We start from the raw sequence: 115,343 nt of genomic DNA on the forward strand, positions 1-115,343 counted from the left end.
TCAGATCTTCCTGCGTGATCGCATAGCTCGCTTCTACTGTCTCACTCGCTCCTGGAGCAAGGTCCCCAATATTTACATCCGTTCCAGTCAATGGATCCACAACCATTACATTGGTCAAGGTCACGTTGCCTGTGTTGGTCACTACGATCTCGTAGTCTATAATCTCTTCTGCTGCGTTCAGCACTCCGTCACCTGCTTCGTCTACCATTACAGCAGTCTTGGTGATGGTCATCGTCGCACGCTGAGTCAACATAACTTCTTCACTTGCCTCAATCAGATCTGTCTGATCCGATTCTGCAGTCGCCGTGTTGTCGATGTCGCCATCTCCACCACCGTTCGTGTTCAGATCTTCCTGCGTGATCGCATAGCTCGCTTCTACTGTCTCACTCGCTCCTGGAGCAAGGTCCCCAATATTTACATCCGTTCCAGTCAATGGATCCACAACCATTACATTGGTCAAGGTCACGTTGCCTGTGTTGGTCACTACGATCTCGTAGTCTATAATCTCTTCTGCTGCGTTCAGCACTCCGTCACCTGCTTCGTCTACCATTACAGCAGTCTTGGTGATGGTCATCGTCGCACGCTGAGTCAACATAACTTCTTCACTTGCCTCAATCAGATCTGTCTGATCCGATTCTGCAGTCGCCGTGTTGTCGATGTCGCCATCTCCACCACCGTTCGTGTTCAGATCTTCCTGCGTGATCGCATAGCTCGCTTCTACTGTCTCACTCGCTCCTGGAGCAAGGTCCCCAATATTTACATCCGTTCCAGTCAATGGATCCACAACCATTACATTGGTCAAGGTCACGTTGCCTGTGTTGGTCACTACGATCTCGTAGTCTATAATCTCTTCTGCTGCGTTCAGCACTCCGTCACCTGCTTCGTCTACCATTACAGCAGTCTTGGTGATGGTCATCGTCGCACGCTGAGTCAACATAACTTCTTCACTTGCCTCAATCAGATCTGTCTGATCCGATTCTGCAGTCGCCGTGTTGTCGATGTCGCCATCTCCACCACCGTTCGTGTTCAGATCTTCCTGCGTGATCGCATAGCTCGCTTCTACTGTCTCACTCGCTCCTGGAGCAAGGTCCCCAATATTTACATCCGTTCCAGTCAATGGATCCACAACCATTACATTGGTCAAGGTCACGTTGCCTGTGTTGGTCACTACGATCTCGTAGTCTATAATCTCTTCTGCTGCGTTCAGCACTCCGTCACCTGCTTCGTCTACCATTACAGCAGTCTTGGTGATGGTCATCGTCGCACGCTGAGTCAACATAACTTCTTCACTTGCCTCAATCAGATCTGTCTGATCCGATTCTGCAGTCGCCGTGTTGTCGATGTCGCCATCTCCACCACCGTTCGTGTTCAGATCTTCCTGCGTGATCGCATAGCTCGCTTCTACTGTCTCACTCGCTCCTGGAGCAAGGTCCCCAATATTTACATCCGTTCCAGTCAATGGATCCACAACCATTACATTGGTCAAGGTCACGTTGCCTGTGTTGGTCACTACGATCTCGTAGTCTATAATCTCTTCTGCTGCGTTCAGCACTCCGTCACCTGCTTCGTCTACCATTACAGCAGTCTTGGTGATGGTCATCGAACAAACTTCCTTAGCAATTGTAAACTCTTTAGTAACCGTACAACCTCTATCGTCAGTTACAATTACGGAATAAGTTCCAGCGGATAATCCAGATTGATCTTCAGCATTAGCCACTAAACCAGAGCCATTATTAGTTGACCAAGCATAGGTAAAAGGCGCTAACCCACCAGTTGGTGTTAAATCTATAGAACCAGTATTAGTGACAGTACAATCATCATCTACTTTGATACCACTCGCACCTAAAAATTCATATAGTGAAACAGTCTTTTGAAGGGTTTTAGTAATTCCTTCACTAGTCACTTGAAGTGTAACACCATATTCACCAGCTGATCCAAAATTAACATTTTGAGGATCAGAAGCTCCTGAGGAAGCTGGATTACCACCAGTAAAGGACCATGCATAAGTATATGCTGCAGGATTACCGCCAGTGGATAAATCTTCAAAATCAACTGTAAAATCATCACAATTAGCAGTGAAATCAAAATTGGCAACCAATGGCGTTCTTACTAAAAATGTCGCGGAGGGACGAGAACACTGAGAGTTTCCAGCGGATGTTTGACAAGCATCTGTATCACTATTTATATTTCCTGTTAACCAGTGAATATAAAGATTATCTATAGATAATTCAGATCCGTATGGCCATGAAAAATTTGCTATTTTAAAGGTTTCTCCATCAATAATATTTCGAGCAACACCGTTATTCTTCACTGAAACACAGTTAGCAATTGCTGTCGGAGCATTCCCATCAATTGAAATATTAAATTGAATATGAGGATTATATCCATTACCGCTAACTGCCCAAGTAGCCCAAATCTCACCTACAACTAATTGTCCTATAGGGGTTCCTTCAAGGTCTGCTGGATCAGCAGCCCTGAATTCAATAGCTGTGACTCTCAGATTTTGCTGATTACAACCCTGGTTAGTTAATACAAATGGGGTTGTCGGGGTAATTACTTGAGCGAAAGATGTCATGTTTGGCAAAACTGATCCCACCGCTAAAAAGAAGAAGAAGGTTAAAAACCAAAGACTCCTTTTTTGAAATATGCCCCTTTCGAAAAATCCACTTTTCTGTGGTCGGGAGCTGAATTGACAATTGGATGTACTGTCCATATCGGTATTAGTTAAAATTTTTCTAGTTCGTAATTGTCTATCTATAATCTTCTGTTTTTCAGATACTTCGTAAAGAAAAAACATTCTTTCCTAACTACTTTTTTCCTTATTCTTTGGAGCCCACATCATTCAAAAATGGACGAATGAGATGCCTTCCCCCCCAAACAACACTAATTATTTGTCGTAAAAATACACTTTAATGTTTTTCATATCCAAATTTTTCTGCAAAAAATATTGCATGTAATACAATTTTATAGATATGAAATTATTGTTATTGTGTTTAAAAGTATATTTAATTAAATAGTTATGGTTATTTCTCCCAGAATTTCTCTCCAAACCAAATGCGATTAAAATCCTATTTTTAGCGAGAAATTAAATTCCTTGTTGATAAAAAAATGATTAATACAGACTCATCTTTAAAAAACCCAAATCCAGAAATTATTTTTCAGTCTCAGCGTGAGACTTCCTTCAAATGGAGAAATTCTTCTTATGAAGACAGGGTAAATCGATTAAAAAAAATAAGAAACTGGATAAAAGATAATCAGCAAGCGATCCGTGAAGCGCTAAAGAACGATTTTGGGAAGCCTGAAGCAGAAACAGATCTCAGCGAAATATTCCCAGTAACTGCTGAAATCAATCATAGTATTAAAAACCTGAAAAAGTGGATGAAACCTAAATCGGTCTCAACCCCACTTCCCATGCTAGGAACAACCAGCAAAACATATGTAGAGCCTAAAGGCACTTCACTGATTATATCTCCATGGAATTATCCCTTTAACCTAACTATTGGCCCACTGATTTCAGCCCTATCCGCCGGCTGTACCGCCGTTATAAAGCCCTCAGAGATGACTCCTCATACTTCTGAACTGGTCTCCAAAATGATTTCTGAGCTTTTTGAACCAAGTGAAGTCGCAGTAGTTTTAGGTGAAGTTAAAGTTTCAACCGAACTACTTAAACTACCTTTTGATCATATATTTTTCACTGGAAGCCCGGCAGTTGGGAAAATTGTCATGAAAGCTGCAGCTGAGAATCTAAGTTCTGTCACGTTGGAGTTGGGTGGGAAATCTCCTGTTATTCTAGCGCAGGATGCTGATTGTAAAGATGCTGCTGAAAAGATTATCTGGGGAAAGTATGTCAATTGTGGACAAACCTGCATTGCTCCAGACTATATATTAGTACATGATTCTCTTCAAGAGACTCTTATCATGGAATTGAAGGTAGCTTTACAAAAAATGTACGATCCTGATTACACTGGAATAGAAAAATCACCTGATTTGGCTAGGATGATAAATGATAAGCACTTTGAAAGACTGACTGGAATTATGGAAGATGCTTTATTGAAGGGTACTGAGATAGCATTCGGAGGAAATTATAACCCACAAACCCGCTACATAGACCCAACTATTTTAACCAAAGTAGATGATGAAATGCAGGTAATGCAGGAGGAAATCTTCGGCCCCATCTTACCTATTTTAAGCTACAGCACTTTAGAAGAAGCTATAGAATATGTCAATTCCAAACCAAAGCCATTAGCACTTTACTATTTTGGTAAGAATCAGGAAAATACTTCAAAAGTTTTAAAGGAAACAAGCTCAGGGAATACTGTAATCAATGACTGCGTTTTACATTTCCTCCATTTAGAACTACCATTTGGTGGGGTAAATAATAGTGGAATAGGAAAAGCACATGGTTATCATGGGTTTTTAGCTTTCAGCAATGAAAAAGGAGTACTCAGGCAACGGGTAGGGTTCAATAATGTTACGCTACTCAGGCCACCTTATGGGGTAAGGGCAAAACAAATAATCGCTTCATTAATAAAATGGTTTTGAAAATGAGGAATAGGTTTTATTGCATCTCCAAAAAAATCACATTTGGAATATTTATTCTTGCTGCTTTTTGGAGCTGCACTTCCAATGGAGATGAAAACCCATCAAAGGGACTCGAATCATTAGACTTATCCGATCAATCGTATGGATCAGAGCCCAATCAAATGATGGATGTGTACCTACCTGCCGGTAGATCAACAAAAGATACCCCCCTACTAATCTATATTCACGGAGGAGCTTGGGTAGAAGGTAGCAAAGAAGAATTTAAACAATTTAGATCATCCCTTTCGTCTGCTTTGCCAGGTTATGCTTTTGTATCTATCAACTACAGCTTATATAACTTTACAACTGGAACAAATAAATTTCCAACCCAAGAAAATCAAGTAATTGAGGCAATAAACTATATTCTAAGCAAATCGCTTGAATGGAATATTTCTGACACTATCATTCTCGCAGGAGCAAGTGCAGGAGGGCATTTAGCATTATTACATGCCTACAAGCATGAATCAGTTGGCAATCTAAAAGCTGTAGTAGCTTTCTTTCCTCCAACTGATCTAGCTGAATTATATGACTATAGCTTCCTTACAATTACTGGTCTCGGAGGACTTTTAGGAGGCAGTCCAATGGAAAATCCTACAGCCTATGCCGATTCCAGCCCGATTACATTTATTGATAGTCAATCAGTTCCAACTATTTTTTTCCATGGCACAGCAGATAACGTAGTACCTATTTCCCAAAGTGAAATTTTAGAAGAAAAATTATCTGAGGCTGGTGTAAAGCATGAATTTACCAAAGTCCTGAATCAGGGACATGGATTTAGCTTAGAAACTTATCCTGTATTGTTTCAGCAAGCAGCAGCCTTTATCAAGGAACTGCAATAAAAAAATCCCGCCAAAAGAGCGGGATTACCATATTTTCAGACTCGCTCGAGTCCCGTAGATTGGGCTCTCGATTTGATCGCCTGTACTACTTTTTCCGAAGGTTGAAGCTGGATTTGATCCATCTGCTCTATTGTGCTCAGCATTTCTACGTATTCTTGCATCAGTGATTCATCACTGTGTAAGGCTTGCACTAAGAGTTCTTGTTCTACCTCCGACATTTCCTGATAAATATATCTTACCAGATCATTTGGGGTAAATGGTTTTATCATATGCAAAATTTAGTTGTTTCATCTTCTTCCGCAGATGGATTAGCGCGTATCGCATCCTTCCAAGAGCAGTATTAATACTCACACCTGTCTGATCAGCAATTTCCTGAAAACTCATATCCAGATAATGACGCATAATCAGGACCTGCTTTTGAGTTTCGGGAAGCTCTTCGATCAGGCGCTTCACTAGCTCAATATTCTCATCCCTTACCTGTCGATCTTCCACATTTTCCTCTGCAAATCTCAGCGAGTTAAATATATTAGAACCATCCTCCATCAGTATGGTTGGATATCGCTTGGCTTTTCTAAAATAATCAATAGCCAGATTGTGAGATATCCGCATCACCCAAGGCTGAAACTTCCCCTCTTCGTTGTATTTATCTGAATTGAGTGTTTTGACCACTTTCACAAACACATCTTGAAGTAAATCTTCAGCTACCTTCTGATCCTTAACGATCAAAAATATTGTGGTGTACATTTTACCTTTATAGCGATCTACTAATAGATCAAAGGCAGCATCACTACCATTTCGATACTGTGCAATCAATTCGCTGTCCTTAGGACCAATTCGTTTACTCATTTTAAGTTGGTTTATTATAAACGTAAAGGTCTAGGCCATAGTATCCAGTAAGGGTGAAAGAAAAAGAAATGTTTTTAAAAGTAGGATTTCGAAAACAACTCTGCAAAGAAAATTCAAGGATTTTATTTCACAAAGCATAAGAAGAACACAATCCAAATTTTATTTTTCAAATAAAGCCGAAAACGATATTTTCTTTGAAACATACAAAATCCAGACTACTCATTAACCAATGTTTATGCCAAAAAATGTTAAAATTCACATTAAGAACGAAGTAAATTGAACCCGTCCAACCAGAACATTTCAAGTGCTTTGTGTAACTTCGCGTAGATAGAAATTTAAAATAAATACAATGGAATTGAGCGGAAAAATTATCCAAAAACTACCCGAAGTAGGTGGAACATCAAAAAGCGGTAACTCTTGGAAAAAGCAAGAATATATACTGGAAACCTCAGGGCAATACGCCAAAAAGGTTTGTGTGTCAGTTTGGGGAGATAAAATCGATCAATTTGCTATTTCCGAAGGTGAAAATGTAACCATGAGCATAGACGTAGAAAGTAGAGAATACAATGGCCGATGGTACACTGAAGTGAAGGCTTTCAAAGTAGATAAAAATGGCGGTGGATCGGCCCCTTCAAATCTGCCTGAAATGGATACTTTCCATTCGGAGGGAGAAGAAGATAAATTACCTTTCTAAAAACTTCGGTCCTATGTGGGATGATGACGATGATGATGAGTCAGGATGGGACGAAGACGATGAATTCGATGCGCGCAAGGAACACGGAAACATCTATAAGCACCCATTAATGAAAAAGGCAAAGGATATCTTTGCCTTAACCCGAGCGTTGGTAGGAAGTCTAGATGAGGCTCGAAAGGAGCTTTATGGTAATATCATGATGGAAGATGCGATGGTTTTGAGTGCCAAATTTGCTGCTGCTGAAGCTACCTCTGACTACGTCCTCAAAATGGAAAAGGCAGTAATCATGAAAGTACATGCTAAAAGCCTAAACACCATGACTTATCAATTGGGAATGGAAGAAACCCACGCAGAGGAGCATTTGGAATTGCTAAGAGAAGCTATAGAAGAATATCGTATGCTCTTTATTGAGTGGCAAAAGGGATTTGACTCTACTGAGAAAAATGATGACGGATGGGGAATCTTTACGGATTAACCACTTCCAAATTGGAATCCGAAATAAGCCCCAACACCCATCAAGACCAACGTGATCACTCCCAATAGGACTAACACGTCTAAGGGAACTTCCCAAGGCACATCTCCGATTTTAAATCGAATTATCTTTTTCCAATTCATAGTAACAAGTAAAAATGCGGCTCAAGAGCCGCATTTTTTTATTTCTTTAAAATCTCTCTCCAGCCTTTAGCTTCTATCTGAGCGGCAGATTCCTCTACTTTTTCCTTCAGTGTCTTTTTATACGCATCCAAGCTTTCTCCAACTTTAGAATCGAATGATCCCACAATTGAAGCAGCAAGAATACCGGCATTTTTCCCGCCATTCAATGCAACTGTTGCTACAGGAATACCTCCTGGCATTTGCAAAATTGACAAAATGCTATCCCAGCCATCGATGGAATTTGAGCTTTTGATAGGAACTCCGATTACGGGAAGGCTAGTCATCGAAGCTACCATTCCCGGCAAATGCGCCGCACCACCCGCTCCTGCCACAATAACCTTAATCCCACGCTCCCTAGCTGAATGTGCATAATCAATCATGCGCTGTGGGGTTCTGTGTGCAGAAACTACTGTTAGCTCATAGGGTACTCCTAATTCCTCTAGCATTTGCGCAGCTTCTGCCATAATCGGAAGATCCGATTGGCTGCCCATGATAATTCCTACCTGTGGATTCATGATATAGATTTGATTTTGATTAACTCTTTTATTCGCTGCGCTTTTTCTTTCAAGCCTGCAACGGTATCCGATACTATGGTCACATGTCCCATTTTTCTAAAAGGCTTAGTGACTTTCTTGCCATACAGATGAATGTAAACTCCCTGTTCTGCAAGCGCTTCCTCCTGCCCTTCTACCAAAACTGGCCCTGTAAAGCCATCTTCTCCGAGCAAATTAATCATTGCAGCTGGGCATCTCAGGTCAGGATTACCTAACGGCCAATTCAACACGGAGCGTAAATGCTGCTCAAATTGCGAGGTAAAATTAGCTTCTATGGTATGATGCCCACTATTATGAGGACGAGGCGCTACTTCATTGACCAGTACTTCCCCATCTTTGGTGACAAACATCTCTACAGCCAAAATCCCTACCATTCCAAGTTTGAGAATCACATCCTTAGCGATCTCTTCAGCTTTTTCTGCTACTTCTTTACTGATCTCTGCTGGCGCAAAAAGAAACTCCACCAAATTAGCCGTTGGGTGAAAAGCACATTCTACAGCAGGATAAGCTATTAAATCCCCGGCCTCATTTCTTGCTACAGTGACTGCAATTTCCTTATCAAAGTCGATTAGTTTTTCCAGCAAACCAGGTGCATCAAAGGCCTTGTCCAAGTCAGCTTCAGATCTCAATACCTGAACACCGCGTCCATCATAGCCTTCTTTCCCCAGTTTATTTACTGCGGGAAGAAAATCCGCATTGTGGATAACTTCAGCTTTATCAGAAGTCAGAATAAAGTCCGCAGTAGGGATCCCGTTCAGCTGATAAAACTGCTTTTGCTTACGCTTATCCTTTATCAAGCTCAGAATATCAGGCTGTGGATAAACCTTCTTTCCTTCACGCTGCAATTTTTCAAGCGCCTCGGTATTAACACTTTCAATCTCCACCGTGATTACATCACAGCCGTGACCAAATGCATAAACAGTATCAAAGTCTTTGAGGGAGCCTACAGTAAATCGCTGTGATAGATCCTTGCATGGCGCGTTCGGATCTGGATCCAAAATGTGGATATCCTGATTATAGTTGATTGCCGACTGAATAAGCATTCGGCCCAATTGACCTCCTCCGAGGACTCCCAAAATGGGTGATTGCGATGGTATTGCCATAGTTTATTTGTAATCAAAAATAAGATAATCTCAAGAAACAGAACTCACATTTCTTACTGAAAACGAATTCCCATCAACTCCATGAGTTTATGTGCATTGAAACTCGGGCATGCCCCCCGTTTAATTTTGTAATCAAAATCAATATTCTGATCGTGAATCTCAGAATGAAAACTGTAATTCCACACAGTACTCATTCTTTCTTCCAATTCTGCTAACTCAATATCGTGCGTACTGATGATTCCAAACGCATTGGTATCATTCACTTGCCTGATCAATGCTTCTGAGCCAGCGATACGATCTTCGGTGTTTGTTCCCTTCAAGATTTCATCCAGCAGGAAGAAAATTTGCTCTCCTTTCTCGATTCTATCGATCAGTTTCTTAATCCTGCTGAGCTCCGCGTAAAACGAACTTACACTTTCTCCCAAGTTATCCGCATTACGCATACTGGTGTAAAGTTGAAAGTCACTAAACCCAAATTCCTCAGCGAAAGGTCTTAAACCTAGATTGACCAACACACAATTAATCCCGAGCGTTCGCATAAAGGTGGTCTTTCCACTCATATTTGCCCCTGTGAGCAAAATGACTCGCTGATTCCCATCAATCTCGAAGTCATTAGGAACCGCAATTCCAGGTGAAAGCAATGGGTGAGAGACTGACTTTGCTTTGATTCCCTTTTCTATAGAAACAATCTTTCCAGACCCACCAACTTCATTTTCAAATGCCCCTAAGGAAATCAACACTTCCCATTCTACTAGCTGAGCTGGAAAGTGAGCAACTAGGTGACCATATTTTTTCTTCCAAGAAACAAGTCTGACGAATAAAAACAAGTCTGTCCAAAAAATGAAGTTGATCGGGATATACAGAATATTTATCCGGTTTTGCATCCAAAGTCCTAAGCTATCCAACTGATTAAAAAGTGTTGACGCTTTAATCCCTTTGGTCAGAAACGGTGCTTGCATTTCGCTTAAAAGAGTTGATTGCATGGGTTCCATTTCTAACACAGCCAGCCAATAACGATAGGTTTTCAATTGGTGGCGACTTGGAATTGAGTCAGCAGCTTTTTTTAATGGCTTAAATACCATTCCCAAAAAAGCCATCCCAATCAAAATCCAAACACCGAAAAGTGCTCCAGGGACTATTCCTATATATATTAAAACGGAAAGCGTCAGACCTCCGATTGGACCAAGTAAAGCGCCAACGGTAATTAACAGGTTACTTTTATCACTTTCTTCCAGCCACTTGATCCAGCTTGAGGTTGATTTTTCTTCATTATAAAAAGCAATTCCTATGCTTTCCATCGCTTGAAGAAACTCAGATTTTAAGGATAACTCATTAGAGGCTTCTCGAAATGCCCCAGCTTTGTCCAAGTCAAACTCAGATTTCATTTTGGCAGCAAGGATTTCCTTGCCTTTCTTAGACACCGTGTGATTCAGGAGTTGGAATAAGGAGTGGTCTCCAAATAGATCCAGGTCATTGGAGAAAGGATGAGTTTTTTCTTGAAATTCACCACCAGCATCAAGATCTTTTAGGTTTCTGCCAACTCGCTTTTCTCTAGCCAGATTCATGGTCCGAAGCGCTAAATAAATAGCCTCCTGATCTTTCTGATAATTATACTTTCTAATCAAAGAAATGAAAATGGCTACCGAGACTGCAAAAAACAATAACCAAACTGGACTCTCCGCTACCGCCAAAACAAACAATCCTCCCATGCCAAAAAAGACCACCAAACGCAATAAAGAGTAGGTTCCGACCTTACTTTTAACAGCTTTCAGTTTTTCCGACAGATTAGAATTTTCAAAATCAAATCCTTTCATGCCCAAAGATAGGAATTGAATTAAGCTAACTAATCAAATTGGCGCAATCCTTGTCACCTATTCAAATTTTTAGCAAGTCCTAGACGTTTATCATTAACTACATTGGAATTATGAAAAATGCCAAACCTAAAAAAACGACTGAAAAGGAAATAGAAGCTGAGGACTGGGACCTTTCGGAGGGAATGGGAATTCTACCTGACGATATCTCATTTACTCAAAACATAGGATGTGTAGGCGGAAAGTCCAAAAAGCCAAACAGTTCAATAAAAAAACCAACTAAATAATTACCAAAATCTATCGTAAAAGACCATGAAAAAGACACTTAACCCCGCAATTTTATTTCTGATGATCTTCGGCATCATGCTCGTATCCAGCTGTGATATGAATGAAGAACCGCCAGTACCAAATCTTGCAGTTGTCACTGAAGACCTGGAAGTCAATATGGCATTTGAGGATTTGGATAACCTTACACTCTCAGTTCTGAGCACTAGCGGACTCAGCGCAAGAACTTCTGTAAATATCCCAGCTTCTAATATTTGTGAAGGAGCAATAATCACCTTAGATGAAAGCACAAAGACAATTAAAGTTGATTTTGGTGATGGCTGCACCAGCGAGAATGGCGTCATTAGAAAAGGAATCGTGAATTTGGCCTACACTGGCAACCTATTAATTACTGGTGCAAAAATCACCACTACATTTGAAGGCTATGAAGTCAATGGTCATAAAATCGAAGGCACAAGAACACTTACTAATAAAGGTGTGAGCCTCGAGAATGGCACGATCACTTTGGAAGTAAAAATCCAAAATGGAAAAGTCACTTGGCTTGATAATACGTTTGTCTCGTTGACAAGTGACCAAGTCCGTGTCATCAAACTTGGTACACAGGGAGAATATGAAGCTTCCATTACAGGTACAGCTTCCGGCACAAGTCGTGAAGGACTTAACTATACAACTTCAGTTACTGAGGCATTGGTTTACACAAAAAGCTGTATTGATTCAGGAGTGAGAATCCCAAGTTCTGGAATATTGGCATTTCAGTACAATGGTATTGACATCACGGTGGATTACGGAGATGGAGCCTGTGATAAAATGGCTACAATCTTCTATCCAAACGGATCGTTACCAGTTACACTGGATTAATTCAACTCCAATTATAAAATCAAAACGGCTATCTTTCGATTTAGCCGTTTTTTTATGGACAAGAAAATAATTGAGGGTTTTGAGCATGTCAGATATGAGCGTCCGCAGCTCAGTCTGGAGGAAATGACCTTGCGATCGGAGCAATTTTACCAGGAAATGGATCAACGTCGGACAGTTAGAGAATTCGATTCACGTCCAATTCCAATCGGGATTCTGGAAAACATAATCCTCACAGCAAGTACAGCTCCCTCAGGCGCGCACAAGCAGCCATGGACTTTTTGCTTAATCTCAGATCCTGCTATCAAAAAGAAAATCAGAGATGCTGCCGAAGAGGAGGAAAAAATCAGCTATTCGAGCCGGATGCCGGATCAATGGAAAGCTGATTTAAAACCATTGGGAACAAACTGGGAAAAGCCTTTTTTGGAAGAAGCTCCCTATTTGATTGTGGTGTTTAAGCAATCCTATGGAATGGAAAACGGTAAAAAGGTTCAGCACTATTATGTGAACGAATCCGTGGGACTTGCCTGTGGATTTCTAATAGCTGCAATTCATCAAGCAGGACTCACCGCAGTGACCCATACGCCAAGCCCGATGAATTTCCTGAGTGAGATTCTTGCAAGACCATTTAATGAAAAACCCTATTTGCTCATTCCAGTGGGTTATCCAAAGGCAGAAACCTATGTGCCAGATATAAAAAGAAAGTCACTTGATGAAATCATAAAAAGGTTTTAAAAACAGAAAGGCGATCGTTTGATCGCCTTTCTGTTTATTGAGCTTCACTTTAAGAATTTGCCTTTTCTTCCGCTGCTTTTTCTTTGATCTGATGAACCACACGCTGAGGAAAAGGGATTTCAATTCCCGCCTTTTCAAATTCCGTGTTGATCGCTTCCATTCCGTCAAAGTGCATCGGCCACAATTCACTTGATTTGGCCCAAACACGAACCACCAAGTCCAAAGAGCTATCTCCAAAATTGGTTAGCGCTACGAAAGGTGCAGGGTCTTTTAGGGCGCGAGGATCATTTTCGAAGATATTCAGAATGATTTCCTTAGCCTGTTTAATATTAGTACCATAAGCCACCCCAACATTCAGTTCTGTTCTTCGAGTTGCCTGGGTACTCATATTTACGATATCTGAATTTGCAAGACTACCGTTTGGAAGAACGACTTCTTTATTGTCGAAAGTCATCAAGTGAGTGTACAAAATCTGAATTTTGTCTACGGTCCCTGTATGCCCTTGAGCCACTATTACATCTCCGACTTCAAAAGGTTTAAATCCTAAAATCAGAATACCCCCTGCAAAATTTGAAAGAGAACCTTGCAAGGCCAAACCTATAGCCAAGCCTGCGGCACCAAATATAGCCACTGTAGATCCTAGTGGTGCTCCCAAAATACTGGCCACACCCATGAATAAAGTGATGTATAATACGATTTTAACAAACCCAAAAAGAAATTCATTTAGAGAAGGATTAGTCTCCCTCTTTTCCATGAAATTTCTCAATCCCTTTAAAAGGGCATTTACAATAAGTTTACCTACAAAGTAAAAAATTATGGCAAATATGATTCTTGGTACAATTAAGTACGCCATGTCTATCGCACGTTCATAAAATGCATTTACCGTTTCCTGAGAAAATTCCATGTTAATTAATTTTGGTTGATGATTCTTTAAAATAAATAGTCACTTGCCAACGAAAAGCCCAATGCCAGCTAATTTTAAAATTTTCTATAAATGCAGATTGCAAAACCCTTTCCCAATCTGATCTCGAAAAGCTACGCAAAACCGATAAACATGCATCGTTCCGAACCATTTTTGACTTGCTAAATACCCGAGTCAACCACTTAATGCTATAATAAGCAAGTGGATGTCTGTGCAAATCGTTAATGATTATTCCTAAGCGGGATTTTGCTCGAAGAGAGTCCAGCAATTCTACTAACTCGCTGTCTGTAAAATGATGTGTAAAGAGCGTACACGTAGAGATATCAACTTTTTCTATAGAAAATTCAGCTTCAAAGACATTTTGAGTTTCCCAAGTGACTTCTGTTAAGTCAAATAATCTAACCCGCGCAAGGTCAATAATGTTCCTGTTTGCGTCGATTCCAATAAAATTAACCGCTTTTCCACGACTTTTGGCCCAGTTATTCATCACTCTGATCATATCACCTCCACCGCAGCCAATGTCTGCTACAGTATAGGAATCTTGTGGATAACTCTTAAAAATCTTTGCCAAGCCAACAGTAGTCACATAATTTCCCCCCAGCCAGCGGTTAATGGTTTTTAGCTCTCGCAAAGTCTGGTTAAGTTCCTCTCCAGAGCAATTGAGGTCGTCCATCAATTCTTTCTCTTCACTTCGCTGCGCAAATTTGCCCATCACTTTTCCAGAAGTAAAGTTTCTAACGTAAGCCCAGGACCAAATCCCATAGAAAGTATATTTCCCTGAATTTGCTCGTCACGCATCATTCTCTCTAATACAAATAGTATGGTGACAGATGACATATTTCCAAACTGCTTAAGTATTTCCATTGCATGAGCATTGACCGATTCTTTGAGACCAAATGCCTCTTGAACTTTCTGCAGTATCTGCTTTCCACCAGGATGAATTGCAAAGTTATCCACAGTGGATAACTTGAATTTCTGCTCAAATTTCTCTTTCAATTGGCCAATGCCTTGATCAAGAAGCGTTGGAATATACTTACTTAGACGCATCTCAAAACCAAAATCTCCGATCCCCCAAGCCATATCTTCCTCGCCTTCACGAAGTACCTGACTGAGGTACGATTTGATTTTCAATCCCTTTTCGGACCGCATCACCAAAGCCGCAGCCGCCCCGTCGCCAAAAAGTGAATTTGCAAGAATATTATCCTCCACATATTCCTTCTGAAAATGCAAGGTGCACAACTCCACGCAAACCAACATTACTTTAGCATCTGGCTCTGCCTTAACAATTTTATCTGCCAATTTCAACCCTGTAAACGCCGCATAGCATCCCATGAAGTGTACGCAGTACCGTTCTACGGCATCATCTAGCTTAAGACTTTTCATCAAGGCCAACTCTACTCCCGGAGCCATCATTCCGGTGCAGGACACCAAAATTAAATGCGTAATCTCCTGAGCTTTTACATCAGATTTTGAAAGGCAATTTATCACAGCCTCTTCACAGAGATTCGGTGCAGTCTGACGAAAAACTTCCATCCTTGCTTTAGTACCGGGAAAAGGTTCAAAGTCTTTAGAATTCGGAAAAAAGGAGAAGTCTTTAGGATCCGACTTCTCAAAATCACTTAACACACTATAACGGCTAGAAATCCCGGACTTCCTATACAAAAAGCCCAATTTACGAGACTCCACCTCATCCAGCTGATGTGCTTTCTGCATAAAGCTAGCTATGGCTGATTGATCTATTGGGTTGCCTGGATTAGCTACGCCTATGCTTACGATACCACTAATCATAAACAGCAGATTGAACCTGAGGAAATACCCATCGTGCCTAAACTATTTGTTGATTCTATTTCTGTCATTAAATAAATCCTTAAAGATTTGATTCCCCTAATTTGAAGTTCATAATATCAAGTTAATTGAATATATCTAAATTGGCTGAATGTATGGTAACTATGTCCAGCTGGAATAGTTATCAGCTCAACCTCAAGGACGATATGATCTCTAGTTCTAGCCTTAAGCATCTTCGAATTCCCTTTTCGCTCTTTTTGATGCCTATCTTTTTCTTTGCTTTGGCACTCACGCCCAATCATAATGAGTCCAGAATCCTCTGGGTTTTCATTGCTCTTCATCTTTTTCTCTACCCATCGAGTAACGGCTACAACAGTTATTTTGATAAGGACGAAGAAAGTATCGGAGGACTGAAGCATCCACCAAAAGTCACCAAAGACCTCTTTTGGCTTTCACAGGTATTATTCCTACTTGCGATAGGGATCGGTGCAAGTATCAATTTCAGTGTTGCGCTTATGATTTTGATTTATGGGCTGGTGAGTATGGCCTATTCTCATCCCGCCATCAGGATCAAAAAGTACCCCTGGCTGAGTTGGTTTATTGCTGGGTTTTTCCAAGGATATTTCACCTTCGCCATCGCTTATGCCGGCCTGAGCAATTTAAGTTGGGAAGTCCTTTACAAGCCTCACGTATTTATCCCAGGGCTATTAACAAGCTTGATGCTTTGGGGGAATTATCCTCTGACACAGGTTTATCAACATGGAGAAGATGCAAGGAGAGGCGACCGGACCTTAAGTTTGGTATTGGGAATCAAAGGCACTTTCCTTTTTTCAGCCTTGACATTTATGGTGACCGGTGCAGGATTCGCCTGGTTTTTCTTGGATCGAAATCAACTCGATATTCTTTGGATTTATCTAGCTGCGATGACTCCGATTATGCTTTACTTTTTGACATGGTTTAGCTTTATCCGACTAAACCCAACGAAATATGCAAATTATAATTGGGCGATGGGAATGAACTACTTCTCTGCACTTGCACTCAACGCATTTTTCATTTATTACTTTCTGGAAAACACACAGATAGTGCAAGCTTTGGGTTATTAAAAAGGTTTTCCGTGGGTGTTTTTTATGATTTGGTCTGAAATAAAAGGCACATGCTGAATTAACATTCTTGTCAAAACTGACGCTTGATTAGATCCGAAAAGGCGTTGAACCTTCCTTCCTAGCCAAAGTCTCCGCTCAAAAAGTGATTTCCAGGAATGCACATATCGCGCCTCAATTTCTTCTCTGGATTTTCCTTCCAAAATTGCGTCCGCTGCCAATTTCCCAGCATGAATAGCCATAGCCATTCCGTTGCCGCAGAGTGGAGTGATTAATCCAGCTGAATCGCCTGCCATGAGTATATGATTATCCACAGGCTCCTTTCGCTCAAAATTGATCTCATTGATCACCTCCGGCTTGTCAAAGAGAATTTCACTTTCTGTGAAAAATGGTTTCAGGCTGGGATTTTTCCACAATACTTCTCGTTCCATTGCCTCAATTGAGCCGTATTCCCGCAATTGCCCCCTATCTCCCAGATAGCACAAGTTAACTTTGCCATCTTCTATGGTATTCAGTCCACAATACCCGCCTTTGAAATTATAAAGCGCAACTGTGCTTCTATCGAAATCAGTCTTTATGTGATATTTAACTCCTATATACGGACTTCTCTTTTCGATGAAAGCTCGCTTAAGTCTTTTGTCCAATTTAGATCTCTTACCAAAAGCTCCGATTACATTTTCAGCCCTCAACTGTGATCCATCTGCCAATTCAATCTTGAAAAAACTCTCATTCTCATCAAAGACCACAGACTCTACTTGCACTCCCGTTTGCACGGCACCTCCTTTTTCCAAAACTTTATGATAGATGTGATCATCTAGCACGTACCGGCTAATCCCAAAACCTCCTAAATCTAAAGGTGTGGAAACGCTTTCCCCTCCAGTATCGGAAAACAAGAACCTGTTGATTTGAGGCAATTCAAATTGACTGGGCAGCAGGTCTTCCCTTTGTAAAAAATCAAGTACTTCATTGGATAAGTATTCCCCGCAAACCCTGTGAAAAGGATAGTTTTTCTTTTCGACCAAAAGTACTTCTCGTCCGGCTTTGGCCAATAAATAACTTGAAATCAAACCTGCCAGTCCACCTCCAATTACAACTGTATTTTGTCTATCGTTCACAGTTCTGCCTTTAAATTTACATATACACCGTTCATCAAAAATGGATGCTCTTTACAGATCCTTTCTAGAAATTCACGGTTTAGAAAATACCTAACCAAATAATAACTATGAGAAATACGCTACCCACATTACTCAGGAGATTAACATTAGTCCTTGGTGTAATAGGTGTGATGTTTTATTCTACGGATACTTTTGCTCAGAAAAAGAAGAAAAAGGATGCCAAGAAAGAAGCGGCTACACCAGCAACCCCAGCCAAACCAAAAGGTAATGATTCAGATCCAAAACCTTACAAAGAGGTAATCACTGCCAAGGCAAAATCAAAAGATGGACTTTTCAAAGTTCATCAAATTGAAGACAAATACTATTACGAAATTCCAGATTCCCTTCTAGGAAGAGACATGCTGATGGTCACTACCATTGCCAAAACTGCCGATGGAATTGGCTATGGTGGAGAGCGCACCAATACGCTAATGCTTCGTTGGGAAAAGTACAACAACGATATTCACCTTAAAGTTATCTCTGTAAATAATTTTGCAGCAGATTCCCTTCCTATCGCGTTAGCTGTTAAAAATTCCAACCTGGAGCCAATCCTACAGAAGTTTGCTATCAAATCTCTCGCTACAGATTCTACTGGAATCGTAATAGAGGCGACGGATCTATGGGCAAAAGATGTACAGGCAGTTGGACTTCCGAAAAATGAGCGTACGCAATATAAAGTCACTCGACTAGATACAGACAGATCGTACATAAGTCACATCAATACGTATCCAATCAATATCGAAGCGCGATACGTGATGACTTATCTTGCAAATGACCCTCCATCAAATAGTTCTACTGGTTCAATTACATTGGAGATGAATTCTTCCATGTTACTTCTTCCAAAAGAGCCAATGAAGCAGCGATTAGGTGATCAGCGTGTAGGTTGGTTTAGCCGTTCGATTGTAGATTATGGAGCTGATGCTCAAAAAGCGCAGAGCCGTACCTTCCTTGACAGATGGAGACTGGAAGTGAAGGATGAGGACATGGCGAAATTCAAGGCTGGAGAATTAGTAGAGCCTAAGAAGCAAATTGTTTATTACATCGACCCTGCTACTCCTAAGCAGTGGATTCCATACTTGATCGCTGGTGTAAATGACTGGCAGGTTGCTTTTGAGGCAGCAGGTTTCAAAAATGCTATCGTTGCTAAATTAGCTCCTACTAAAGAAGAAGATCCTGATTGGAGCCCTGAAGATGCGAGATATTCTGTGATCAGATATTTCGCTTCCGATATCCAGAATGCTTATGGACCTCACGTGTCTGATCCAAGATCAGGTGAAATATTAGAATCTGATATCGGATGGTATCACAACGTAATGAACCTATTGAGAAACTGGTTCTTCATCCAGACAGCAGCGATCAATCCTGAGGCACAAAGTGTTCAGTTCAAAGACGAAGTGATGGGCCGCTTGGTACAGTTTGTCTCTTCTCACGAAGTAGGTCATACACTTGGACTTCCTCACAACTTTGCATCTTCTCATGCTTATCCAGTGGAAAAACTAAGAGATGCGGCATTTACCAAAGAAATGGGAACAGCTCCTTCAATCATGGATTACGCGAGATTTAACTACATCGCTCAGCCAGGTGACGAAGGTGTTAGCTTAATGCCAAACGTAGGCCCTTATGATAAATATGCAGTTGCTTGGGGTTATAGACCAATTCCTGATGCTGCTACTCCAGAAGATGAGTTGGCAACTTTGGATAAGTGGATTTTAGAAAAACAAGGTGACCCTATCTACCGATATGGACGTCAGGGCAATAGCTATGATCCTACTGCGCAGAGTGAAGATTTAGGAGACAATTCTATGAAGGCTTCTGAGTACGGTATCGCTAATTTAAAGCGTATCATGCCTAACCTGATGGAATGGACTGCTGAAACAGACAAACCTTACAAAGATTTCGACGATCTGGAAGAAATGTATGGACAGGTGCTTACGCAATTCAATAGATACATGGGTCATGTAAGAACCAATATCGGTGGTGTAGCTGAAGTTTACAGAGCTGTTGGACAGGATCTACCAGTGTATACACATACTTCAAAAGAAATTCAGAAGTCAGCTGTTGATTTCTTGAACAAAGAGCTTTTCACTACGCCAGAATGGATGATGCAAGATGACATCTTTGCAAGAACAGAAGATTTTGGAGCTTTAGAAAGAATCCGTGGAGTACAGGCAGGCACGTTGAATTCAGTACTTGACTTAGGAAGACTAGGCCGAGTAATCGAAAACGAAGCCTTGAATGGCAATGAAGCATATAAGATGACAGAGCTATTCGATGACCTGAGAAAAGGCATCTGGACTGAGCTATCGTCCGGTAAGACAATCGATGTTCACAGAAGAGCATTACAAAGAGCTTATATCGAGCGTATGGAATATTTGATGACCAGCGATGGACCAACTATCCCTGCCTCTTTCAGAAGATATGTAGGCCCGCAGATCAATGCTTCTCAGTCTGACATCAGACCGATGGCTAGAGGCGAATTGAAAATCTTACAGAGAGACATCAGAGCAGCAATTGTTAGAACTTCAGACAGAATGTCTAAGCTTCACCTTGAGGATGCATTAGAAAGAGTAAACACTATTCTAGATCCAAAGTAAGAGTTTGAAAATACAAAGTATAAATGGGCGTCAGTTTTGGCGCCCATTTTTTTTGTAAAATTTCTCGCGGCGACGCAACGACCCAGCGATTTCCTTTTTATCTTTTTTATTCAGGGTCTGCTTTTTTATAATTAACTCACCTTTGAAAAAAATTGGGCACAACTAATCCATGATTTTAATAGTAAAAAAACGTTTCGTCGCCGCGCTGCTGCGAGAAACGAATGTCTTGAAATCAATTTTTGATTAGTTTTGTTTCAAACACATGAACATGTCCTCACCACTTTCCATACTTCAAAGTCATAAACTACGCATCACAGATTGTCGTCAGGAGATTATCCGAGAGTTTCTGGACAAGCAAGTGGCTTTGGCTCACTCGGATTTAGAGGAATCACTGGATAGCCAGTTTGATCGGGTGACGATTTATCGCACGCTAAAAACTTTTGTAGATAAAGACGTAGTGCATAAAGTACTTGATGATAGTGGAGCCACTAAATATGCGCTATGCTCACATGAAGAGGCAGATCATAACCACGAACATGTCCATTTTAAATGTGAAATCTGTGGAGAAACCACCTGTCTAGAATCTATTACCCTTCCGAGCATCAAACTTCCTTCAGGGTTTAGAAAGAAGGAAATGAATTTATTAGTACAAGGAGTTTGCAACAAGTGTCATTAAAATTCGACGGGCTCAGGAATTCTCGATTTTGGTGAATCACTTGGCCATTGCACCCCTGGAGGTAAATCTATCTTTGGTGGTGTAAAATCCTCTACTCCGCCATCTCCATCATCTTCACTCCTACCACCCTTTCTTAAAGAGTTTTTAGTCATAGTCGCCATGACATATATCAAGATGACGTATGCCAAACCACAAAGGATCAAATCGATTACAAGACTGCTCATCGCTAAAAGTTTGAGATAATATAATTGAATACAAGATTTAAATCAATGGTAGCGCCGATTTGTTTTCGAATAAAGATGTTTTTTATGATTTAAGCGGGCTTGCTAATTCCCTTGGATAGGTGGATATTTGCGCTCTGAAAAAGAAAAGTGATGATAGTAAAAACAAAAAAATATCAACTCCCTACTGGCACCTATATTAAAATGGCTTTGGTCAATGTTTTGAAGGAACAATGGTGGGTTATCCCAATAGCATTAGTAATTATGTGCGGTTATTTTTGGATTCCCTCGATATGGTGGATCATCGGCGCATTGATAGCATACGGACTTTATGTGCTGTTTTGGGCGATCCAGTTTACAGGAGTGACTCAGATGGAGCAAAACAAGGTGATTTTCGATAAAATGGCTTATGAAATCGACAGCCGTCAGATCCTGATGAAAATTAATACCAAACAAGGCATGCCCGTGCAATGGAACATGATCAAAAATGCTGAAGTAAGAAAAGACGCTTTCGTTCTTTATATGTCCAAAGCTCAATTTATACATCTTCCTTTCCGGATTTTCAACTCAGATAATGAGCGAAAATTTATGGAAACAATCCTGAAGCGTAAAGAACTGATCAAATAAGCACATATCAATACATCGCAAAATGCCTCCTTAAATTGGAGGCTTTTTGCATTTTACAGGTTTAGATATCCAATTTAAAAATCGAGAAATTACTGAAAATTTTATCTCTGATTTTAAAAGCTAGACAACATTTCAGGCTTTCACAAAAAAAAGCCCATCCAAAAGGATAGGCTTCAAAGGGTTGAAAACAACTATTCAATTACATTGGAGGCATGATCACTGTATCGATCACGTGAACTACTCCATTATCTGCTTCAATATCTGCAGCTGTTACTGTTGCATTGTTGATCATTGCTTTTCCATTCATCAAAGTCACTTTGATTGAGCTTCCTTCTACAGTTTTTGCCATTTGACCGTTTTTCAAGTCAGAAGACATCACTTTACCTGGTACTACATGGTAAGTAAGAATTTTTACCAATTGAGCCTTGTTTTCTGGCTTTAGTAAATTCTCTACTGTTCCAGCAGGTAGCTTCGCAAAAGCATCATTGGTAGGAGCAAATACTGTAAACGGTCCGTCTCCTTTTAAAGTACCCACCAAATCTCCTGCTTTCACAGCTGCTACCAAAGTAGTTAAGAAATCTTGGGAAATTGCCAAATCAACGATATCAGCTTCAATTTTTGTCTCATGGACTGCATTCATTTTTGGTGCAAAAGAAGATGCAACTATTAGCATAGTGAGCATCATTACTATTCCTAATTTTTTCATTGTTGTTAAGTGTTAATTTTAATATTGGTTGAATACCCCTATAACACTACTTATAATCAATTGTTTTTCAGTTTTTTAAGAATTGTCTTTCATTCGGTGATTAAAAACCATGTACATATCAGACACCCCAATTTTAGACCTTTCAGATACATTTATAGACCATAAATAGAAATTCTAGATATTTGGGAATGCAAATAAAACTTATCGCAATAGGTAAAACTGACAACAAAGCAATCCTTTCTCTGATCGAGGAGTACAGCAAGCGCCTGAACTTTTATATCAAGTTTGATTTTGAAGTGATCCCAGATTTGAAAAACACTAAATCTCTTTCTGAAGTCCTCCAAAAGGAAAAAGAAGGTGAACTGATTCTGAAAAATATCATTCCCTCAGACGAGGTACTTCTATTGGACGAGCGAGGCAAAAGCTATAGTTCTATGGATTTTTCTGAGTTTCTACAAAAGAAAATGAATAGCGGACTGAAGCAATTGATTTTTATAATCGGTGGGCCTTATGGCTTTTCTGAAGCAGTTTATGCTCGTGCAAACGGTAAACTTTCCATTTCAAAGATGACTTTTTCGCATCAAATGATTCGCCCATTTTTTATAGAGCAGCTTTATAGGGGGTTTACTATTCTAAGAAATGAACCTTACCACCACGAGTAAGAAATATTCAGTCTCTATATTTTCTATTGGCAATTTCAATTTAGCATCTGTGTAATTCTTTACCAAACAGAATTTCAAACGAACTTGCTCAACATTTTTTAAAAACTTGAAGCTATTCCTGTTGTCCAAATAATACAACTGAGCCTAAAAATTGAGCTCTTTCATTACTCCAATGTTAAGTTTTGGATCATCATATGGTTTAATGTTACCAAATTGTTAACTTTACGTAACATTGGTCGTATGTTTAATAACATTAGCTTCACTCAGTTTGAAAAAAGTAGTACTCACATATCTTTTATTATTCACCATCGGCATTTTTGCCATGGCTCAGGATGGTATTGGAATTTCTGAGGATTTACGTTTTGACAATAATTTAGAGAAGGAACTTTGGGAGGCTGGTCGACAAAGTCCATTCTTACTTTTTAGAGCAGTGCAGGCTGAAAAATCTCTTTCGGATGTCAAATGGGATAATTTACTAGCTGATCTGGACAAGAAATACAATAAAAAAGGGACACACTTAAATGTGCTCCGCAATATTTTCGAAAAATCTCATCAGCAGCTATTCAAAACCTACGAGCAACATTCCACATTCAATGATATGCTTGAAGAAGGCAAATATGATTGTGTTAGTGCTTCCGCTGCATTGGCCCTTCTTTTAGATAGATATGGGTTTGAATACAAAGTTGTAGAAACTGATTACCATGTTTTTATAGTAGTGAATCACGAGGAGAAAGACATTATTTTGGAAAGTACGTTACCAATTGGCGGAATGATTACAGCCCCAGCAGAAGTAGCTTCCTATTTAGAAGGTTATAAAGCCAATGACTCAGTAGAGCTTAAGTCATTAAATCAGCGACTAGGGGCACCAAAAGTAGATCTTTCAGACAATGCAATTTTTAGAAAAGTCAATTTGACTCAATTAGCAGGACTACAATATTACAATGATGCAATCTCCCACTTTAATGATCAAAGCTTTGAAAAGGCTTCTGTACAATTAAATAAAGCATTGAAGCTTTATGACTCTGAGAGAATTGAAGGCCTTAAAGCATTGGCTGAAGAGCAGGCTAATCTACTAGCTTCTAACTAAAAATGGCCTCCCAAAGGAGGCCAAAACCTGATGGATCAATCACCCCTGTTGTCCAAACAGTCTATCGAAAAAACCTTACTCCAATTTCTGTGATTAGTTAGGCCATAAATGCCACGAAGAAACCAATCAGCAAAGCCTTTTTTATCACACCGATAATAACCTCCTCAGTCATAAAAGTTAGGATCATTTGTTTCTTCAAAAATATTAGGATTTGTAAACTCACCCAATACGACAAATGCCCTATTCTAAGAACAGGGCATTTGAAGGGGTTAATTTAGTGATGATGATGTCCATCTGGCCCATGAGCATGTCCATGTTCCAGTTCTTCAGGTAAGGCGTCTCGGACAGAGATGATTTTACCTTCAAAAGATAGATCATATCCCGCTAGCGGTGGATTGAAGTCCATATGGACACCTTTATAATCAATCTTGGTAATCTCTCCTCTGATCTGTCCACCCTTATTATCCTGCATAGGAATTACATTTCCTATTCGAAGAAGATTCTTATTAGTCTTTCCATTTTCCTTGAAATTAGCTTTTGGAATTATGGTTTTTTTCTCTTCCATATAATCCCCATAGGCATCATCAAACCCAAGATCTGCAGTGAATTTGTCTCCAGCAGACTTGCCGAGCAATGCATCTTCAAACTTAGGAAACACCTCTCCGGCGTTAAACAAAAAATAAAAGGGCTTATCTTCTGGAACAGTTTCATAAGAAACCATTCCTGTCTCTCCATCATCTACTTTCAGGTCATAGCATACTGCTACCACTTTATTCTTTTCTATTTTCATAATTCTATTGAATCAAACTTTACTAGTTGAAAATATACGCCACACCTACCTGACCTACGAAGTTTTTCCTGTCGTAACCCGGCACAAAATACTGATCTGGACTATTTTCCAGATACCATTTGTAATTCAATGTATTGACATATTGTAGTCTGGCATTTACCAAAATACTTCCAAACTTCCAGTCTCCGATTAAAGAAGGAACTAGATCCACGTATTTGTTTCTCCAGTCTTTGGAAGCTTCATATCGGAAATAATAAAAGTCATTATTGTAGACAATTCGCTCCATTTGGAAACCAATTCTATTCATCTTGTTCACCCATGCAAACTCTACAAAAATGACATTACTTCCCGGACCATTCCCTACTCCTAACACCTGACCGTTTTGGGTATAGCCCTCTACTACATGGTCATGGATGTACCAAGTTTTAAGATCTCGTATGTTTTCTCTTATGGATTGACCTGTTTGGGTCATCTCGGAACTGATCTGAAAATAATGACCCGGTTTTTTCAAAGTCATCAAGTGTGAAAAGCCAAAAGTAAAGGCTCGACCAGACTCAGGTGTAATAATGAAATCACTCATTGTACGATCATTGTCTCGAGTTCCATATTCTCCATAGAACTCAAAGTGCCCTTCTGGACTTAACCATCTGAAAAAGCCAGAACTAAATTGCTGTCTTCTTTCCTGAATAGGATCTACTATATTTTGAGCTTTTTTCCTGCCGTTGAAAATAGGAACAATATCTCCAAGAGTTGAAATATCACTACGGTATATGTGATTTGTCGAGCCGTAACCCAAAAATAATCCCGGCACCCATTTAGGCTGATAAGTCAACACTATGCCCGATAAGAAGCGTTTGTTATCTTCTGACTTTGGCATAAGCACTGGATTCTCCTGAATCCTATAATCGGACAAAGGAGGCAGATATCCAGAGGATCTCAAGAATCCCCCAATCATTTGACCTTCAAATGATCCAATCTTTGTCTTTACTGGTCTGCGGGTATTTGCGGTAATATGGATAAATCCGGGGGCATTATTACCCAGCAATAGAGAGCTACGTCTTCCTGGTCCCCACCAAAGATTCTCTGTAGAAATACCTATTGAATATTCACTGAAATTAAAGCGAAGGCTAGACTGTCCAAAATATGCTCTATTATATGAATCCTCACCAAATCGCTCTGGCATGTCTATCCTGTTCATATACTCATAGTAGAACAAAACAGTAGCTTGATGATCTATTGGAAATCCTTTGTAATCTTTATTTTGAGCAAGTAACAATTCCGGTTGAAATTGTAGGCTTACAGGTCCATATTCTAAATATGCCCCAGCGCTATACAAACTTTGCATTCCTCTATTTGGAATAAAAGCACCATCATTCACTCCAAAAGCATAAGTAGAGTTATATTGAAATTTGGCATTCGCTGGCAGAAGTAGAAACTTACCTTGCTTATTCTTTCCAAAAACCTTGTTGACTTTGGAGGCGTCCAAATCAACCACAGAGCTATCGAGGTCAAAGCCATATTTTATCCCGAAGGCATCGACGGGATATAGGGGTCTGATCATAAAAGAAGATGCAGAGTCTACATGTCCCAATAGCTGAGCTCTTCTTAAATAATCATCCAATACCGGAGTGCCAACTGGGACAGTCTGAGCGAAAGAAGAATTATTGAGCAAAAGAAATAGCAATAATGTCCCAAAAAAACTATTCAAAATTTTCCCTGTCTTCATCATTATTTCAAGGTAAGGGCTTCAATAGTAATTTTAGCTAGAGACCAAGATTCATCACATAAAGGATCCGGTGAATTATCAGCCACTAATTCTGAATTCATATAAACTCTTGTATTGGGATTACTATGGTCTATAATTTTTGATATACTATATCTGGTGGTATAATTTGGAAAGGCGCCAAAAAGACAAATTCCTGGCATATTCGTCTGAATCGCTCCTGTTTTAGGTCTATTTTGTTTGAAGAAATTATCCGGGTAAGATTGGTAAAGACAATAGGTGGATTCACAAGGGGTATTGGAAAATGAAGTTCTAAAAACCTCTTCACCATCGACACCAAAAAACCATTGATCTGGCCCATTTCCATTATCTGAGGCATTTCCATCCCATGAATCATGGGCTAAGACCTCAAGAGTGATTTTTAATAGATTGTGGGAAGGAAGGCCAGTCAAATTAACTGCAATTTCCTCATTATGATAATACCCAACTACAGTATCATTTTCAAAAATAATAAGTCTGCCGTTTTCAAATCCTGCCAAATCTAGATTTGAAAAATCATTGAAATAGACCACTTGTTCTGACTCCAATGTTTCAGTACATGAGAAAAATAACCCTAAAGTCAAAAGAAGTAAAAGCTTCTTCACGGCTTTTGACCATTTATAATAATCCATCAAATTCAAATAGTTAAGAAAATATCACCCTGCAAAGAAACAAAAAAGGAGCCAAATGAGACTTACTAAAAGAAGGGTAATTTTAGCCCAGGTCTCCAAAAGGTTTTACTATTTTTGGATAGAATATAAAACTATGAGATGGCAACTTTTACGATAGTCGCAGGTGCGCGACCCAATTTTATGAAAATAGCACCTATCATTCATCAATTTATCAAAAAGCAACAGGAAGGCGCTCAGGTCAAGTTTCGGTTAGTTCACACCGGACAGCATTATGACAAAAAAATGTCCGGTGATTTTTTTGAGCAACTCAATATTCCTGAACCTGATGCAAATCTAGGTGGTGGCGGTGGAACACAAGCAGAACAAACCGCGGCGATTATGATCGCATTTGAAAAAGAACTCCTGGAAAATCGTCCAGACCTTGTACTAGTTGTAGGAGATGTCACCAGTACACTTGCCTGCTCTATTACTGCCAAAAAACTTCAAGTCGATGTTGCTCATGTAGAAGGAGGAATTCGATCAGGTGACTTGACTATGCCTGAAGAAATAAACAGGATGGTAACCGACAGTATCACTGATCATTTTTTTACAACTTCTGAAATTGCCAATACTAACCTGAGAAAAAGTGGTTTTGCCGAGGAAAAAATCCACTACGTAGGCAATACCATGATTGATACATTAATGGCTCAGATGCCAAGATTCCAAAAACCGGAAGGTGAAATCTTTGAAAACCTAGAGACTGGACAATACTTCGTGATGACCCTGCATCGCCCTGCAAATGTGGATCAGGAGCACAAGCTGAAAGCTATGATCGATGCTATTTTGGAAGGAACAAAAGGTTTACCTATCATATTTCCGGTACACCCTAGAACTGCCAAAAACTTGCAGTCTCTTGGGATATCTGCTGCAAACCTTCACATGTGCGAACCTTTGGGATATTTGGAATTCAACTTTTTGGTAAAAAATGCCAAAGGCGTGATCACAGATTCTGGTGGAATTACAGAAGAAGCATCGGTCATGAACGTCCCTTGTATTACGCTGCGAGATAACACCGAGCGACCAGAAACCATAAAACTCGGTACAAACGAGCTAGTTGGCACCGATCCGGCTAAGCTAAAACCTTACTTGGAAAAAATCATGAAAGGGAAATGGAAGCAATACCAAGGAATTCCACTTTGGGATGGCAAAACAGCCGAGCGTATTGTAGCTATATTATTAAAATCTTACCCAGCAGGCTAAAATGAATGTTGTAGAACGAGTTGCCTTTTTAGTTGACAAGTTAAATCTCTCCCCACATCCTGAGGGAGGTTTCTATTCGGAGACTTATCGATCTGATGTGAACATTGGAACAAATTCTGGCAAAAGAAATCTAACAACAGCGATCTACTTCCTGCTTACTTCTGAAAACGTATCAAAATTCCATCGTATCAAAAGTGATGAGCTTTGGTTTTTCCACGAAGGGAGTACGTTGACTGTGCATAAGTTGACAGAAAAAGGCCATAAGCAACTTTCACTGGGAATCCCAGCAAGTGCGAATAACACTGCTCCGCAACATTTGGTCGAGGCAAATACAATTTTCGGAAGCTCTGTGGACGAGCCAAACAGCTATGCGTTAGTTTCATGTGTGGTATCTCCCGGTTTTGATTTTGCTGATTTTGAACTGTTCGAAGCAAAGGACCTACTCGAAAAATACCCTGAAGCATCAAGTATCATCAAAAAATTGACATAAAAAAAGGCTCCATTGGGAGCCTTTTTCAGTTGTGATAGTTGGTTTATTAGAATGAGAAAGCTACTCTGAAGGTCATTTTGGTACCTGGTGAAAGGCTGCTGAAAATTTGGTCATCAGCTTCATATGACTTGTAAACAAACTCTCTTCTAGAATTTAGGATATTTTGGACACCAAAACCTGCTTGTAAACGCTCATCAGCACCGAACGTTTTGTTGATGTTCAAGTTTAAGCTATTGAATGGTACAGAATACGTATCAGTTCTGTTACCAAAGCCAACATACTGAAGAGACGAACCTTGAACGTTATAGAACACACCAGCTTCCCAACCAGTTGTAAATGAGTTGTAGCTCAAACCAGTGTTGATCAAATAAGGTGCCTGTCCCGCCATGTCACGTGTATCTTCAATTACCTGACCTTCTCTAGCTGTCAATGATCTTGATCTGAATTCAGATTCAGACATTTTGATCTGAGACTTAGTGATCGTTACGTTTGTGTTCCAAGAGAAATTCTCGAAGCTAGGAGCAATGAATTTCAGCGATTTTCTGAATTCAAACTCCAAACCAGCAACCGTACCATTTCCTACGTTTCTAGGCTGGAAAGTTCCTGGATCAGCCAAGAACTGAACCATTTCGATAGGCTTTTCGAAAGTCTTGTAGAAAGCACTTACTGAAAGCATTTGACCTCTATCCTGGAAAGCTTCCCATCTCAGATCAAAGTTATTGACGTGAGTAGAAACCAAATTACCATCCCAAAGAACTTCAGTTCCACCATTGGTAGTTTCAGGATATAGACCTCCAATAAATGTTCTACCTGTTATTGGATCAAGGATTTCCGCGTAAGAAAGTTCTTTGAAAGAAGGTCTTGCGATCGTTCTAGAAGCTGAAGCTCTTAGATTCTGATTTTCTTTCAAATTGAAAATCAAATTAACAGTTGGGAAGAAATCCATGTCATCCAATACCTCAACTAGATCATAATTGATCGTACCAGTCTGGTTAGTACCTGTATAATATTGATTGTATTTCTCAACTCTCAAACCAACGATAGCTTTTAATTTATCTGCAGGATTTGCCTCCACAGATACATACCCACCCATATTTGTAGCGATGGAATTGTAAGCATTCGCATTAATCGGAATAAAATCCGCATTATATCTCACACCGTTTCTATTATCAGCTGAGAAAAGGTTTTCATCAACCAATATCTCGTTAGGGTCACCAGTGAACTCTGAGTTTCCTGTCGCAAACTGGAAACTTTGGATATTGAAATCACGCTGTTTGAAGACATAATTTCCTCCAAATTTAACTTTACCTTCTCTAGCGAAAAGCGTTAGGTTTTTAGCAATATCACCTTTGGCTACAATACTATATTCTTCCAAATCTCTCCAGATTCTAGCAGGAAGTCCTACTTCAGTTGACACTGTGTTGGTAGGCTCTCTAAATCTTGTAAATCTAATGTCTGGATCAGAAATAGTAGATCTGGTTGGTGCTAGTTTCCAATTAAGCTCCCAATCATTTCCATTGATGTAATGAGTTCCTGCAAGCAAAATATTTGTCAGACTTCTTTGGCTATATTCCAAGTTGTACTGCTTGGCCTCGAAGTTTGCTCCTAAGTTTGTGTTGACAAAGTCGAATTGACCCGCTTTTGATTCACCGTTTTGAAGGTGCATCAGGTTCAATTTGAATTTTGAATTATCTGTCTTCAAAGCGATTCCAGCAAGTCCGCCTAGCAATACGTTATTCACTCCGAAATCACCACGCTGTCTTTCCAAAGGCTCAAGTTCTGTTTGATTTGCCTCTCTTGGCTTAGCATACAGGTTATATTCTGCATCCTGATAGAACTCCGTCTCATTCTTATAGGTCAAAGCAAAATTGTAACCCCAAGTAGCTTTTGATCTCGTAAATTGATTTCCAAGGGAAAAGCTAACGCCAACATCCATCAAGCTATTTGCTCTGTAGCCACCCAATGTTTTATTGAAGTTTCCAAGAATCTCTTGATACTCCATTCCTTTTGGACCAGTTGGATTACCAACTGCATCGCCGTACTGAGGGATATCGGTTCTTCCGTCAGTAGGAATAGCTCTGGTTCCGTCATCAAATCCTAAAAAGTCAGTGTTGCCACCATCATACTTCAAGTAATTTGAATTGAAGTGCATGGATGGGTTGATACCACCACTCAGACTCAATCGCATTGTTTTTTCTTCAGGAAAATCCTTTGTTTCAATATCTACAACTCCACCTGTGAAATCAGCAGGAAGGTCAGCAGTGAATGATTTAGAAACGATAATGTTGTCGATCACATTCGTAGGAAATATATCCATCTGGATCGTATTTCTATCTGGATCAAGGCCTGGAATATCCACACCATTCAAAACAGTTTTGGTATACCTGTCGCCAAGTCCTCTTACATAGATGTATTTACCACCTTCAATGGATACACCTGTAACACGCTTCACAGCAGAAGCTGCATCTCCATCACCAATCTGACGGAACGTGCTTGCAGAAATACCGTCAAGAAGGTTTGCTGCATTTCGTTTTACAGAAAGCAAAGCTGATTCAGTAGTTCTGATCGCAGATGCGGAGACAGTCACTGTCTCTAGATCTGAAGCTACCTCAGCCATCATTAGATCACTGATTACGTTTACTTCTCCAGCTTTTACTAACACCTCTGTAAGATTGATAGTAGAGTAAGAAATGTAAGAAACCTGAAGTGTGTAGGTTCCTGGAGCAACTTTAATCTCGAATTTACCATCGAAATCTGTTACGGCTCCAGTAGACGTTTCTTTCACTAATACAGAAACACCAAATAGTGGTTCGCCTGTGCCTTCTTCATAGATTGTACCTCTTATAGTACCGTTTTGGGCAAAAACAAATCCTGCAAATACTTGAGAAAGCACTAGCAGAACTAAAATCAGAAATCCCTTCATGAGTGGATTAGTAGATTGATTTTTCATACAGCAATTAGAATAAATTTTGAAAGAAGGAAGAAAGTGACCTTGCAAGTTCTTTCTCCCTTCTTTCAAAAGTGTGTTTGTTTATTTTAGATCAGAAATAGAGCCTGAGGCTGCGGTCCAAGACCAAGTGTTAGCAAAAGCAGCTTTATTTGCACCTACAGTATTTGCACCAGCAGCTACCAAAGTTGCAGAAGCAGCAGTGCCATTTTTGAAGACGGTAGCCAACGTCACGCCATCAGCTAGAGTAGCTTCAAGATTCATGAACTTCAAAGTTCCTTCAGCGAATGTCGCTAGTGTTTTGTCTCCGCTTAGTGATAAATCGCCACGTCCTTCAGTTGTTGCTGGGTCAGCAAAACCTGTAAAGTAAAGGTTTTCGAAAGTACCTCTTGCTCCATCTCTAAAGTCAGCCATTTCTGCTACCGCATTACCTATTATAGTTCCGTTTTTTAAGGTGTGACCTGCATTGTAAGATCCTTCTGGACCATCGATTTCTAGGCAGTGATCAGTTTCTCCACCAGCAACTACTATGAAGTTATCCAAGGTACCAGACCAAGCTTGATCTGTATCCAGTGCATCATCTCCTGCATTCCAAACAATTGCATTTTTCACGCTCACAGAACCACCGAACCATTCGATTCCATCATCCTGATTTGCGATCACTTCCACGTTTTCGATTACTGTACCAGATCCTACACCACCTAGTGTAAGTCCATTAATTTCATTTCCTTCACCGATGTTTGCACCACCATGACGGATAGAAATGTATTTGATAGTTCCTGAGTTGTCCTCATCATTTGATCCACCGTAAAGTCCGTTTGTATCGGATGGCGGGATGCCTTCAATTTGCACTTCGGTAACATCACCAGCAAGGGAAGCCTTAGCATTTCCCAAGACGATCAAACCTCCCCAAAGACCAGAAAGATCTGGATCAAGATTAGGAGAGGCAATCTGACCTGGCAAAATTTCATCAGCGACTGTAGTGAAGATGATTGGAGAAGTTGCAGTTCCTTGTGCGTCAATTTTACCACCTCTAGCGATGATCAAAGCAGTAGCGTTAGATCCAGATCCAACTTCACCTTTTACGATTACACCTGGCTGAATTGTAAGTGTGTTACCGGAAGTAACAGTAATTCTACCTCCTAGAACATAAGTTTTACCTGTCTCCCAAGTTGTATTGGAAGTGATGTTAGTATTTACCAGCAATACATTATCTGCTCCTGGATCTACAGGATCTACTGGTTTGTCATTTCCGTCTATACAGCTTGTGAATCCAATCACGATTGCTGCAAACATGAATAATAGGGAATTGAACTTTTTCATTGGTATAGTATAATTGAAATGGTTTGCCTTTTTTGACACTGCAAATCTGCTTCAATTATTCCCCTCAAGAGAATTTTCCGAATTATGCTTTTTTTAATATTGTTTACAGAATTTAATATTGGAATAACAAAAAGTGCATAAAAAAAGGCTTCTCTCTCGAAAAGCCTTTTTTTGCAGAAATAGCAGTTATTTCAATGTTACCGATTTGTTAATGGGAACTTTCTCCATCAAAATTTTGACTAGATCCCTTGTATTAATCCCATCAGCTTCTGCCTCATAATTCAAAATAATTCTATGATTTAGCACATCTTCTGCTATCTCTTTGATATCCTCTGGTAACACATAATCTCTACCATCCATGAAAGCAACTGCCTTAGATGCCAGGTTCAAATTGATACTGGCACGAGGTGAAACACCAAACTGAATGTATTTAGCTTCCTCTTTAAGTCCGTACTGCTCCGGGAATCTGGTCGCGAAAACCAACTCTATTATATAGTGTTCCAATGGCTCAGCCATTTTCACCGCATTGATCTGATTGCGTATATCAAAAATCTCATCTTTGGAAAGAATTGCATTCACCTCAGAGCTAAAGGACATGTTAGCCATTCTACGCATAACTTCCATCTCATCAGCCTTGCTAGGATAATCGATATGCACTTTCATCATAAATCTATCCACCTGTGCTTCTGGAAGAGGGTATGTTCCTTCCTGATCAACTGGGTTTTGCGTAGCAAGTACCAAAAATGGTCTATCCAACAAATAAGTAGTATCACCAATAGTCACCTGCTTTTCCTGCATGGCTTCCAAAAGTGCAGATTGCACTTTAGCTGGAGATCGGTTAACCTCATCCGCTAAAATCACATTGGAGAAGATCGGACCTTTCTTCACTTCGAAGCTTGCCGCCTGAGGATTGTAGATCATTGTACCGATCAAATCCGCTGGAAGTAGATCTGGAGTAAACTGAATTCTATTGAAATCAAGATGAAGCACTTTGGCCAGTGTATTTACCGTCAAGGTCTTCGCCAAGCCCGGCACACCTTCCAAAAGAATGTGACCATTTGTAAAAAGACCAATCAAAAGTCTGTTGACCATTCTGTCCTGGCCCACAACTACTTTCTTTACTTCTTGTATTACGTCTGCTATTTTTTCCTGATGCATGGAATCTAAATCTTTGAGTGCTTTTAACCGGAGACTAAAATAGAGGTTTTTGTCCCAAAGGACAATCTTAAATCTTAGAAGCGGTAATGCCTCACGATTAAAGGGATTTTATGATTTTTTAAGAAGGTATTTCTCGCGACGGCCAATTGTCTCTCGTGACGGCGCGGCGACGCAGCGTTTAATCTCCCGCAAAGTCGCCAACGGGCAGTAAGCTTATGCCAAAATCTTAGAGGTCAGAGAAAAACTGCAAATACTTGTTTTTCTCCGCGCCGCTGCGTCGCCGCGAGAACTTTGAAATTCAACGTCTAGGTTTCTTTCCTTCTGCCTTCTTAAAACCTGTCAATCCCAACTTATGATAAATCGTTTTTTCATCGAGCTCCTGCACTTCACCAACTTTAAATCCTTGAATGGTTAATTTCTCCATGGACCAGCGAACCAACCTCAGCGTAGGATGTCCGATCGCAGCAGTCATCTTACGAACCTGACGGTTTTTGCCTTCTATTAAAGTCAGAGAAATCCAAGTATCCGGAATGGAAGCTCGGTAGCGAATCGGAGGATCGCGGTCTGGAAGGGATGGAAGAGGATCCAAAATCTTAGCGATCGCAGGTTTGGTTTTGTAATCTCTCCCCTCCACATTTATCATCACTCCTTGCATCAATCCTTTTAGAGTTTCTGGTTCAGGCGCTCCCTCCACTTGTGCATAGTATGTCCGCTGGTGTCCAAATCGAGGATTGAGCAGATGATGATTTAGGGATTTGTCATCCGTAATAATTAGAAGACCCTCAGAGTCTTTGTCGAGCCTACCTACCGGGTACACCTCCTTTGGAAAATTAAAAAGAGAGGCAAGCGTCTGCCCCTCTCCAGAAAATTGACATAAAACCCCAAAGGGCTTATATATAACAAAGTATCTAGCCAAAGTCAGTTAATTAACTGCCGCAGCCTACACAATCAATGCTGGAATCAGTCGGCTTCACACCGTCACGTTCCATCTTCAGGTTGTGGATCTTGTCACGAATCTCCATGTCTGCAAACATGTCACCGGTGATTTGTGATTCCAAAGCTTGGATTTGCTCGTTGTAGTTTTGAATTTGTGCTTCGCTCATAAAAGTTAGATTAAGGGTTGAAATGATATCCTAAAATAGCCAGCGATCTTGAATAGTTCCTGATCAAAGCTTCATTTTTTTCGTCAAAAATGATTCCAACTGAGCAGTAGAAACTTACCTTTCGAAAATTTATTAGAATAATGCCTCTTTCAGAACTTATAAATCTTCGCCAACTCTTACATCAAACCCCAGAGATTGCCGGTGAAGAATCTGCCACAGCGGAGAAGATATTATCCTTTTTCACAAACCTCAAACCAGATCAATCCATCCAAAATCTAGGTGGAAATGGGCTTGCTTTCGTTTTTAAAGGGGAAAATCCAGGTAAGCGAATTTTGTTCAGAGCTGAACTGGATGCCTTGCCTATTCAGGAAACAGGTGAGCCAAGCTATAAAAGCATGACTGAAGGGAAAGCCCATCTTTGTGGTCATGACGGCCACATGACGATCATTTGCGGGCTGGGAGAAAAGCTAGCTTCCCAAAGGCCTCAGCATGGTGAAGTCGTTCTTCTTTTTCAGCCTGCAGAAGAAACCGGAGAGGGTGCAAGAAGGATCTTGGATGATCCGAAATTCGAGCAAATCAAACCTGATTTTGCTTTTGCTCTGCATAATCTCCCGGGATTCCCGCTCCATCAAGCAGTGATCAGAAAAGGAACATTTGCCGCAGGAAGCACTGGTTTGACTATTGCCCTCACAGGAAAAACAGCACATGCCGCTCATCCGGATGCAGGGGTCAATCCTGCTCAAGCCACCGCACGATTGATCCAAATCCTGCCCAAGCTTCCAGAAAAGCTAAAAAACTTTGCGTTGGTCACCGTAATCCATGCTGAGCTAGGAAGCTTGGCTTTCGGGACTAGTGCGGGTAGGGGAAGTTTGAGCTTAACTATTCGGGCTTTTGACCAAAAAGATCTAGATGGCTTGATCGAAATGATAAAGACTGAAGCTAGCAGAATCGCTTCAGCTGAGAAGCTTGGAATAGAATTCAGTTTAGTAGAATCATTTGCTGTTTCGAAAAACGATCCAAATGCGGCAGAAATTGCAGAAAAGTGCATTGAGGAATTAGGCTTGGAGATAGTAGAAAAAACAGAACCATTTCGTTGGTCTGAGGATTTTGGCCTTTTTAGTCAAAGTTGTCCTGCCTATTTATTTGGATTAGGCTCAGGAGAGAATTGCCCACAATTACATGAACCTACCTATGATTTTCCAGATGAACTTATTGAAACAGGAATCAGAATTTTTGAGGGAATTGCAAGGGAAGTGAATGGATAAGAAAAGACCTTCCAGGCTTTGAAAACCTGGAAGGTCTGGTTAAAGTCCAGCTTATAGAGAAGCAGGACAACAGGCAGAAGCAGGACAACAGTAGTTTACAGTCACAGTGATCAGTTTCAGGCTCATGTTCTCATACCACTTAACTAGCTTGGTACAAGGCTCCTTTAAAACTAGCGCTAAATCAGCCATTTTCAGATAATGAAAATCCTGCGCGCTCTGTGAAAAACCCTGTGCCCACTGCGGTTAAAAACCCGACTTGCGCCAGCTTTTTACTTTCAATTACAGATCTGAATACTCTGCCGGGTATAGCAGTCTCGTGTCGTTACGTGATACCGTATTGGCATATTCTGGTAAGTCTTTCATCCCTGCCCAATCTGGATCAGCACCGAATTGCTTCCAGTGTTCATTTCTGATGTCCATATTTTCATGGGTAGTCATATAGACTAAGTTTGGCATATTCGCCCCAGCTATCGTTTCAGCATAGAAAATCGGACTGCAGTTTAGCTTCTCGAAGATGTCCATTTCACCGGAATTAAACATCTTCACTTTCGCTTTGTACAAACGCTCAGTAGCAGCCTCATAGCTTCTCAATTCGTAAATTCTATCTTTTTTGTCATTGGTCAATTTAGACTCCGCAAATTTCGGCTGTCCAGTCATCGCTTGAAGAATTGAGGTCTCTATTCTCTTGTAAGGTGGGTTGTCATATACTGCATTGATATATGCACTGCCGGCAGTTTGGTAAGCCGCATCTTTTGCTAATTTGCCTTCCAACCCCATAAATTCATCCATTGATTTGAATGGAATGAATACATAAACTTTTTTTCCAGCATCAGCTTGAGTGGAAATAGGTTTGAATACTCCGACTTTAGCAATGCCATTCCTATGGGCTGCAGGTATAAAAGCATTTTCCAAATAATTATCCAACATCGCCTCTTGAGCTGGCGAATCGATATGATAAGTTTTCAATTCATAGATATCTCTTTTTTGGGCAAAAGCAGTTGAGCTGAGCAGCAGGAAAAAAGCAAAAAAACCGAGTGATAGTGTTTTTAATTGTTTCATTTTTTAGGTTTTAGGTTAAGAATGGGTAATTGATTTGTAATCTAAAGCAAACATTGAATTAAGCTGTCCTGTTCTAACAATCCTAAGTGAACTTTAAGAAAGTTGAAATATTGCTTCAAATGGAAAAAGCCGACTCTCGCCGGCTTTTTTCTTATTTATTGTTTTGTGCTTCCTTCATCGGGTTGCTACCAGTAGATGTTCCTCTAGCAGCTCCTGAACCTTTAAACAACTCAAATCTGCTTGGCTGAAGCTGAGATGGCCAGTAATTGTTCGACTCATCGATATCGGCAGTTTCTCTTTTTGGATCGAGAATGATTTGAGTGACTTCTTTTTCTTTCACAAATACTTTTGTGACCTGAGTTTCATTTTTTCTCCAGATTTCCACAGGAATACGATCAATCTCAGAAGTGCCATCAGCATATTGGAATTCAAGGATGATCGGCATTACCAATCCCCCCACGTTTTTGAAGGTGATTTCATAGAAATTCAAATCACTTTCCATCAGCTCTTTTTCCTCTGGAGAAAGGCTAGCCATAAATTTCTGATAGCTTTCCTCGTCTGCTGGAGTTACTGTGAAAGGATTATAAGAAGTATAGAAATCACGCGTAGCTGGATTTGCCTCAATTACGGTCTCTTGGATATCTGTCCTATTAAACTCTTTGGAAACGTAATCTTCTTCTCTGTCTGCTTCTGCCTTCATCGCTGCCATTCTCTCAGCTGGAGTACGGTTTTCCATTTTGTACAAGGCCACATTCTCTATAGCGATATCCACAGGGTCCGTGCCATAGAACCATCCTCTCCAGAACCAATCCAGGTCAACTGCAGAAGCATCTTCCATTGTACGGAATAAATCATCAGGCGTAGGATGCTTAAACATCCATCTTCTTGCGTACTCTTTGAATGCATAATCAAACAACTCTCTACCCATCACCGTCTCACGAAGGATGTTAAGGGCAGTAGCTGGTTTCGCGTATGCATTTGGGCCAAACTGAATGATGTTTTCAGAATTTGTCATGATTGGCTCAAGCGTATTCACGCTGCTTTTCATATAAGGTACAATCTTGTGCGCAGGACCACGACGAGAAGGGAAATTGCGATCCCACTCCTGCTCAGCCATGAATTGCATGAAGGTGTTCAATCCCTCGTCCATCCAAGTCCACTGACGCTCGTCAGAATTGACAATCATAGGAAAGAAGTTGTGACCTACTTCGTGGATAATCACACCGATCATTCCGTTTTTCACGGCTTCAGAATAGGTACCATCTGTATCCGGACGACCATAATTGAAGCAAATCATAGGATATTCCATTCCATTTGCAGCCTCTACAGAAATCGCAGTTGGGTACGGATAATTGAATGTGTGAGCAGAGTAAGATTTAATCGTATGTGCAACTACTCGGGTAGAATACTGACCCCAAAGTGGATTCGCCTCTTTTGCGTAATAAGACATAGCCATCACTTCTTTTCCACCTTGTTTCACTGCCATTGCATCCCAGATGAACTTACGGGAGGATGTCCAGGCAAAGTCACGAACGTTTTCAGCCTTGAATTTCCAAGTTTTCTTAGCAGTAGATTTGCCCTTTTCCAATTCAGTTGCTTCATCCTGCGTACGGATGACCACTGGATTATCGTATGTTTTCTTAGCAGTATTCCATCTATTCAGCTCAGTTGCAGAAAGCACCTGGCTTGCATTTTGAAGTTCGCCAGTCGCTCCGACCATGTGGTCAGCAGGCACAGTGATGTTCACTTCATAATTTCCAAAAACCAAAGCAAACTCGCCTGAGCCTAGGAACTGCTTGTTTTGCCATCCTTCAAAGTCAGAATAAACAGCCATTCTGGGGAACCATTCAGCCATGGTGTATAAGTAATTGCCGTCTTCTTCGAAGTACTCGTAGCCTGGGCGACCGGAGATATAGCCAACTCTATTTGTAATGTTGAACGTCCAATCTACCCCAAAAGTGAAGCTATCTCCAGCTTTCAAAGGTGTAGGAAGATCGATACGCATCATAGTTTTATTCACAGTCACAGGAAGTGGGTTGCCTTTGGCATCTTTTACTTCCAATACCTTGTATCCAAAATCATCATTTGCCCAAATGATTCCTTCGAGTGTTCGAAGAGTCATGCGAGAGTTGATAGAGCTTTCAGCAGCTTTGGGAGAATCAGAATCCGGTCCACGCTGGTTTTCCTCCAGTTGAACCCAGAGGTACGTCAGTTGATCAGGAGAATTATTGATGTAAGTGACTTTCTCAGATCCTTTTATGGATTGATTTGCATCATCAAGCTCCACGTTGATCACGTAGTTTGCCTGCTGCTGCCAGTACATGTGACCTGGAGCTCCAGATGCAGTTCGGTAAACATTTGGAGTTCGCAGCATCGGGCCGAGCTGCTCAAATCGCTCAGCATGATTCTGCTCTGATTGCTGCGCAAAAGCAGGAAAAATCCCTGTAATTGCTAGTGCTGTAAGTGCAAGTAGTTTTTTCATTATGTAATTATTTAGGCTCAATTCTATTATTTATCTCAATTCATCAGCTACCGATCAATCAGCAGCTAAGGTATTTCTTACCAATATTTTGCTTCTAACATCAGCATTAGCGCCACTCCAAACACCATGGAAGCCACGACTAAAGTCCATTCTTTGCGGCTCACTCCCGCTAATCCTACCAAGATAGATGTGGCTAGAAGAAAAATCCCCACGATCACCAACTGACCCAATTCCAATCCGAGATTGAATGCTAGCAATGGCTGCCAAATACTTGCCTCTTTGCCTAAAAGACTTCTTAGGTAAATAGAAAATCCAAGTCCATGAATAAGTCCGAAGAACAGAGCGAAAACATAATTAATCGAAAGCCCTTTGCCAGACGCGGGTTTTGGTCGGAGAATTGTAATGAAGGCAGTGATTGCTATAGTCACCGGTATCAAAAACTCTATTAGATCAGAGTTTACGCTAATCAATCGGAATGTAGCCAGTGCCAAAGTTAAAGAATGACCAATAGTGAAAGCAGTGACTAATATCACGACTTTGCGCCAGTCTCTAGGAATAAAGACTGCACAAAGAGCCAAAACAAAAAGGATATGGTCATAGCCATGGATATCAAGAATATGCTCAAGGCCTAGACGAAAATATAACTCAAATGAATTCATAAGATGGGTGAAATACCTCTAAAGAAGTAAATTGCGCAATTATACGTCATAATTGGCAGAAAAGACAGGCAACAGAACACCAAATGCAACAGTTTTACTTATACATGATCAGCTTGGGATGGCTGGTATTTGCACATCCTTTTCATATCAGCTTGACAGAGATTAAATGGAATGCTGAGACTGAGCATCTAGAGATTTCGCAGAAGATTTTCTGGGATGATTTAGAGATTGGGCTGGGAGATTTTCATGATGAATCCATTGATTTTCTAAATCCTTCCAACAAAGACAAGCTCAATAAGCAAATTGAATCCTATTTGAAAGAAAAAAATATGATTTGGATTGCCGACAAAACAGTCCCCTTGAATTTCATTGGATATGAGGTGGAGGAAGATGCGGCTTGGTTCTACCTTGAATCCGAAAAGGTAAATGAGCCAACAGCTGTTAAAATCAAGAATAGTTTATTGCTCGACGATTTTCCTGATCAAAAGAATGTAGTCCAAGTTTACTTCGAATCTAAGAGCCCAAAAAGTATAATACTCGGTAAAGGAAAGGAAATAGGCATATTGAAAAAGAATTGATCTTAGGCGCTAAAGTATAATTCGCCATGACAATTAACTGTATTTGCTTTCGCTACTATTACAGATTCCTCGCTCACTAACTAATTATTCTGAGGTTTTGAGTCATTACTCTTTTCAGTTCCGGGATTGACTTATATTTTTCTTTTCTTATGGAATAGATTTTTCATGAAAAAAAAGTCCGACCTAAGGCCGGACTTTTGATTTATGATCATTCCCAATTAGTAACCAGGATTTTGCTCTATCGGTGCAGAGATATTGGTTTGTATTTCTGTCAGTGGTATAGGCCATACAAATAAGTGGCTGCTATATTCTAGCGAGTGATCCATTGGAATAACTCCTCCCTGATAGAAGCTGATATTTGTAATAGACCTTGTAGTTGCTTTCATCGGAATACCAGACATTAAGCCTTCTCCAGACAATCTGTGAATATCTGGCCATCTTCTACCTTCAGCAAGTAATTCAATTCTTCGTTCATTCAAGATCGCTTGTAGTGCACCGTCACCTAATCCTTCTACAGTGTACATTGGCACTGAAGCAGGCAATGCACGGCTTCTTACTGAATTCAATAAATCTACCGCTTCCATCATTTTACCAGTTCTTGCATTTGCTTCGGCGGCATTAAGAACTACCTCTGCAAATCTCAAGATAACATTAGGGTCAGTGTAAGTCACAGCATCCTGATATTTACTAGTGAAGATACCTGTTGTACTCTGAGATGTCAAAAGACTTCTTCGAGTATCAGCAGGATCCCAGAAGTCTGCTCTCCAGATGATTGGGCTTATTTTCACCAATCCTCTAGCACCATTATTCGGGTTGCCATACATAGCCGGAAGTGCACCGTTCACCCCTGGATTTGCCTCAGCAGAGTTTACAAAGGAGAAAATATTATCAGTACTTGTACCACCTCTAAAAGGAGTAGCTGGGTTTGCAGTGATCGCATATTTGGAAGCCAGCTTTGTATATTCTGCCAATACACCTGGCCAATCTTCCATGTGCAATTTCACTCGAGACTTAAGTGCAATTGCAGCACCTTTATTTGCTCTAAATGCACCACCTTCTGGCAAAAATCCTTCAGCTGCATCTAGATCTTGTAGCAACTGTGCATAATCTTCGCTTACAGTTCCTCTTTGTACAGCCTCCCCATCAGGAACTTTGGTCACGTCATCGATACCAAATGTTCTGTAAGGAATACCTAAAGAGGAAGGATTATCAGAATAAGGTCTTGCAAAATGGATTAACAATTCGTGGTGAGCCAAAGCTCTCAAGAAAAGCATCTCGCCTTTGTATGCATTGCCCTCGTCAGTTGTCAATACACCATTAGTAACAGCTACATCCAGATTTTCCAAAATAATGTTTAGCCTGTTGATCATTCTGTAAAGAGAGATCCACATACCTACGTTGTTGGCAGAAACTGGGCTATAGGAATTGTTGTAGGTGATTTCGTAGAAGGCCTGATCGTTATACATATCTTCACCTCTCATGTCACCTTGTTCCACGTTTGCTGCTCCGAACGGATAACCACGTTGAACCGCATTTGCATAGAAACCTCTCTGTGCTGACTCATACACGCCTAATACTGCAGACTCGATACGAGCACCTGTAGAAAATGCTTCTGAATCAGGGATAAGGTTTGCAGGTACCAACTCAGTTACCTCACATGCACTGGTAAAGCCCAATAAGGCTACACCTACTAGTGCCAATTTGATATTTTTTATCGCGAATTTTTTCATAATAAATATTCTTTTCGGTTTGAGTGATTAGAAACCTACGCTAATACCAAGCGTGTATGTACGGATGACTGGAGCTACGTTCGAATCAACACCAAAGCTAAGTTGACCTGAGAAAGAGTTTGCTTCTGGGTCAAGTCCTGAATAACCCGTGAATGTGAAAGGGTTTTGAACTTGGGCAAATACACGTGCATTAGAAATTGCTCCACTAAAAGCCGACTGTAAGGCAGTAACTGGGACAGTGTATCCAAGGACAATGTTTTGGATTCTTACGTAATCACCTTTCTCCACAAATCTTGAATTGGAGACTGAGTTTTGCCACATATTTTGATCCTGACCTGAGTAAAGCTTAGGAATATCAGTCACCTGACCACTTTCAGTCCATCTTGTTAGGATACTTGCTTGGTTATTTGAAAAGCCTTGGCCTAGAAGTCCTCTAAGAGATTCATTCATGATGTAGTTTCCACCTGAGAATCTTGTGAAGATTTCAGCATCAAAATTTCCGAATCTGAAATTGTTTGACCAGCCACCTTGCCACTTAGGCAATGTGTTTCCAAGGTATTCCTGAGTAGGACCAGAAGCAGCCACAGATACATCAGATGGATTAGCTGAGTCATATTGTCTGAATCCTAAGGCACCACGTACTAAATTATACTGCACAATGTTGTCTCCAGACCTGTATAGAGGGTTACCATTTGCAGGGTTTACGCCTTCCCATACTACGCCATAAAGCTGAGCGATTGGGTTTCCAACCTCAGTTCTATTGTATGTTCCTGTTAATGGGCTGATCAAATTAGTAACCTCGTTTTTGATGTAGGAAATGTTGAAATCTGTATCCCATGAGAATTTACCTCTACTAATCACATTGGAAGCTACTCTAAGTTCAAAACCAGTGTTCTCCATCTGACCCACGTTCTGGTTGATGCTGTTACCTGGTACGCCTAATGAAGGTGCAGTAGGAGCAGCTAAGATTATTCCGTCGATGTTATTTTTGAAATAATCTGCAGAAACAGTAATTCTTCCAATAGTCATATCAAGACCAAAGTTCAACTTCTTGGAAGTTTCCCACTGTAAGTCAGCATTGGCAATTCTATTGTAACCAATACCTGCACCAGCACCACCCAATACTGGGCTATATCCACCGTAAGCTGCAAAAGAATCAATACCAGTATTTCCTACTTCAGCATAAGAAGCTCTCACTTTGAAATCCGAAATCAATTCAGAATTGAAGAATGCTTCATCAGAAATTCTCCATCCCACAGATCCACCAAAGAAAGTTCCTCTTTGGTTTTCTACTGCCAAATCAGAAATTCCGTCATTTCTTACTGTGAAAGAAGCCAAGTATTTTCCTTTGTAGGAATAATTGAATCTACCGAAATAAGAATCATACCCTCTTTCGGTGTAGCCACCACCAGAGAATTGATTATTGTAAGAACCAGTGATTAGGTTATTTCTTCTGAAATAATCATCAGAGATGTCAGTACCCGAAGCACTGAATCCATAGAACTTAGCGAATTGGTATTCCAAACCTGCAGTAAAGTTCAAATTGTGGTCTTCAGCGATAATTGTCTGATAATTCAAGGTATTCTGCCAGTTCCACTGGAAAGCAGGATTAGCAGCCATGAACACACTACCATTTGAACTTCTACCGTCACCATGTCTTGCATCAAGTGACTGGAAATCGTCCGCCATAGTTAAGTCAACACCGATTTGAGTTCTAGCAGTAAGACCATCCAAAATATCTACTTCACCATAAGCGTTGCCTATTATTCTGTGCGTACGGCTTCTATAAATATTGTTTTTCAATACAAAACCAATGTTAGGTATGTTGTTGTCTGGACCAGCTAGGTTGTTTCCAAAACCAGTTGTAGCACCATTTGCTGTTACATTGAATCCATCAAAAGCAGTATTAGCTTCATCATAGATTGGAACGTTTGGCAAAGAACGTGTAGAGTTGTAAATCGCTCCCGAAAGAGAGTTGGAACCGTTATTTAGACCAAATATCTCAGTATATGAATAAGACATAGAAGTACCTACTCTTACCGCTTTCGAGATATTATGATCCACATTTCCTCTAAATGAATACCTGCTTAATTCATTTGGTCTTACAGGAGATTCCTGATCAGTGAAACCTAAAGAGAAAAAGTATTTCGTAGCTTCAGAACCTCCAGCAATAGAAAGATTGTGCTGCTGAGTAAATCCTTGTCTGAATACTAGATCTTGCCAATCGGTATTTACACCTGGAGCAGCTAGTTCTGATTGGCCCGCATTTGTTCTCTTTTCATTAGCTATAGTTACCCATTGGTCACCAGTAAGTAGGTCAAAAGTATCTACAGCTTCATTGATACCCATTGAAGTGCTGTAACTCACTTTAGCTTTGCCTGTAGCTCCTCTTTTGGTAGTAATTAGAATCACACCATTTGCTGCTCTAGAACCATAAATAGCAGAAGCAGAACCATCTTTCAATACCTCGAAAGAGGCAATATCAGCTGGATTAATGTTAGCTAATGGGTTTGCATCGTTGACAGATGATCTGTCGGAATTGACTAATGGAACTCCGTCAATTACGAAAAGTGGGCTTGCGCTAGATGTCAAGGAGTTCACGCCACGAATACGGATGATAGGAGCTGAGCCTAAAATACCGCTTGGGGTGGTTACCGACACACCTGGAGCTCTACCAGCAAGTTGAGATTCAAAGGAAGGAGCTACTAGATTCTCAATCGCTGATGCATCTATAGATGCTACAGAACCAGTGATTTCTCTTCTTTCCTGGGTACCGTAGCCTACCACTACTACCTCATTGAGGGTTTTTACATCCACATCCAATACCACATTGATAACGGAATTGGAACCAATTGGCATTTCCTTAGATAAGTAGCCAACAAAACTGAATACAAGGGTAGTCGCATCAGCTGGAGCTTGGATCGAATAACTTCCGTCCAAATCAGTGATAACGCCTATTGTAGTACCTTTAACTACTACACTAGCACCTGGAACACCATCTGGCTCTTCAGCCGAAGTAACCCTACCGGTTATTGGCTTGCTCTGCGCCAAGACTGACACCAAAGTCAGAATCGCGAAAGCAAAGGTTAATAAAACTTTCTTCATAGATTAATCATTTACGTGGAGTGAAATTTGACGCGAATATTAAACCGAAAGTTGGTATTTCAATAGCCCACAACTTGCACTTAATCAACCTGATAAAATACTTTATTTCGAAAATTTGTTAAAAATTGAAAAACAGAATTTCAAAGCTCCCCATCTTTATATTTCTCAGATTTTTATTTCTCATTTTTCACTTTTTACTCTTAAAAAATCTGGATTTCTCTTAAAAAATTCTGGATTTGATTCTTTTATACCTAAATGATTAATACAGGCCTTATGCACTAAAATTCTTTTTGGACTAATTATCCAAACAAAATTCTTTTAATCAATTAGTTTACTGAGAAAACCTCCAATTTAATCTGAGAAGATAATTTTTAAAAAAAATTCAAAAAGAATAATATTTTGACCTATATCCATTTCACAAAATATATTTTGTTTTAAAGAGAATTAAAAAAAATTCAGTTTTTATCTGTATTTCGCTAAAATGAGTAACAACAAATAAAAATGAGCCTCTTTTTATAGTTTTCTATACAACTTCCACACCCTATCTACTCTTTTTAAAAGTATAATATTAGAAATTTCTATTTTCTGAACCAGTCTTCTTTTAGCCACAAAGTGAAGAATATTCTGAAACTGAGCTTTCTTAATATCCTTAAAAGCTACGGTCATATGCGGGTGATAATTTCGATCACTCAACTCATCCACTAGATTTAATTCCCTTTTACAAAAGTTTTTTAAGTCATTTTGAAAATCATATAGATCTTGGTCGGCATGGACATCTAGGTAGATGACCCGCTCTCCAAATGTTTTCACTCCTTTTATAGTTAGGGTCATTGGCTTATAATCGCCTAAAAAGCCTTTTAGTCTCTCTATTAACTTCTCTTCCTTTGCCTCATTGTAGGTAAAGGGCATTTTAACTGTAATATGAGGCGGAGATTTCAAAGCGTATTTTGCTTGGAAGCGATGCTTGATCTCCAACTTTAGATTTGTTACCCGTTCTTCAAACTCACCTTCAGGCACGATAGCCAAAAAATATTTTTGCAATAGTTTCATCCCGCTAAATTACCTTGAAAAGGATTTCATCAAGTAAAAACAGAAAAACTATTCGATTAACTGGATCAAAGTTTTAAATTAAGGGGAATAAACACCAAACAACTATGAAGTATTTTTATAAGGCTATGATTGGCCTTGATCTAACCGAGATGGATGACATCCTGATCAAAAAAACGATAGTTTTCCTAAAATTCTTAGGAATAGATAAATGCTATTTTGTGCATGTCTCCAAAAACCTAGCAGTTCCTGATGAAATCCTTAAAGACCATCCAGAATTATTAGCTCCAGGCGATGAGTCTATCGAGGCTTTGATCAAGACGAAGTTAGAGGAGTTTGATTTTCCTGAATCGATGGATATCGAAGTTTTTGCAGAAGAAGGCACAAACCAACTAGAAACTCTGCTAAGATGGGCCAAGATCAAGGATGTAGACTTGATTATTATGGGTAGAAAAGAAGAACTGCAAGGAACAGGCTCTCTTGCCAAAGGGATTGCCAAAAAAGCTCCTTGTTCAGTCTTACTCTTACAGGAAGGTAGAAATCCTGGACTGCCAAAGAAAATAATGATTCCGTCGGACTTCTCTGATCACACCGATTTGATCTATGATTTTGGTGAAAGAATCTCTGAAGAATTAGGTGCAGAATTAATTCCTGTCCATCTCTATGAAGTCCCTCATGGATATTCAAAAACAGGAAAATCCTTTGAAGAATTTGCGGACATTATGAAAGAAAATGCCCGACGGGACTTTAGACGATTTATCCAAAAGTTCAACCACAAAGAACTAGAGTGTAAATTCATTTTGAACAACGGAGAAGGTCAAGGTAAGGCCTTATTAGAGGAGGCAGAGAAAATTGATGCCGATATGATACTGCTAGGATCAAGAGGAAAAACTAAGTCAGCCGCAATCCTGCTTGGTAGTGTAGCCGAGAAACTAGTTTTGGTTAATAACCGCTTGCCCATGTTGATCTTCAAGAAAAAAGGTGAAACAATGGGCTTCTTTGAAGCTCTGTTTAAAATCTAATGAGGTTTACTGAGAAAATACATACCTGATCACCTTTGCCCTCCATATTATATTGGAGGGCTTTTTTTTGAAGCTCTAGTTTAGGATAGAAAAACTTCTTTATAGCCCTTAAAATGGAGTTTATTAGCTTTTTAGATCCGAATAAATAAACCAAAATTTTACTCAAAATTCATTTCAATCTTAAAATTGAGCGAAGAATCCCGCAGGCTGATTACTTTTGTGATTATTTGTTAGCTGAATCGCCTAAGGGCAACGCATGAGTTTTATTTCGAATTTCTTTTCACCTTCAGACAATCCCAATTCTTTGGGAGCCAAATTTAGAAACCAAAGACAAAAAGATTTTGAAGATTTATTCTTTCGGAATTTTTCCAAAAACGATCCAATTCGAGTTCTTGATGTAGGTGGAGCTTCGTATTTCTGGGATACCAGCAGCCTTCCTTCTTTGCCAAATATTGAAATCACACTTCTCAACCTAGGCAAAGAAGACACCACTCATCCTAAAATAAAATCCGTCGTTGGTGACGCTACAAGTATGCCTGAGTTTGCCGAAAACAGCTTTGACCTAGTCTTTTCCAACTCTGTAATTGAGCACTTGTATACTTGGGAGAATCAGCAGAAAATGGCGAATGAAATCATGCGCGTGGGTAAAAAGTATTTTATCCAAACACCAAATAGGAAATTCCCAATAGAAGCTCATTACGCAATCCCTTTTGCCCAATATTTACCGCATAAGTTGCTTTATTTTTTACTTACAAAAACAAAAGTGAGTAGGCTTCAGAAATGGGACCCAACGCACGCAAAGCAATACTTGGAGGAAATTCGCTTACTCGATCAAAAAGAAATGCAGCAACTTTTCCCAGAGTCTAAAATCTATCAGGAAAAATTCGTGGGCATGATCAAATCAATCTGCGCCCACAATTTAGGTTAATCAGCGAATTGTAAGCGAACCAAGTTGGCATAAAACCCATCTTCTCTAGTGAGCAGATCGACGTGATTGCCTTGCTCCACTATCTCTCCATCGCTAAGTACATATATCCTATCCACCTTGCGGATAGTGGCTAGTCTATGAGCAATGATAATGGTAGTTCTTCCTTTCATCAACTCATCTAATGCTTCCTGCACCAAGTGCTCTGATTCCGCATCCAAAGATGACGTAGCTTCGTCCAAAATCAGAATGGATGGATTTTTCAATATAGCCCGAGCAATTGCAACACGCTGTCTTTGGCCACCAGAAAGCTTGATCCCTCGCTCTCCTACCAAGGTATCTAGCCCTTCAGGGAATTGAGAAATAAACTGCCAGGCATTAGCTTTCTTAGAAGCCATTATAATTTCCTCTTCAGTCGCTCCAGGCTTGGCATACTCGATGTTCTCACGAATTGACCCACCAAATAGCAGAACTTCTTGAGGCACCATTCCCACATGGGATCTAAGGTTTTGCAAATCCCATTCACTCAATTGACGATCATCTACTTTAATTGAACCTTTCTGCACATCATAGAAGCGCATGAGCAATTGAATAATCGTAGATTTGCCTGCACCTGAGTGACCTGCCAATGCAACTTTTTCACCTGGGTTGACATAGAAAGTCAGATCTTTCAGCACTTCCATTTCTGGTCGGGTAGGGTAATGAAATCCAACCTGATCAAAGGAAATTTTACCTTGGAAATTATCCGCTTTTTGCCCTGCAATTGATTCCGGCTCTTCGTCTAATATTTCCAAAACCCGCTCTGAGGAACCTATGGCTTTCTGTACCTGCCCATAAATATCTCCCAATCCAGCTATAGATCCTCCGATAAACGTGGTGTACAATACAAAAGAAACTAGCTCCCCTACACTCATTTCACCGGAACTGACCAAGCTTGCGCCGTACCACATCACCGCTACTATACCTCCAAACAAAGCGAAAATGATAAAGGAAATAAATGCTCCACGGTATTTGGCAGCACGCAAGGCAACACCGACTACTCTGTTCAATCCAGCACCATATCGAGCTGATTCGAACGCTTCACCTACAAATGATTTGACAGTACTGATAGACTGTAGCGTTTCCTCCACTATCACATTAGCAGCAGCTAATTCATCTTGGGTACTTTTGGAAAGCCTTCGGATAAATTTTCCAAAAACCATAGCTATCACCACCAAAACGGGGAAAGTAGCTAGCATGAATAAGGTTAATTTTGGCGTATTCACCATAAGGAAAATCACTCCAGCAATAAGCGTCACAACCTGTCTAAAAAGCTCCGCTAGCGTAACAGAGAAAGTGTCCTGAAGCATACTGACATCAGAAGTAATTCGGCTGATCAATTCTCCAGTCCTGCGCTTATCAAAAAATGTCATCGGAAGGCGTACCATTCTAGAGTATAGTGCAAGCCGGATATCCCGCATAGACTTCTCAGAGACTAAGGCAAAAAGCCAAACTCTAAAAAAAGAAAAGATACTTTGCACAGCAAGAATCCCAACTAAAATTAAAGCGATCGAATTGATGTCGCTTACAATCCAGTCAGTGCCTTGCGCGGTGTCGATAAGCTTGCCAGCTACAAAAGGAAAGGTGAGCAGCGTAAGTGAGGAAAATACAAGGAAAATCAATCCTAGAAAGAAGGTTCCTTTATACGGCATCAAAAACTGAAAAATGCCTCCCAGTTTACTTAAATTCTGCTTATTCAACTTCCTCTTTTCACTCTCTTCCAAAGCAGTTCCTCTTTTCTTAGCCATCCGTTAATTTTGGTATTGAGGGGACAAACTTAAGGCTTTTTTGTAAGGATTTCCTCAGTAAAAGTGAAAGCTTTGGCAATCAACTCAGACTATCAAATCAATTTAATAATCGGGTTTCACTTTCACCTTAGATATCATAAATACCAGAACGGCAAAAACTGACCAAAATCAGCCTAGGCTACAGAATAAGTTTCTTATTACTTTTGAAATGACACGAGAATAAATAGCCGCTGCTGTGGAATAAGACAACTATCTGCCCAATTGCGCATCAACCAATTCCCGCTTTAGTTTACGCTCACGTTCAAGCATATTCTTTCGGTGGTTTTCAAATTCCTCCTGCACTTCTGCCAAATCCTTCTGTGCCTTTTTGATTTTTTTGAAGCTGGTGAAGTATTGAAAAGAAAAAATAGCAAGTGCTCCTGCCAATACTGCCACCAGAATCCACATCAAAGAAGAATAAACCCCTTTGTGGATTCCCATTCCCAGAAATGAAAAATTATCTTTTTCAGCAATCGCAGCTAACTTCTCAGTTTCAGCTGTCGCCAAAATTGTTTTCAGATTATTGATCGAGTCTTTCTCCTTGACAATCAATAGCTTTAGATCGCCCACCTCGGTTCTCATGGTACTCATAGAATCAAGGATATTAGCTTTTAGCTGATCCAAATTTGACCGCTTTACAACCTTATATTCTTGGAAATTATTTGACACATTGTAGATATATTCAAATTGACTATCAATCGTGCCGGATTCAAGAGATCCTACATCTTCGGAAGCTTCTTGAGCAAATGTGAATGAAGGGAGAGAAATAAAGAAAATTATGATAAGGAATAGGGAGAGTATTCTTTTCATTTGGGAAGTAATTTACAAACTAGGGTGAATTGCGTGTTTTTTCAATAAACATGCCTAGCTCACAATTTAAGGCCATTTTTTAGAAGTATACCAAAGGCCTCAGAACAAATTTGCTGCTAAACATTGATTTACAGCATATTATAAAAAATATTGATTTTGATTTTTTAAAATAATTTTTGAAATGGTTGTACCCAGAAAAAATTGGCTGGTTCTTTTGCCTGAGATTGTGGTTGTCAGAGCGGTGCTATTTATTCATAATCTAAAAAAGGGTTTGACTCTACAAAATTCCAACTTTTATACAGAATTCAAATTTGGGGGAAATGATCCATTTGCTTAACCAAATAATTTAAATTTCCTTGACGGTATCTACTTGAGAAGCAATCCAGGCTGGTCTGGAGGAAGCCAAAAAAGTGATTCCTATCATCGCAATACTAATCCAGAAAAAGTCACTCCAGATCATTTTGACAGGATATGCATCTACTACTGCTGATGAAATACCAAGAGATACCAACCCAAATGTCTCTTGAAGAAAGCAAACCAAATATCCAAGCACAAGCCCAATCACAGCACCACTAAAAGCAATCATAGCGCCCTGCTTCAAGAAAATTCTTCTGATTAATTTCTCTGGTGCTCCCATAGCTTTCATCACAGCGATGTCTTTCTTTTTTTCTATTGCCAACATACTAAGGGAGAAGAAAATATTGAAGGAAGCTATCGCCAGAATAAATGTAAGTGTGAGAAACACGAATAGCTTTTCCATCTGAACGGTCCGAATCAGGCCGGCATGTTGTTCATCGGCATTTTTCACAAGAAAGTCTTCTCCTAAATGTGCTTTTAGTGTTTTGTGAACTTCAGCAATAGAGTATCCTTCAGCAACTTTCACTTCAAGTGAAGTTCTTTTATCACCGTATTTTAACAGTTTCCTTACAAAAGAAAGCGGTGCTATCACATATTCATCGTCAAACTGTCGATCAATGCTAAAATAGGCGACCGGGTCCAAGATGGCAGTTTCATAAAACTGAGAGGGATCGATGGTTGCTGCGCTTCTAGGTGCTTTAGGATAATAGATTTTCAAAGGTACATTGACATTTTCCAGATTGACCGACAGAAAAAATCCTACACCTCTCCCAAGAATTGCTGCAGGATTAAGTTCAGTGCCTAGCGTTGTGTCGCCCCAGAAATAGCCATTAGCGAATCGTTCTTGATCCAGGAAATTATCCGACACACCCTTTATTCTGCCTATCATTTGGTTGCCGTTGTAATCAAGCAGGACATTGTCCTCAATGACCTCCGTTAGAATTGCTACGCCTTCCAGGGTTTTAATACTATCCAACCATTCTTCGTTGGTCATAAAACTTTTACCAACGGCCGCCTCAATTTTCAACTCCGCATCGAAGCTGGCAAAAATACCCCGAATCAAATCTTCCAAGCCATTGAATACAGACATCACAATCACCAAGGCCATGGTGCCCACTGCGACTCCTATCATAGAAATCCTGGACAAAATGGTGATGAAGTTTCGCTTCTTTTTACTGCGAAAATACCTGGAGGCTATGAAAAAACTGAGATTCAACGGTAGCTTGATTAATCCTCTTCTTCTTGACCCTCTTCCTCGTCCTCAGGCGGTGCTGGCGGAATGGCAAGATTAGAAATCACCTTGTCCATGTGTTGAGCATAGGCAGCCGAATCATCCGGGAAAAATGCGATTTCAGGAATTACCCGAACTGATTTTCCAATTCTCTTGGCTAATTGGTGCCTGATTTCCTTTTTGTGCTCATTGATCAGATTAAATGTTGCTTCTGGATCAGCTAATAAAAAGCTCAGGTAAACTTTTGCCAAACCCAAATCAGGGCTCATCATTACACGAGTAATCGTCACCATAGCACGTCCGACTAGGTGTTTTGATTCTTTTTGAAATATATCTCCAAGCTCTTTTTGTATCAGCTTGGCGTATTTTTGTTGTCTTTTACTTTCCATATGAAGTATTTGTGGTACAAATTTAGCGAAATAGTTGGGCAAGCTTTAATTTCGGGCAAAACCAACCAAACACTCTTCTCAAATTCACCTTGTTCAGCTTTTTCAAATTAAATGATCCCTTCAGGCTAATTGGCATAGGAATATACGTTCTACTGCTGACATTCGTCTATTTGATGCTAAATCCTTTCCCTATTACCAATCCACAATTAATGTGGATGCTACTCGGAGAGCGCTTGGGGCAAGGTTATTATTTATATCAAGACATCATAGATGACAACGGTCCTCTTTCGGCGGGGTTTTTCACCATTATGGATTTACTGTTTGGCCGTAGCCTTTTCGCTTATGAAGTGGTAGGAAGACTTTTAATTTCCTTCCAGATCCTTTATTGGAATTCTATTTTGATCAAGTTTAGGGCATTTGACGTCAATACCTATCTGCCAGCTATCATCATGGCTGCTCTTTTCCATTTTTCTTTTGACCTATTGAGTCTTAGCCCGGCATTATTGGGTAGCACATTTTTAATACTCGCCCTTGGACAGCTTTTTTCGCAAACCGTATTGCAAAAAGACACAAGTGAATCTACCCTTTTAATTGGAATTTATGCTGGATTGGCCACAGGCTTCCAGCCAAATTATATCCTATTTTTGCCCTACATGATATTCACTGGAATTGCCATCAGTAGCTTTTCCTTCAGGCAATTGATGCTCTCCTTAGTTGGGTATTTTCTGCCAATTTTGTTGATTACAGTATTTTATTTTTGGAACGATGGATTGGAAGAAGCTATCCAAATCTGGCCTCTTACATTTCTATCGGAAAAGTATGAATATCAATCCCTCATAGATTGGCTGATTCTTGGGATATTTCCACTTTCCTTAGCTGTGGTTGGGTATTTTATAGCCACAGTATTACGTGGGTCTACTATCAATCAGCAAAAGCAAAGGCAGCTTATCCTAATTTGGTTGCTGTTTTCAGCAGCAGAATTCTTCATCATCAAAAAGCAGGCGGCATATCAATTAGTGATTTTGATTCCCGGGCTGACTTACCTGATTACTCAGTTCTTCCTAACTATCAAAAAGGAAATCGTTGTCAAGATTACATTTTATCTTTTGGTTATAGGCCTCCCTGCTGCTGGAATATGGTATTGGCAACAAAAAATCGCAGATTCGGAATATTTTGTAGGGCAAAATGAAGCCAATTATTCTGATGCTATCCTAGTAATGGGAGACGATCTCGCTCCTTACCTTGAAGCCAGAATCGGTGGTCCATTTCTTAATTATCGCTTGAGTAAGCTGTATCTTGATCAAGATCGGGATTTAAGAGAAAAGGCAAGGCTTTTTCAAATGCTTCAAAAGCAGCTGCCATCCACAGTCATAGATCCTAATGGCGATTTCGAAACACTACTCAAGCAATTTCCGGCTTTGGAAAGTCAGTACAAAAAAACCTCTGCGGGTGTTTTCACTTTAATAAAGTAAGATTCCCCTTGTTTTAGGTACTACACCTTAAGGGCAACTTATGTTTTAATCGTTTGATTATCAGGTAAATAAATCGTATTTTAGACCTAATCAACCCTTTTTTACGCCTTTAATACTTTTTTATGGAATCTATCAACCAATTGTTGGAAGCATGTTCATTGCCAGAAAAAACGCAGTTGCTAGAATTTGCTAAAATCAAAAACCCTCCTGGTTCAAAGAAACTGATGCTCATGAAACTCTTTGTGAACCAACCTGGACTTAGCGATACAGAGTATTCTCAAAAAATCTACAAAAAGCCAGAAGGTCCAGCCTATTTTCAACTCAAGAAACGAGTGAAAGATGAGTTTGAAGAACTTTTTCTACTCCTCAAACCAACTTGTATAAAAAAGGAAAATCAGCTTCATATCGAATGCTCAGAATTACTTTTGAAAAGCGAGCTTATTCTGGCTAGGGGCATACGGAGTGAAGGTTCTAAATTATTAGAACGAGGGCTAAAAATGGCTATAAAGAACGGCTTTCACGACTTGGTTTTGACTATTTACAGTATAGCCGCCCGATTTGGGATTTGCGAGGTATTGAATAATAATGACCTTCCTGAACTTGAAATTGCGATCAAAAGCCATTTGCAATTATTAATCAAGGAAAATTATAAAAATCCAGAAGATCAAAAGGAGTCAAAAAATGAGCACTTAAAGACGATGATCCGTCAACTTAATTATAACCGAAAATCCTGGTTAATATTAGATGATATTAACCGATCTATACAACACAAGGATTATGAAAACGCCCTGTCTCAGGTAAATGAAGCAGAATTGGATTTGAATCAAAATAACCAATCCCGCACAAAAGATGAATTGCTATTAACGAAGACTTCTATACTTCTTGCTAAGCGGGAGTATACCGAAGTATTGGAGGAGTGTATATACTCAGTAAACCCAAGTAAATTTTCAATTGAAAATAAACTTAGATACTCCCTAAACCATTGGTATGCCTTATTTCATTTAAATAAGATTGACGAAGCACAGCAAATCCTCCATAATAATTTAATGAAATTGGATTCCGATCAAGATAAAAAATGGAGATATCTAGAAGCCTATATTCAATTCAAACAAGGCAATTTTAAAACTGCATTGAAAGAAATTCATTCTTGCCAGAAATACCTGAAGAATAATTCTGACTATTATTTGGGTTCAAAAATGCTGGAAATAATGATCCTTTTTGATCAAAATGATCAAGACTGGTTAGAATATAAAATTGAAAACTTTAGGAAATTAATTTCAAGATATAAATGCAAGACACTTACACGAATTCAATTGGCATTTCAAGTATTTTCAAAATTACAAAAATCACTTTTTAAAGCTTGTTTAATAGACTTGGTCAATGATCCGATTCTTAGTGATCTTCGAAATGAAATTGAAGGCTTGGAGTGGAGACCTGCCTCCTCTGAATTAATTCGATATGATAGCTGGATCAGCGCAAAAGTGAATAGCCATTTTTCTTAATCTCAAAAGCTGCCAAACAAATGAATCTTTTGAAACGATCAAAACTTTCTTGATTATTAAGAAAGATTAATGTCATTAATTAACGATAATTTTTAACTACTCAAATGATTTTCAGCTAATTGTAATTTTTTAATTCTTAATTATTGCATAATTCAGCTATATAATTTCCTGTCAATTTCGAGCTAGGTTCAATACCTTGACAAAGGTTTTTAACCATCTTTTTCACATTATTTTTTCTAGCGATATGATTCATTCTACACTGGAATTTTTGACTGCAGAATTGAACGCCTTTATCAAGCTGAAGGTAGGCGATACGATGGGGAATAGAATTTATCTCTCCAGTGTCACTAATGAATCTGGGCTCGCTATTCCTGATCAAAGTCTTGGCCTTTCACTAATAAATATAGAAGAAGAGCGCACGATTAAAGAGCAGCGAAGTACTTATATAAATGCTGTAGGAAAGACTGAAAAGCGAAACCCAGAGATTCAACTGAATCTGTATGTGTTGATCACCGCGAATTTCCAGAACAAAAAATTAAACGATTCCTCGGATGATTATGTGGAAGGGCTAAAGCAATTGGGATACGCCATCGCTTTCTTCCAATCCAAGAATGTATTTACCAAAGAAAACAGTCCTGGCTTGGCAAACTTCGATCCTGAGCTTTCAAAAATTGTAGTAGAGCTATACAGTTATTCTTTTGAGCAGCTCTATAACTTCTGGACTGTAGTAGGGGCAAAATATCTGCCCTCCGTCTTATATAAAGTTAAAACCTTGAAAATTCAGGAAAACGCAATTCAGGAAAGCGGCGATCCAATTGAAAAAATTCATCTCGATACACTTCATAAATCATGAGCATCATCTACACACGCCTCGGCGAAGTAGCGCTTCGCCATGACTTTTACCGCGATGGCTTGGCCAAAGACATGATTCTCATGCCTTCACCTGAAACGGCGCAATTGATGAAAAATGGCAAAATTCTGTTCAGAAAAACGCCTGGCGGAATAGTCTTACTATACAGGGCTGAAGAGGATGAAGTTACACCACTTATTCCTGTAACATTACCGCAATCATTTTTCTTCTTTTTCAAACCTGAAAATGCAGCCGCCTTTCTTCAGGTAACTGATTTGGATAACGGTTCAGAAGAATTTCAAGCTGGTAAGCTTCCCTTTTTTCGAAATACTCCGGCAAATGCCTCCACGGCAAGCGAAAATCCAGAAGAACTGTCCTATCAATTATTAGATGGGTTTCGCCCAAAAGCATTTTCTCTGCAGCTCACACTAGACCCAACCCCAGCTTCAGTTCGGATCAAGGTCAGAAATGCAGCAGGAGAAATAGTGTCTGCTGGAAAAGATTCTTCGGGCCACCCATTGCCTGACGGATATGAAATTATGCCAGATGAAAATGGTCTTTTTAGAATTCTTTTTGATCTCAAAGGAAGAAAAGAAGGTGTTTACACATTCACACTGCGAAATTCCGGAGACACCGATGACTTGTGGTCCAAGAAGTATTGGCTTGGTGGATCTTTATCTTTGCAGCCATTTGGCCTGATTGAACTGCGTTTCCAAGCAACACCGAATCATCTCTATGGGGCTACCGAATTTTATCAAGTTTCCTTTTCAAGAAAAGAAAGTCGCTGGACCTATTACGTCGTCAATTGCAATAAAAAGGTAGATCTAGTGACCACCCAGCTGAGAATCCAAGACTTAGGTAATGTAGGAAGCGTTCCCTATGGCTCTTATACGTTTGATCAAATTGGAACTAGTCCGAGTGCTGAAGTCAAAATTAACAATTTGGATACAGTTGTTTTTCGCTCGCAGAATAAGATCCCATACTTCGAAATTCCAAAACTCAATTTTCAACTCAGAAGAACACCTGGAAATCAGATCCTAATCCCAAATCTTCCAAATCCTTCCCGATCCGCTCCGACTAAGCAAAGTGGTGGAGAGGCTAACTCAGAAATATATGTATTCATCTAGCAAACAATTCGAATATGGCAGACTTTAAAACCCCCGGGGTTTATGTTCAGGAAATATCAACCCTCCCCGCCTCTATTGCTCCAGTTGCTACAGCAATCCCAGCATTCGTAGGCTATACAGCAAAACGCGAAAAAAACGGTGAGACCTTACCCTTAAATAAGCCTGTACGAGTCAGTTCCTATTTGGAATACAAGGAGATTTTCGGTGAATCCTATGCAGAAGATTACGGCGTAACTTTGACAGAAGCAGCTGATGGATCGACGGTAGTAGAAATAACTGACCCGACAAATTTTTCTCCATACCGAATGACTTACCAAGTCTACATGTATTTTAATAATGGAGGCGGTCCATGTTATATCGTACCAGTTGGTGGTTTTGTTGCTGGCCCAAATCCAGCTCCAGCCTCCATTGATCCTGGTGAGTTGATAGCAGGCATCAATGCCTTGGAAGAAGAGGATGAGCCTACACTTTTAGTAGTTCCAGAAGCAGTCATCCTAAGTGCCATAGATCGAAAGACTATCCATGATACACTAATTGCTCAGTGCGCTAAACTTCAAGACAGATTTGCGCTAATGGATGCACTGCACTATGGTACACAGAGTGTAAAAGATGATGGTGACTCTTTCCGTGACGAAGTAGGAAGCAGCGAGCTAAAATATGCTGCTGCATATTATCCATCGTTGAAAACCTCGCTATACAAATACTATTCTGAGGCCAAGCTGACAATCACGGACAATAGAGGAGGGGCTGGACTTGGTCCTTTTCATAATAAGAGACTTAATACTGTCGGGGCAGGTGATGCCTTTGCAACAGCAACCATCAGAATAAATAATAATGCCACCATAGACGGGGATATTTTCACCATCGCCGGCGATAGCTTTGAAGAAGGGACCGATTTTATAAAGGGGGGAGGAAATGCTTCAACAGCAGGAAATTTAGATACTCTGCTACTAAACCATCCTGATTTCTCTACTAGTAGAGACGGTGATACAATTACCCTTACCGCAAAAGCACCAGGGATTGCTGGAGCTTCTATTGTACTTACTTATGACGATAATGGCGATGGAGGAGCAGTGGTGTCCGGCGCTGGTACTTTCTCCTGGCAAGCACCAGACAAGACACTTTATAATACCATTGTAGCAAAGCTGCAATCCAAAAAAATGGAACTCTATCCATCTGCATCGATGGCAGGTATTTGTGCACGGGTTGATCGTCAGCGCGGCGTATGGAAAGCACCAGCAAATGTAGATGTTCGCGGAGTAATTAAGCCTGTTATTTCGGTGAGTGCTGAAGATCAAGGATTGCTCAATGTAGATCCTACTTCCGGCAAATCAATAAACGCTATTCGCTTTTTTCAAGGCAAAGGAAACTTGGTTTGGGGAGCTAGAACGCTCTCTGGAAATGACAACGAGTGGCGCTATATCCCAGTTCGCCGACTTTACATTTTTGTGGAAGAGTCAGTCAAAAAGGCTACCGAATTTGTCGTGTTTGAGCCTAACGATGCCAATACTTGGCTCAGGGTAAAAACAATGATTGAGAACTTCCTGAGCAATCTCTGGAGAGATGGAGCCTTAGCTGGGGCCAAAGCGGAAGAAGCTTTTTTTGTACGAATAGGCTTGGGCAAAACCATGACCCCTCTGGACATTTTGGAAGGACGCCTAATTGTTGAAATCGGTATAGCGGCAGTGAGACCGGCAGAATTCATCATCCTGAAATTCTCTCATAAACTTCAGGAATCTTAATCCATTTCATTTTAAAAAAATTTAGCCATGTCAATTCAATCTACACCAGGCGTTTATATAGAAGAAATTTCCACTCTACCAGCGTCGGTAGCTTCTGTGGAAACAGCAATTCCAGCATTTATTGGTCATACTGATTTAGCTGAAAAAAATGGCGAGGACGTGCGGGGAGTACCGACTCGTATAACCAACATGCTCGAATTCGAAGCAACTTTTGGCAAAGGAAATCCAGAAACTTTCACGATTTCGGTGGTGGACAGCTATGACGCGGCTAAAGGTTCGGGAGAGAAATTAGCAACGAGAAAAATCACTGTAACTCCACCTGCTACCCCAAGCCCTTACAAGCTCTATTACAGCCTGCAGATCTATTTTTCCAACGGTGGTGGACCATGTTACATCGTGTCAGTCAATGACTATGACAATGTACCCGTCAAAGGGGATTCTGCTACTCCAGCGAGTATTTTGGGAGGTCTTGATGCAATCAAAGCAATCGACGAACCAACTTTATTAGTGTTCCCAGATGTAATTCCTGCAGTCTTGCCAGAGACAGTAGGCTCCGTTTATAAAGACATTTATGATACAGCACTTTCTCAATGTGACAATTTAAAAGATCGATTTGTAATCATTGATGTAAAGGATGTCACTTCAGACCCATTTGCGGATGCTCAGAACTTCAGAGATAATGGAGTAGGTATTTCTAACCTAAAATATGGAGCAGCTTATTATCCAAACTTGAATACTTCTCTGAATTACGCTTACTCTCTAGTTGATCAAACAATTGCGCATACCAATAATTATCCTTCTGGAGGCACACTTACAGAAGCAGGAGTTTCTGATACACTCAACTTGGAAACACTTGAAATCAGTGATCCGAGCCTTTTTAGAGGAATTGTGGCTGAGATCAAAAAACAATACATCACTTTACCTCCGTCAGGAGCCGTTGCGGGCATCTATGCAAGAGTGGATCGCCAACGTGGTGTATGGAAAGCCCCAGCAAATGTAGATGTACGAACAGTAATCGGTCCATCGCGCAAAGTTTCCCATGATCAGCAAGCAGACCTCAATGTTGATGCTACTTCAGGAAAATCCATTAATGCAATCCGCACTTTCACAGGAAAAGGAACGCTGGTCTGGGGAGCAAGAACTTTGGCAGGAAATGATAATGAATGGCGCTATGTACCGGTGCGAAGACTCTACATTTTTGTCGAAGAATCAGTGAAAAAAGCGACTGAATTCGTGGTCTTCGAGCCAAACGACGCAAATACTTGGCTCCGAGCCAAAACCATGATTGAGAATTTCCTTTCTAAACTTTGGCGTGACGGGGCATTGGCAGGAGCCAAACCCGAAGAGGCATTTTTTGTAAGAGTGGGACTGGGTCAGACGATGTCTGCTCAGGATATTCTCGAAGGGCGACTCATTATCGAAATCGGAATGGCAGCAGTAAGACCTGCCGAATTTATTATCCTGAAATTCTCTCATAAGCTTCAGGAATCCTAACCTAACATTTCATCGAAAGCAAACTTAAAATCAAAATATTATGGCAGTAGCATATCCAGTTTCCGTGTTTCATTTCCAGGTAGAATGGGGCGGATCCCGCATAGGTTTCACAGAAGTATCAGGCCTTACTGTGGAGCTACAAAGCATAGACTATCGTGAAGGCAGCTCACTTGAATACCATGTGAGCAAAATGCCTGGCATTCCTCAATATTCAAATATTACATTAAAAAGAGGGGTGTTCAGAGCTGACAATGAATTTTTCCAATGGCTCAATACCGTGAAAATGAACAACATTGAACGTAGAGACCTCACCATCAGCTTGCTTAACGAAGAGCATGAGCCAGTGATGGTTTGGAAGGTGAAAGAAGCCTGGCCATGCAAAGTGGAGGGTCCTTCATTGAATTCTACTGGAAACGAAGTGGCGATAGAAACAATCGAACTTTGCCACGAAGGATTGGCAATCGAAACCCCGTAAACAATGGCGCTATTTCATCCACCAACCGGGTTTCACTTTCTAGTAAGGTTTGAAGGGCTTTTACTAAAATACCCGGCCTTACCTGATATAGGGTTCCAAGAGGTATCTGGATTGAGCGTGGAGATAGGAGTTGAGGAATATGCCGAAGGAGGAGAAAACCGATTCAAGCATAGAATGCCTAACCCGATTTCTTATCCAAATCTAGTTTTAAAAAGAGGGATGGCAATCAGTTCTCAAATCGCAAAATGGTTCAAAGACAGCGTGGAAGGCTTTCAGTTTGAAACGCAGGATATCACGGTCATTCTTTTGAGTCCAGAGAAGGTACCACTTCAAGCTTGGAATTTTGTCAATGCCTGGCCAGTGAAATGGTCAGTCGAGGGATTCAATGCCATGGAGAATTCTATCATGATCGAAAACATAGAATTCGCCTACCAATACTATAGGAGAATTAGTCCAGACGACCTTTTACCATAGAAAGATGCCCATAGAAATCAGAGAACTAATAATTCGTACTACTGTGGATGCAGCTGAAAGTAAGCCTACAGGTAAGGGAAACAAACTTCCGGATACAGGTGCTGTCATGGACGGAATTCGAGAATTAAGCCGATTAATTAAAGAAAAAAACGAACGCTAAAACTTAGCTTAATGTCACTTTTAGATATTTTTTCTCAAAAAGGAGGGTTAGAAAAGCTGAAAATCACAGCTTTCAAGGACGAAAACTACAATGAGTCAACAGCGACTTATGTGGTGATGTACAACCCTACAACTTTCAGCCAGGAGTTCAAATCCAAATGGATTCCAGAAGAAGGGCCTTCCGACGGGAAACAATATCAATTCAGGACATTGGAATCTGATTCGGTATCCTTTGAGTTTCTTTTTGATGCCAGTGCAGCTTCCCCGCCCAGTGAGGACAAATCCGGTGATACTAATTTGGATTACCTAGGTGAGGACAAGCCAAATCTGGAAAGTATCTCCGGCAATAAAATCTCTGCCATTGAGCTGATCAATCAAGATAAACATGTAGACCGGGCGATTAGGAAATTTCTGGATATCACGCAAAATATTCAATCAGATACACACAAACCCAACTATTTGCAGATTAACTGGGGAGCCTATCAATTTCGGGGAGTTTTGGCTTCAGCTACGATTAATTACAAGCTTTTCAATAGCTCAGGCTTACCAATTAGAGCAACTGTCACTGCCAATTTTGACCAGTCGCTTTCCCGACAGGAGCAAGCAGCAACTACGGCCCGGACTTCACCTGATCTTACTCATGAGCGAATTGTCAAAGCCGGCGACACCTTGCTTTTGATGTGCCAAAGAATTTATGGAACGCAGGAGTATTATCTGGAAGTAGCTCGCGCCAACCAATTAGGGAATTTCAGAAAGCTCACTCCAGGCCAAAAACTAATTTTTCCACCTCTAGCTAAAACGTCAAATGCCTGAATCCTCTACATCTGCGCAAACTCAGCTCGACCTTGCCACTTTCAAAGTCTATTCTGATGGTCAGGAGCTACCACCATCAGTGGGAGTGGCAATAATTGCTGTACGCAAAGGGGTAAATAAAATCCCCATGGCTAAACTGGTTCTTTTCGATGGAGATATAGCTACGGGTGAATTTCAATGGAGTGAAGGCGATTTATTCAAACCTGGGGTAAGCCTGCGTATTGATGCGGGATACCACAATTTGGAAGAGCCCATATTCGAAGGAATTATTATCAAGCATGGACTGGAAGTCTATACCGACAAGGCATCAAGACTAATTCTAGAGCTTCGTGATCCTGTGATCAAAATGACTGTCGGGAGAAAGAATAAGTACTTTTTCGATAGCTCAGACAGTGATGTGATGGAAGAATTGATCGGTGACTATTCAGCTCTAGAAGCAGATGTAGAAAGCACCAGCTTATCGCATGCTGAGATTGTCCAATACCACGCTACTGACTGGGATTTTATGCTCAGCAGAGCAGATGCTAATGGAAGAATTACCACTACAGAGTCTGGGAAAGTAACCATCCAAAAACCACAAACTAGTGCCGATCCTATCATCGAACTTCAATATGGAGATAATGTGGTAGAATTTGAGGCGGAGATGGATGCAAGGCAACAGTATACCGCCACTAAGGGATTTAGCTGGGATTTCATCAAGCAAGAAGTCGCCGAAAAAGAAGGAGCTAACCCCTCAATGGACTTTCAAGGGGATATCAGCGGCGATGATTTAGCAGCAGTTATCGGGCTGGAATCCTTCCAAATGCAGCATGGTGGTCTGTTGGCAGACGAAGAACTTCAGGCTTGGACCGATGCTGGCATGATGCGAAGCCGTCTTTCCAAAATCCAGGGAAGAGTCAAAATCCTTGGCGACAATCAAGTAAAGCCTGGCGATATGGTAGAGCTAAAAGGCTTTGGATCACGATTCAATGGCAAGGCCTTCGTGTCGGCAGTTTATCACGAAATTTCTCCCAACCAAAAATGGTTTACCCATCTTGGTTTAGGCCTGGATCCAAAATGGGTTTCCCAGCAATACGACGATATCATTGACGAACCTGCTTCGGGACTTGTGCCAGCGATCAAAGGACTTCATATCGGGATTGTTACCGTGTTGGAAGGAGATCCGGATGGAGAAAATCGAATTAAGGTAAGGCTCCCTTTGGTAAGCAAAGATGAGGAAGGAATCTGGGCAAGATTTGCTTCACCGGACGCTGGAAATGAACGGGGAATATATTTCAGACCAGAAATAGAAGATGAAGTTATAGTCGCTTTTATCAATGAAGATCCTCGAGACCCAGTGATTTTAGGAATGCTACACAGCAGCAGCAAACCATCACCAATTGAAGCGAAAGATGATAATCATGAAAAAGGGATTATCACCCGTGACCAACTCAAGTTACTCTTTGATGACGATAAAAAAACAATTTCCATTGAGACTCCAAATGGAAATAAAATCCTTCTCACTGATGATGAAGGTTCCCTCCTTTTGGAAGATGAAAATGGTAATAAGATCAGCATGAATAGCGATGGGATAACAATTGAAAGCGCTAAGGATCTGATTCTAAAAGCAAGCGGTGATGTCACCATCGAAGGTACCGGAGTGGAAGTAAAGGCCAGCGCTCAGCTGAAAGCTGAAGGGTCAGCAGGAGCAGAGGTTACCTCTGGAGGTCAGACAGTTATTTCAGGTTCACTAGTACAAATCAACTAAACTATGCCTGCAGCAGCACGATTCGGAGATACAACTACACATGGGGGAACCATCATTGGCCCAGGGGAAGCTACGGTTTTGATCGGCGGAATGCCGGCAGCAGTCTTAGGCGATAATCACGCCTGCTCTCTTCCTCCAAATACCCATCAGCCGACAGTCAGCCCTTTCATAGCTGGTAGCGCAACAGTATTAATTGGAGGAAAGCCCGCTGTAAGAGTTGGGGATGCCTGCGTTTGCGGTGCTTCGGCTGCTGTGGGAGAACCAACTGTAATCATAGGATAACATGGAAAACAACAATTCATTTTTAGGTAGAGGCTGGGCATTTCCAGTGACTTTTAGCTCAGAAAGCCAGCAAGTGCAGATGGCCGAAGATGAGGAGGATATCCAGCAGAGCTTGATCATTCTTCTAAATACTACGCTGGGAGAACGGGTCATGCGTCCAGATTACGGAGCAAATATGGAGGATTTATTATTTGAAGCGCTGAATGTGACTACGGCAAATATGATAGCAAATCGCATCAAAAAGGCGATTCTATTTCATGAGCCTAGAGTAAAAACTGAGGATATAGACTTAAGGCCAGATTATAACGAAGGAAGGATCGAGGTCCTGGTCACCTACACCATCATTGCTACAAACAACCGAAGGAACTTGGTGTACCCTTATCTATTCACCGAAGCAACTGATATTAAATTATGAGTAAAGACTGCAACGATCTAACCCTTCCCGGCAACGGAACTAGCCGCGCCCAAAGACTGATTAAAAGTCTTTTGCCTGACTATGTCCAAGTAGATGAAAGGAAAATGGAGGATTTGCAGTCATTCGCAGTGAAAATTGCTGGAGAATTAAAATTCATCAAAAATGAAGATCCTTGGACAGTGGGAGATTGGTCAGGATTTTTCGATCAGAAGATTGAGGAAAACCAATTAACAAATCCTCATTTTGCTCTTTTTCTCGCATTTCTGAAGCTTTTCAATTTTGCGCAGCAGGATATAAATACTATCACCCAGAGGCATTTGGATTTTTATTATAGAGATGTACTTCGCCTCAAAGAAAAACCAGCTGAGTCAGATCAGGTCTATTTAATTATAAAACTGGCAAAGCATATTCAAGAACATTTTCTTGCCAAAGACACCGCCTTCAAAGCTGGGAAAGACGACTTGGGAAAAGAAATTCTGTTCCAATCAACAGATCCAAACGTCATCAACAAGGCTGAGGTCAGTTCGCTGATGAGTCTTTTTAAAGACGAAAACAGCAGGCTATACAAATCTTCAATTGCCAATTCCGCTGATGGATCGGGTGCAGAAATTCTAACTGAGGAGATGCAATGGAAGACCTTTGGAAGACCGTCTAAACAATTCCCAAATCAGGACCGAGAGCTAGCAACCCTAGGATTTGCTTTTGCAGCGCCAATTCTTCTGATGGGAGAAGGTACGCGCAAGGTTTCCTTAAGGATCCGATTTGAGCCAACCGAGGGATTATTGGAAAAATTGCGAACGCTACCACTGGATGAAACCTTCGAAATCTGGTTTAGCGGAGAAGAGGAGTGGATTCGTGCAACTATTGGATGGGAAAATTCTGAGGATAATGTCGATGCAGAAGTTCTGGAATTTCTAAATAATGCAAGTTCCTGGCAGGACATCGCTGGGCTAGAACCTCAATTCGGGCCAGTGATCGATGATCCAGAATTTGGAAAGCACCATCCGTTCAAAGGCTACGATATCGGCGAGATCACTGCGAAAAATATTCTCAGCCGTAGAGAATCTTTCTCAACCAAAAGATTTTCGAATTTGGACCAAGTTGAAGCAGTCCGTGGCGTTGGCACAGACAAAATCAATGACCTCCGCTATTCTTTCCAACTCACAAAGCACAAGTTAATTTCTGGAGCAAACGGAATCGATCTGATTCTCAACTGCATGCTTTTACCAGATGATCCGGCAGTGGTTAATTATGACGAAGAAGTCCTGTTGCAGCGAATCCAAACCAATTCACCAGTCATGAAAGTGAATTTGGCGAATACCATCCAAAGCTATGGCTATGAAATTCTGAAAGAATGCGAGGTAAAAAATGCCAGTATCAAAATCGATGTATCAGGGGTGGAAAATTTGATTCTTCAAAACGACCAGACCATTTTACCGATTGGCAAAAACATCCAACCTTTTGGATTCAGACCAGTCAAAGGATCTAATTTTTATATAGGTAGTAAAGAGGTTTTCGGGAAATCTCCGAAGACGATCGACTTAAAATTCAAATGGCATGGACTGCCAGAAGCTGCCACGGGATTTAGTGACCAATATGCAGGTTATGAAACTCGAAATAATCAGAGCTTTACAGCAGCCGTGGATTTCTTGGATCAGAAAACCTGGAAACCCATCAACTCATCAAAATCACTATTTCAAGGAAATAATAGTCTTCCACTAAGCACTGACAAAACAATAAACCTCAGCGGTGCAGCTTGGAATTCAATCACAGATGATCCAGAACTTGAGAATCTTACCCAATGGTCTCCAGCTTCCAACCGTGGTTTTCTGCGATTAAAACTGAAAAGCCCTGATTTTGGGCACAAGGAATATCCCTTGCTTTTTGCCAAGGCTGCACTTTCACAAGCTTCACCAACAATTACTGATATAGCTCTTCCTAAAGAGCCATATACTCCCGAGCTGCAATCAGTAAGTCTAGACTACACTTCTGAAGAAGAACTGAATTTGAAGAAAAGTAAATGGGATGGTTTCTTTCATCTTGGAGCATTTGGAGAAGCAAAAGTTTCAGGTCAGAATGAGAGTTCACCTCTACTGCCCAATTATTCTGATGAAGGTGAACTACTGATCGGACTCTCTGCTCACCAAAAATCGCAAAATATTCAGCTCTTGATTCAGATTCTGGATGGCTCTGCTAATCCTGAAAAACCAGTTCCACAGGTCAAATGGAGCTATTTGGCAGGAAATCAATGGAAAGAATTTGATAAATATTCCGTCTTAACGGACGAAACAAATGGATTGATTCAAAGTGGATTGGTATCCTTTGCTATGCCCCGAGAGGCAGATAATACGCATACGATTCTGACGGATCAACTTACTTGGCTGAAAGCTTCAGTCAATTCTGATTCGGATGCTATCCCTGATTTTATCGCAGTCTTAGCGCAGGCCGTCAAAACCAAGTTTGAATCCATTGAGAACGATCCTTTGCGGGTTGGGAAAGCAATTCCAACAGAAACTATCAGCAAACTAAAAATTGGTGAAAGTGCTATCAGTAAAATCCAGCAGCCTTTTTCATCCTTTGGAGGAAAAACTGCTGAATCCTCCAATGATTTTTACCAGCGAATTGCTGAGCGGATTCGGCACAAGCAACGGGCTATTACGATTTGGGATTACGAGCATTTGGTTTTGGAGGAATTTCCTGAAGTTTATCAGGTGAAATGCCTCAATCATACTAGCTATGACGGCGACCTTACAAAATACCGAGCCTTAGCTCCTCGAAATGTGACTTTGGTCATTATCTCAAATGTGCAAAACAAAAATGCCATTGACCCACTTCGACCAAAGGCAAGTGTAGCCCAACTTTCCAGCATCCGAGATTTTATCACAGAAATCTATCCTCCGGGAGTATTTCTTCATGTAGTCAACCCAGTTTTTGAGGAGATCCAGGTGAAAACCAAGGTGAAATTCCACTCTTGGGCTGACAAGAGCTTTTTCGCCAGAAAACTGGAAGATGATCTCAAAGCATTCCTTTCTCCATGGGCATTTGAGACCGATTTCGATTGGACATTCACCGAATCCTTGCATAGTTCTGTTGTACTTCACTTTGTAGAAAAACTCGAATACGTGGACTACCTGACTTGTTTTGAACTCTACCATCTGGTCAAAAATCCAGTTTCGGGTGAGCTTCTTTCAAGAACCCGAGTAGAGGCAGCTAAGGGAAGTCGTGGCGTATCGGTACTAGGGTCTATTGGCATATTGAATTCCTATGGAGATCACCTCATCGAGGTCTTGGAAACTGAGGACTGCCTCTGTGAGGACAATGAAATAAAACCTGCTGCGAGCATCGCATCTGTGGAAGACGAGGACTTGGATGAGGCATTTTGATACTTGAAAAAATGGAACAGTCAATAACCATATCGAAAGCAAAACCAACCAACAAAAGCATGGATTATGAGCTGCTGCGCACAGAAGCAATCAGCTATATCCAACGCGTGGGAGGAAAAATATGGACTGACTACAACAGTCATGATCCCGGCATCACCATCCTTGAGGTACTTTGCTATGCGATTACAGACTTGGGCTACCGAAGTAATTTCCCTATTCAGGATTTACTGGCAGATGAATCTGGCAGTTTGAAAAACCAATTTTTCTCAGCTTCCGAGATTCTTCCCTCCACACCTGTCACGATAAATGATTATCGGAAATTTTTGATGGACGTGGAAGTCGTCGATGAAGATGACCTGGAATGCCCGCGTGCTGGAATCAAAAATGCCTGGATTATCATTCGTGAGAGCAATGAAATTGCTATTTATCCTGATCGGAAGGAAAAAACCTTAGCCTACAAGCCTTTCCCACCAACCGAAGAAGCTCTTCAGCTTGGGATATTGTACGATGTATTGCTTGAGTTTGACTCTTGCGAGAATCTTGGAGATCTCAACGAGAACAAGATCAGCATGGAAATAGAAGTCGAGGAACATCCAGATTTGGAGGGTGTGGTCATCGATATTCAAATAGAATTCCCAAGATGGGATGATGCCAAAGTCGACTGGAAAGATCCGGTAAGCATTCGCAAGAATGTGCATGCGATCTCTATTCAATTCCAAAATGTACCGGATGGAATTACGCTTGAATTCGATCTCAGCCCGAGCAATCTCATAGAATTAAAAGGAAGCAAACTAGTGGCTGAGGGACTTGATCCTCTTGAGGGACTAGGGACTTTGAGCAATCAGGTAAATAATTTCACTTTCGACAGTCCTGAGGGTATCTTGGCATTTTACCTGAAAAAAGTAGCCAAAATCAGACAAATTCTCGGGAAGGCAAAAGGGAGTTTGCATGCGCATAGAAACCTATGTGAGGATTTTGTGGATTTTCATGCATTGAGAGTGGAGGAAATCTTGGTTTGCGCAGACATAGAACTGTCTCCAAATGCTCCGATTAATGAAACAGAAGCACTAATTTTTCAGGCAATAGGTGCCTTTCTTTCTCCCCAGGTAAATTTTTTCAACTTGGAAGAAATGCTCAATCGTTGCAAAGATGAAGCATTGCCGATAACCAAGATCCAGCAAAATCCGGCTAAAATCTGGATTGAAATACCGACCTCAGACTATCCAAAACCAAAGTCCAGCTTAAGTATAATCGGCTCTGGTGGAAACGTAGGTATCTATGAGGCGCTTGAGGTGAGAACAGATCCAAAAAACAGTAAACTCTGCGAAATCCTACTTAGTCCAAATTTCCCCTCACCGGTTTTGATGGATGACGATCAAGTATTTCTGGGAAATTGGAAGGAATCTCAGTGCGTCCCAACAGAAAAACTTTTCGAAGGACCACTCCTAAAACATGGCTTTATAGATGAAGGAGAACTAGCTAAAGCCGACCGAAGATCCAGCATTCATGTAACGGATCTGATCCATATAATTATGGACATTCCAGGTGTGAAGGCAGTGAAAAGTATCCAAATAGCGAACAAACCACAGGATAATGCCAGCGGATCTATTCCATCTAAAAGTGTAAGATGGTGCCTGGAATTAGCAGTGGATGAGTATTACGTCCCAAGACTAAATACCGAACTGTCTAAAATCACTTACTACAAGGAAGAATTGCCATTCCGGGCAAATCGGGAGAAGGTCGAGGATTTGCTGCAAGAATATAAAGCTGGCGAACGCAAGCAAAAGATCTATTATCCTAAAATGGATTTCGACTTACCTCAAGGAAATTTCAGAAATCCTGGAGCTTACAATTCCATCCAAAATGACTTTCCCCTGGTCTACGGTATCACAGAAGCTGGTATGCTTCCAAAATCCCAAGGGAGGCCGAATCTGCCTCAAGTGCAGCAATTGAAGGCTTATTTGATGGTTTTTGAGCAGATGCTGGTGAATTACTTGAGTCAACTTGCCAATACCAGACACCTATTTTCCATAGATAATAGTACCGATGAATTTGGAAACCCAACCATTGATGCGACCTATTTTTCCCAGAGCTTAGAAAATCTAACACCTGATGGAGCAGAACTTTGGAAGGATTTAGTTGCTCTTGAGCCTACTGTTAAAGAAATTACTGAGTCTGTCGAGGGCTTTCAAATTAGAAGAAATCGCTTCCTAGATCACCTACTAGCCCGTTTTGCTGAGAAATTTACCGACTACGGCTTGCTTGCTTTAAGGCTGAATCCTGCCGAGGGCCAAGCAAGATTGATTGAGGATAAAATGGCTTTTCTCAATAACTATCCGGAAATCTCCTCTGAGCGAGGAAAAGGATTTGACTACAAAATCGGAGATCATTTTTGGCATCGGGAAAACTTGTCTGGCCTGGAAAACCGGATTCAAGGTTTGATGGGAATTAGAGAAAAATCTGCTTCCTGGCTCCGATTCTCACCTGCGTTTGAATTTGTGGAAAGTTCAGGTAACTGGAAAGTTCAAGTAAAAGATTCTTCAGATGTAGTTCTATTTGAATTAGAAGCAGTTTTCCCTAGTAAAGAAGAAGCTGCTTTGGCATTGGAAATAGCTCTATTGATCGGAGCAAGCAAAGAAAATTATCAGATTACAGCAGAGGATTCGGGCTTCTCATTTGAATTACTTTGGGAAGGAAAAACTGTAGGTTCAAGCATAAAAGAAGATTTTGGAGATGATACTGAAGGAGGTGATGCAGACCTTGCTCTTTCAGAGGTGAGGGAAATCCTTCGCGAAGAATTCCTTAACAACCCCCTAGCAAACCGGAAGAATTTAAGTCTTGCTTTAGATGCATTTTGGCAGGCTGAGATTACGGTTAGCTTGGCTCCCGCTCCTCCAAAATACACGTTGGAATACGCACTTTTTGACGCTCCTTTTGGTGCCGGAACGAAATTGATCGAAGGAACTTTGGAAGTAGAAGTCCCTGATGCTACTTCAGAGCCAGAGCTTCAAGATCTAGCGGAAGAAAGGCTGGAAGAGTTGATTTGGCAGATTTGTACAGCAGGGGTGATGGAAGCTGCTTATGTCACTGACCCTGCGCCTTATTCTGCACCTTACAGATTCTCATTAACCGATCCTATTCGCGGTGGTATACTTGCCAAAAGTGTGGAATCCAACTTCAATAATCCTTTGGCTCTCGCTATTTTAAATGAAGATTGGGGAGATGCTTGGCTGGTTCAAGCTGGATTTGAGCCAATAGAATTGAACTTCACAGAAGCCACAGCGATTGGACCATATATTCAACTTAAAGCCAATCAAACGCCTCAGAAGTATGATCAGATTCATTTCGAACGGGCTTTTGAGGTTATTGGACTCGATGTTGAAGCCCATGAAATTAAAATAGCAGGGCTACACGCCGCACTTTTTGAAGACTTCGGGGACATTGAAGTTCAATTTATGCAAGGCGAAACCGAGCATTTGATTTACTATTCCATCCATCAAATCAGAGAAGAGGATGGAAACACGATTTTGATTACCAAGAAAAAGCCAAGACCAGACTTGGTTGAATATCCTGAAAATGCCGAAGAGCAACCCGGTGGATTCGTGATATTCAGTAGACAGTTTGAAGTAAAATCTGTGACTGGAGACTCTTTTAGAATTCTTGGGGGAGCGGAAATGAAAGCCATTCAAAAAGTACAGCAATTTTTCGTGAAGGAGTTTTTCTCACATGAAGGAACACACCTGATTGAGCATATTTTGCTCCGACCAAAAGTAAAAGGAAAATATAAAGTGGCCGACGGACTTGGCGGATTTGTCAATGAAATCCTAGAAGATAAACTACTTGATCCGCACTCTGAAGAAGAATGCGTCTGCACACTAGATGATCCTTATACCTGCATGGCGCATGTGATTTTGCCTTACTGGGCAGGTCGATTTACCAATACAGACTTCAGGAGATTCCTAGAGAAAAAGATAAAAAGAGAGACGCCAGCACATGTGTTTTTGACCATTTGCTGGATTAGTCCTAGCCATATGAAAGCGTTGGAATTGGCCTGGAAACTCTGGCTACTCGAAACGCTAAAATCAACTCAGGAGCCCAAAAAGCTTTCTGAAACACTCGCAGGGCTAATTGATGCCTTGGCGCAAATCCGAAATGTCTATCCTGTAGGCACTCTTCACGACTGTGACGAGGATGACAATTTGGAAAACTCCATCATTCTCAACTCCTCATCACTGGGAGAATTTTAACCACGACGATTATGAGCCAGATCATTTCAACTTATCCGATTTTTGAAGGTAGCCAGGTACTGACCAGTACTCAGCTCAACCAGCTCTCAGCCTACTTGGATCAGCAAGGCCGGCTCACCCGATCAAAGCTCATTGGTATTGGGGTAGTTTGCGGAATGCAAGTTCAGCCCTTTCCCCAAGGTCTGCAGATTACAAAGGGATTAGGAATCACATCCGAGGGCTTTTTGATCCAAGGAGGTACTTTCAATGCGACACATTATCGCCCATATTCCTTACCAGAAGGCGTGGTTTACAAGCCATTCAAAGATGTTGATCATGAAGTATCACTTTTTGAACTCCTTACAGAAGTTCCTACTGACAACACTGGCGTAAAAAAACTAACCAATCCCGCCAATTTTCTAAATGATAAATATGTCCTCGTTTTCCTGGAAATCTTTGACAAAGACCTAAAATCCTGCCTTGGGAATGCTTGCGACGATCGAGGTCAGGATCGATTACTTACGCTGAGAAGGCTTGTTGTAAGCGGAGCGGATTTGGATAAAATTCTGACCAAATCTTCCAACGTTCGTGGACCGTTTAGAAATGCACTAGACCTTCCAGAATTTTTCCCGCAAACTCCGCTGTTTTACCCGGAAAATCCTGAATCAAATGAATATGAAGCCTTTGTAAAACACTATCAAAACTATATATCCCAAGCATTAAGCAAGGAATTTTTCGAAGCGCTTTCACTTTCATATTCCATTTTTGAACCTATTCTCAGTAAGGGTTACAACTTTTCAAATCCGCTGGAGAACGCTACGATACAAAACAAGATCTCTACTATTTCATCTTTTGTAGAAGGAAACCCAGCAGAAATTCAAGGCATTCAGTACCTCTGGGATTTCGCCAAGGAACTTCTGAAAGCATATGGAGAATTCCGCGCTTCCGCAGTTGAGCTTTGGTACAATTGTGTGACTGATAGCTCACTTTTCCCACTTCATTTGATGCTCGGTCGGGCAAAAACTAGCTCAGAAACACATGACCAATTCCTAAAATATCGTCATGGTTTCGTTCAGCCACCCATATTCAATCAGCAGAAATTGCTTGCAGAAACCTGTATTCAGCGACATAGACGGGTAATTTTATTGATTGAAAAGCTTGAAACAGGTTTATTTAAAAAAGCTGACACTGATAAATTTCCCATCAAAATTACTCCTTCCTTTGAAAAACAAGGGCTTTTGGGAAATCGTGCGCTTCCATATTATTACGACATCAAATCCAAAGGTGCTATTTCAACTTGGTTTTCTCTGGAAAATTGTTGGGTAGATCCGGGGAACTTACAAATGATAAATATAGGGCGAACTGCTGTTCAATCTTATGATAACCAACCTGATGAGGAAGCTACAGAGGCTAAAAATCCGATTGAAACGCCCCTATTCTTTGATTTAGAATCTTATCCTTTTCTTCGAATTGAAGGCCACCTAGGAAAACCTTTAAATAGCACTCTTAACTATTTGAATAAGCTCATTTTACAATTCAACCTTCCGATTCATGTGGAAACCCTTCATTTGGGTGAATCAGGAAAAGCTGAATTTATAGAAGATTGCGGATGGAAAGACCTTCAGGAAGAGTATGCATTCCAGCGGTATTTTATGCTTGGGATGATTATGGAATTGAAGCAACTTTTTGACTACGTGACGGAATATGCTGAAGATATGGAGGAAGAGGATGTCACTTCAAATGAGTTTTATCAAAAGGCCTCAGATGTCTTGGATTTACTTGTTGGGATGACTAATGCCTTGCCAGAATGTCTCAAAGATTTGGTGTGGACGAGCTTTCAAAACACCTATAAAAAACTCCTTCAGTACTTGATTGATTTTGCTTTGCTGGAATCTGGTCTGCTAAACCAGATAAAAGCAGATCCCGAAAACACTAAAGAATTGGATTTCTACAACGGTATTTTGATGCGTCTTTCACCAATTCTATACAGGATATTGGACTTATTTTTCTTTACCAAGCTCCAGCGAATCTACACCAGTTGTGAAAATCGGATTCAACAGCTTGTCAAGGCAAATCAATTTTCAACTTACCTCAAAAAACACAATGGGCTTACCCATGAAGCAGGAGTGCTGAAGGCTGGGACATTCTTCTTACTTCATGATCCAAAGCAAGAGCGGATTATCGGTGACTTCAGCCTACCATATTACTGTTGTGAATGCTCGCCATGCTTGGATGCATGTGGAGAGCAAGGGTTCTCTTTACCTCCGTTCGCTAGGCCAGATTATGCTATTGCTTATACTGAGCAGCCTATTAGGTTGGAGATCACACTCAATGATGCCTTAGTTTCGGGCAGGAGCTATGTGGTATTAGCCTCAGGATCCTCCACGGCTCAAAATGGAAAAGTAGAAAAAGATCCCGAATCGAATGTTTTCCGATACACTTCAGCGGCTGGATTTACCGGAATTGACAGTTTCCAATATGTCTTGCGGGACACCAAAACAAACCAATCTGATCAGGGAAAAGTCAGCATTTTAGTTAAGGCTGAACAAGGATGCTATTCTACAGACGTATTGACTTGTTGGGGTATTGATCGAGTTAGGGAGACTTTGAAAGTACGTGAAATTGATTCGGCAAATGAGTCTGATTCCAGAGCCGTAGACTTATTGCTCAAGAGCCTTAGTGAAACAAAAGGTTTCTCTAATGATGAGATAAGATCCAGTGTGCTTAAGGATGAGCAATCAAGAAGTCAGTTGCTAAGCTGTCTAGGTCTTCTAACTGATCGGATGACCTATCAGGAGCAGGAACAAGCTATACTTGATTATCAAGGTAAGAATTGTGGTGGAATAGTAACTCCAGAATGCACATCGCTTGGTGTAAAAGGTGTGGTGAGAGGTGTAGATGGAAATGTGCTATCCAAAGTACGAGTGACCGTGGTTGGGCAAGATATAGTCACTTCAACTAATGGGGAAGGTCTCTATGAAATCCAATTCCAAACTCCTGGACAGACTTTACTATTTGAATTTGATGGATTTGAAAATCAAGAAGTGGAAATCTGTAGCCAAGAAGTAGCAGATGTGACTATGGTCCCAAGTCCTAAACCTGCTAGGGAGTGCTATTCCCATTCAATCATTTCTAAATGGCCAGAGAATTTTATCCGAACCTTAGCAAGAAGTCGGCAATTAACCAATCCGTCGGGAAACCTTCCTGAAGTGATCACTAATCTTTTGGAAAGCCTGAGATCAACCGCTGGCTTTACCTCCACGGAACTTCGGGAAACGACCGCAAATTCTACAGATATTCAAAAAATGATTTTGGAAAGTGTAGGGATTGACCCAGCTACAATCAGTCCAAAACTGTATGAGAACAGAATCGAAGAATACCAAAATATTAATTGCGGAGCTCAACGGGTAATTGTGGGAACAGTCTCCTCCGAGATATTAACAGCTGAAGAAATCAAGGTGATTTTGGACTCAAAAAAGGTCAGTTACATCCCAACTGCCGATAAAACAGTCTTGGATGAAACTTACAGGGCGGCAATCACAGATTCAGCCTTGACAGAAAAGGATCTCACACTTCTGAAGAAAGACACCTTGATCAATATTCTCAAAGAAAAGTCTATTTCCACCAGTACCGCAGACAACAAAAGTGTATTAATCGGGAAAATCTTAGGTAAATAATGGCGTCTCACTTGATCCATCGGCAACTTATAGAAGCAAACTTTCAGAGTAAGGAAACTGCTTTAGCTGGGCAAGACTTGCTTCAGGAACGCTATAAGAATGTCTTGGTTCCCTTGATGGAGCAGGTTTTCGATGAGTATAGCCCCAAGAGTTGGTCACTCAGAATAGAAAAATTAGTACTTGACTTAGGAAAGTTTCCTGCTGATCTGCCCGAAAAAATGATGCGAGATAGGCTAAGAGATGTCCTGGAAGATCAGCTCAGGAAAATCTATTTGGAAAAAGGAATTTTAGCCGATCCAACATCTACTTCTAATTTCAAGCGCGAAGATCTTGGTTCATATAAAAGTCATTCGGACTGGGAAAAAATCACTTTTTACCTTATTCACGGGAGACTTCCTTGGTGGACTTCATCAATAGGCAAAAAATCTATTCAATCGCTTTTCAATCAAGTACTGAATGGAAATCATTCCTTACTCAAATCATGGTTGAAGGAAACTCCTATTTCCTTGGCTGCAACAAAAAGGCTGTCCATTCTTCTTACTGAAAAACAACTGGAAAGTCTATTTCAAAGTGGCTCAGGACCTACTAAACAAGAGTTCAAACTAGTAATAAAATTCCTCGAATTACTGCTTTCTAATTCAACCCTCAAGAAAGCTGAAATTCGATTTTGGCTCAGGGCTGTTGTCTTGTTTGCGCTGTTTGGAAGAAAGACTGCCCTCACTTCTTTAATCAAAAATGGATTTGTTTCTTTGACAGCGCAGAACAAAAAGAAAGCTTTTGAAACAGTGCAATTTTTGATTTTCCTGAGTTTTTTCATCATTCAAATCAGCAGAAATAAATCTGTCTCATCGAGCAGCGAAATAGGCCCAGAATCACGCGATTTGATTAGAAATAAGAAAATTGACTTTTCAAAACCAGAGAAATTTCTCACATCTACTTCTCCATTTTGGAAAAATGTTGTGGAAAACTTAAGCATGGAATCTTTTCCTGAAAAGGAGTTATGCACAGCCAAAAAAGAGCTGGAAGAGTTAAAACTCCAAGAGAAAAATGTAGCGGACAGCAAAGCACCGGGGTTAGACGAGATGATAGTTATCAACAATGCAGGTCTGGTTTTGACTGCAGCTTTTCTTCCTCGATTTTTCGAAAATCTAGGCTTGGTGAAGAAAGGTAAATTCATTTCTGATCAAGCTCAATTGAGGGCAGTAGTGATTCTGCAGGAAATGCTTGGAACAGATCAGGAATATGACGAGACAGATTTGATTCTTAACAAACTTCTATGCGGAATACCGCCTGCATCGGCGCTAGGTTTACTTCCCAAAATCACTTTGTCTGAAAAAGAAGAAATCACTTCTCTTCTTAATAGTATGGCGGAACAATGGACAGCTTTAAAAAGCCGCTCCGGAAAAATGGTTTCTGAGGGATTTTTTCAACGGGAAGGATCACTTAGGAGAGTTAGCAAGGGTTATCAACTTCAAATCCAACGAATGCCTTTCGATCTATTGTTGGATCGCCTGCCTTGGACTATCGGGATGATCAAGCTGCCCTGGATGGATGAATTAATAGCTGTAGAATGGTAAAATCGAACCCAAATAATGCGGAGGTAGTTCAGGCAGAGCTAGACTGGCTTCAGACACTTCTGAAAGCTCGATCGGCAATGAATGCCAATTCTGGTTCGAGTATTCGGGACGTCTTAGAAATTCCCGCTCCAACTTTTGAAAAGGAGTCTGGCTCATATGCCAGGCTTATTCAGCGAATAAATCTATCTGCAGAGGAAAGATTCTTGTTGATTTTGGCAGCTGTCCCTCATATCAAGCCTCAGATGCTGGATATGTTTATGGGAAAAAATCAGTTGACCCAGCAGATTTTCACGGAATTCGGCGGTAGAAAAGGCAAAAACCACAACGGTTTTATCCCCACAGGCGAGACTGTTCTTTTTATCCTAGCTGGAAGCGACCTCGCAAAGCGATTCAAATACCTCGGCTTGCTCAGTCAAGAAACCACACTTTTCAAAGAAGGTCATTTAAAGCTCAGTGATACGGATCCTGATGATCCCTACCTGAATGGAACCCTGACTATCTCCCGAGATACACTTCAAGAAATAACTAGTGGTACTGTTCGTAAGCCTGATTTCAGTGCAGATTTTCCTGCGCAATTATTGGAAACAGAAATGAGCTGGGATGACCTCGTGCTCAATCCACATACTGAAGAGGAGCTTCGGGAGATTGAAATCTGGCTTAAGCACAAGGATAAATTGCTTCAAGAATGGGGCATGCATAAGAAACTAAAGCCCGGTTTCAAGGCGCTTTTCTATGGACCTCCTGGAACAGGAAAAACGCTGACTACAACGCTACTTGGACAAAAACTGGGATTGGATGTTTACCGAATCGATCTCTCGCGAATGGTATCAAAGTATATCGGCGAAACTGAAAAAAATCTTGCGAAGATTTTTGATCGGGCGGAGCGAAAGGGATGGATTCTATTTTTCGATGAGGCTGATGCTCTTTTTGGAAAAAGGACTTCTGTATCCGATGCGCATGACCGCTATGCAAACCAGGAGGTTTCTTACTTACTCCAGCGAATTGAGGATTACGATGGTATGGTGATTTTGGCCACAAACCTTAAAAATAACTTGGATGAAGCCTTTATGAGGAGATTTCAAGCCTCAGTATTTTTCCCTATGCCTCAGCCAGAAGAACGAAAAAAACTCTGGAAGAAAGGGTTTCCTTCCAATGTAGAACTGGAAGATCGAATTGATTTGCAGGATATAGCTAGAACATATGAGCTTTCTGGTGGATCCATCATTCAGGTTATTCAGCATAGTCTTTTAATGGCATTGGATCAGGAAAGTGCCCAAGTAAAGCTTGGGGATATCAAAGAGGGAGTCAGAAGAGAATATCATAAAATGGGGAGGACAATATGAGGAAGAAAGTCAGAAAAAAGCAGGATCAAGACAAGGATCAGGAAGATGTGGTGGTAGTAGTAGCCGAGAAAGAGAAGGAGAAGGACCAGAAACCTGAAGTGAAAATGACGCCTGTGGAAGAGGAACAGGAGCCAATGACACCATTAGCTGCTGCCTCTCCTATGAAAGCTGAAGTAAAAAAATAATATGGGAGCACTCGCTGAACGTAAGCCTATGCCTATGCCATTGAGTAATGGTGAAGGAAGACATACGATTCAGCCAAGCTTAAAAATTGGTCGACCCGGAGACAAATACGAGCAGGAAGCAGAATCAGTAGCCAATCATGTGGTGATGGCTCCTTCCAATGCAGCACCTGCATTAGCGATGAGTCCGTCACCAACTTCTGAGGCAGCTTTTCAAATGAAAGCAGAGGAGGAGGAAGAAACGCTGCAAATGATGCCTTATACTGAAAGCTCTTCTATTCTTCAACTGAGCTCTATGGAGGAGGAAGAAGATACCGTCCAACTCTGTCCGGACTTTTCCAAAACAATCCAAAGACAGAACGAAGAGGAAGAATCTATCCAACTTTCTCCGGATGGTACACCTACAGTTTCACCAAAGGTATCTTCACAAATCACCCAAAGCAAAGGTTCAGGCCAGGCACTTCCAGCACCAGTTCAAGCGGAAATGGGAAGTAAGATTGGAGCGGATTTTAGTGGAGTCAGCATTCACACGGATTCTCAGGCAGTTGGAATGAGTAATGCGCTAGGGGCTCAGGCATTTACTCATGGAAATGATGTCTATTTCAATGAAGGGAAATATCAGCCGGAATCAAGCGAGGGCAAGCATCTTTTAGCTCATGAATTGACGCATACCGTGCAACAGGGAGCTGCACCAATACAGAGAATGCCTATCCAACAAATAAGTTCGACTGAACCACAGGTCCAGCGTTTGCCATGGGCAGTAAGAGAGGGGTTGGCAAGATTTGCCAGTTATATTCCAGGTTATTCACTATTGACAGTGATCATAGGATATGACCCTATTGCTGGACGAAGTGTGGAGAGAAATGGTCCAAATCTACTCGGTGGACTTCTCGGTTTGATTCCAGTATTCGGAATGCTCCTTTTCAACAAGTTGACGGAGCTGGGGATTATTAACGATGCATTTACCTGGGTTCAGGGAGAAATGTCCTCTCTCAATCTTACTTCCAGTAGACTTGGAGATACCTTAGAAGAAGCTTGGGATAGGATGGGGATTACCGAGGGTTGGGATGGGAATATCCGGATTTTAGATGAAACATTTGGGCAGCTCTATCTAGACATAGTCACTTTTGCCGGTAGGGTAAAAGACCAGATTTTTACATTGATCAAGGAGGCTTTAATGGCTGGCTTACGTGCTTTGGCAGAGGCCTTTCCTGGTTATCCATTACTCACCAAATTACTAGGGCACGACCCGCTCACCGGAGAAGAAGTCGTTTCTACCACAGCAGAAAAAATCGAAGACTTCCTACGCCTGATTGGTAAAGAAGAAGAGCTTGAACGTATGCAGGCTGAGGGGACCATTCAGGAAACTGCTGATTGGATAGATGCAGAATTGGCTGCGCTTAATTTTAGCTTTGAGGAAGTAAGAGGACTTTTCGAAACGGCATGGGATGCATTTTCACTGGAAGATCTGCGAAATCCAATTGCTGCTTTTCAAAGGACCGTAGCCATTTTCACCCCGTTCACTACCCGTGTTTTTACTTTCGCAGCCAATGTAGCAATCAAAGTTCTGGAGTTTATCAAAACAGCTCTTTTGGCTCAATTATCAGCCTATGCCAGAGAGCAACAAGGCTTTCATTTGCTTACTGTAATTCTCGAAAAAGATCCATTTACGGAAGAAGTGGTACCGAGAACTACGGTCAATTTGATTCGTGGATTTATGAGCCTCATGCCTGGCGGCGAAGCACAGTTCCAGCAGATGCAGGAAACTGGAGCGATTGAACAAACAGCTACCAGAATTGATGATGCCGTAGCTACACTAAATTTCACTTGGGCTTATATAACAGGTCTTTTCCTTGGGCTTTGGAATAGCTTTTCTATACAAGACGTTTTTCATCCTATAGATGCATTCTTGAGAATCGTGGAGACTCTGGCTGCCCCGGTTCAGCGACTTTTTGCCTTTGTGGTCACCATAGTCCAGATCCTGATCGAAGTGCTGCTGGTGGTGATGAATTTTCCTATTGATACCATTCAGCAGATAATAGCAAATGCCCAAAGTGCTTTTGCTGATATCAAGCGGGATCCGATCGGCTTTCTGAAAAATTTACTTGGTGCTGTCAAACAAGGTTTTGTACAGTTCTTTGACAATATTCTCACACACCTTTTGGGTGGCTTGAGAGATTGGTTATTCGGGGAATTAGCATCTGCCGGGATCAATCCGCCAGCTGATTTGACCTTTGAAAGCATCCTAGGATTTGTCTTGGATGTGCTAGGACTGACCATGGACAACGTCTGGGAAAGACTGGAAATGAAACTTGGCCCAGAGCGGGTTGCTCAGATCCGTGGAGCTATCGATACGCTGACTGGTATTTGGACTTTCATCAAAGATGTGTGGGAGCGTGGACCGATTGCGATCTGGGAATATGTGCAGGAGCAATTGAGCAACCTATGGACTATGGTGCTGGAGCAGGTGCAAAACTGGGTGGTTACGCAGATCATTACTCAGGTCACCACTCGACTGCTATCTATGCTTGATCCTACGGGAATTATGGCAGTTGTCAACAGTTTTATAGCATTCTATAGAGCCATACAATCCTTTATTGAGAAGCTAAGGGAAATGTTGGAAATCGTCAATTCCTTCGTGGCCGGAGTAGCGAATATCGCTCGTGGAAATATCGCTGATGCAGCTAACTTCCTTGAGGCTGCTCTTGCTAGGGCAATTCCAGTGGCCATCGGCTTCTTGGCAAATCAGGTAGGACTGAGAGGTCTGGGAGCGAGAATAGCTGAAATGATCGGCGGTCTAAGAGATCGGGTAAATGCCGCGATTGATTGGTTGATTGATAGGGCAATAAGTGTTGGGGGAGCGATTTTACAGGCGGGGAGGAATGCAATTGATGCAGTGACAAATTGGTGGAGCAATAGAAGGGAGCTTTCCACTAGAGATGGTCATAGACATGAAATGTATTTTGAAGGAGAAGGAAATAACGCAACACTAAAAATTGCTTCTACTCCAATAAATTATTTGACATGGGTTACAGAACTTGAAGCAAACCCGAATATCCCTACCACCTCAATTGCTCCTCTGAGGGCTAAGGCGCAGGAAATATCCACGGAGCAGGCACGAAGTGTGGGGCCAGATGAAGAATCAGCCAAAAATGAAAGAATTGCAGCGCTTTTCAATGAGTTGGTTGTCTTGACTCAAAATGCTCCAATCCCTTCGTCTGGCAACAACACTCCCGCAGTCTATGGACCAATGTTTGGCGACTTTGGCTCTTTAGCTAGGGTCGATTCGCTAGCAGACGGACATGTGGAAGGGACAGAGGCAAATAGTAGTTTGTTTACAACTAATTACAGAATCATTAATGCCAGAAAACAAGGCAGCCGAGCATTTTATATCAGAGGCCACTTGTTAAGCTGGCATTTAGGAGGGCCTGGAAATGATTGGCAGAACCTTACTCCACTATTCCAAAATGCAAATGCAGATCATGAAAGGAGATTTGAAAGCCGAGCTAAAGAGCATGTAAACGATGATAAAAAGCAAGCCTCAAATTTTTCAGTAAGGGCAGTTTACGGTAGATCCATTTCGCCTTGGGTTTCACAAATAAGAGACCCTGAAGATGATACATGGCCTACAGGATTAAACCAAAGTGAAGATTTATCCCAAATAGCCAATATTCTAGAAGCTGAAATGATGGTTCCTACTAGTCTTGAATGCTCGATAGATCTTATTCAAGATGATGGCTCGATACAGAATGTAGTAGTTCCTATACCAAATGATATTTCTTATGGCCAACTTTCTCACTATAGAACAGACGGTGTTGCTAGAACAGATTTCAATTTAACTGCTACTGTTATCAGTGCATCGAATGATGCCGCTGCACTTTCAGCTTTACAAGCCCTGAGTGGTGTAGGTCCAGTAACAGCTGGAAAAATTCTTGAAAGGGTTAAAAACAACCAAAGAATCACAAATTACCTTTCACAAATTGGTATTACTAAAAAAAGGCTAGAAATGCTCAATCCTACCAAAAGAATTGTTCAATAAATACACGACTATCCATTTACCGATTATTTCAGGTGTTGTGTTATACCAAATAAATCCCACTTGAATTGAATTTATTTTAAAATATTGTAGTAGGAATTATCTATTCCTATCTGAACCTCATCAAAGTAAGGAGCCTATTTGCACCTTTACTTTCTTTATATTACATCACTTCGCCGGCCCGCATACCGTCTGGCTTAACCAAATATTAGACATACAATATGAGATTAGAGTCTAATGCAACTATACAGATACAAAAACCAATTGAAGAAGTTTTTGAAGGAATTGTGAATCCAACCCAAATGACTAACTATTTCATTTCGGAAAGTAGTGGAAGGCTTGATTCTGGAAGTGAATTGATTTGGAAATTCCCAGAGTTTCCAGACAAATTCCCAATAACAGATATACGCGTGGAAACGAATCGCTCAATTTCTTTCGTTTGGGACCCTGAAACAGTGGTGAAAATTACATTGGAAAAACTACCAGACAACAGCACGATAGTCAGAGTCAACGAAAACGGGAAGGAGTTGACAGAGGATAACCTGAAATGGGCTTTAGACAATTCTGGGGGATGGGCAAATTTCCTTGCCTGCATGAAAGCATATTTGGAGTATGGTATACAACTCAGAAAAGGGGCTTTTGATTTTATGAGAAACAGTGAAAACAGGTGATAAATAATATAAAGCTGCCAGTAATTTCGTTCATGAGAGTGAGGCAAACGCTAGTACTCCCCCACTAGGTGGAATTTGTAACTACACCTTTCTATTTTATGGAATTAGTAATTTCTAACCCTCCCTGCCGTCTCACTACCATATTGAAGGTAAAAGAATCGCGCGAGACTCTATTTGCATCAAGTGAGATACTATTTGGCTCAAGCTTTAATTTTATTAAATCTACTGATTACCAATAGTATAGCAAGTTTTTTAAGTTGTCAAACAGTTGCATCAACGGAAAAAATAGGCTATCTTAATTAGACAGGAATTTTCGAAATAATTGTATCCTAACAGAATAAGGATTTGCCAACTCCACTTTTGAGGCTACACTTTTAGTCATTTCAAGAAATAGTGAAGGCAATGATTTAAGAAAGTCAATTTACAGTATTTCGAAGGGTTCAGAAAGCCTGAATAGGTTGACACTAAGAATCAGGATGATTTTGATGGCTTTAACCCAAATTCCAGAAATATTTTTATCCATTTTTAAACAAGCTTATTATGTCAAAGAAACAGTTTGGAAACATTGGAAATCTCAGTAGCAAAAATCTGAAAATAAAACCTATTGATATTCAGGTTACGCCGTCAAATCGAATTTCGAATGCACAATTGAAAAAGCTTGATCCAAAGGGAATCGCAAGTATACCGGCGCTTAGAGTAAACAGGAATGATTTAATAAACCTGAAGCCCAACGAATCCTGGGAAATCACGCCTCAGAAAATGAAAGATAAGGATATGTTTGTGGCTGAATATTTCGGATGGTATAGATCCGACCAAACAACCATAGATGTACATCCGGAAAACAAATACTATCCAAGGTTCCATAGTGGCAGGCCAGGATTTCTGCCTGAAATGAGATTCTTGGTTTTACGATTTAGACCCGAAATGGGTAAACGGTATCGGGTGACCGTTCAATTAAAACCTGGTGCTTATAGAAATAAAAAAGTAATGACCAATGTCACAGGTAGGTTTAACGACGCATGGTATATCAATTATCAATTTAATGAGTTGATGTTTGATTTTTTGGCTACAACTAATGAGATTAAAATAAGTCCTATAATTGCTGGTTATGAGGAATATTACGTCAAGTATCAACCTTTAGAGATTGAGAAAATTAATGTGGATAAAGTTGAAAACTGATTCAGATCCAATTAGATAGTGAAACTCCGGTTAGTGTTTTATGCAAAACATCAATTTGAATTTGTAATCCAATCCCATTTTATTCCCCAAAGCACAGAAACTCTTCAAAATCCTCTAAATTGATTCGATTAGCATTTCTGCCAAACCAAGGCAATTTTTGAATTAAGAATGGATTTTAACAAAGAGAATATTGCGCGTTTTGGGATTGCCACCAAAGGTTTTGTGTACACCTTAATTGGGGCTCTCACTTTTATGGCTACTATCGGTTCCGGGGGTTCCAAATCAGGGAGCAATGATGCGCTGAAGTTTCTCCAGAATAACAGGCTTGGAACTATTTTACTCGGGATAACCGCTGCAGGACTAGTCGCTTATGTATTCTGGCGTCTTTATCAGGCCATTATGGATCCTGACAAGGAAGGGAAAGATCTTAAAGGAATAGGAAACCGGTTAGGGTTCTTTTCAAGTGGTGTTTTTTATGGTCTTATGGCCTTTTCGGCTATTGAAATTCTTATTGGTTCTGGGGGCGGATATGGAGGCGGACAGGAATCTTTAATTGCAATTGCCTTAAGCAAGCCAGCCGGGCAAGCCATTGTACTAATTATAGCCACAGTCTTTCTAGGAAGAGCCATTTTTCAAATGGTCATTGCCTACACCAATTTGTACAAAAAGAGAATTAAAGCTCAAAATTTGGATCCTAAAATTCAAAACTTGATGGTTACCCTTGGGAAAATTGGCCATACGGCAAGAGGAATAGTCATAGGAGTGATCGCATTTTTGACATACAGAGCCGCCTTTTCATACAGTTTTGAAGAAATTAGAGGCACCAAGGACGCCTTTAGTTTTCTTCAAGACGAATTCGGAACTATCGCTTTATCAGTGGTTGCTATAGGCATGATGATGTATGGCATATTTTTGTTAATTAATGCCCGCTATCGTGACATGAAGAGGGTATAGGAAATGCCTGCTAACAGAGATTGCTCTTTTTTCAATCTTACCCAACCTTCCTAATCCAAAAACACGTAAAGGATAAGACCTAAAATAATTTTGTTTCCGTTCTTCATGGCTTGGACTGGAAGTTTTTGATTGAATAAAATAGAACCATGCATAAATATCACCTCCTACTGATCCTCTTCATTTTTGGAATCGGGCAAGCAAAATCTCAAGATAAAAGCACTATTGAAATTGGCGCCAAACATCAACTCTACTCCATTATTTTGGATGAAGAAAGGGAGTTTTGGATTAGCCTTCCCGAATCTTATGGCAGTGAAGAATCGACCTACAAAAAGTATCCACTATTGATCGTTCTGGATGGAAGCAGTTTTTTTCATCCGATTACCGGAATGGTCAATTATATGGGGAGAATTGGAAAGATACCAGAGATGATTGTTGTCGGGATTCAAAATGTTAGTCGAACCCGCGATTTCACTCCCGATAAAATCGTCACGGCACGGGAGAATGATTTTGGAGGTGGAGATAATTTCTTGGCTTTTCTAGAGAAAGAGTTGATTCCCAAGCTGGATCAAGAGTATAGAACAGAACCGTACCGGATCCTTTCTGGACATTCCCTTGGCGGCCTACTCGCTACTCATACTTACATGAAAGAAAATACAATTTTCAATTCATTTATTGCTATTGATCCAAGTTTTGGCTCCTGGGATGCCGAAACGATGGACAAAAAATTGAAGGCAGTAAGCCCTCAATCATTTAATCGATACATCTATTTCGCAACAGCGAATTGGGGGAAAAGGAATATCAGAAACCGGGACCGACATGTGCGATTGTTTGAATCACTAAACAGTCAATGCGAGGGAGAGTTTCCTGCCAAATTGGAATACTTCGAGAATGAGGATCATAGTTCCGTTCCCATGATTGCTTTTCACAATGGCATCACCAGCATTTTTGAAGGATATGGAATTCCTTATCGGGATGTGGAGAACAAGGAGCAACTCACAAAGCATTTTAAGGATATTTCGAATCGTTTATCCTGGACTTTTGCTCCTCCGGAAAACCTAGTGAATCGAATTGGCTACAGTAAACTTCAAAGCAGAGACGAAGCGGAAAAGTCTCAGGCTCTAGAATTCTTTATTTTAAATACAGAAAATTATCCTGCCTCCTACAATGCATTTGATAGTTTGGGAGAAGCATATGAATTAGTTGGCGACACTTCGAAAGCCATTGCAAAATATGAAAAATCACTTTCTCTGAATCCGAATAATGGACATGCGAAAATGAAGGTAGAGGAATTGAAAAAGAAGGAATAATCTGATAGGAGAAAAAAAGTCCAACGACTATCCCAAATCATCCGCTCAAGTAAAACAACCCATACTTCACGATTTTTAACACTCATTTTTAAGCTCTCTTTTAAAAGTGAGCGTTACTTTTAACTATGATTAAAAGCAAGATTCAAATTTTGGCAGGGCTGGGCATCGGACTGCTAGTGATGGGATGTAATTCCTCATTAGTATTGACAGCCCCTCCTATCAATTACACAAACACCAGCCCCAAAGTAGCCGAGCTATCAGATCAGCAATCCAAACACTGGGGACATCTAGATCTTCAAAAAGACACCATTCCGGGCATGAGCGTGGACCGTGCCTATTCCGAGCTACTGAAAAAGAAAAAGGGCGAAGGAGTCATCGTAGCCGTGATTGATTCTGGAATTGACTTGGATCACGAAGATATCAAAGACGTGCTTTGGACCAATGCTGGCGAGAAGCCTGGAGACGGCATCGACAATGACGGCAATGGCTATATAGATGACATTCACGGATATAATTTCCTTGGCGAATCTTATAATGAGCAAATGGAAATGGCCAGAATCCTTCGCCTAAAAATCGGTGATGAAGCATATCAGGAAGCCGCTAAGAAAAAGCTGTATGAAAAGCTCCCTGAAGCTCAAGCTGCACTTCCGCAACTCAAGCAGATCGAAGCAATGGTGACCATGGCAGATAAAAACATCCAAAATGCCTTGGGAAAGGAAGAATATTCACTGGCTGATCTGCAGCAATACAAACCAAAAAACACCCAAGAAGAAAGTATAGTAGGCATGCTCATGCAGGTGATGACCATGGGCGAGGAAATTCCAGCTGCAATCAAAGATCTTCAAGAGGGCATCAAGTACTATGAGGCGCAGGTGAACTACAATATGAATGTGGATTTCAATGGTAGAATTCCTGTGGGAGATGATCCTTACGACTATTCCGATCAAGGCTATGGCAATGGGAATCCAAATAACATAGACCCTGACGAAAGCCATGGTTCGCATGTATCAGGAATTATTGCTGCGACCCGAAATAACAAAAAGGGAGTGGATGGTGTCGCCAGTAATGTAAAAATCATGGCGATCAGAGCTGTTCCAAATGGTGATGAATATGACAAAGATATTGCTTTGGCCATTCGCTATGCCGCTGATAATGGCGCTAAAGTGATCAACGCAAGCTTTGGAAAGGGTTTTTCTCCAAATTCTGAGTGGGTATATGAGGCATTAAACTACGCAGCTTCCAAAGATGTACTATTTGTACATGCTGCAGGAAATGACGGGATTGATTTGGACTCTCCTGAGAATCAAAACTTCCCCAATGATCTTCCAAATGGAGTTGAAGCTAATTTTGCCAGCAACTACCTGACAGTAGGTGCTTTGACTCAATATTTTGGAGCGGATATGATTGCAGTTTTTTCAAATTATGGAAAAGAGAATGTGGATATCTTCGCCCCTGGAGATCAGATTTATTCCACTATGCCCGATGATTCCTATGAATTCCAAGGGGGAACATCTATGGCAGCTCCGGCTGTGACAGGTTTGGCAGCAATGATTCGGTCTTACTTCCCAGAGCTAACTGCTGTGGAAGTAAAGCAAGTCATAATGGAATCAGGAATTTCACCTTCGGTAAAAGTGCAAGTTGGCGGAGCAGAAGGAGCTGAAAAGTCCTTTTCAGAAATCTCAAAATCCGGCAAGATTGCCAACTTATATAATGCTTTGATCTTGGCAAGTGAAGTTGCTAATGGAACTGTAAGCTTGTAAAAGCGCAGAATCATTCATCAAAAAAACAAACCGAGGGCTTGCCTCCAGAAAGTGTCTAACTTTTTTGGGGGCAAATCACTCTCATCATGTTTTTGTAAAATGCTAGGGTATCGCAAAAGTCCTTTGGTATGCGAAGTATCTAAAATTCCTATTTACTTCATCATTTCCCTCAATCTATTCCTCGCTTCTTCAAATCGGCTCATCATTCGATTCATTTCAACAGAACCATAAGCTCTTCTTGCTATTTTTTCTGATGCGTCAATCGCCTGAATGAGATCCGCTGCAGCAGCCTTGCGGGAGTCGGAATCTGTACTACCAACTGCCTCGATCCATATTGGAGAACTATGGGCAAATGGCCTGGCATGCATAATAGGCCATGAATCTTTAAGAGGCTTACTTGCATAGGCGCGCATTGCAACCCAGCCCCCACCAGGCAGGGTTACTTGCCCTTTGAATGTTCGCGTTTCTCCAGCCTTGATTCCAGTTAACTTTTCAACAACGATTCCATTAACCACAAGCTCCACTACGTCGATGTCATTGGTTCCAGCCAAAGTGGCTTGCCATTCATGCTGACCACTAGATACAACATCACCTGGTTTTGCATCTTCATCCAATTCAAAAAGCAATGCCGGGCCTGTCGTCACAAATCCTCTGCCGGCCATGGCAGCTTCAAGTACTGCTTCAGAGCTTAGTTCAGCTCCTTCTAGACGGACATAGTTTCGGCCTGTGCCTACCGCCATGGTGCGATGGAAATCAAACCACATGTCTGTTCCGGACATCGCCGCAACAGGCCTTCCTATGTTAAGCAGACGATACCAGACCTGACTATTTCCCAAAGGGCTGGTCCAAGCGCAGACCATTTCCAGACCGATTCGGTTGGCTAATACGGCATCAGAGATAAGTTCGATTGGAATGGGACCTTGATCAAGTTGCTCGAAGGGATCTGAATCTATCGAGATAGGATGCACATAGGTGGTAAATGCCCCAGTCCGGTCAGCATAGTCGATCACTTCTCCATTGCTCCGATCAGGGTCGCCAAGAGTTGGATTATTTGGTCCCCAAAACCAAGGTGCATAAGGTTGTTCGACACCAAGTAAGCTCACATGACCATGAAAGTGAGATCGAACCTCTTGACTTTGGGTTACAATTCGACCATTCTCGGAAGTTTCCACTCCTACGAGTGGGGCATCAACCCTTCTTTCCCAGCGATTCCAAGACATAGGTGCAACTAAATCGAGATCCTCTCCAGCTAAATTGCGAAGTGCATTTTGATGGGTGGATGGCAGATGACCATCGCCGTTTAAATGCACGTGGTGATCCGCGGATACGTATCCTGCAGCACTGGCATTCCAAATTGGCGTGAGGGAGAGTTTGACTTCAGAAACTTTATTTTCCCCTACGAAAACCTTCGACTCTACTTTTTGTGTCATTGGCCCCTGCACTGCTGTCACTGTATAATTCCCAACAGGAAGGCTAAACTGAGATTCAGCTTCCAAATAAAAATAATGACGCCCGGTTTGCGGATCGACGTAGGTAGCGTCCTCGTGAAAAGCAACTGGATATCCATCTTCTCTAGCTATAGAGACGCGCGCAGTGATGGGTTTCCCCACTTCATCGCTCATCTTAATACTCAGGATACCGCTGGCTTCTCCTAGTTCCCAATTAGAAATCCTCACTTCCTTAGGGCTGCCTCCATAGGTAGGAATTTGCATAAGGCGATATTGACGATTTTCATCTAGTTCTGTGAAATAGATAGTATTCCCATCAGCGCTGAATGCTGGATTAATGGCAAATGGATCACCTTCGGTAATTCGATGATGAACCCTTGGGTTGTCAAGGTCCATAGTCCAGAGATGGTAGGCGTTGTCTATGGGTGCGCTGTATACAATCAGACGTTGAATAGGGTGAGCATCAGCCGTCAAGTGGTAAACCAAGGTCTGGGTAAGCGCAATAGAGTCAATCCCAGACTCAAAGTCCCTGATTCGAAGTACCCTATTAGCACCACGTCCATGAAGGTAAATCATGCTATTACTCTTTGCCAAGCTACGGGAGTTTCTTTCCACTTGAGCCAAATCTGTGAGTTGCTTGTCCTCCCCTGTAGCAAGATTATTTTGCCGAAGGTTAATCGATCCGCTAATGCCTGACGAGTAATATAGTAATTCACCATCCGCAGAAAACTCCGGGTCTAACTCGATTGCTTCTGTGTCAATCCTCGTTTCAGTTCCGCTTGCTAGTTCCAGTACAATGATTGCAGTATTGCTTCCTTCATCACGAACGAAAGCGAGCTTTTCGCCGCTTGGTGACCAGCGTGGTCGGGAATCAATTCCCGGGCCTTGGGTCAATCTGACTGCGGTCTTCGTCTCTAGGTTCAGATTCCAAATCCAACCTCGTGCAGCAAAAGCCAGATGGATACCATCAGGTGCAGGCGCAGGGTCAGTTGGCCCGTAGGCCAGGACAGGAAGCTCATGCTCCTCTAAATAAACATGGTGCCCAAAGTCATCGAGCTTGGAGTAGTGATTAGTCCACTGTGCTGTAGCGATATTTAGCGTTAAAAGTTGTGCTAAAAATGAAAATATTACAATAGCTACTTTGTGAAATTGATTTCGCATTTTGAATTGAGTTTACGTCAATAAATTCGGGATTGCCCTTTGTTTTTTCCACTAATGAAATGACTTGATGGCCGTATCTTTCAAATTAACTATTAATTTATGATCATTTAGTCATTTGGTAAAGTCACAAATAATTGTGACTGAATCAGCCAAGTTCCTGATTTTTTTGTCCATTGAGCTGCATATTTTCCACCAACTACGGGAGTGATAGCTCCTTCAGTATAGCCTTCCCAAATGCCTTCCTCCCAAGCCAGTTGTAATTCGGAGTTTACGATTACTTCATTAGCTGTTCGGATCCAATACATTTTAGGTCCCTTGGCATTTTTGATATATTCTATTAATTCGGCTTTTCCAGAAAGCAAGGTGCCAGCACCAGTAGTGATCAATACATCATCTGTCATAAACGTATTATTTAGCACCTCATCAAAGTTCTTTAGTGCTTTGTTTGACGCTTCTCGCTGGGCATGGATTTGTTTGATTTCCGATTCTTGACCGTACAAACTCGACTGCAGCAGAAGTAAAGCCAGTAGAGGACTAAAAAGAGCTAGGGTCCTTATTCTCATCATAGATCTCTTAAAGTGCAAAAAGCAGGTATCCTTTATTCATCAAATCCGTGGTTGCAGTAAATCTTGAAACTGCCATTTCCACAGTTGGGTGGATCATTTCAGGGACTAGATTCTGCTTCATCATAGATTGTCCACATACGATAACGCGAATACCAACCCTTTCGAGCTCATCCAAAAGTCCTGAATTAGGATTATCTACTTCGAAACGTTTTTTATATTCCTCATTACTCATGGTAATCGGCGTGGAGCCGGCAAAAACAACAAATACCATATCAATGTTTTCTTTAGGGATACCTCCGTAGATATGGACATTATACATCTTAGCAGCATAATCCAAATATCCGGCGAGCTCCTTTTTATCAGAGATAGAATTACTCAGTTCTACCACAAATTTATATTTCTGATTAGGGTCAGGTTTCAGGGTTTCAAAAGGGACTTCATTGACCCCACCATATCCTTGAATGGCAGGATAAACAATGCCTTGGGCGTTTGAAAGGCTTGCAATTGCACATATAAAAATTAGTGTAAAAAGGTATCTCTTCATAGAATAGGAGTTAGAGTTGAAATAATTAATGACTTATCGGTTTTAATCATGAGTTGAAAAACCCTTCAAAACCTCTTGAATTATCTGAATCTCACCAGGATTTCGGGTTAGCTTAGCGCATTTGCTTTAGATGGGCTTAAAGGAGTTTTGGGTTTTTTCTTTCTAAGTTATTCAAATCTAGGTGTATCTATTACTCTGTGCATCAGAATATTATTCTGTTCTTTAGCCCAGTTTCAAATCAAAAGCTAAAAAGATGATTTTATCACCCTTAGTGGTATTTAGCATGTAGCTTTTTTACTTTTAAGACTATTCAGGCAAAACCATGATTAAAACCAGTTCATTTCTTCTCATTTGTTTGATTACTCTTTGTTTTTGCATGCAGACAAAGGCCCAAACTTCACCCAATATCATCCTGATAATGGCGGATGACTTGGGTTTTGAAACTTTGGGAGTAAATGGATCTGATGATTATAAAACTCCCAATTTGGATAAGCTGGCAAAGGAAGGAATGAATTTCACGCAGACATACGCCATGCCGTTATGCACTCCTTCAAGAGTGCAGATCATGACTGGTAAATACAACTTTAGAAATTACATTGGCTTTGGGTTGCTAGATCCAAATGAACTCACCTTCGCTGATTATTTGAAACAGGCAGGATATAAGACCTTCATTGCAGGTAAATGGCAGCTTTATGGCAATGAACGTCAGCAGGAATTGGCAGGAGGAAAAATAGGTTCTCTTCCGGAAGAAGCCGGATTTGATGAGTACTTCCTGTGGCAAATCAAAGAACTTGGCAGCAGGTACAAGGATCCTCGGATTAGTTCTAATTCAGGCACAGAAACCTATGAAGGGAAGTATGGACCGGATCTTTTTACCGAGCAGGTCAACCTTTTCATGGAGAGAAATAAGGACGATTCATTCTTTGTCTATTATCCGATGGCGATTACTCATGACCCATTTGTGCCAACTCCCTCAAATCCAGGCTTTGAAGAATTTGATTCCAAGTCCAAGACCAATGACCCGATATACTTTGGAGAAATGGTGAACTACATGGATATGCTGGTGGGTTCCATCGTCGCTAAAACCGAAGAGCTTGGTATCTGCGAGAATACCTTGATTCTGTTCGTAGGAGATAATGGTACGGATAGAAAAGTAACCTCTTCTCAACATGGTAATGCTATCAAGGGAGCAAAAGGATATACTACCACCGCAGGTACGCATGTTCCTTTCATTGCAAACTGGAAAGGAAAGATCAAGCCAGGAAGCAGAAATGATAATCTGATTGACTTCTCTGATTTTTTGCCTACTCTTCTTGAAACAGCCAATTTTCAGAATTCAGTTGCTTTAAAAACCGATGGATTGAGTTTTTATGGCCAGTTACTGGGGAAAAATTCTCAGCGGAGAGACTGGATTTATTGCTACTATGCGCCGAACTGGGGAAATTTTGAAAACGCTATCTATGTAAAAAATACCGAATGGAAATTGTATGGAGATGGTAGAATATACTCCCTTTCAAAAGATCCTCTGGAGCAATTTCCGCTAATAAAAGAAGAACTTTCAAAGAAGGTTAAACGGAAAATCTCCTCTTTTGAAAAAGTGCTGGAGGGTTATGTAGTGACAAACTAGTGAGACCCAATCCTTAACTTGGTGCTTAGTCTTAGGCCATACTTTTAACAAACCTAATCATGCTAAAACAAATACTAATAGTCTTCTTTCTTTGCTTATTTAAATCTGGATTGGTTTATTCTCAAGAGGTGAATTTCAAAATAGGAGTTAAAGAGAGTATAGGGTCCGAAATGCTGCAGGAGAGAAGGGAGTTTATAGTCAGTCTTCCCTCTGACTATGAGTCCTCCAACTTATCGTATCCGGTGCTCTATGTTCTGGACGGGAATGAAACTGCGCTTCTTGAGGCCATTGTGGTGACGCGTGATCTTGGAGTGAAAATGATTATTGTAGCCATTCCCAATACCGACCGCGACAGAGATATGATGCCTCTAAGCACGCCTACCTATGAAGTGAAGAACCCTGAAGCGAAGAACTTCCTTTCATTTATCGGCTCTGAACTTATACCCTATATCGAGAAAAAGTATCGTTCAAATGGAGAAAGAACACTACGTGGAACATCACTTAGTGGATTATTTGTGATGTATGCTATGTTGGAAAAGCCTGAATTATTCAATAATTACATTGGAAACAGTGCCGGCTGGTACGCAGATATGCAGCCTTATTTTGACAGCTTGATTGAAAAGGCATTCCAAAGCAAGGAGATGTTTGATGGGAAGAAGGTGTTCATCGCTAATTCTTTAAATGATCCCTACGATCCGGATAAAGAAGTCCATTATGCCATGCAGCAATTCACCAAAAAAGTGAAAATGGATCTGGGAGACAGGCTCTCTTTTGAATACAAGACCTATGAGGAATATGGTCATGTACCCTTTCCGAGTTTTTACGATGGCTTAAACTATATTTTAGAAAAGTAATTGCTAAACTTATCTTGAACTTACTGCCCAAATATGAATTTGAAATCCACTATGCTAAAATCATTTAACTATTCACAAATCACCCTTTTTATAGCCATTTGTTTTCTTTTTTCCTGCCAGGCTAAGGTATCCAAAAAACAAATGTTACAATCGACGATCCAAGCTCAGCTTGACTCTATTCAAGGCGATGTCGCAGTGGCATTTATCAATCTATCAGACCCAAGTGATAGCTTATTCATTAACGCCAGCGAGGAATTTCATGCGGCCAGTACAATGAAAGTACCCGTGATGATTGAGCTTTTCAAGCAGCAAAAACAAGGGAAACTTGATCTTAATGATTCAATTCTGCTGAAAAATGAATTCCGGAGCATAGTTGATAGTAGCTTATACAGTATGGATATTGGCGTGGATAGTGATGATGCTGTTTATAACAAAATTGGTGCGAAGGTAACCCTGAAAGATCTAATGTATCCCATGATCACAGTGAGTAGCAACTTGGCAACGAATGTTTTGATCGAACTCGTAGGAGCAAAAAACGTGACGGCTACTATGCGGGATTTGGGAGCTGAAAAGATAGAAGTACTCAGAGGAGTAGAGGATCAGAAAGCCTATGACTCAGGCCTGAGCAATTCTACTACTGCCAAAGATTTGATGGTTATCATGAAAGCGATTGCAGAAGAAAAAGCTGGCACAAAACAGGATTGTGATGAAATGATCAGAATTTTGAAAGACCAGAAATTCAACGAAATCATTCCGTTTTACTTACCAAAAGATGTGACCGTAGCACACAAAACTGGATCGATCACAGGTGTTCACCATGATGCGGGAATTGTTTATTTACCGGATGGTCGCTCCTATGTGTTGGTTTTACTTTCCAAAAATTTGGAAGATTTTGACAAAGGAACCGAGCAATTGGCAGGGATATCCAAGACAGTGTATGACCACATGATCTCACTAACGAATGAAAATTAGTGCCAATAACTACTTTATAAATGGCTGCGGGTGATTTTTGAAGGGAAGGAATAGAATTAGTTTTAGGTTTAGCGTAACTTAATTTTAGACTCATCGGTCTGAAATACTCAAAGACTTCTCATTAATATCTCTCACGATTTTATCCAACTCTAATGTGGAGTTTTTAATGTGATACAAAAGTTCTTTTGTGCCTTCATCAACTTTATTTTCTGAAAGCTCCAGCAGGTTGACTAATCCAAGCAATCTGGCCAAGGGAGCTCTGACTACGTGTGATTGAATCCATGCGATCTCCTTAAAGGCTTCATTCTGCTCCTCAATTTTCCGCAAATATTTAAGTTTATCTGTGATATCATTGACCAAGACCAAACCTGCATCTTTGTTGTTAATTTTCACTTTGGCAGGACTTATTTCTACATCAATAATCTCACCGTTCTTTTTTATATGCCTCGTAATTCGCTGAAAATCTGAATCTTGATTTACCCAGAATCCTGCAAGAGATTGCCTCAATGTTTCGGATTCTTCCTTTGGCCGAAAATCAAAAAGAGTCATTGCTAAAAATTCCTCCCTGGAATAGCCATATTTTGAAAGTGTAGCCTCATTTACATCTAAGACTTTCAAATTTTCCAATTCATATACGATAATTGGAGAAGGGTTTAATTGGAAGAGATCGGAGAATTTTCTCCTTGATTCTTTGAGTTCAGAAATAAATTTGACTCGCTGAATATTGTAGAGTAAACTTTTGTAAAGTATTGCTGCTGTCAAATCATCTTTGAGTAAATAATCAGAAGCGCCCAAAGCCAAAGACAAGCCTCCAAATTCAAAATTAGAAAAGCCGGTTAACACTACTACGGGAATTCCTATTGCTCGCTTTATGATTTCCAATACTAATTCTTCACCAGATTTATCAGGGAGGGAAAGATCTAGAAATACGATGTCAAATGTATGTTCATCATGTTCTAAATAAGCAGCGGCAGTTTTGAAATTTTCGGCGTGTTGGATGTTTAAATTAAGAATTGATTCAGAAAGATATTCTTCCAAAATCACAAAATCACCAAGATTGTCCTCAACTACTAGAATATGGTATTTAATTTCATCTTTTGGCATTATGTTCTTGTTTTGGAATTAAGTGTCGATAACCAAAACTCCTCAATTTTACTTACCACATTCACGTATTCATCTATTTCAACTGGCTTGATAATATAACAATAAGCTTCCAGGTTTTTTGCTTTAATATTTTCTAACTCTGAAGACGATGTGGTAAGAATTATTATGGGTATGTTTTCCAACAACGCGTTAGTTTTCATAAAATCGATCACCTCATAACCATTTATTTTGGGCAGATTAATGTCTAACAAAATCAAATCAGGTAGTGTATCAGAATCCTTAATAGCCAGACCATTAAGTAAATCTATTGCTTCGGCTCCGTCTCCTAATGTATCGATTTTGTTCACCATTTTTGCATCGCTCAGGGCTTCGGTTAATAAAACGATGTCTCCTTCATTGTCCTCGACTAGCAAAATATTAATCGCTTGAATTGCCATATATTTTAAGCGTAAAATGAAATTTAGTGCCCTTCTCTGAAGACTCTACCCAAATTTTTCCACCATGCTGGGTTATAACCTTTTTGCATATCGCAAGTCCTATACCAGTTCCGGAATATTCATTTTTACTATGTAAACGACTGAACACGTTGAACACCCTATCGAAGTATGTCTCATCGATCCCTATTCCATTGTCCTCCACTGTAATTCGGCAGAACCCTCCCTCAGTTTTAGAATATATGGAGATTAATGGAATATTTCCTTGTGCTTGATACTTCAATGCATTGGAAATTAGGTTGATAAAGACACTTTTGATGGGTGTTTTAATTCCTGAGACATCTGGCAAATCCCCTACATTCACTTGCGCCTTTTTTTCATAAATTAAATCCTTTTTGAGAGTAATCACCTCTTCTACCAGCGCTTTGAGATTGACTCGATCTAATTTACTCTCATCAAAACCAATACGGGAATACTCCAGCATATCATCAATCAACGCACTGAGTCTCTTCGCTCCATCCACAGAGAAATTTATGTATTGAATCCCTTTTTCGTCCAATACAGGGCTGTATTTCTTCTCCAATAGCTTAAGAAAAGAACTAATCATCCGCAGTGGTTCTTTCATATCATGAGAAGCCATCGACGCAAAGGATTTTAGCTCAGCATTAGCTGATTGTAGGTTGAGGTTAGCAGTTTTGATTTCTTCCTCCCTCAATTTCTTTTCTGTGATATCTACATGGGTCCCGTACATCATCAATGGATCGCCATCTGGCGTCCAAGACAATACTTTTCCTCGATCGACTATCCATACCCAATGCCCATTTTTATGTTTCATGCGGCACTCAGCTTCATAGGATTTGGTTTTGCCAGCAAAATAGTCCTCTAGTTGTGTATTGGATTCTTTCAAGTCCTCAGGATGAGAATGATCAATCCAGGTTTGGATGGAGATCGGCTCCAGCTCTGCCAGTGAGTATCCAAGGATATTTGCCCAAGTTTCATTGTAAGTGGCTTCACCTGTCTGCACGTTCCATTCCCAGGTGCCAGCATGCGTCCCCTCAATTACATTAGAAAGCCTCTGCTTTTGATTGGCTAAGTCTAGTTCCGCCTCTTTCCTTTTAGTCACATTTTGAGTGGCTCCTATCATCCTGATGGCTTTGCCAAACTTATTGCGAATAATCAATGCATTATCGGTGACATAAACTATATCCCCATTGGCTTTTTGAAATCTGAATTCTTGGTACCATTTATCCCCATCACCAAATAACGCCTCTTTTAAATTCTTCTCAACAATCGGTAGATCGTCTGGGTGAATTTTTGATTTCCAAAACTCATCCTTATTAGTTTCTTCATTACTTGAATACCCAAGTAGTTCATCGAAGTTGTCACTACGAAAAGTATATCCGTCCACCAGGTCCCAATCCCAAATTACCTCAGATGTTGCTTTTAAAGCCAGTTTAAATCGCTGATTACTGAGTCTGAGTTTACGGGTAGTCTCCCTGACTTTTTTTGCAAGTTTTTTCGGTTGGTTCGCTAAGTTATAGATTAAGTAGCCAAGAATTACAGCAAGCAGTAGGCGCACAACTAAGGCAAAACTGATGGAACTAAGCGTCTTGCTTGAGTTGAGCTGAACTTGAATAACCCAATTTCCTTGAGGGATTTCAATTTCATTTAAAGGACCCTCAGCAACCGTAAAGTCACTGGACAGTAACGAGCTTCTAGTAGCATCCGAAGGGAAATGTTTGAATAGGTCGACTGTAAATTCCGGGTTATTTTGAAACCCGTTGAAAACTTTATCTATGAATTTTTGCCAGTCGATTATAGCTACTGCAAATCCGGTGAATTCATCACCTTTAAATAGTGGCTGACGAGCCAAAATGCCTTTTCCTCCTTGTCTAAGGTTAATCGGGCCGGCAAAGAATAGTTTCCTTTTTTCTATTGCCAAAGCAGCCTCCATAGCGACCGCAGAGTCGGCTAGAATATTATAGCCTATGATTGATTCATTGCCCTCCAGCGGAAAAGTAGCCACTATGACTCCACTATCTAAATATTGTATTTGATCAATTATATCAACATTATCTATGATGTTCTTGCCAATTTCAAGGAAATTTTGATCAACCTTATTGGTTTGAAGCAAAAAAGACAAAATACCTACTGAGGTATTAGCTGTATAAATCACCTCCTCTATTCTGTTTTCAATCAGTTCCGCAGCTTGGGATACTTTATTGTTTTCTTCGATTTGGATTAATTGATATTCCTTTAGTGTAAGAAATAATCCAACTCCTAAGGATAGTATAAATGCAAAAATCCCTAAAATAATCGGGAATTTATAGATCACCTTTTTCATTTTCTTCATTCAGCAGGTGGTTTTTTAAGAGTGAAATAGAAATTAGTTCCTTCGCCGAGGGTTGAATCTGCCCAGATTCTCCCTTGGTGAAGTTCTACTATTTTCTTACTAATAGCTAGCCCTATACCTGTCCCAGAGTAAGTTCCTTTTAAATGCAACCGTTGAAAAATCACGAAGATCTTTTCCAAGTATTGGTTTGCTATTCCAATGCCGTTGTCTTTGATCGAAAACTCCCATTCATTTTCTTTTTCAATGCAAGAAACCCAGATTTCTGCCTTTTGCCCATGTGGCTGATATTTGATAGCATTTGAGATCAAATTTTGAAATAACTGAACCAATGTGTTTTTGTGCCCATAGACCCTAGGAAGCGGATCAATATGAAAAACAGGTCTCGCTTTATCAATATTTTTCTTCAAAAAAAGCAGAGAGGTTTCTAGCAATTCTTTTGACTCCACCCAGGTTTTGGTTTCTTTGACACTATCAAGTTTAGAGAATTCCAGCAGGTCTAAAATGATCTCACGCATTCTTTTTGCGCCATCTATTGCAAAATGAATGTATTGCTTACCTTTTTCATCTAGGACAGCATCGTAGCGCTTTTCGATCAACCCCATAAAACTGGTGATCATCCGAAGAGGTTCTTGCAAATCATGCGAAGCAACATATGCAAACTGCTCCAGCTCCTGGTTAGAAAGTGCAAGTTCGTGATTTGCTTTTTTAAGGTTTTCGTTGAGAGTTTGCAGTGAGTTTTCGTATTCTTTTCTATCACTAATATCTTGAATAGCACCAACTATTCTTACCGCGTTTCCTTTTTTGTTCCTTATGATAATAGACATTTCATTAACAAAAGCATAACTACCATCATACTTCCTGAAACGATATTCTCCTGACCAATATTTCTGAGATAAATCCTGTCTCGCATTTTGTATACTGCTTTCAATTCTCTCGAGATCATCCGGATGAATAGCGTTTGACCATAGATCTCCAGAAGCCTGATTTTGATTTTCGGGATAGCCAAATAGTCTATTAAACCCCTGACCCAAAAAGACAGAGTCATTCTCCAAATCCCAATCCCAAATTGCGTCTGAAATTGCCTCCGAAACAAGGGTAAATCGATCATTGCTGACTTTCAACGCTTGCTCTGCCAAATAGCGCTCGGTATCATCTGATACCGTGGAAATCATCAGATTCAAATCAGGTACCGGAATATTTTTTGCATTTATTATTCTTTCTCGACCATCTTTTGTGTTGATAAATATGCCTTCCCAAGACATTCTATCTGGATCCTCACTAGTGATGTCTTCAAGTATCTTTGTTTTAATCCAGTTGCGATATTCTGGATTAGGATAGACATTAGTAAAGAAATCATCTACACTGAGCAGTTCGGACTTTGGCCATCCATAAATATCCGAAAAGGCTTTATTCATATAGGTAGCCTCACCATCACTGATTTTGTTTACTGCTATTCCTAGTGGGACATTGTTTAGGGTAGATTCGATAAATAAATTTCTATCCTTGAGCTCAAGTTCAATTTCCTTCTCTTTGGTTATTTCCTGCGCCGTTCCTCTGAATAAAACTATTTCTCCATTTTCATCTTGAATGGCTTCCCCTTTTTCATGAATGTATTTGAATCTATTTCCTGCTAAAATAATTCTATACACAACATCCAATTTCTTTTCCTTGGACAAAGCCCTATTCATGTGATATAAAAAAGTATTCTGATCTTCTGGATGTATTGACTGAAAGAAAAAGTCATGAGTTATGGCTTGAGCATTCTTATTAACCTCCCATATTTTATACATTTCATCGGACCAAAAAACTTCCTTGGTTTTCAAATCACTCTCCCAGTAACCTATATTAGATATTTCTTGGCCTTTGAGAAGCTGCTTGTTTTGCTCCTTTATTTTTTCTGAAGCGGATCTTTTTTCAGTGACATCCCTAGAGAAACATGCTAACCCTACAATCTCTCCATCTACTTCGATTGGGGTTATTTTGGTCTCAAAAAATATAGGGGATTCGCCGTTAGCCGAAACGGCTTTTTCTTCGGAATATATCACCTTTCCCTTTAATGCTTCTTTATAATTTCTCTCCCAGTATTTTATCTCCTCATTTAAAAATAACTCCTGTGAAAGAATCAATTCACCAGGCTTAATTTCCCATCCTTTTGAGTTTTTAAGGTGCTTCAAAAACGTATCATTGCCACTGACTAGCTTGAAATCTCTATCCACGCTCCAGATTAAATCCGGTGAGGAGTCGAGAATAGTTTGAACTCTGAATTTCTCCTGAGCGCCCTTTTTTTTCAATTCTACCAGTTCCGTTATATCGCGGGCTATCCCAAATACCTGATTCGTATCTTCTTTTAAATTACCAGACCAATTAAAGTAGAGGAGCTTCCCTTTTGAGTCAATTAATCTAATTTCAAAGTTTCTGACTTTCTCCCCTCTTAAAACACTTTCAAAAGCCCCATGGGTCTTTTCTAAATCAGGTGGATACAAAAAATTAACATATTCCTTTCCTACTAACTCTGTTTTTGAATATCCTAAGGTCTCCATTACACTTTCAGAAACTTTCGCTATGAGTCCATTGGCATCAAACAAAAAAATCAGATCAAGTGAGTAGTCCAATATATTACCCAGTTCGCTGGAGGTAGCTGCATGCTCGCTTTCTCTACCTTTGAGATTAGTAATATCTTTAAAAGTCCCTAGTAAGAAATGAGGCTTCCCCTCTTTATCATATTCGACGATTCCTTCAGAGACTACATGCCTAATTTCTCCTGAAGGCCATATAATTCTTTTTTCCAGTTGGTATGGTTTCCCTTGTTCTATGCTGTCTTCAAAAGCTTTTTGAGCAAGAATTTTATCTTCCGGATGTATGATAGAAAGCCCAAGGTCGGTGCTTGGAGGATTCTTTAGACGATCCAACCCACAGATCTTATAAAATTGATCTGACCATTGATTTTCTCCTGTTTGTAAATTGGCTTTCCAAAACCCAACTCCAGATATATTCTCAATTACTTCAAATAACTCTTTGCCACTTTCACTCAAATTCATGTGAGAAAATGCAGTAGGGCTTACAGAATTGGAGTTTTGTTTTTTTGAGCGAGGCATGCTAGGAAAGTTTCAAAAGAAATATAATCCTTTTCTATGGTTTGTTTAAATTTTAAACCATAGATGGGTTCAGAAAAATATAAACAAAAAACAGTCTATTAGGCATTTTAGCCCAAAGAATGATTTTGTTCTAGTTATATTCTAATTAAACCTTGACAAATTACCATTATGTGTTTTGAGTGATTCATTTATAATTAAAACCCCTATCAACTGCAATTAGATTTTTCTTTTGTAAAAATAAAGAACCTTGCACATTCCGCTAGCGAGTGGAATATGCAAGGTTCTAGATAGAATGGGTTTTATTTTAGTCCAAACTTATAAATACATGTCTGTTCGTACTTTTCTCCCGGCTCCAAAATCGTAGAAGGGAAATTCGGTTGATTTGGAGAATCTGGATAATGCTGAGTTTCCAGACAAAATGCCGACCGCTGTTCATAGACTTTTCCACCTTTTCCTGTGATCGTGCCATCTAGGAAGTTACCGCTGTAGAACTGGATCGCAGGCTCAGTTGTCCACACTTCCATTTCTATTCCCGTCAGTGGAGAGGAGATCACGGCGGCCTGTGTCAAGCCATTTCCAGTTTTGTCCAGTACCCAGTTGTGGTCGTACCCACCACCAAATTTCAACTGCTCATTTTCATTTTCGATTCGCTCACCTATTTGTGTAGGAGTAGTAAAATCAAAAGGAGTTCCTGTCACCGAAGGAACTTCACCTGTGGGAATCAACACCTCGTTCACCGGGGTGTATTTGCTGGCATTCAGCTGTAGCGTATGGTTCAGAACTGTTCCGTTACCCGCACCATTTAGATTAAAGAAGGAGTGATGAGTCAAGTTTACCGGCGTGGCTTTATCGGTTTCGGCCTCATAAGTGACCTTGAATTCATTGTCATCGGTGAGTGTGTAGATCATCTTCACTTTCAGCTCTCCAGGGAAGCCTTCTTCTCCATCCGGAGAAGTATAACTGAAGATCAATGCGTTTTCTCCAGACTTTTCCACATCCCAAATCACAAAGTCCATTCCCCCAGGACCACCATGAAGTGTCTGCCCGTTATTATTCTGAGGCAAGGTATATTCCTCACCATTTAGCATGAATTTTCCATCGGCGATGCGATTACCATATCGGCCAATCGCTGCTCCAAAGTACTTTTCGCTGCTTTCTAAATAGCCGTCCAAGGTCTCAAATCCGAGTACCACATCCACCAGATTTCCGTCTTTATCAGGAACCCAAAGATTAGTTACACGTGCTCCAAAATTGGTGACTTTCATTTTAATGCCATTGGCATTTTTGATCTCGTATGTTTCCACTTTTTTATCTTGAAATGTAGTGCCAAATATCTGTTCTAGTAAAGTATCTTCTACTTTAGTTTCTTCTTTTGGTTTGCTCTCGCAACTGTAAAGTAAAACCCCCAGCGCTATTGCACCAAAGGTTTTGTTGAAATGATTTTTCATTGGGATTACTTAGTATATAAAGGTGCGTGAATGCTTTTCATCTTTGACACATCAAATTTGATGACTTTTCTGTCATATGTCATCAATCCGTTTGTCTCTATTTCCACATCGGTAGTCTGTGTGTAAACTGCCGCCGAAAGCCCTGCTTCAATCAATTCTCCAAGCTTAGTCATCAGACCGGCATAGCGATCGAATAACTCATCCTGATTCTTGAAACTCTGGTAGCCCCAGTTGTCTTTTTGCTGCCATACGTGCCCATCCACAGGAAGTCCCAAACCTCCAAATTCACCTAAAACAAGGATGTTTTCCCTACCAAAAATCCCTGGAGCCGGCATTTTCGCATCAGGATAGTTGTGCAAATCGATGATGTCACCTGCTATTTTTGTTCCTTCCATTTCGAAGTTGCCACCACTGGCACTATTTACCAATCTTGAAGGATCATGATTTTTGGTCCACTGGGTGATTTGTTTGGTTTTAAACTGTCCCCAAGCTTCGTTGAAAGGCACCCAAACTACGATTGAAGGGAAATTGTAAAAATCATCCATGATCTCTTTCCACTCTACTCGGAAAATCGCCTCAGACTCAGGAGTTCGATCACGGTCTGTACCACTTCCCAATACACCTACCTTCATCTCCCAACCGTTTCCCATATCACCACTCGGCATATCCTGCCACACAAGCATTCCCATTTTATCACAGGCATGATACCAAGTGGCAGGCTCCACCTTCACATGCTTTCTGATCATATTGAAACCCATGTCCTGAGTCTTCTGAATGTCAAAAACCATTGCTTCATGGCTAGGTGCGGTGTACAAACCATCTGGCCACCAACCTTGGTCGAGTGGACCATATTGGAACAAAAACTCGCCGTTTAGCATCATGCGTTGAATGCCATTCTCATCCGGAGCCATGCTGATTTCTCTCAAAGCCGCATAGCTTTCTACAGCATCGACTACTTTCTTTCCGTCAATTAATTCTAGTTTCAAATCATACAAAACCGGATTTCCCGGAGCCCAAAGCTCAGCATCTTTGATGGTCAACTTGGCTGTTTGAGATGGATTGATCGTTTGCTCAGCGAGCATGATACCATCTTTCCACACAGCTACTTTCACCAGCTGTCCAGCGGCGGCATCAGCCACTTCTGGAGTCACCATGATTTGTCCGGACTGAATATCAGAGGCATTTCTCAAACCGGAAATGTAGGAAGCAGGAACTGTTTCCAACCAGACTGTTTGCCAGATGCCAGTCACCGGAGTGTACCAAATGCTATTCGGATTCTTCACCTGTTTGCCTCGTGGCTGAGGGCCATCATCAGACGGATCCCACACGCGTACTTGTAGATTTTGGGATTTTCCGGATTTCAGAAACTCGGTAATTTCAAAGTCAAATGGGTCATAGCCACCTTGGTGTTTTCCCACACTTTTCCCATTTACAAAAACCTCCGTTTCCCAGTCAGATGCTCCGAAATGCAGAAGAACTTTGTCCTTGCTTGATTTCTTAGGGGTGGAAAAAGTGGTGTTGTACCAAAGCTCATTGTCTTTACCCACTGTTTTTCCTACACCCGAAAGCGCGGATTCTACGGCAAAGGGAACCAGAATTTCTCCATCAAAACTTGTTGGAACCGCCTGACCTTTTGGCTTGATAGCATAGTCCCAAAGTCCGTTCAGATTCACCCAGTTCTTTCGGGTCATTTGTGGTCTTGGGTATTCTTGATGGACATTTTCAGGAGTGACCTGCGTAGCCCATTCAGTCATTATTTTCCCTTCCACGGGTTTGAAGGAGGAGGTTTGAGCATACGCTAGCTGCTGCGCAAAGAGTAGACACGCGGCAATTGTAAGGGTTTTTTTCATAGGTATATGAGGTTTATTGTTTTTATTTTCGAGGAAAGGATTTCTTATTTGATAACTTCTTCAGTTATGCCTCGGCCTTAATTCTTTTTCAATTGTTTGATTTTTTTGTCAAAGTCAGAGATGATTGTTTGAGTCTTATTGAAGTCTTCATATTCACTCACTGCTTTTTTGTCCGCCTGTAGTTTGGATATAACCCCTTTGCCAGTAAGTACTTTGTACTCGTTAAAAGTTAGAAATTTGTTTACACTTTCCGCAAGACCTTCCATGGTGAACGTGTTTTCTCGTTCTATTAGTCCTTCTATGTAGTCAAAGTATCCTGTAACGGCTCTTTCCAATTGCGAGATTTCGTTTTCCTGAAGGTAGTTTTTAGCTATGATAACATCGGATTTTAACACTCTGCCATCTGGACTATTTTTCCAAGTTGTGAGTCCCATATTATCCTTCTTTGCATCTGAAGAAAGATGAATGATTTCAGCTGCCGTTTTTCCCGTGATAGCAAAGTGAAACTTATTTTGCACCATGGCATAGAAGTTTTTCGTGATCTCGGACTTAGGATTGTAGTCGATGCTGCATTCAGCAAAAATATCGGTTACTTGTTGGTAGATTCTGCGCTCGCTCGCTCGGATTGAACGAACTCTACGAAGCAATTCCTTAAAGTAATCTTTGCCAAAGGTAGTAGTGCCCTGTTTTAAACGCTCATCATCCATCACAAAACCCTTAATGATATACTCTTTTAAGGTTTGCGTAGCCCAGATTCTAAATTGAGTTGCTTTGGATGAATTGACACGGTATCCGACAGAAATGATGGCGTCAAGGTTATAAAATTTTTGATTTCGAGAGACTTTCCTTTCACCCTCTTGCTGAACTTGTAAGATTTCCTTACAAGTTGCAATCTCCTCTAATTCACCACTTTCATAAACATTTTTAAGGTGTATGGTTATGTTTTGTGGTGTTGTATCAAAGAGCAAACCCATCGCCTTTTGGGTCAACCAAACACTCTCATCCTGCAGGAAAACCTGTACCCGGACTTCACCCGAAGGTGCAGTATAAAGCAGAAAGTTGTTTACTTCACTCATTGTCTAAATCAAGATTTACTTAAATATGCACGATGGAATATTCTTGATACCTACTACTAATTACTAGCTACTCCTAATAAATCCTCACTTCCTTGAAATGCGCATAGGAATCTGTTCCTCCCTTTGCCACTAATCCAAGTCGGAAGCCCATGCCCCAAGGGACTAAATGCTTCACATCTTGTTCTTCACCAACTTGAATTGCTCTTCCATCCACGATAGCTGAAGTAGTCATTTTATAGCCGTCCTTCATGCTCAAGATCAACTTGACTTCTTTGCTATCAGGAATTGTTTGAGTTGCTATTTCTCTGGTCTTTTGATTGATAGTCTCCCAAAGGATCAGCTGATTTCCCTTTACCGAAATGCCCATTCCAGCCGGAGGAGCACCAAATCCGTTATTTGCCCCTCCGATCACCGCCAATCCTGCAGCTGCTTTCTGATCTGGAATAATTGTGGCCTCATAGTGATAATCCAATGATTTGGTGCCTTGCACCAAAAGCGTTCCCAGCATTTCATTTTCAGTTGAGGCTTGCAGTTTCAGACCAGCTTTACCTGTTTCGTATTGAATATCCTGAGTCACACGCCATTGCCATACTGGATCCAGTCGTTTTTTGAAATTATCAGTGAATTCCAGAGAAGCTTTACTTCGCTCATAGCCGGCATTGTTTGCTAAAATTGGCCAGCCATCAGCAGTCCATTCTATTTTCTCCAAAACTCCCTGACGTCCCACGTACACAGATCCTTCCGTATTATAAGCATGATAAAGCATCCAAAAATCCCCATCTTTCTCCACCACAGTCCCATGACCGGCGCATTTCCAGTTTTCATTGTCTTTTAAAACTGGGTTCATGTCATACTTTTCCCAAGGTCCCAAAAGAGTTTTGCTTCGAGCTACCCCCGTGACATAATCACAGCTGATTTCGCAGCAACCGCGTGCAGAATAAGTCGCATAGAAGTAGCCGTTTTTTTGAAAAATGGCGACGCCTTCCACGAGTCCACCTTCCCAGGGCTGATCGTTGCGGAAAAGCTCATGTTTCTCTCCGATCAATTCAGTGCGATTTTCGTTCACTTCCTGCGCCCAAATCGGTGTTTTTTGTCCCTTGCTGTTTCCGTCTTCCTTCCACAGGACGTAGATTTTACCATTTTCATCACGAGCCTCAAAAGCATCAATGGAGCCGTATTCCTGAGCTACTAGCGGACCGTGGTCAGTGAATTGACTTTCAGGAGAATCAGCACTGGCTACTGCCACAGAGAGGCGGTTACTTTCTTTGTCCCGTGCGGTGTAGTAGGCGTATATTTTCTTTTGCTCCGCATCGTAAGAAAGCTCTGGCGCCCAAAAATTATTTTTCGCCCAGTCCGGTGCACCAGCGGGAAAAATATAATTGACCAATTCCCAATTCACCAAATCTATGGACTTGAAGATCGGAAAAAGCGGCGCCCATTCATTGGAAGTGGCGGAAGCGTAGTAAAACTTGCCGATTTTCACCACCGTCGGATCAGGTCGATCACCCGCCAAAACGGGATTGTCGAACGCACGGTTTTGGGCAAATCCTACTGCCGAAAGTCCCAGTATCAGGAAGAAAGCAGTAGCTGTTAAAAGAATTCTATTCATTGATTTTTGGGTTATTTTCTAACTGTAGAAAAGCAGGGATGCTAAGCTTTACCACTAATTTTCTTCGGATCATCATTTAAGCATCCCTTCTCTATGGAGAGACAGTTATAGTTTTCTCCTAGGTTTGCTATAAGGCCATCTTTATAGACGAAAAATCTAAAGCTTTCTGGCCTTTCGGGAAGCTTGATCATCAACCGGGCGCCAAAGGCGCCCGGTTGATGAAGTAAATTGATTTGTATTTTCTGTGGGGATTCGGTCTACGGTCGTGACCGAGTTATTAGAGTTGTTGGTAGGGTTGCAAGAAATCAGTTGTGCACTGAGAAATAGTGCAAGGGCTGATTTAAAGTGGTTTCTTGACATTTTTAGCAGGTTTTGGGACAATGAAAGTTCCCGAGATTGCTACGCCCTGTTTCAGACTAGGCTTGATTTTGGTCGTGTTTCTAGTGTAAGTCTTTTTCATAATAGGTTTGGGTTTTTGTTAATAAATGAGTTTAAACGCCAAGTTAACAATGTAAATCTAAAATGGCCTTCATTATTGAAAGCAAAATGTAAATGTCTCCAAACCTTTTTTGAAATTTATATACTTCTATTTCAGGTTCTTGGATAAATCTAATCCAAAATGGGAGGTTGCTGAATGGTGATACTAGGTTCTCTACCTGCCACACTTGGCCAGCCATTTTCCCAGATTAACTTATCCAAAAGCAATACTCGCCGATTCGTACCATTATTCAGTTTAGGCTTTTGTTTTGCCATTCCATGATACAATAACCAATCCTGACCTTCAGCATCAGTTACAATTTCTGCATTGTGTCCTGGACCTGCATAGCCATTTCCGCTTGTATTTCTGCCTACCACTAAGGTGCCGGAATCTGAGTCCATCAAGCTTTTGCCATCCTTGTCTAGATAAGGCCCTTCCAACTTCTCAGATCTGCCTACCAACACTCTATACGTACTATTAGCTCCTTCACAGCATGTTCCAGCAGAACCGAACAAGTAATAATATCCGTCTTTCTGAAAGACATAAGCAGCTTCGAGATGATTACCTGCCACTTGGACTTTTACACCAGTTGGATTTTTGCCATCGGCAGTCAGTTCTGTTAGATACAATCCATGGAAACTTCCCCACATCAGGTATTTCTTCCCGTTATTTTCGATGTAAAATGGGTCTATGGAATTCGCAACGCCAATTTCTTCTGAGTCAAAAACCTTCCCTTGATCTACAAATGGTCCTTCCGGCTTGGCAGCAATTGCCAATCCCACTCCAGGGTTAGGGTCTCCCCAAGTAGAAAATGAATAATACATATAAAATTGGTTGCCTACCTGAGTTACATCTGGAGCCCAGATGCCTCCTCGTTCTTTCCAATCAGGCTTTTTGTCCATCGAATTGCCCACCAATTCCCAATTAACCAAGTCTTTTGATTTGATTACAGGAACCAGGTGATAACCACCTTCCTCTCCCCAATTGTCTTCCGTGCCGTAAGCATAGAATTCATTTCCTACCTGAACCACTGTTGGATCTGCCAATACAGGCTCGAAAACAGGATTTGTATAGTTGAGCGTATCTGCTTGCTGCGGATTATCGGAGTCTATAACTTGACCGTCATTCGTCCCTGAGCATGAAGCAAAAGCAAGTAAAAGGCAAATGGATAAGTACATAAGATTTTGTTTTTTAAACATAAGATAAAATAGCCGGGTCACCCAGAATCCATCTCATTGGCTGGGATCGCCGGCTTATCCATAAGAGGCTTATAGATTTACTTTGACAATTTGCGAAAATATTCTATCCTCCACACCTTCTAATTTTACTCCAATGCGTGCATAGGCGTAGTTTTGAGTAGGAACTCTATCCGGAACATTCACTTCCATAGAGATGGAAGATAAACCTTCAAAGTCTCCTCCGCTTCTATTTGCAGTAGCGATACTGGTTCGGTTATCCACAAATGAGGTTTTACTCACGTAAAGAGAAACCTCCTGTATATTCTTGGCATTGGAATCAGTGATAATCTGTTCTAAGTCAAAAGTCGCTGTTACTTTGTCCGTTCCACCGCTGATGGAAGCATCGCGAATCATATAATAAGGCATCACCTCTATGTCCATGGTACGACTTCCTGTGAGACTGATAGGAATTGTGTCATTACCAGATTGATCATTAGTGATCTTTCTGAATGGCCCCTGATTATTTGGAATGATCATTTTATAATCCCCTTTGAATAGAAGGGAAGAATAGGAGCCGTCCTGATCAACAGCGACGCCGATATTGCCAAGTCGCTGCCAGCCAGATTCCCAAAGCTCGATGTAGACGTCATTATAACTCACGCCGATTGGCTCTCCTTGGTAAACGATCCTGCCTTCCAATTGGAAGCTAGGCTCATCGTAATTGTCATATTTACAGGATGCTAGGGAAGCTACTATTCCCATCATGCCCAGTATATTTTTGAAATTTAGTTTCATTACTTATTGAGTTTAGAGGAATACTTATTGATTAGGATTTCTGACAATCATCGGATTGTTGTTTCTCACATTATCTCCTATTAGAGAATAGTAATTTCCTAATCTGAATCTGTGTGCATTGAAAACCGGGGCAGGTAGAAACTCTTCGAAAATCCACTTTTCATGATTCGGAGAACCCGGCTCATAATATTTGAATGGCTTCAGACCAAAAACACGTGTACTAACTGCCAAAGCATTACCAGGATTATTGGTAAGATCTGTGGTCTCACCGTTCCAAACTCGGTGTGCCAATCTCCAGCGCTTTTTGTCCCATAGAATGTGATTCTCAAAAGCCAACTCGACCTTACGCTCATGCACTATTCTGTCAAAATCAATTTCGCTTGGCGTCAAATCAATAGGGAAGCCAGCCCTTCTTCTCACCTGATTCATGTATTCTGCCGCTTTGTCCAACTGATCCAATTCAAAAGCAGCCTCAGCAGCATTCAACAGAATTTCCGCATATCTGAATCTCACCAACCAAACCGCAGAACCAGTACCTCTTTGACCAGAGCCTACAGATGTATCTACATATTTTCTTAAGTAAAAACCGTTTTGAGCTGACCATTCCAATTGATCAATTGGGCCGTCAAAACCAACAACCTGCTGAAGACCGGATCCTCCAGGGAGGGTAGCTTGCCCACCTAATTGGCCAGAAGTAATCACTGATCCGTCAGCTAACTTATACCCCGCCCAGATATCTACTTCTTTGCCTCGGAAGGTCGAGCCCGGTACGATCACCGTTCCCATCAATCTCGGATCTCTTCCTTCGAAAATATCCATTGGATCATCGTAATAAATAGGATTTCCTGATGCGTCTTTTGTTGGCAATTCTGCAAAAGTATTGTCCAGCAATTCGTAGGACTGGATCAGGTTAAGCGATGGATTCATCTTTCCTCCGGAAGTATTTTCTTCTCTTAATGAACGAGGGATATTCTCGATGGTGAACCCGTGAGTTCTTCCTTGGACTAGGAAGTCCTTGGCCATAATGATCTCATTGTTCGAGTTTTTATTGAGGAAAATATTGGAATAGTTCTCTGACTTGTCTGGGTCCTGATCATACAGCTCGTATGTTCCAAGAGCCATTACTTCCTCTGAAGCTTTTAAAGCCTTGGTATAATACCCATCAGCCATACTGGAAGGAATGCCCACCTCTCCACCTGGAAGTGATACCTCAGGAGTCAATTGACCATAGTTGGCAATAGATCCGGCATACAGAGCTGCCCTTGAAATCAGAGCCAATGCAGCACCTTTGGTTGCTCTGGATTTTGTGTTTCCGTTTGGAAGATCATTTTTCACAGATTCCATCTCTTCGATCACAAAGTCATAAACTTCGTGCTCCTTAGCTCTAGGATGTTGGAGGTAAGTTGGGTCACCACTGTAGTCGTATTCTAGAGGCTCCAATATTAATGGTACGCCACCCATTCTCTTCACATGTTCGAAGTACA

The 115,343-nt window shown here is 40.8% G+C and carries 92 protein-coding genes (2 of these 92 cut by a window edge); 47 read left to right on the top strand and 45 right to left on the bottom strand.

Annotation, left to right across the window (positions count from 1 at the left end; translation table 11 throughout):
• On the bottom strand, positions 1-2,575 hold the 5' portion of the coding sequence (locus ACPUEN_RS13500) for a DUF7507 domain-containing protein (protein ID WP_425636428.1). 12,866 nt of this gene lie to the left of the window's left edge; only the first 2,575 of its 15,441 coding nucleotides appear in the window; it begins with the start codon at positions 2,573-2,575; its stop codon lies off the left edge, out of view.
• A gap of 533 nt (positions 2,576-3,108) precedes the next feature.
• Here ACPUEN_RS13500 and ACPUEN_RS13505 point away from each other — a divergent pair.
• Together ACPUEN_RS13505 and ACPUEN_RS13510 are read left to right on the top strand one after the other, a co-directional pair.
• The gene (locus ACPUEN_RS13505; protein ID WP_425636429.1) at positions 3,109-4,542 is read left to right on the top strand and encodes an aldehyde dehydrogenase family protein; all 1,434 of its coding nucleotides are present in this window, start codon (positions 3,109-3,111) and stop codon (positions 4,540-4,542) included.
• A 2-nt stretch (positions 4,543-4,544) separates the two neighbouring features.
• Positions 4,545-5,420 (top strand): alpha/beta hydrolase fold domain-containing protein, encoded by an 876-nt coding sequence (locus ACPUEN_RS13510; protein WP_425636430.1) that lies wholly within the window; start codon positions 4,545-4,547, stop codon positions 5,418-5,420.
• Between the two features lie 35 nt (positions 5,421-5,455).
• On the opposite strand, the gene ACPUEN_RS13515 is transcribed toward ACPUEN_RS13510, so the two are convergent.
• A complete protein-coding gene (locus ACPUEN_RS13515; protein ID WP_111613145.1) occupies positions 5,456-5,689 on the bottom strand; it encodes a hypothetical protein in 234 nt (77 codons plus the stop codon).
• The gene (locus tag ACPUEN_RS13520) at positions 5,664-6,266 is read right to left on the bottom strand and encodes an RNA polymerase sigma factor (RefSeq protein WP_111613146.1); all 603 of its coding nucleotides are present in this window, start codon (positions 6,264-6,266) and stop codon (positions 5,664-5,666) included. The genes ACPUEN_RS13515 and ACPUEN_RS13520 overlap by 26 nt, the downstream gene beginning before the upstream one ends.
• 349 nt (positions 6,267-6,615) lie before the next feature.
• Between ACPUEN_RS13520 and ACPUEN_RS13525 the strand changes: the two genes are divergently transcribed.
• Positions 6,616-6,960: a DUF3127 domain-containing protein gene (locus tag ACPUEN_RS13525; protein ID WP_425636431.1), complete on the top strand. Its 345-nt coding sequence runs from the start codon at positions 6,616-6,618 to the stop codon at positions 6,958-6,960.
• A gap of 13 nt (positions 6,961-6,973) precedes the next feature.
• Positions 6,974-7,435, top strand: a complete 462-nt coding sequence (locus ACPUEN_RS13530) for a hypothetical protein (protein ID WP_425636432.1) — start codon at positions 6,974-6,976, stop codon at positions 7,433-7,435.
• Here ACPUEN_RS13530 and ACPUEN_RS13535 read toward each other — a convergent pair.
• From ACPUEN_RS13535 to ACPUEN_RS13550, 4 genes are read right to left on the bottom strand one after another with little or no spacing between them, the layout of a single operon-like run.
• Positions 7,432-7,575, bottom strand: coding sequence for a hypothetical protein (locus tag ACPUEN_RS13535; RefSeq protein ID WP_425636433.1), 144 nt, complete (start codon positions 7,573-7,575; stop codon positions 7,432-7,434). The genes ACPUEN_RS13530 and ACPUEN_RS13535 overlap by 4 nt on opposite strands.
• Before the next feature lie 38 nt (positions 7,576-7,613).
• The gene (gene purE, locus ACPUEN_RS13540) at positions 7,614-8,129 is read right to left on the bottom strand and encodes a 5-(carboxyamino)imidazole ribonucleotide mutase (protein WP_425636434.1); all 516 of its coding nucleotides are present in this window, start codon (positions 8,127-8,129) and stop codon (positions 7,614-7,616) included.
• Positions 8,126-9,271: a 5-(carboxyamino)imidazole ribonucleotide synthase gene (locus ACPUEN_RS13545; RefSeq protein ID WP_425636435.1), complete on the bottom strand. Its 1,146-nt coding sequence runs from the start codon at positions 9,269-9,271 to the stop codon at positions 8,126-8,128. Before ACPUEN_RS13545 ends, purE begins: the two co-directional genes overlap by 4 nt.
• A 53-nt stretch (positions 9,272-9,324) precedes the next feature.
• On the bottom strand, positions 9,325-11,085 hold the full coding sequence (locus ACPUEN_RS13550) for a MutS-related protein (protein WP_425636436.1): 1,761 nt from the start codon (positions 11,083-11,085) through the stop codon (positions 9,325-9,327).
• A 110-nt stretch (positions 11,086-11,195) separates the two neighbouring features.
• Here ACPUEN_RS13550 and ACPUEN_RS13555 point away from each other — a divergent pair, with 110 nt between their 5' ends.
• Genes ACPUEN_RS13555 through ACPUEN_RS13565 form a run of 3 tightly spaced genes read left to right on the top strand, consistent with a single transcriptional unit; the run spans position 11,196 to position 12,957 of the window.
• Positions 11,196-11,369 carry a hypothetical protein gene (locus tag ACPUEN_RS13555; protein ID WP_425636437.1) on the top strand — a complete coding sequence of 58 codons (174 nt, stop codon included), beginning with the start codon at positions 11,196-11,198 and terminating at the stop codon, positions 11,367-11,369.
• Between the two features lie 25 nt (positions 11,370-11,394).
• A complete protein-coding gene (locus ACPUEN_RS13560) occupies positions 11,395-12,225 on the top strand; it encodes a hypothetical protein (RefSeq protein ID WP_425636438.1) in 831 nt (276 codons plus the stop codon).
• Between the two features lie 54 nt (positions 12,226-12,279).
• Positions 12,280-12,957 (top strand): nitroreductase family protein, encoded by a 678-nt coding sequence (locus ACPUEN_RS13565; RefSeq protein WP_425636439.1) that lies wholly within the window; start codon positions 12,280-12,282, stop codon positions 12,955-12,957.
• 49 nt (positions 12,958-13,006) lie between these two features.
• Here the strand turns inward: ACPUEN_RS13565 and ACPUEN_RS13570 are convergent, their stop codons facing one another.
• The 3 genes from ACPUEN_RS13570 to ACPUEN_RS13580 are packed head-to-tail and all read right to left on the bottom strand — an operon-like array spanning position 13,007 to position 15,667.
• On the bottom strand, positions 13,007-13,861 hold the full coding sequence (locus ACPUEN_RS13570; protein WP_425636440.1) for a mechanosensitive ion channel family protein: 855 nt from the start codon (positions 13,859-13,861) through the stop codon (positions 13,007-13,009).
• A 1-nt stretch (position 13,862) separates the two neighbouring features.
• Positions 13,863-14,591, bottom strand: a complete 729-nt coding sequence (locus ACPUEN_RS13575; protein ID WP_425636441.1) for a methyltransferase domain-containing protein — start codon at positions 14,589-14,591, stop codon at positions 13,863-13,865.
• Entirely contained in the window at positions 14,591-15,667 is a 1,077-nt protein-coding gene (locus ACPUEN_RS13580) for a type III polyketide synthase (protein ID WP_425636442.1), read from the bottom strand. Before ACPUEN_RS13580 ends, ACPUEN_RS13575 begins: the two co-directional genes overlap by 1 nt.
• Positions 15,668-15,819: 152 nt before the next feature.
• On the opposite strand from ACPUEN_RS13580, the gene ACPUEN_RS13585 reads away from it, so the two are divergent.
• A complete protein-coding gene (locus ACPUEN_RS13585) occupies positions 15,820-16,767 on the top strand; it encodes a UbiA family prenyltransferase (protein WP_425636443.1) in 948 nt (315 codons plus the stop codon).
• Here the strand turns inward: ACPUEN_RS13585 and ACPUEN_RS13590 are convergent.
• Positions 16,764-17,879, bottom strand: a complete 1,116-nt coding sequence (locus ACPUEN_RS13590; RefSeq protein ID WP_425636444.1) for an NAD(P)/FAD-dependent oxidoreductase — start codon at positions 17,877-17,879, stop codon at positions 16,764-16,766. The genes ACPUEN_RS13585 and ACPUEN_RS13590 overlap by 4 nt on opposite strands.
• Before the next feature lie 107 nt (positions 17,880-17,986).
• Between ACPUEN_RS13590 and ACPUEN_RS13595 the strand changes: the two genes are divergently transcribed.
• Together ACPUEN_RS13595 and ACPUEN_RS13600 are read left to right on the top strand one after the other, a co-directional pair.
• The gene (locus ACPUEN_RS13595) at positions 17,987-20,512 is read left to right on the top strand and encodes a zinc-dependent metalloprotease (RefSeq protein WP_425636445.1); all 2,526 of its coding nucleotides are present in this window, start codon (positions 17,987-17,989) and stop codon (positions 20,510-20,512) included.
• Between the two features lie 268 nt (positions 20,513-20,780).
• The gene (locus ACPUEN_RS13600; protein ID WP_425636446.1) at positions 20,781-21,188 is read left to right on the top strand and encodes a Fur family transcriptional regulator; all 408 of its coding nucleotides are present in this window, start codon (positions 20,781-20,783) and stop codon (positions 21,186-21,188) included.
• Here ACPUEN_RS13600 and ACPUEN_RS13605 read toward each other — a convergent pair.
• Positions 21,185-21,412 (bottom strand): hypothetical protein, encoded by a 228-nt coding sequence (locus tag ACPUEN_RS13605; RefSeq protein WP_111613159.1) that lies wholly within the window; start codon positions 21,410-21,412, stop codon positions 21,185-21,187. The genes ACPUEN_RS13600 and ACPUEN_RS13605 overlap by 4 nt on opposite strands.
• A gap of 150 nt (positions 21,413-21,562) precedes the next feature.
• Here ACPUEN_RS13605 and ACPUEN_RS13610 point away from each other — a divergent pair, with 150 nt between their 5' ends.
• Positions 21,563-22,036 (top strand): YcxB family protein, encoded by a 474-nt coding sequence (locus ACPUEN_RS13610; protein ID WP_111613160.1) that lies wholly within the window; start codon positions 21,563-21,565, stop codon positions 22,034-22,036.
• A 199-nt stretch (positions 22,037-22,235) separates the two neighbouring features.
• On the opposite strand, the gene ACPUEN_RS13615 is transcribed toward ACPUEN_RS13610, so the two are convergent.
• The gene (locus ACPUEN_RS13615) at positions 22,236-22,742 is read right to left on the bottom strand and encodes a fasciclin domain-containing protein (protein WP_425636447.1); all 507 of its coding nucleotides are present in this window, start codon (positions 22,740-22,742) and stop codon (positions 22,236-22,238) included.
• Positions 22,743-22,930: 188 nt separating this feature from the next.
• Here ACPUEN_RS13615 and rlmH point away from each other — a divergent pair, with 188 nt between their 5' ends.
• Together rlmH and ACPUEN_RS13625 are read left to right on the top strand one after the other, a co-directional pair.
• Positions 22,931-23,404, top strand: coding sequence for a 23S rRNA (pseudouridine(1915)-N(3))-methyltransferase RlmH (gene rlmH, locus ACPUEN_RS13620; RefSeq protein ID WP_425636448.1), 474 nt, complete (start codon positions 22,931-22,933; stop codon positions 23,402-23,404).
• Positions 23,405-23,672: 268 nt separating this feature from the next.
• Complete coding sequence (locus tag ACPUEN_RS13625; protein ID WP_425636449.1) at positions 23,673-24,491, top strand: hypothetical protein; 819 nt, start codon at positions 23,673-23,675, stop codon at positions 24,489-24,491.
• Positions 24,492-24,765: 274 nt separating this feature from the next.
• Here the strand turns inward: ACPUEN_RS13625 and ACPUEN_RS13630 are convergent, their stop codons facing one another.
• The 3 genes from ACPUEN_RS13630 to ACPUEN_RS13640 are packed head-to-tail and all read right to left on the bottom strand — an operon-like array spanning position 24,766 to position 27,675.
• The gene (locus ACPUEN_RS13630) at positions 24,766-25,281 is read right to left on the bottom strand and encodes an FKBP-type peptidyl-prolyl cis-trans isomerase (protein WP_425636450.1); all 516 of its coding nucleotides are present in this window, start codon (positions 25,279-25,281) and stop codon (positions 24,766-24,768) included.
• Positions 25,282-25,303: 22 nt separating this feature from the next.
• Positions 25,304-27,010: a capsule assembly Wzi family protein gene (locus tag ACPUEN_RS13635; protein WP_425636452.1), complete on the bottom strand. Its 1,707-nt coding sequence runs from the start codon at positions 27,008-27,010 to the stop codon at positions 25,304-25,306.
• Complete coding sequence (locus tag ACPUEN_RS13640; protein ID WP_425636453.1) at positions 27,010-27,675, bottom strand: hypothetical protein; 666 nt, start codon at positions 27,673-27,675, stop codon at positions 27,010-27,012. The genes ACPUEN_RS13635 and ACPUEN_RS13640 overlap by 1 nt, the downstream gene beginning before the upstream one ends.
• 138 nt (positions 27,676-27,813) lie before the next feature.
• Between ACPUEN_RS13640 and wecB the strand changes: the two genes are divergently transcribed.
• Both wecB and ACPUEN_RS13650 read left to right on the top strand, forming a co-directional pair.
• Complete coding sequence (wecB, locus tag ACPUEN_RS13645; protein ID WP_425636454.1) at positions 27,814-28,914, top strand: non-hydrolyzing UDP-N-acetylglucosamine 2-epimerase; 1,101 nt, start codon at positions 27,814-27,816, stop codon at positions 28,912-28,914.
• A gap of 1 nt (position 28,915) precedes the next feature.
• Positions 28,916-29,404: a cupin domain-containing protein gene (locus ACPUEN_RS13650; protein WP_425636455.1), complete on the top strand. Its 489-nt coding sequence runs from the start codon at positions 28,916-28,918 to the stop codon at positions 29,402-29,404.
• Positions 29,405-29,450: 46 nt separating this feature from the next.
• On the opposite strand, the gene ACPUEN_RS13655 is transcribed toward ACPUEN_RS13650, so the two are convergent.
• The 5 genes from ACPUEN_RS13655 to ACPUEN_RS13675 all read right to left on the bottom strand — a co-directional run bounded on the left by ACPUEN_RS13655 (position 29,451) and on the right by ACPUEN_RS13675 (position 35,935).
• Positions 29,451-32,354 (bottom strand): TonB-dependent receptor domain-containing protein, encoded by a 2,904-nt coding sequence (locus ACPUEN_RS13655; protein ID WP_425636457.1) that lies wholly within the window; start codon positions 32,352-32,354, stop codon positions 29,451-29,453.
• An 81-nt stretch (positions 32,355-32,435) separates the two neighbouring features.
• Positions 32,436-33,674, bottom strand: a complete 1,239-nt coding sequence (locus ACPUEN_RS13660; protein ID WP_425636458.1) for a hypothetical protein — start codon at positions 33,672-33,674, stop codon at positions 32,436-32,438.
• Between the two features lie 186 nt (positions 33,675-33,860).
• Complete coding sequence (locus ACPUEN_RS13665; protein WP_339869835.1) at positions 33,861-34,832, bottom strand: MoxR family ATPase; 972 nt, start codon at positions 34,830-34,832, stop codon at positions 33,861-33,863.
• 298 nt (positions 34,833-35,130) lie between these two features.
• Positions 35,131-35,748 (bottom strand): pseudouridine synthase, encoded by a 618-nt coding sequence (locus tag ACPUEN_RS13670; protein WP_425636459.1) that lies wholly within the window; start codon positions 35,746-35,748, stop codon positions 35,131-35,133.
• Between the two features lie 10 nt (positions 35,749-35,758).
• The gene (locus ACPUEN_RS13675; protein WP_170124589.1) at positions 35,759-35,935 is read right to left on the bottom strand and encodes a hypothetical protein; all 177 of its coding nucleotides are present in this window, start codon (positions 35,933-35,935) and stop codon (positions 35,759-35,761) included.
• A 140-nt stretch (positions 35,936-36,075) separates the two neighbouring features.
• On the opposite strand from ACPUEN_RS13675, the gene ACPUEN_RS13680 reads away from it, so the two are divergent.
• Entirely contained in the window at positions 36,076-37,200 is a 1,125-nt protein-coding gene (locus tag ACPUEN_RS13680; protein ID WP_425636460.1) for an amidohydrolase, read from the top strand.
• Positions 37,201-37,479: 279 nt separating this feature from the next.
• Here the strand turns inward: ACPUEN_RS13680 and ACPUEN_RS13685 are convergent, their stop codons facing one another.
• From ACPUEN_RS13685 to ACPUEN_RS13695, 3 genes are all read right to left on the bottom strand, one after another.
• On the bottom strand, positions 37,480-38,259 hold the full coding sequence (locus ACPUEN_RS13685) for an NIPSNAP family protein (RefSeq protein WP_425636461.1): 780 nt from the start codon (positions 38,257-38,259) through the stop codon (positions 37,480-37,482).
• A gap of 151 nt (positions 38,260-38,410) precedes the next feature.
• Positions 38,411-40,741 (bottom strand): M1 family metallopeptidase, encoded by a 2,331-nt coding sequence (locus ACPUEN_RS13690; protein WP_425636462.1) that lies wholly within the window; start codon positions 40,739-40,741, stop codon positions 38,411-38,413.
• 77 nt (positions 40,742-40,818) lie between these two features.
• Entirely contained in the window at positions 40,819-41,400 is a 582-nt protein-coding gene (locus tag ACPUEN_RS13695; protein ID WP_425636463.1) for a HupE/UreJ family protein, read from the bottom strand.
• An 83-nt stretch (positions 41,401-41,483) separates the two neighbouring features.
• Between ACPUEN_RS13695 and ACPUEN_RS13700 the strand changes: the two genes are divergently transcribed.
• Positions 41,484-41,978 (top strand): DUF6702 family protein, encoded by a 495-nt coding sequence (locus ACPUEN_RS13700; protein ID WP_425636464.1) that lies wholly within the window; start codon positions 41,484-41,486, stop codon positions 41,976-41,978.
• A 218-nt stretch (positions 41,979-42,196) separates the two neighbouring features.
• On the opposite strand, the gene ACPUEN_RS13705 is transcribed toward ACPUEN_RS13700, so the two are convergent.
• The 3 genes from ACPUEN_RS13705 to ACPUEN_RS13715 all read right to left on the bottom strand — a co-directional run bounded on the left by ACPUEN_RS13705 (position 42,197) and on the right by ACPUEN_RS13715 (position 47,863).
• Complete coding sequence (locus ACPUEN_RS13705) at positions 42,197-43,708, bottom strand: RagB/SusD family nutrient uptake outer membrane protein (RefSeq protein WP_425636465.1); 1,512 nt, start codon at positions 43,706-43,708, stop codon at positions 42,197-42,199.
• A 27-nt stretch (positions 43,709-43,735) separates the two neighbouring features.
• Positions 43,736-46,813 carry a SusC/RagA family TonB-linked outer membrane protein gene (locus ACPUEN_RS13710; protein WP_425636466.1) on the bottom strand — a complete coding sequence of 1,026 codons (3,078 nt, stop codon included), beginning with the start codon at positions 46,811-46,813 and terminating at the stop codon, positions 43,736-43,738.
• 513 nt (positions 46,814-47,326) lie between these two features.
• On the bottom strand, positions 47,327-47,863 hold the full coding sequence (locus ACPUEN_RS13715) for a 2'-5' RNA ligase family protein (RefSeq protein ID WP_425636467.1): 537 nt from the start codon (positions 47,861-47,863) through the stop codon (positions 47,327-47,329).
• A 104-nt stretch (positions 47,864-47,967) separates the two neighbouring features.
• On the opposite strand from ACPUEN_RS13715, the gene ACPUEN_RS13720 reads away from it, so the two are divergent.
• Together ACPUEN_RS13720 and ACPUEN_RS13725 are read left to right on the top strand one after the other, a co-directional pair.
• Positions 47,968-48,882 (top strand): universal stress protein, encoded by a 915-nt coding sequence (locus ACPUEN_RS13720; protein WP_111613178.1) that lies wholly within the window; start codon positions 47,968-47,970, stop codon positions 48,880-48,882.
• A gap of 256 nt (positions 48,883-49,138) precedes the next feature.
• Positions 49,139-49,810, top strand: a complete 672-nt coding sequence (locus tag ACPUEN_RS13725; RefSeq protein ID WP_425636468.1) for a class I SAM-dependent methyltransferase — start codon at positions 49,139-49,141, stop codon at positions 49,808-49,810.
• Here the strand turns inward: ACPUEN_RS13725 and ACPUEN_RS13730 are convergent.
• From ACPUEN_RS13730 to rbfA, 4 genes are all read right to left on the bottom strand, one after another.
• The gene (locus ACPUEN_RS13730; protein ID WP_425636469.1) at positions 49,807-51,594 is read right to left on the bottom strand and encodes an ABC transporter ATP-binding protein; all 1,788 of its coding nucleotides are present in this window, start codon (positions 51,592-51,594) and stop codon (positions 49,807-49,809) included. The two genes, ACPUEN_RS13725 and ACPUEN_RS13730, sit on opposite strands and share 4 nt — an antisense overlap.
• 249 nt (positions 51,595-51,843) lie before the next feature.
• Positions 51,844-52,443 carry a hypothetical protein gene (locus ACPUEN_RS13735; RefSeq protein ID WP_425636470.1) on the bottom strand — a complete coding sequence of 200 codons (600 nt, stop codon included), beginning with the start codon at positions 52,441-52,443 and terminating at the stop codon, positions 51,844-51,846.
• A 346-nt stretch (positions 52,444-52,789) separates the two neighbouring features.
• Complete coding sequence (locus ACPUEN_RS13740) at positions 52,790-54,016, bottom strand: FtsX-like permease family protein (RefSeq protein WP_425636471.1); 1,227 nt, start codon at positions 54,014-54,016, stop codon at positions 52,790-52,792.
• Between the two features lie 11 nt (positions 54,017-54,027).
• Entirely contained in the window at positions 54,028-54,420 is a 393-nt protein-coding gene (rbfA, locus tag ACPUEN_RS13745; RefSeq protein ID WP_425636473.1) for a 30S ribosome-binding factor RbfA, read from the bottom strand.
• Positions 54,421-54,629: 209 nt separating this feature from the next.
• On the opposite strand from rbfA, the gene ACPUEN_RS13750 reads away from it, so the two are divergent.
• The 25 genes from ACPUEN_RS13750 to ACPUEN_RS13870 all read left to right on the top strand — a co-directional run bounded on the left by ACPUEN_RS13750 (position 54,630) and on the right by ACPUEN_RS13870 (position 91,267).
• On the top strand, positions 54,630-55,892 hold the full coding sequence (locus ACPUEN_RS13750) for a hypothetical protein (RefSeq protein WP_425636474.1): 1,263 nt from the start codon (positions 54,630-54,632) through the stop codon (positions 55,890-55,892).
• A gap of 122 nt (positions 55,893-56,014) precedes the next feature.
• Positions 56,015-57,394 carry a hypothetical protein gene (locus ACPUEN_RS13755; protein ID WP_425636475.1) on the top strand — a complete coding sequence of 460 codons (1,380 nt, stop codon included), beginning with the start codon at positions 56,015-56,017 and terminating at the stop codon, positions 57,392-57,394.
• Between the two features lie 244 nt (positions 57,395-57,638).
• Complete coding sequence (locus tag ACPUEN_RS13760) at positions 57,639-58,247, top strand: DUF4255 domain-containing protein (protein WP_111613186.1); 609 nt, start codon at positions 57,639-57,641, stop codon at positions 58,245-58,247.
• Positions 58,244-59,371, top strand: a complete 1,128-nt coding sequence (locus ACPUEN_RS13765; RefSeq protein ID WP_425636476.1) for a hypothetical protein — start codon at positions 58,244-58,246, stop codon at positions 59,369-59,371. Before ACPUEN_RS13760 ends, ACPUEN_RS13765 begins: the two co-directional genes overlap by 4 nt.
• A 14-nt stretch (positions 59,372-59,385) precedes the next feature.
• Entirely contained in the window at positions 59,386-61,113 is a 1,728-nt protein-coding gene (locus ACPUEN_RS13770) for a phage tail sheath C-terminal domain-containing protein (protein ID WP_425636477.1), read from the top strand.
• A 27-nt stretch (positions 61,114-61,140) separates the two neighbouring features.
• Positions 61,141-62,607: a phage tail sheath family protein gene (locus tag ACPUEN_RS13775; protein WP_425636478.1), complete on the top strand. Its 1,467-nt coding sequence runs from the start codon at positions 61,141-61,143 to the stop codon at positions 62,605-62,607.
• Positions 62,608-62,647: 40 nt separating this feature from the next.
• Positions 62,648-63,082, top strand: coding sequence for a phage tail protein (locus ACPUEN_RS13780; RefSeq protein WP_111320708.1), 435 nt, complete (start codon positions 62,648-62,650; stop codon positions 63,080-63,082).
• Positions 63,083-63,085: 3 nt separating this feature from the next.
• Entirely contained in the window at positions 63,086-63,556 is a 471-nt protein-coding gene (locus ACPUEN_RS13785; RefSeq protein WP_425636480.1) for a phage tail protein, read from the top strand.
• Positions 63,557-63,560: 4 nt separating this feature from the next.
• The gene (locus ACPUEN_RS13790; protein ID WP_158530630.1) at positions 63,561-63,716 is read left to right on the top strand and encodes a DUF5908 family protein; all 156 of its coding nucleotides are present in this window, start codon (positions 63,561-63,563) and stop codon (positions 63,714-63,716) included.
• Positions 63,717-63,727: 11 nt separating this feature from the next.
• Entirely contained in the window at positions 63,728-64,528 is an 801-nt protein-coding gene (locus ACPUEN_RS13795) for a CIS tube protein (RefSeq protein WP_425636481.1), read from the top strand.
• Complete coding sequence (gene vgrG, locus ACPUEN_RS13800; RefSeq protein WP_425636482.1) at positions 64,521-66,275, top strand: type VI secretion system tip protein VgrG; 1,755 nt, start codon at positions 64,521-64,523, stop codon at positions 66,273-66,275. Before ACPUEN_RS13795 ends, vgrG begins: the two co-directional genes overlap by 8 nt.
• 3 nt (positions 66,276-66,278) lie before the next feature.
• Entirely contained in the window at positions 66,279-66,557 is a 279-nt protein-coding gene (locus ACPUEN_RS13805; RefSeq protein WP_425636483.1) for a PAAR domain-containing protein, read from the top strand.
• A 1-nt stretch (position 66,558) separates the two neighbouring features.
• The gene (locus ACPUEN_RS13810) at positions 66,559-66,972 is read left to right on the top strand and encodes a GPW/gp25 family protein (protein ID WP_425636484.1); all 414 of its coding nucleotides are present in this window, start codon (positions 66,559-66,561) and stop codon (positions 66,970-66,972) included.
• Complete coding sequence (locus ACPUEN_RS13815; protein ID WP_425636485.1) at positions 66,969-70,355, top strand: baseplate J/gp47 family protein; 3,387 nt, start codon at positions 66,969-66,971, stop codon at positions 70,353-70,355. The genes ACPUEN_RS13810 and ACPUEN_RS13815 overlap by 4 nt, the downstream gene beginning before the upstream one ends.
• A gap of 11 nt (positions 70,356-70,366) precedes the next feature.
• Positions 70,367-74,602 (top strand): hypothetical protein, encoded by a 4,236-nt coding sequence (locus tag ACPUEN_RS13820; RefSeq protein WP_425636486.1) that lies wholly within the window; start codon positions 70,367-70,369, stop codon positions 74,600-74,602.
• A gap of 11 nt (positions 74,603-74,613) precedes the next feature.
• Entirely contained in the window at positions 74,614-78,258 is a 3,645-nt protein-coding gene (locus ACPUEN_RS13825) for an Ig-like domain-containing protein (protein WP_425636487.1), read from the top strand.
• Complete coding sequence (locus ACPUEN_RS13830; RefSeq protein ID WP_425636488.1) at positions 78,258-79,835, top strand: contractile injection system tape measure protein; 1,578 nt, start codon at positions 78,258-78,260, stop codon at positions 79,833-79,835. Before ACPUEN_RS13825 ends, ACPUEN_RS13830 begins: the two co-directional genes overlap by 1 nt.
• Positions 79,829-81,178 (top strand): ATP-binding protein, encoded by a 1,350-nt coding sequence (locus tag ACPUEN_RS13835; protein WP_425636489.1) that lies wholly within the window; start codon positions 79,829-79,831, stop codon positions 81,176-81,178. Before ACPUEN_RS13830 ends, ACPUEN_RS13835 begins: the two co-directional genes overlap by 7 nt.
• Positions 81,175-81,363, top strand: a complete 189-nt coding sequence (locus ACPUEN_RS13840; protein WP_339869891.1) for a hypothetical protein — start codon at positions 81,175-81,177, stop codon at positions 81,361-81,363. Before ACPUEN_RS13835 ends, ACPUEN_RS13840 begins: the two co-directional genes overlap by 4 nt.
• Position 81,364: 1 nt before the next feature.
• On the top strand, positions 81,365-85,399 hold the full coding sequence (locus ACPUEN_RS13845) for an eCIS core domain-containing protein (RefSeq protein WP_425636490.1): 4,035 nt from the start codon (positions 81,365-81,367) through the stop codon (positions 85,397-85,399).
• 218 nt (positions 85,400-85,617) lie between these two features.
• Entirely contained in the window at positions 85,618-86,067 is a 450-nt protein-coding gene (locus ACPUEN_RS13850) for an SRPBCC domain-containing protein (protein ID WP_425636491.1), read from the top strand.
• A gap of 540 nt (positions 86,068-86,607) precedes the next feature.
• Complete coding sequence (locus tag ACPUEN_RS13855) at positions 86,608-87,246, top strand: hypothetical protein (protein ID WP_425636492.1); 639 nt, start codon at positions 86,608-86,610, stop codon at positions 87,244-87,246.
• Positions 87,247-87,414: 168 nt separating this feature from the next.
• The gene (locus ACPUEN_RS13860; RefSeq protein WP_425636493.1) at positions 87,415-88,200 is read left to right on the top strand and encodes a DUF1206 domain-containing protein; all 786 of its coding nucleotides are present in this window, start codon (positions 87,415-87,417) and stop codon (positions 88,198-88,200) included.
• Between the two features lie 146 nt (positions 88,201-88,346).
• On the top strand, positions 88,347-89,507 hold the full coding sequence (locus ACPUEN_RS13865; protein WP_425636494.1) for an alpha/beta hydrolase-fold protein: 1,161 nt from the start codon (positions 88,347-88,349) through the stop codon (positions 89,505-89,507).
• Positions 89,508-89,632: 125 nt separating this feature from the next.
• Positions 89,633-91,267: a S8 family peptidase gene (locus ACPUEN_RS13870; protein ID WP_425636495.1), complete on the top strand. Its 1,635-nt coding sequence runs from the start codon at positions 89,633-89,635 to the stop codon at positions 91,265-91,267.
• A gap of 152 nt (positions 91,268-91,419) precedes the next feature.
• Here ACPUEN_RS13870 and ACPUEN_RS13875 read toward each other — a convergent pair whose 3' ends face one another.
• The 3 genes from ACPUEN_RS13875 to ACPUEN_RS13885 all read right to left on the bottom strand — a co-directional run bounded on the left by ACPUEN_RS13875 (position 91,420) and on the right by ACPUEN_RS13885 (position 94,986).
• The gene (locus ACPUEN_RS13875; RefSeq protein ID WP_425636496.1) at positions 91,420-93,876 is read right to left on the bottom strand and encodes a CehA/McbA family metallohydrolase; all 2,457 of its coding nucleotides are present in this window, start codon (positions 93,874-93,876) and stop codon (positions 91,420-91,422) included.
• A 107-nt stretch (positions 93,877-93,983) separates the two neighbouring features.
• Positions 93,984-94,442, bottom strand: a complete 459-nt coding sequence (locus tag ACPUEN_RS13880; protein ID WP_425636497.1) for a DUF4440 domain-containing protein — start codon at positions 94,440-94,442, stop codon at positions 93,984-93,986.
• Between the two features lie 7 nt (positions 94,443-94,449).
• Complete coding sequence (locus tag ACPUEN_RS13885; protein ID WP_425636498.1) at positions 94,450-94,986, bottom strand: DsrE family protein; 537 nt, start codon at positions 94,984-94,986, stop codon at positions 94,450-94,452.
• 376 nt (positions 94,987-95,362) lie between these two features.
• Here ACPUEN_RS13885 and ACPUEN_RS13890 point away from each other — a divergent pair, with 376 nt between their 5' ends.
• From ACPUEN_RS13890 to ACPUEN_RS13900, 3 genes are all read left to right on the top strand, one after another.
• The gene (locus tag ACPUEN_RS13890) at positions 95,363-96,613 is read left to right on the top strand and encodes a sulfatase-like hydrolase/transferase (protein WP_425636499.1); all 1,251 of its coding nucleotides are present in this window, start codon (positions 95,363-95,365) and stop codon (positions 96,611-96,613) included.
• 59 nt (positions 96,614-96,672) lie between these two features.
• Positions 96,673-97,467 carry an alpha/beta hydrolase gene (locus tag ACPUEN_RS13895; RefSeq protein ID WP_425636500.1) on the top strand — a complete coding sequence of 265 codons (795 nt, stop codon included), beginning with the start codon at positions 96,673-96,675 and terminating at the stop codon, positions 97,465-97,467.
• A 141-nt stretch (positions 97,468-97,608) separates the two neighbouring features.
• Complete coding sequence (locus ACPUEN_RS13900) at positions 97,609-98,439, top strand: serine hydrolase (RefSeq protein WP_425636501.1); 831 nt, start codon at positions 97,609-97,611, stop codon at positions 98,437-98,439.
• A 90-nt stretch (positions 98,440-98,529) separates the two neighbouring features.
• On the opposite strand, the gene ACPUEN_RS13905 is transcribed toward ACPUEN_RS13900, so the two are convergent.
• The 11 genes from ACPUEN_RS13905 to ACPUEN_RS13955 form a co-directional block, all read right to left on the bottom strand.
• Positions 98,530-99,543, bottom strand: coding sequence for a response regulator (locus ACPUEN_RS13905; RefSeq protein ID WP_425636502.1), 1,014 nt, complete (start codon positions 99,541-99,543; stop codon positions 98,530-98,532).
• The gene (locus ACPUEN_RS13910; RefSeq protein ID WP_425636503.1) at positions 99,543-99,980 is read right to left on the bottom strand and encodes a response regulator; all 438 of its coding nucleotides are present in this window, start codon (positions 99,978-99,980) and stop codon (positions 99,543-99,545) included. The genes ACPUEN_RS13905 and ACPUEN_RS13910 overlap by 1 nt, the downstream gene beginning before the upstream one ends.
• Positions 99,961-102,330 carry a PAS domain-containing protein gene (locus ACPUEN_RS13915; RefSeq protein WP_425636504.1) on the bottom strand — a complete coding sequence of 790 codons (2,370 nt, stop codon included), beginning with the start codon at positions 102,328-102,330 and terminating at the stop codon, positions 99,961-99,963. The genes ACPUEN_RS13910 and ACPUEN_RS13915 overlap by 20 nt, the downstream gene beginning before the upstream one ends.
• The gene (locus ACPUEN_RS13920) at positions 102,327-105,425 is read right to left on the bottom strand and encodes a PAS domain-containing protein (RefSeq protein WP_425636505.1); all 3,099 of its coding nucleotides are present in this window, start codon (positions 105,423-105,425) and stop codon (positions 102,327-102,329) included. Before ACPUEN_RS13920 ends, ACPUEN_RS13915 begins: the two co-directional genes overlap by 4 nt.
• Positions 105,426-105,724: 299 nt before the next feature.
• The gene (locus tag ACPUEN_RS13925) at positions 105,725-106,873 is read right to left on the bottom strand and encodes an aldose epimerase family protein (RefSeq protein ID WP_425636506.1); all 1,149 of its coding nucleotides are present in this window, start codon (positions 106,871-106,873) and stop codon (positions 105,725-105,727) included.
• Positions 106,874-106,878: 5 nt separating this feature from the next.
• Positions 106,879-108,723, bottom strand: coding sequence for a glycoside hydrolase family 2 protein (locus ACPUEN_RS13930; protein WP_425636507.1), 1,845 nt, complete (start codon positions 108,721-108,723; stop codon positions 106,879-106,881).
• Between the two features lie 77 nt (positions 108,724-108,800).
• A complete protein-coding gene (locus tag ACPUEN_RS13935; protein ID WP_425636508.1) occupies positions 108,801-109,799 on the bottom strand; it encodes a virulence RhuM family protein in 999 nt (332 codons plus the stop codon).
• A 73-nt stretch (positions 109,800-109,872) separates the two neighbouring features.
• Complete coding sequence (locus ACPUEN_RS13940) at positions 109,873-111,408, bottom strand: glycoside hydrolase family 43 protein (protein ID WP_425636509.1); 1,536 nt, start codon at positions 111,406-111,408, stop codon at positions 109,873-109,875.
• A 609-nt stretch (positions 111,409-112,017) separates the two neighbouring features.
• Positions 112,018-113,064, bottom strand: a complete 1,047-nt coding sequence (locus ACPUEN_RS13945) for a family 43 glycosylhydrolase (RefSeq protein WP_425636510.1) — start codon at positions 113,062-113,064, stop codon at positions 112,018-112,020.
• 90 nt (positions 113,065-113,154) lie between these two features.
• Complete coding sequence (locus ACPUEN_RS13950) at positions 113,155-113,859, bottom strand: DUF3823 domain-containing protein (RefSeq protein WP_425636511.1); 705 nt, start codon at positions 113,857-113,859, stop codon at positions 113,155-113,157.
• A 24-nt stretch (positions 113,860-113,883) separates the two neighbouring features.
• Positions 113,884-115,343 carry the 3' portion of a RagB/SusD family nutrient uptake outer membrane protein gene (locus ACPUEN_RS13955; protein WP_425636512.1) on the bottom strand. Its footprint extends 409 nt past the window's final position, so only the last 1,460 of its 1,869 coding nucleotides appear in the window; its start codon lies off the right edge, out of view — the gene reads right to left on this strand; the stop codon is at positions 113,884-113,886.

Origin of the sequence: Algoriphagus yeomjeoni (genome assembly GCF_049821175.1) — a bacterium.
Classification (GTDB): domain Bacteria; phylum Bacteroidota; class Bacteroidia; order Cytophagales; family Cyclobacteriaceae; genus Algoriphagus; species Algoriphagus yeomjeoni_A.

Bases quoted from the DNA above. Each gene is read 5' to 3' on its own strand.
- ACPUEN_RS13505 (WP_425636429.1), top strand. From the start codon at position 3,109: ATGATTAATACAGACTCATCTTTAAAAAACCCAAATCCAGAAATTATT.
- ACPUEN_RS13510 (WP_425636430.1), top strand. From the start codon at position 4,545: ATGAGGAATAGGTTTTATTGCATCTCCAAAAAAATCACATTTGGAATA.
- ACPUEN_RS13515 (WP_111613145.1), bottom strand. From the start codon at position 5,689: ATGATAAAACCATTTACCCCAAATGATCTGGTAAGATATATTTATCAG.
- ACPUEN_RS13520 (WP_111613146.1), bottom strand. From the start codon at position 6,266: ATGAGTAAACGAATTGGTCCTAAGGACAGCGAATTGATTGCACAGTAT.
- ACPUEN_RS13525 (WP_425636431.1), top strand. From the start codon at position 6,616: ATGGAATTGAGCGGAAAAATTATCCAAAAACTACCCGAAGTAGGTGGA.
- ACPUEN_RS13530 (WP_425636432.1), top strand. From the start codon at position 6,974: ATGTGGGATGATGACGATGATGATGAGTCAGGATGGGACGAAGACGAT.
- ACPUEN_RS13535 (WP_425636433.1), bottom strand. From the start codon at position 7,575: ATGAATTGGAAAAAGATAATTCGATTTAAAATCGGAGATGTGCCTTGG.
- purE (WP_425636434.1), bottom strand. From the start codon at position 8,129: ATGAATCCACAGGTAGGAATTATCATGGGCAGCCAATCGGATCTTCCG.
- ACPUEN_RS13545 (WP_425636435.1), bottom strand. From the start codon at position 9,271: ATGGCAATACCATCGCAATCACCCATTTTGGGAGTCCTCGGAGGAGGT.
- ACPUEN_RS13550 (WP_425636436.1), bottom strand. From the start codon at position 11,085: ATGAAAGGATTTGATTTTGAAAATTCTAATCTGTCGGAAAAACTGAAA.
- ACPUEN_RS13555 (WP_425636437.1), top strand. From the start codon at position 11,196: ATGAAAAATGCCAAACCTAAAAAAACGACTGAAAAGGAAATAGAAGCT.
- ACPUEN_RS13560 (WP_425636438.1), top strand. From the start codon at position 11,395: ATGAAAAAGACACTTAACCCCGCAATTTTATTTCTGATGATCTTCGGC.
- ACPUEN_RS13565 (WP_425636439.1), top strand. From the start codon at position 12,280: ATGGACAAGAAAATAATTGAGGGTTTTGAGCATGTCAGATATGAGCGT.
- ACPUEN_RS13570 (WP_425636440.1), bottom strand. From the start codon at position 13,861: ATGGAATTTTCTCAGGAAACGGTAAATGCATTTTATGAACGTGCGATA.
- ACPUEN_RS13575 (WP_425636441.1), bottom strand. From the start codon at position 14,591: ATGGGCAAATTTGCGCAGCGAAGTGAAGAGAAAGAATTGATGGACGAC.
- ACPUEN_RS13580 (WP_425636442.1), bottom strand. From the start codon at position 15,667: ATGATTAGTGGTATCGTAAGCATAGGCGTAGCTAATCCAGGCAACCCA.
- ACPUEN_RS13585 (WP_425636443.1), top strand. From the start codon at position 15,820: ATGGTAACTATGTCCAGCTGGAATAGTTATCAGCTCAACCTCAAGGAC.
- ACPUEN_RS13595 (WP_425636445.1), top strand. From the start codon at position 17,987: ATGAGAAATACGCTACCCACATTACTCAGGAGATTAACATTAGTCCTT.
- ACPUEN_RS13600 (WP_425636446.1), top strand. From the start codon at position 20,781: ATGTCCTCACCACTTTCCATACTTCAAAGTCATAAACTACGCATCACA.
- ACPUEN_RS13605 (WP_111613159.1), bottom strand. From the start codon at position 21,412: ATGAGCAGTCTTGTAATCGATTTGATCCTTTGTGGTTTGGCATACGTC.
- ACPUEN_RS13610 (WP_111613160.1), top strand. From the start codon at position 21,563: ATGATAGTAAAAACAAAAAAATATCAACTCCCTACTGGCACCTATATT.
- ACPUEN_RS13615 (WP_425636447.1), bottom strand. From the start codon at position 22,742: ATGAAAAAATTAGGAATAGTAATGATGCTCACTATGCTAATAGTTGCA.
- rlmH (WP_425636448.1), top strand. From the start codon at position 22,931: ATGCAAATAAAACTTATCGCAATAGGTAAAACTGACAACAAAGCAATC.
- ACPUEN_RS13630 (WP_425636450.1), bottom strand. From the start codon at position 25,281: ATGAAAATAGAAAAGAATAAAGTGGTAGCAGTATGCTATGACCTGAAA.
- ACPUEN_RS13635 (WP_425636452.1), bottom strand. From the start codon at position 27,010: ATGATGAAGACAGGGAAAATTTTGAATAGTTTTTTTGGGACATTATTG.
- ACPUEN_RS13640 (WP_425636453.1), bottom strand. From the start codon at position 27,675: ATGGATTATTATAAATGGTCAAAAGCCGTGAAGAAGCTTTTACTTCTT.
- wecB (WP_425636454.1), top strand. From the start codon at position 27,814: ATGGCAACTTTTACGATAGTCGCAGGTGCGCGACCCAATTTTATGAAA.
- ACPUEN_RS13650 (WP_425636455.1), top strand. From the start codon at position 28,916: ATGAATGTTGTAGAACGAGTTGCCTTTTTAGTTGACAAGTTAAATCTC.
- ACPUEN_RS13655 (WP_425636457.1), bottom strand. From the start codon at position 32,354: ATGAAAAATCAATCTACTAATCCACTCATGAAGGGATTTCTGATTTTA.
- ACPUEN_RS13660 (WP_425636458.1), bottom strand. From the start codon at position 33,674: ATGAAAAAGTTCAATTCCCTATTATTCATGTTTGCAGCAATCGTGATT.
- ACPUEN_RS13665 (WP_339869835.1), bottom strand. From the start codon at position 34,832: ATGCATCAGGAAAAAATAGCAGACGTAATACAAGAAGTAAAGAAAGTA.
- ACPUEN_RS13675 (WP_170124589.1), bottom strand. From the start codon at position 35,935: ATGAGCGAAGCACAAATTCAAAACTACAACGAGCAAATCCAAGCTTTG.
- ACPUEN_RS13680 (WP_425636460.1), top strand. From the start codon at position 36,076: ATGCCTCTTTCAGAACTTATAAATCTTCGCCAACTCTTACATCAAACC.
- ACPUEN_RS13685 (WP_425636461.1), bottom strand. From the start codon at position 38,259: ATGAAACAATTAAAAACACTATCACTCGGTTTTTTTGCTTTTTTCCTG.
- ACPUEN_RS13690 (WP_425636462.1), bottom strand. From the start codon at position 40,741: ATGAAAAAACTACTTGCACTTACAGCACTAGCAATTACAGGGATTTTT.
- ACPUEN_RS13695 (WP_425636463.1), bottom strand. From the start codon at position 41,400: ATGAATTCATTTGAGTTATATTTTCGTCTAGGCCTTGAGCATATTCTT.
- ACPUEN_RS13700 (WP_425636464.1), top strand. From the start codon at position 41,484: ATGCAACAGTTTTACTTATACATGATCAGCTTGGGATGGCTGGTATTT.
- ACPUEN_RS13705 (WP_425636465.1), bottom strand. From the start codon at position 43,708: ATGAAAAAATTCGCGATAAAAAATATCAAATTGGCACTAGTAGGTGTA.
- ACPUEN_RS13710 (WP_425636466.1), bottom strand. From the start codon at position 46,813: ATGAAGAAAGTTTTATTAACCTTTGCTTTCGCGATTCTGACTTTGGTG.
- ACPUEN_RS13715 (WP_425636467.1), bottom strand. From the start codon at position 47,863: ATGAAACTATTGCAAAAATATTTTTTGGCTATCGTGCCTGAAGGTGAG.
- ACPUEN_RS13720 (WP_111613178.1), top strand. From the start codon at position 47,968: ATGAAGTATTTTTATAAGGCTATGATTGGCCTTGATCTAACCGAGATG.
- ACPUEN_RS13725 (WP_425636468.1), top strand. From the start codon at position 49,139: ATGAGTTTTATTTCGAATTTCTTTTCACCTTCAGACAATCCCAATTCT.
- ACPUEN_RS13730 (WP_425636469.1), bottom strand. From the start codon at position 51,594: ATGGCTAAGAAAAGAGGAACTGCTTTGGAAGAGAGTGAAAAGAGGAAG.
- ACPUEN_RS13735 (WP_425636470.1), bottom strand. From the start codon at position 52,443: ATGAAAAGAATACTCTCCCTATTCCTTATCATAATTTTCTTTATTTCT.
- rbfA (WP_425636473.1), bottom strand. From the start codon at position 54,420: ATGGAAAGTAAAAGACAACAAAAATACGCCAAGCTGATACAAAAAGAG.
- ACPUEN_RS13750 (WP_425636474.1), top strand. From the start codon at position 54,630: ATGTGGATGCTACTCGGAGAGCGCTTGGGGCAAGGTTATTATTTATAT.
- ACPUEN_RS13755 (WP_425636475.1), top strand. From the start codon at position 56,015: ATGGAATCTATCAACCAATTGTTGGAAGCATGTTCATTGCCAGAAAAA.
- ACPUEN_RS13760 (WP_111613186.1), top strand. From the start codon at position 57,639: ATGATTCATTCTACACTGGAATTTTTGACTGCAGAATTGAACGCCTTT.
- ACPUEN_RS13765 (WP_425636476.1), top strand. From the start codon at position 58,244: ATGAGCATCATCTACACACGCCTCGGCGAAGTAGCGCTTCGCCATGAC.
- ACPUEN_RS13770 (WP_425636477.1), top strand. From the start codon at position 59,386: ATGGCAGACTTTAAAACCCCCGGGGTTTATGTTCAGGAAATATCAACC.
- ACPUEN_RS13775 (WP_425636478.1), top strand. From the start codon at position 61,141: ATGTCAATTCAATCTACACCAGGCGTTTATATAGAAGAAATTTCCACT.
- ACPUEN_RS13780 (WP_111320708.1), top strand. From the start codon at position 62,648: ATGGCAGTAGCATATCCAGTTTCCGTGTTTCATTTCCAGGTAGAATGG.
- ACPUEN_RS13785 (WP_425636480.1), top strand. From the start codon at position 63,086: ATGGCGCTATTTCATCCACCAACCGGGTTTCACTTTCTAGTAAGGTTT.
- ACPUEN_RS13790 (WP_158530630.1), top strand. From the start codon at position 63,561: ATGCCCATAGAAATCAGAGAACTAATAATTCGTACTACTGTGGATGCA.
- ACPUEN_RS13795 (WP_425636481.1), top strand. From the start codon at position 63,728: ATGTCACTTTTAGATATTTTTTCTCAAAAAGGAGGGTTAGAAAAGCTG.
- vgrG (WP_425636482.1), top strand. From the start codon at position 64,521: ATGCCTGAATCCTCTACATCTGCGCAAACTCAGCTCGACCTTGCCACT.
- ACPUEN_RS13805 (WP_425636483.1), top strand. From the start codon at position 66,279: ATGCCTGCAGCAGCACGATTCGGAGATACAACTACACATGGGGGAACC.
- ACPUEN_RS13810 (WP_425636484.1), top strand. From the start codon at position 66,559: ATGGAAAACAACAATTCATTTTTAGGTAGAGGCTGGGCATTTCCAGTG.
- ACPUEN_RS13815 (WP_425636485.1), top strand. From the start codon at position 66,969: ATGAGTAAAGACTGCAACGATCTAACCCTTCCCGGCAACGGAACTAGC.
- ACPUEN_RS13820 (WP_425636486.1), top strand. From the start codon at position 70,367: ATGGAACAGTCAATAACCATATCGAAAGCAAAACCAACCAACAAAAGC.
- ACPUEN_RS13825 (WP_425636487.1), top strand. From the start codon at position 74,614: ATGAGCCAGATCATTTCAACTTATCCGATTTTTGAAGGTAGCCAGGTA.
- ACPUEN_RS13830 (WP_425636488.1), top strand. From the start codon at position 78,258: ATGGCGTCTCACTTGATCCATCGGCAACTTATAGAAGCAAACTTTCAG.
- ACPUEN_RS13835 (WP_425636489.1), top strand. From the start codon at position 79,829: ATGGTAAAATCGAACCCAAATAATGCGGAGGTAGTTCAGGCAGAGCTA.
- ACPUEN_RS13840 (WP_339869891.1), top strand. From the start codon at position 81,175: ATGAGGAAGAAAGTCAGAAAAAAGCAGGATCAAGACAAGGATCAGGAA.
- ACPUEN_RS13845 (WP_425636490.1), top strand. From the start codon at position 81,365: ATGGGAGCACTCGCTGAACGTAAGCCTATGCCTATGCCATTGAGTAAT.
- ACPUEN_RS13850 (WP_425636491.1), top strand. From the start codon at position 85,618: ATGAGATTAGAGTCTAATGCAACTATACAGATACAAAAACCAATTGAA.
- ACPUEN_RS13855 (WP_425636492.1), top strand. From the start codon at position 86,608: ATGTCAAAGAAACAGTTTGGAAACATTGGAAATCTCAGTAGCAAAAAT.
- ACPUEN_RS13860 (WP_425636493.1), top strand. From the start codon at position 87,415: ATGGATTTTAACAAAGAGAATATTGCGCGTTTTGGGATTGCCACCAAA.
- ACPUEN_RS13865 (WP_425636494.1), top strand. From the start codon at position 88,347: ATGCATAAATATCACCTCCTACTGATCCTCTTCATTTTTGGAATCGGG.
- ACPUEN_RS13870 (WP_425636495.1), top strand. From the start codon at position 89,633: ATGATTAAAAGCAAGATTCAAATTTTGGCAGGGCTGGGCATCGGACTG.
- ACPUEN_RS13875 (WP_425636496.1), bottom strand. From the start codon at position 93,876: ATGCGAAATCAATTTCACAAAGTAGCTATTGTAATATTTTCATTTTTA.
- ACPUEN_RS13880 (WP_425636497.1), bottom strand. From the start codon at position 94,442: ATGATGAGAATAAGGACCCTAGCTCTTTTTAGTCCTCTACTGGCTTTA.
- ACPUEN_RS13885 (WP_425636498.1), bottom strand. From the start codon at position 94,986: ATGAAGAGATACCTTTTTACACTAATTTTTATATGTGCAATTGCAAGC.
- ACPUEN_RS13890 (WP_425636499.1), top strand. From the start codon at position 95,363: ATGCAGACAAAGGCCCAAACTTCACCCAATATCATCCTGATAATGGCG.
- ACPUEN_RS13895 (WP_425636500.1), top strand. From the start codon at position 96,673: ATGCTAAAACAAATACTAATAGTCTTCTTTCTTTGCTTATTTAAATCT.
- ACPUEN_RS13900 (WP_425636501.1), top strand. From the start codon at position 97,609: ATGTTACAATCGACGATCCAAGCTCAGCTTGACTCTATTCAAGGCGAT.
- ACPUEN_RS13905 (WP_425636502.1), bottom strand. From the start codon at position 99,543: ATGCCAAAAGATGAAATTAAATACCATATTCTAGTAGTTGAGGACAAT.
- ACPUEN_RS13910 (WP_425636503.1), bottom strand. From the start codon at position 99,980: ATGGCAATTCAAGCGATTAATATTTTGCTAGTCGAGGACAATGAAGGA.
- ACPUEN_RS13915 (WP_425636504.1), bottom strand. From the start codon at position 102,330: ATGAAGAAAATGAAAAAGGTGATCTATAAATTCCCGATTATTTTAGGG.
- ACPUEN_RS13920 (WP_425636505.1), bottom strand. From the start codon at position 105,425: ATGCCTCGCTCAAAAAAACAAAACTCCAATTCTGTAAGCCCTACTGCA.
- ACPUEN_RS13925 (WP_425636506.1), bottom strand. From the start codon at position 106,873: ATGAAAAATCATTTCAACAAAACCTTTGGTGCAATAGCGCTGGGGGTT.
- ACPUEN_RS13930 (WP_425636507.1), bottom strand. From the start codon at position 108,723: ATGAAAAAAACCCTTACAATTGCCGCGTGTCTACTCTTTGCGCAGCAG.
- ACPUEN_RS13935 (WP_425636508.1), bottom strand. From the start codon at position 109,799: ATGAGTGAAGTAAACAACTTTCTGCTTTATACTGCACCTTCGGGTGAA.
- ACPUEN_RS13940 (WP_425636509.1), bottom strand. From the start codon at position 111,408: ATGAATAGAATTCTTTTAACAGCTACTGCTTTCTTCCTGATACTGGGA.
- ACPUEN_RS13945 (WP_425636510.1), bottom strand. From the start codon at position 113,064: ATGTACTTATCCATTTGCCTTTTACTTGCTTTTGCTTCATGCTCAGGG.
- ACPUEN_RS13950 (WP_425636511.1), bottom strand. From the start codon at position 113,859: ATGAAACTAAATTTCAAAAATATACTGGGCATGATGGGAATAGTAGCT.